The following is a 115343-nucleotide window of genomic DNA, read 5'->3' as shown; positions in this document are numbered from 1 at the left end:
TGCTGTCGGAGGTGCCGGTACCTGCGCCGGACACGTAGCCGCCGGTGGCGAAGCCGGGAATCACAGCGAGGCTGGTGGCCAAGGCCGTGGTCGAAGTCAGCGCTGCCGCCGCAGGCACGGAGTTGGCGCCCAGGGTTGCCAAGGATGCCATCGCCGCAGCCGGCGCCCAGGCCGTGGCCGTGGTGCCAGCTAGGATCATGCTCTGGCCTGCAGCTGCCGTACCCAGGGTGGCGTTCAGTGCCGCGTTCACGCCCATTTGCACGCCCATCTTCACGAAGCCGCCAATGATGTCGCGCACAACGTTGTTTGCGATGTCACCCAGGGTATTGAATGACAAACTGCCGCTCATGATGCTGCTTGTGATGTCGGTGGAGATGTTGTTGAACGCGCTGGAGAAGATCGCCTCCGTCTGCCCGGCGATGTCCCGCGCCTGGTTGCCGAAGTTCTGCACCGCAGCCGTCCACCCGTTGATCGGGTTGAGCATGTCCTGGTCGACCTGCGCCCAGCCGTTTTGCATTTCAGCTATGCGCTTAGGCAGATACTCACGCTGCAGGTCGATCTGCCTTTGCAGAGCCTGCTTTTCTCTTTCTGATTCAGTCCGATCCCTCTCGGTCATCAGATTCTGAATCGTGGTGTTCGTGTCGCGGACTAGCTGAATCTGACTTCTTGCTCGCTCTGTTTGCAGGTCGCCCATTCCGACAGCGGCGGCATTGATCCGGTTTTCATCACGATCAGTTTGCAGTTGACGCTCCAACTGCGCCCGGTACTGCTCGGCCTGTGTAAGGCCTTGGACGCCTTTGATCGCGGCGGCGTAGTTGATTGAGGACTGCGCCAGCGCCTCGTTGTACTGCGTCTGGGTGATCTTGCCTTTCGACAGCAGAAGCTCCAGCTGAGACTGGCGCTCGACATACTCTTGCAGGGCGAACTTGGCTGGCTGGGCGGCCTTGTAGAGGTCGTCAAAGGCTGATCGTGCGGCGCTGAGCTTTCCTGCCAGGCTGTTCTTGCCGCCGCCAGACCCAGAGTTCGCGGACGTGCTTCCATCAAGCTGGGCGATGGCGTCCTGCGCCATCTGGGCAATCGTCTTCCCGCCCGGCCCAGTAGGCATTTGCACTTGAGGCTGGCCAAATGTCAGAAGTGCAGACCCTTGGAGATTGAGCTGGGGGGCCGATAGTGCCGACACCATTCGCGCAGAAGACGCCACTGCGAAGTTGGCGGCCTGCTCAATGGCCGTGATCTGGCGCCTGGTGCTGCCTTCTGTGTTTTCGGCCATCTTGCTCATGGCCTTGGAATGGTTTTCCATCTGAGTTCTGATCGCCTCAGATGCCGTGATCGAGGCGATGAGCTGAGCTCTAAGCCGATCCTGCTCAGCTTTCTTCCCATCCTGAATCGCTTTCTCGTACTTCTTGAGGATGTCGGTCTGCTCTCCGATCAGCCTGGCGTATTCGACCTGCTGCGAGTTGAATCCAGCCTTGGAGGCCGTGTATGCAGCCTCTTGAGCTGCGTTTGCACCGATGAGGTCCCTCGTCTGGGTAAGCTGTTGAATGTACTTGTTCCAGTCGCCGGCGGTGCTGCTGATCGAAGCGCCGACCCCGGCCTGGGACTTGGCAAGCGAATCAGCGGCCGACGCAGCAGCCGTAGTGGCGGTCTTGCTCCGGCCCAGCAATTGCTCGTAGTCAGCCGCCTTGCTGCTGCTATCTGCGTAACCGGCAGCGATTTTCACCAGCTCATCTTGGTACACGCTTGCGATCGAGGTATTGGACGTGATCCAGCTCGTCAGGGAGTCAAGCGAGCGCTGGCCATTCTTCACTTCGTCGAACAGGTCGCGGAACGTCGCCACCGCCTCGACCCCGGGGGCGCCGAGCGAGGACAGGCCTTGGAATGCCCGGTTGAAGTAGTCTTTGAGGGCCTTGTCTGCCTCAGCGGTCGCGTCTCGCTGAGCCTGCATCCAGGTCGCAGATTGGAAGCGCTTCTGCTCTGCGGTCAGGGTTTTGAACTTGGAGATAGACTCGTCCAGGGTCAGGTTCTGGTCGATCAGCGCCTGTGTTGCAGTGTCAGTACCTGAGCCAAAGTAGATCATGGCGCCTGCCAGGGTGCTCACGGCTGCTGTTGCAAGACCTACAGGCCCGCCAAACGCCGCCATCACAGCAGTACGTGCCGCAGCGCCTCGGGTAGCAGTGGCGGTAAGGCTTGCCTCGGCAGCGGTCTGCGCAATTTTGGCTTGGGTGAGAGCGATGGTCGCGGTACGGTTTTCGCTAGCTGCGGCCACCTGCGCCTGCAAAGCGAAGGTTTCAGCATTGGTGCCTCGGGCGGCCTGCAGCTCAACGTTTGCCCGGGCCAGCTTGGCGCCGGTCAACTGCTTCTCTGCAACGGCACGTCGAACGCTGATCTGGGAGGCCTGGAGGTCAGCAGCTGCGACGGCACGAGAGGCCGTTACCTGTTGCATCGTGGCGGAGAAGTCGGCCAGCCGAGCCTGTGCAGAAAGCGTGAGGGATGAGGTGAGCCTTACCCCCACACTGGTTGCATAAGCACCGGTCAGAGCCAGGATTGCATCCATATTCGAGATGACGCCCTCGAAGCCCTTCACTCCCACGCCGGCGATGCTTGCCAGGGAGCTGGAAAAGGTCTGCATCCCATTGATGATCTGGGGATTGGCGAAGGCGTCGCCGAGCGACGTCATGGCGCTGATGGCCGGGTCGACATTGATCTGTCCAACGGCGGCCAGGAAGTTGTTTTTCATGACCTGCGATGCGCGCTCAAAGAGGGGAGGCATCGAGGCCACTTCCTTGTTCAGCGAGGACAGCGAGCGGAGCAGGGCATTCATCACCACTTCCGAGGTGATCTTGCCCTCGGCAGCCATTGCGCGGATCTGCCCGTTGGTGACGCCCAGGTACTCGGAAAGAGCGCGGGTGATTCGCGGGGCCTGCTCCATCACGCTGTTCAATTCTTCGCCCCGCAGCGTGCCAGAAGCCATCGCCTGCGACAGCTGGATGCTTGCGGCCGTCGCCTCCTGCTGAGTCGCGCTCGATACGAGAAACGCCTTGTTCACCGCATCGGTGGCCTTCAGCAGTTGCTCTTGAGAAAAGCCCGCACCCTTGGTGGCGTTGGACATACGAGTGAACAGCGAAACAGTGCTCTCCAGGCTGGAGCCAGTTTCGTTTGCCATCGCCTTGAGGGTTTCGAACGTGCGCGCCGCTTCGGCAGTTGAAGCGCTCACCAGGCCGATCTGCCCGGCCATCGTCTTGAATCGGTCGGTAGCCCGAAGCAGATTGTTGGTCAGTTGGCTGACCCCGATGCTTGCCATCGCTGCTGCAGCTGCTTTCGCTGCCGGCCCAAGCCCGTAGATGCTATCCGCTGCATCGTCACCGGCTCCCGTTAGAGCTGCGAGCTTGCCACGTAGAACATCGGCTTGTTGGCGTGCAGCCCTTGAGTCAATCGTTATGGCGAGGCGCGATTCCGTAGTCATACAGAAGCCCCCTGGCCGACAAGCCCTTGATCACCAAGAGTGATCGACCTGTTTTCAGCAAGCACAATCAACAACGCATTGGCCTCAACGCTGCCTCTCTCTGCCGCCTCTCGCAACCTCACCCACGCTGCGGACAAATCTGCTTTAGTCGGCTTCGCTTGCTGCCCCCTGATCTTCCCACCTGCATTCATCTCTACACCCTCTCGATGATGGTCAATAAGATGAAATTAGGCCCGATCTGATCGGATAAACAGTGTTTTTTGGGTGCACCTCAATAAAGACACATCCTGGCACGTCCTGACACAACAAGCGGAGGGGTCTAGAAGGGAATTTCGTAGCAGTATCTAGGGGCAACTCAAATTGATACGAAATGACGATAGGCCGTCAACGATGCTACGCGCCAGACTGACCAGCTGTGCGCGCACCACAAAACTGGGGTACAGCGTTTTGTGGCGCGAGCAGGGATCACTTAATTCCGCATTCGGCCAAGGCCTTGCTCAGCGATTGATCAAGGGCATATTCGCCCGTGGTGCTGGCAGCCTGGTTCATGCCTAGCGTGCGATAGATCAGCACCTTGCCGGTCTTCATTTGCGCCAAAATCTTCTCGGCCTTTTCACCGGTCGCCGCGGTGAATGGAGACATGGCCTGGGCAGAGGCCTGCAGGGCGGCCTTGTAGGTGCTCTCCAGCATCTGTTGCTGCTTGGCATCCCCCCCGTATGCTTGCATGGCTTTGAGCTGCCCTTCCGGCACGTAGTCCACTGGGGTCTCCCCTGTCGCAATGGTCCACGCAGTGTTTTGGTCGATCCTAAGCTGGACATCTCCGACAGGAATTTTGAAACGGCCCCCGCTCCGAATCCCTACCCTCAGTTCCCCATTCACCGATTCGATGTACGGGTAGTAGTGGTTGGAAGCAGTGAATACACCGCCGCCTGTGTAGAAGCTGCCCACAGTCACGCCACAGGTAGACTTGTCCGTGAACTGGTCAGTACTTCTGACGGTGACCCATTCGACTTCGGGAGTTACACCTGCGCAACCGGCCAAGGCCAGCGCTAGGGCAAGCGTGCAGAGTCGTTTCATATTCATCCTTCTTAGCGGGCAGGAACCGCCCAGATATGCGTCCTTAGGTGATGGCCAAGTGCTCTTGGCCAGAGTTTTATACCCGCCTACCCCTTCAATTCCAATCATTCAGATGGCGCTTCGCCTGGTGAACGCCTTTGGAGTGGGAGATCCAAGAGGTGACGATCAATGTGAATCGACTACCCAATGAGATTTATAAGAATGGCCTCCGACTCCGCCATGTCTTCGCGCTGGCTGGCAATCAGGTACCGAAACACCGCCAGTCCCTCGGACTTATCACGGGGCCGGATCTGCGCCAGCAGGCCGAACACGAACCAGTCACGTGCGGTCGCATCGGGTGGTCCGTCGCTGGCGTCACGGTCGACGGCGTTACGCAGCCGGTAGAGCTGGTCCCAGTAACTAAGCTCGTACAGGCAATCCGCCAAGGTGTGAGGCAGCAATTCAGGGTGGGCGTTGAACCGGGCGGCTACCTGGCGCTTATCGAAATCACCGAACTGGCCGGCAGCACGCAGTCCGCGCAGCGCCTCGATGCAGAACCTTTCAGCCTCGGTGTCGGCCAGCAGGGTATCACCGAAGCGAGCGACGCCCTCCAGCCTCAGCCGGTTCTGCTCAATGGCCCGAGTGGCCAGCGCATCCAAGTCAGCGAAGCCAAACGACGACATAGCAGCGAACAGATGCCCTGGATTGGTGGCCACCAAGTAATCTCGGTACCGCTTCTCTAGCACATCGAGCGGCGTCTTGATCTTCTTGGCGCCCTCCATGGCCCGGTCAATCAGGGCGGCCTGGCCGGTACTGATGACGGAGCGCAGCCACAGCACCGCATCCACCTCCTTGTCGCCGGTGCCCACCTCCTGCGGAGGCAGCTCGGGCACGCTTGGCAGTGCCTCGGTGCTGGCGCTGATCGGCGGCAGGGTAAACATGGCGCGGTGCTGCTCGTTGTCGCGGAACGCCCCGGATCGTGAAACTAGGGTCTTCACCGTTCCTAGTGGTATGCCGGTGATCTGGGCCACCTCACGGAGGGAGTGACGCCGGCGCAGGTCCAACACTAGGCGCCGCTGCTTATCTGAAACCCGCTGCTTCGTCTTCACGGGTGAATCAGGCTGTTTCGACTCTGGCTTAGTCATGGCTCACACCACCCGCAGCTTAGGTGGCAGCTTGGGCCCGAATGGCGCCCCAGGTGCGAAAGGGTCAGGCAGCACCCCATCGGGACAATCCCTGATGAAGTCCGCCATGGCCGCGTGACAGGCGTTGAACAGCGGCGCGTCATTCCATTCTTGCCCCCGGCGCTCTGCACTGTCCTCCACGACGTGGGTGAACACCAAACCTTCCAGGCTGGTGACGCCCTCCCGCCTGACATGCTCACGCTCCACCACGTTCACGCTCAGCAGGTCGCACAGGCGGTCGACCCCCAGGGCATCGGCTAATCCGTCCTCATCGAACAGCAACTGCCGCCCGAACCCGGACAAGGCCACCAGAGCCTTGCTCTGCTCATCGTCGCGGTGCTCCCACGCTTGCTGCTCCAGATCGGCAATAGCCTGGCGGGTGAATGGTAGGAATGCTTTCAGCTTGCCCGCCTGGCGGCGTATGGCTCGTCGCTCGGCGTGTATTGAATCGAGGTTGCGGCTGATGTTGCGGCAGATACGCCGGGTGGTGATGAGTTGCGTGCTGGCGCTGATTCCTGGCTTCAAGGCGATATTGCACAGACGCATGGTCGGTGTGGGCGTCATGAGTGGGCCTCCATGGGCATGTTGTCGTAGGTGGTGCGCAACTCGGTACCGATCAGGCAATGGCGACCAGCGGGCGCATAGCAACCCCGGCAGGTCATGACATGGCTGATGTACTGGTCGCGGGCCCCCCGCCACTGAGGCGTGGCATTGGCGGCGTTGGCGTAAGGGCCGGATGGCAATTGCACAGCATCGACTAACACCAACCGCGGGCGATCCGGAGCGCGTTTCGCCATCGGTGGCTTGCTAGCGCCAGCACCGTTCGGCGGCATGTGATTGAGCAGGTCGGAAAGGAGGCTCATGGCGTCACCTCCCCCGGATTCCCATAACGCCCAAATGTGTCTGTGAAAAAAGATCGGGGGAACGGGGGAACGCGGGAACACCCAGTGTTTCCGGGGCCTCCAGCTGGGGTACGTGTTCCCCACCCGAAAAACTGGGGAACAGTGATAACCAAGCAGAAGGGGAATCGCAGGCGCTTATATTCAAAAACATGTTTGTGTTCCCCTGTTCCCCAACACTTCAATAAGGGGGAACGACTACAGACCACGTATTTACTGGCTGTTCCCCCGTTCCCCCTGTTCCCCACGTTTTTAGGTTCCTGTGGATTCGGGCATTGGCGTTGGGTGGTGATGACGGTCATAGGCCACCGCCTTCGCTATCCATGGCGTCGGGATCGATCACATAGAGGCGAGCAGACCCACCAGCAGGCAGGCGGTACTTCTTGGTCCTGCGGCTGTCCCGGTCGGTATCGTGCTTGGCGAGAGCGCCAGCGCCCTCCAGCGCCTTCACAACCCGCGCCAGCCCGTGACCATGGGCGGCCTCGGTCAGTGCGGACTTGTTGAACAGATAAAGCCGCTTGGCGCCGACCACCTCCCAGTACCCGGCGCGGTTGAACACCTTGGTGTCCAGCGTCTGGTCTTCTACGTCCGAAAAACGGCTGCTGCCGTGCTTGTCGATGAAGTCGAGGATGCCGGCGAGGATCTGGCGGTCTTCGGCATTGCCGCCGCCCACCCGGCTCAGCCACTCGCCGTACAGCAGCTGGCAGTCGGCCAGAGCGGTGCCTGGCGCCCAGGGCAGCAGGTCGTAGGCAATGGCCATTTCGCCCGCCAGCGCGATCACCGCGAAGCGATCTGCCACCCGCCCGGCCTGGGCGTTGTCCTCGACGAATTGAGCGCGGATACCGGCGAAGTCCTCCAGCAGCCCGGGGCGGTCATCGCTGGCCAGCAGCTTCTCCACGAAAGCCGGCCCGATGTGCCCATGGTTCGCTCCTACAGCCACCGTGAGCTGGCGGTGGAAGTCAGCGCCCTCCAGGCCGTGCAATTCATCGAAGGCGCGGTGCGTGCGGGTACCGGCGTTCACGTCGACCATGCGCAGCTCGGCGCCAGCATGGGCAGCATTGCCGCTGATGGCCGCGTGCTCGGATAGGGAGCGCTCACCGCTGGACAGCGCCAGCAGGCGCCAGCTCAGTTTGCCGCGGGCCTCCCGGTCACGGGTCATGGTGCCCTTGCCCTGGCCGTTGGCGAGCGAATAGGCCATCTCCTGTACGCGCTTCGGGTCGGCCCGCTTGATCTCGTCCAGGGGCAACATGGTGTCGTTGCGGCTGGACGCCTCGATCTCCAGTCCGCCCTTGGTCATATCCCAGGACGCAGCGAAGATGCCTGGGTCGCCCCATACGGACGAGCCGATCAGTTGCGCCAGCGACTTGCCGCTGGAGCTGTCGCCCACCAGGTGAACACCGCCACCCAACACGCCAACCAAGCTCAGCAGCGGGCCAGCGAGGGCGCAGCCGATGGCTAGGGTCAGCACCGGGTTGCCCTCACACTTGGCTGCTACCTCGATCTTCCAACCCTCCAGGCTCCCGCGCACGCTGAACAGGTTCTGCCCCTTGGCGCTGGCCTGATAGCGCACTTTGTCGCTGCCGATGGTGCGCCCAGGTAGCACAAAGGCGCCTGACTCATGCCAGCCGGGGCGGCAGGTGGTGGCGAACACCTCTGCAGGGTGCTGGTCCAGCAGGTACTCCATGAACTGGCCGCGCTTCTTCAGGGCGATGATGACGCCCATGCCGAACAGCGTCCGCCTTGCGTCCTCGCCGCTTCCACCGAACACCTCCATGGGAATGATCCACTCCTTGGTGCCGCTGTCGGTGAGCAGGCGCAGAAACCGGCCTTCGCTGCCATCGTCGCTGTTGGTGGTGCGAGCGGCGACGGTCACGGGCGTGGCGATCCACTCGTCAGTGATCGGGCGATCTGCCTTATCGTCGTCGCTGTCGTCGTCGCCGGCGCTGCGCTTGAAGCCGTGCCAGTACACACCGGGTTTGAGCCTGCGGCCTTTCTCATTTGTCACCCAGTGCTCATACACACCCCAGCACGGGCGGTCAGGCTCGACTTTGGGTGCTTCGGGGCGCAGGTTGATGACGTTGGTATCAGGCGGGCGCATGACGGCACCTCCAGGCGGCGAGGTCGTTGAAGTCGGAAAGGGACAGCGGCGCGTCGGCCGGCCACTCGGGGAAGGTCACTAGACCGCCACACGCGACAGCGGCCTCATGGGCGGCTGTGCGCCCCGGATTGCCCTTGCCTTCGGCCTCGGTTTCGCGGTCGTCGTCGCCGGCGATGATGATTTCGGTGCCGGGGTGGTCGGCCCGCAGCGCCAGTGCCACCGGTTTCAGGTTCCCGGCGTTCATCGCACAGGCGACCGTGTAGCCGCTTGCGTGGAGCGTGGCGCCCGTAGCCCAGCCTTCGCAGATGCACAGCGGCATGCCCGGGGTGATGCGCCCCAGCGGCGAATAGGCGCCCTTGATTCGCCCGCCATACAGGAAGCGCTTGTCGCCATCTGGGGCGATCCGCTGCAGGTTCACAAGCACACCAGCCGCGTACAGAGGGATCAGCAGGTCGTCACCACGCTGGCGCAAACCGTGAGCTCGAATGGACTTAGCGACCAGGTAGGGGTGGGCCGGATCAGCACGACGGGCGTCACGCCACCAGCGCTGCGCCAGGCCGGCCGCCCTAAGCTGGCGCCGCTGCCGTTCGGCCTCCCGCTGGCGCCGGGCTTGCTCGATGCGCTGGCGCACCTGCTCGGCTTCGCGGGCGTCCACCGGCTCACGGCTACACCAAGTGTTGGTGCCGCCCGTCTTCCAGCTCCCGAACGCGCCCGAGGCAATGCCATCAGCAAACAGGCAGTACCAGCCATTGAGCGTGCCGGGCTTGTCGCCGGGGACGTGGAAGCGGTGAATGTCGCCATCGTCCAGTGGTAACCAGTCGAGCAGACCATAGGCCGACTGGAGCACGTCGCTGAACAAGATCACAGGATCAGTCATGCGGCCCCCTGCGGCGGCGTGAAGCGCTTGGCCAGCCGTTCCAGTTGATTGGTCAGGCGCTCCAGCTCAGGGCAGTGACGGCCAGCGTCACCCTCGGCAATGCGCAGTTCCAGAAACCCCGCCAGGCTCTCCACCAGCAGCGTGTAGCTGGCGCTGTCGATGTAGGCGCCAGCAGTCGGCGGACCACCGGCACCCTTGCGTCGAATGGAAGTGACCTTACTCATGGTTCACCCCTTCAGCGCCTGCGAAGGTCCGGCAAACTTGGCCATTGTTCACCGCGTGCCAGTAGGTCAGCGCGCCGAGCGACTCGACGCGGCAGGCCGTCACCACCGCATCAGGACTACGCAAAACTACGCGCCCACACTCGGCGTCGGCCAGGCTCAAGAACGGCCCCAGTAGCGCCCGGTCGACCTTCGGATGTCTCACGTAATACAGCTCGGTGGCTTTCTTCGGGATGAACGAATCCCTCAGCGCAGCGCGGCGCTGTTGAAAATTGGTCATGTTTAACCCCTCAGTCTGGAGTCGCGACGATGAACGCGGCGGTGGTTCCGGGTGTGCTCAATCAGCGCCGGGGAGACGTGCGGCCCGACGAATGCGGCCAGTTCCTCGGTTTTCAGCATCGAGGCAGGCACATAGGCGTACTGGCCGCCCGGCAGTGCCCTGGGCTTTCTGCGCTTACGGGGGAGGTGCCTTTGCAACAGATCCAGGTCATCGGCCATTACCTCCTGCATGCGCTTACCCGTCTCGCTCAGCGGCAGTGGCTCGCCAGGCCGCACCTGCTCCCACGCATAACGGTCTGCCAGCATCTCGTTCACGCGGTACATCACCTTGTGGCATTGGTCGCCTACCACCTGATCGGGAGCGAGGATCAAGTCCCAGAGCGAGAAGTTGTCGAGGTGGTGGCCAATCTCGTGATGCAAGATGAATGAATAAATCTCGCTGTCATCCAGCGCCGACCAGTCAATTTCCGGACGAGTAGCGCTGCGGAAACGGCCCGCATTGATACTGGTTGCCAGCTTGATAGCAACCCGCTCGTCACGTTGGGTTTGATCGCTCAATGCGTCACGAACGATCGGCTGCGCCCAGCAGCTGTATTCGCCCCAGATGCCACCAAGCTCAGTGAAGGTGGCGATCGTCAAAGCCAGGCCGCTCTCCTTGGCCAGCTCGGCGAAGTCACGGTATTGCGTGCGGGTGATGCGCTGGGTGGTGTCGGTCTTCACAGATCACCCCCTTGCTCAGCAATCATGCCGTCCAGCATTTCGGCCCAGGCCATGGCGGTGTGCTGCGCCATCACGGCAGTGACACGGGCAACGATGACTGGGGTGGCAGGCGAGGCGATCACTGCCAGGGCCATGCTCAACAGCACAAGGATGCCTTGCACGTCGCGAAGATCGTCCCGGATATCGTCCGGCATCTGGATAACGGAAGTCATACAAGACCTCCGTTAGCAGCAGGCTGGCCAACAACACCATGCGAGGCACCAAGGTGGCGATGGCGCCAACAATAATTGCCGCTGAAGGACTGGATCTGCTCGAGGTGACGGGCAATGTCGCAGGCCAGCTCGTTGTCATACCCGCCCAGCGCTGGGATCACGAGCGTCAACAGGATCGTCTCCAGCTTCTTGTGCTCGTCGCGGGCAAAGTTCATGCAGCACATCTCGCGGGCATCAAGAACCGCCTCTGAAAGCACCTCGCCTTCAATGGTTGCATCGATTGGGAAGTGATTCATTGGGCACCTCCGACATTGACAGCCGCCTGAAAGTGTTCCACCAGAGCTGCGCCTGGGTGCGCCTGTCGCCGGCATTCCTCCAACGCGGCACGGACTTCATCCGACACACGCATGGCCTCGTCCAGCCCGGCCAAAGAGCCACGGCAACGACCCAGGATGCTCACAGCTGCTTGCGGAAAGTCCGCACTTACCAAAGTGGCGATATCACCTGCGAGGCCTACCCCAACCACTGGGGGTAGACGGAACACTTGTTGCCCTGGATTCGTGACCACGACCTGAGACTGGATGAAGCCCTGTATGGCCTCGACGACTTGCTGAATGTGAGTCACTGAGCACCGCCTTGCCCTTCCAGGGCGCGGGCGATCTCGGCGTGATGGTTATAGCGGGCGAGACGGACAGACAGGGAAGAATTTGCGCGAAGTGCGGCCAGGGCCAGACGCCGGTGGGCGTGTGCGCGGATTTTGGATGGATTGAGGGCGTGCATGGGTCGAGCTCCTAACGTTGAGTGGGAGCTGCCACGAACCGTCGCCAAACGATTATGGGTGGCAGCTGTACGCAGGTTGGCGAACCGGGACGTTAGGAACCCGGCAGACCCGAAGGTCTCCCGCGCACAGCCGCCATAACACGGGACTGCGGGCACAAAAAAAGCGCCTGCAATCGTGATGGGGGCGCTGTTGCGCCTAACGTGTGACGGGTCGCCAAACCCGGCCGCTGAATTTGCAGCGACCGGCGAACCATACCGAGCATCACAATTGCCTGCAACCAGAATTATCGACCGTTCATCGCGGATCTTTAGTGACGGCATCATTCGACCACCTTCTGCGCCGACCCAGCGCTCAGGAAGTACGTGGCCACTTTGCGATGATCGCGACCATGGTCATCTTTCAGCGTGCTCAGATGAGTAGCAATCTTGTGACCCAGGGCGCGAAGCTCGGCAATACGCGCGCCCGGGCGCACGATGTTCAGCTGCGCGATGGCCTGGAAGGTGTTGATCGAGCCGTGCTGGCGCAAGTGGGCAAGCAAGCGAATACGCTGCGCGCTGCCGCTGGTGTCATTGTTATCGCACGCTGGGCAACCACTATTGAGAGGCGGAGTGTCTGCCATGTTCATGCCCCCTCGCCTTCACAGCCTGCTTGATCGCGCTCGCTCTTATGCCCCTGCTGGACCTCGCGGGGATGCACCAAATTTTTTAAGGGTACGGGAAGGGATAGAACCGCTTTTTCCAAGCCAGCCGATCCCTTCTCTGCGCTCACGCAGAGTTGATTGGACATCATGGGTTAGGCCTCCTGGCTGCGCAGGAAGGATTCCACAGAGTCAGGTTCCCAACGGACAGAACGACCGAAGCGAATAGGAGCCGGAAAGCCGGGAGTTTTGGACCAGCGCCACCAAGTGGAGCGGCTGACTTGATACTTGGCGCAAAGCTGAGCTGCGGTAGCGCGGGCGCCGGGGATCGGCAGGTTGGGTACATCGGCAATGCAAGTGGCGGCTTGAGCCATGGTAGGTACCTCTAAGATATAGACGTACCGAGGGAGCGAACTGCTTGAAGGGCCCATAGCCACTGCATAAATACCCAGTTGCGTATTGTTCCTTCCGGTACTACAGTCCGCCGCGAAGCCCGTAGAAATGCTTCACCTCGGGGTGCTTGCTGGGTCGACCATCATGCAGCGGACGTTGGTAGCGTCCTTCCCGATCAAGGCCTCGACGTTGGTAGCGTCGGGGCTTTTCTTTGTCTGCAGATTCGCGACCCATCATCCCAACAGTTCGCCATAGTGTTTAAATAACTGGCGGCTGCTTTAGGAATGCCCAGATGTTAGCGGCGATGCCCGTGATGTCGCAACAACTTTCTCTGCTCGTCAGCAGTTACCTTTAGATAACTAAACCTCTCAGCCATTCTACCCGCGCCTGTATACATTGCCCCATACGTCCCCATACGTACCAACAAGGTCTCAATACGTGCAAAAGCAGATTATGGATTCAGGAAAAAATGCCGACGAACGGTAGGTGATGCGTCTGAAACCCCCGGTTTTACTGGCCCCTATTGAGGGCCTCATGAGGGCCTCATTCGATCCTCGCCCGTCCACATCTCGCAATCACGCACCGATCTTCTTTTTCATCTGTAACAAGTAGCCGTCACCTCGCGCCACAAAACCATGAAGTACGATTTTGTGGCGCGCACGCTCTTTTGTAAGATGCAGAAGATCCTGACCGGTAACTAACAACGCTGCGTAATACGATACGTTGTTTATTTGGGCTTATTCGCTACCCTATTCACCGTTCCGACCTGTTCCCCATGGGTTCTTTTGAATTGAATAAGGGCCTGAGGTCGCCCCAAGCGGAGAATGTCGACGTGCAGCAGCCTGGGGGGCGGAATGATCATCAGCGCTGCTGAAGCCATCGGCGCCCAGGCATCTATGGTGGGAGGCGGGATTGAAGCGGGAGCTCAAAATTTAGCTGCTAAATCAGCCCGGCTTCTTCGCCTGCAAGAATGGGGCCGCTGACATGCGTTACGGCTTTGACCTGGAGCTTTTCTTGACCCGCCGCCCCATTGATAGCGCATTGCCATCTTTATTTTTCAGCTCGCCCAGAGCAACTGCCAAGCAGTGCTCAAATTGTTCAAGTGCTCGACGCTTCTCCGGTAACGCAGCCTCAGCGTTGTTCCGATAGTGCTTCGATACAACCCCCGTTTGGCCATGCGCCTGCAGAAGGTCGGACAGGCGATCATCAACACCGCACCGCTGCATAAGCTGGGTGCAAGTGCGGCGCAGGTCGCGGGGCGAAAAGGGCGACATCCGCACTCCGTCGACCACAGCATGCTTGGAATCCATCCAATCCGCTATCGCATGGGTCGGACTACTGATAACGAAGGGCTGCTTGCCATGCGTAGTCCAAGGCCATTGATGGTCACCGCTGATTTCAAGCACGCGCCGCATGATCGAGATCGCACGATCCGAAAGCGGGACCAGGTGCGGCCGGCTCAAGGTCTGCCCGCCCCTTCCCTTACGGTGAACGAGTAGAACAGTGCCCTCGTCCAGGTCGTAGTCAGCCCATGTGGTTTCGACGATGTTCTTGATGCGCTGGCCACCAGTCGCGATTACAAACTTGAACAGCAGCGCCATCACCGGACCAATGCCATCTGTGCTCTCGATCGTCTGCCAAAAGTGCTTCAGCTCAGCATCCGAGAGGGCCCGCTCGACAGGAGCGGAGACCTTCTCCACCTTCACCATTGCGGCCGGGTTGATCTCAAGGCTATAGACCTTGTCGTTTGAGCGCCCTACGACGCTCTCGACCGTAAGGCCATGATTGAAAGCCGCGACAAGGAAAGAACGCATCCGATCGGCCTGGACCTTGGAGCCGCGATTCCAGATCGGGTTGAGGATCGTGAGGATATGCTCTGATCGAATGTCCCGGGCCTTCATCAGCATGATGTCGGGATGGGGGGTTGCCAGGTTGCTCTTGAACAAGCGCTCCAGCTCTTTCACAACGCCTATGGTCGCCTTGGCCCGGCGTGACTCGATGTAATCTAAGAAAAGGTCATGGAAGCTGCCGCGGGCTGCGTCTATCTCAGCCAAGCGCAAGCGCTCAAGCCTCTCTTGTTCCATCCGCGCAGCCGCGTTCTCTTGCTCGATCTCGACTGCTGCCTTCTGTTCAGCAACATACGTCAGGTACTTGGCCAGGCCTCCCGCAGCCGCGGCCTCAACAGAGATACGCATCGCCTCGGCGCGGATTCCATCAAGGGTATGCTCACCTGTCCCTACACGGGGCTTCTTGGAGAGCGTCCCCAGCACCAGCCTCTTATCGCTGTCAGGTGTGCGCTCTCGGTAATAGGCCTGGATTGCACCTGATGCTTTGCGCTCGAGAAGCAGAGTGCCCTTTCCACGAGAACCCACCGGCTCAGACTGTCGGGTTTTTACGGAGTATGCCTCCATCTCAGTCATGCGCGTGCGCTTAGCCATTTTTCCCCGTTGCCTCCACGTTTTCCCGTTCGATCCCCGTTTTCGATGCAAAGGTACGCTATCGGGTGAAACATAGAAAGACATCAAGACGGCGTTATGTGGGGCTTTCTCTGGTTATCACGGCATCCCATGAGAATCGGTGACCTCTCGAAAACCATCAGAGCAAACGGCTTGTAATCAGTAGTTCCAGGGTTCGATTCCTGGTGCCGGCACCATACGCAGTATCAAAAAGGCTCACCGAAAGGTGGGCCTTTTTTGTTTGTACCGTTTTTCTTTGAATACCCACATCAAACACCCTGCAGTCGCCAAAAGACTGCAGCCTTCCCCCTCAGCGTGCTCGTGCAATTACTGCAGCGTTTGATTTCGATCAAGCTCCCTGCAGCCATGAGGCATAGCCTGTTTTCAGGCAGCCCTTGAGGGAAGCACCCCATGGCCAAGAAATTCCCCACAAACCCCAGCCATCCCGAGCGTATCTGCTGGGGCTGCGACCTCTACTGCCCAGCCAAAGCCCTAGCCTGTGGCAACGGTGCAGATCGAACAATGCATCCGATAGAGCTGTTTGGCGAGGATTGGGAGAGCTTGGAGGGCCGGCTGGAGAAGTCGGTTGTTCGGGGGCAAGAGGCAGAGCCCGGGTGAAGAAGGGCCGCTGCGCGGCCCATCGCGACACAAGGCCGCTCCTACACTTGACCGTGCCTGATCAGAAGGCAGTGCTGACCGTCAGCGAAAGGTTACGCGGGTCGCCATAGATTGCCCCGGCGTAGAACCCGTACTGGGTGTAGTAGTGCTTGTCGAACAGGTTGTTGGCGTTGAGGCTGACGCTGGTGTCGTCGGTCAGCTGGTACTTGGCCATGGCATTCCAGATGGCATAACCGGACCAGTTCACGTCAGTGGCACCATTGCTCACGCCATTGGTGGGCTGACCTGCCGGGCTGGAAATGGCGCGAATGTTGGTTTGCGCGGTCACGCCTGCGCCCAGGGTGAGGCGGTCGAGCGGGCCGCTCAGGCGGTAGGTGGTCGAGGCCTTGAACAGGTGCGACGGGTCGCTGCGACCGTCGCTGTCGACGCGGCGGAAATGCAGGTAGGTGTAGCCGGCATACACGTTCCAGTTGGGGCTCAGGGCACCCGCGACTTCCAGGTCGATACCGTCAGTTTCCTGCCCGGAACCGGCCTTGTAGGCATTGCCACCAGTCGGGGTGGTCAGGTCGCCATCCAGCACGGCCTTGTTTTCCTGCTTGGTGCGGAAGTACGCCGCCGAGGCGTTCAACCGGCCATCGAACCACTCACCTTTGATGCCGGTCTCGTAGCTTTGCCCGCGAATCGGCTCGACCTTGCTGCCGCTGCTGGTTTCAGAAGTTTGCGGTGTGAAGATGTCGGTGTAGCTGGCATACACCGAGTAATTCTCGTTGAGATCGTACACCGCACCCAGGTAAGGGGTGACGATGCCGTTCTCTTCCTGGCTGCTGCGCACGCCGGCCACGCTACGGGTAACGGACGAGTAGTTGCTGGTGCGCACGCCGACGATCACCGACAGCGGGTCGGTGATGCTCAGGCGGGTGGCGGCGTACATGCCCTGCAGGCGGGTGGTGGTCTTGCTGTGGCGGCCGGTGCGCGAGGCGAGGATGTCGTAGTCGTCATCCACTCCATTGCGCCAGTCGGTCAGCGGGAAGCCGTTGTTGGCGCGGAACTGGCAGCCCAAAGCAGGCGCGCTGGCCATGCCGTCACCGACCATGGTGCAGGAGTATTCCGGCGACCAGCCCACCGTGCGGCTGTCGTTGTAGCCAACCATGGCCTGGTGGGTACGGCCGAACAACTGGAACGGACCGGACAGGTCGATTTGCGCCGATTGCTGGGTGGTGTCGCTGGAGCTGTGCAGGCCATTGAGCACGGCGCCGCTGCCATCCTGGTCCCAGTAGCCGCCGTAGCTGCCACGGCCCGCCGAGTTGACCTTCGCCAGGCCACGGTGGTTCAGGGCTTCGGTAGTGGCCTGGGCGCCTTTCAGGTCCAGGGTCCAGTCGTTGTCGAAGCGGTGCTCCAGCGAGCCGAACGCAGTGCGGGTGGTGTACTCGCCAAAGCTCCAGCTGGGCACCACGTTGGTGCTACGTGGCAGGTCGGTCTTGCTGCCGTCGCGGTACCACAGCGGGATGTTCGCCCCCCAGCCGCCACCAACCACCTTGTTGTACTCGTACTGGTAGCCAGCGCCGAGGGTGGTCGCCTCGTCCAGATCGAATTCGAAATTGGCCAGCGCGGCGCGGGAGCGCTCGGACTGGTTGTCGCGGAACGAGTTGGCGTCCTGCTGGGTCATGACGAAGCGCGAGCGCAGCCGGCCGTCTTCGGACAATGGCAGGTTTAGGTCGGCACCCAGACGGCGTTTGTCCCAGCTGCCGTAGGTGGCGTAGGCGCTGCCGCCGAAGGTTTTGGTCGGTGCCTTGCGGATCAGATTGACGGTGGCCGACGGGTCGCCGGTGCCGCCCAGCAGGCCGTTGGCGCCGCGCACGATGTCGATGCGTTCGTACAGGTCCATGTTCAGCGCATTGCCGCTGCCGCTGAAGTCGGAGCCGCCCTGGGTCTGCAGGCCATCGACCTTCCAGTTGCTGATCGAGTAACCACGGGCACGGTAGTCGGTGCGCCCACCCACTTCGGACTTGTTGGCCGTTACGCCCGGCGTGGTTTGCAGCGCCTGCTCGATGGTGTGAATGTCGCGGTCATCCATCTGCTGACGGGTGATGGTGGTGACCGATTGTGGCGTCTGTCGCGGCGTCAGATCGAGGCCGGTGGAGCTGCGAGTGCGCTCGACCGTGTAGCCCAACTGGCCGGCATCGTCGGCTGGCAGTAACGCGCTGTCTTCGATCTGCGTGGCATCCAGCTCCAGGGGTTTACCGTCGGCAGCCATGGCGCCACCGCTGATGGCAACGGCAACGAAGAAGGCCAGCGGCTTGAGACGACTGCCACTTGGGCTGCTGGGGGTGAAGACTTTCGGGGTGCTCATAGCATTCATTTGGGAAGACTTCGTATTTGCAGATGATTTTTTGTTAGGATTCTAGGGACCGGCCCTCCGGGCTCCAGACCCGACATGTACGGGGATGTAATTGAACGTAATGAGCGCCACCGGCCCTCACCGAACAGGTGTTTTTCCGCATGAGCACGACCCTGCTGGTTGTCGATGATGACGACGAGATCCGCGAACTTCTTTGCGATTACCTGAAAGATGCCGGCTACACCGTGTTAGCTGCGGCCGACGGTGAACAGATGCGCGAGCAGCTGGCCCGGCAAAAAGTGGAGCTGGTGGTGCTCGACTTGATGCTGCCTGGCGAGGACGGTCTGAGCCTGTGCCGTCAGCTGCAGGCCACACCTGGGCTGGCGGTGATCATGCTGTCGGCCAAAGGCAGCACGCTGGACCGCATCATCGGCCTGGAGGTGGGTGCCGACGACTACCTGGCCAAGCCCTTCGAGCCACGCGAGCTGATCGCCCGGATCAAGGCCGTGCTGCGTCGCCCGCAACGCCTGGACGCACAGGCCGAAGAGCCCGCCGTGGTGGATGCGCAGCTGTTCGCCGGGTTTCGCCTGGAACACGTAAAGCGCCTGCTGACTCGGCCCGATGGCGAGACCCTGACCCTGCCGCGCTCCGACTACCGCGTACTGCGTGAACTGCTGGAAGCCAACAACCGCGTGGTCTCCCGCGACCAGCTGACGCGCAGTGCGTTCGGCCGCGACCACCTGCCCGACGACCGCTCAGTGGACATGTGCGTCAGCCGCCTGCGTCAGCAACTGCGCCGTGCACCGGCGGGGGCCGCGCAAATCCTTACCATCCGCAACGAAGGCTACCTGCTGAGCATCGCCAGCCACGAGGCCGATACCTGACATGCGCTGGCTTCGCCGGCTGTGGCCACGCACCTTGTTTGGTCAGTTGCTGCTGATCATGGTCAGCGGCACGCTGGTGATTCAGTTGATGTCGAGCAGCATCTGGTTCGATGTGCGTTTCGCCCAGGTGCTCGAGGCGCCTGTGCGGCTGGTCGCTGCGCGCAGCGCTCCACTGATTGCCCAGGCCGACTGCCACGGCGGCATGCTGCAGCCACCAGCCCATTACCAGCTACGCTGCGCCGAAAGCCTGCCCACGCCGGAGCATGACGAGCGCCGCGGGCGCAGGCGCATCGAGCTGTTGCTGCAGCAGGCCCTCAAGTACGAGCTGGGGCATGCCCAGGACGTGCGCCTGATGAAGGTGCAACTGACCGATGAACTGGGCCAGCCGATCGTCTGGCGCAGCTTGTTCGGCCTGCGCACGGCCCAGGCGCATATCCAGTTCGCGGTGCCGTTGGCCGATGGTCACTGGCTGACCGTCGATGGCCAGGAACTGCAGGGTTGGAGCGGCGAGTCGGCTTGGGTGCTGATCAGCGACTACCTGTTGCGGGTGTACGCCCTGCGGATTGTCGCGGTATTGCTGGTGTGCCTGATTGCCGTGCGCCTGTGCCTGCGCCCGCTGCGTCGCCTGGCCGATGCCGCACGCGGCCTGGGCGCTAACCTCGAGCAACCGCCCTTGGCGCTGGATGGCCCGGAGGAAGTGCGTCAGGCGGCGCAAGCGTTCAACGCCATGCAGCAGCGGCTGATAGCCATGGTCAACGACAAAGCCTACTTCCTGGCTGCCGTATCACACGACCTGCGCACACCACTGACCCGAATGCGCCTGCGCCTGGAGCGCCTGCCCGACGACGAACACCGCCAACGCCTGCGGCAGAACATCACACAGATGGACGACATGATCGGCCAGGTCCTCGATTACCTGCGTGCGGGGGAGCAGCAGAATTTGCAGCAGGTGGACCTGGACCGGCTGGTGGCGCGCCAGTGTGCGGACCTGGCCTGCGCCGAGGAACCACTGCCAGTACACGGCCAGGCAGGCAGCGTGCGGGTGGATGCCTTGCTGTTGCAGCGTTGCCTGCAAAATTTGTTGGTGAATGCGTTGCGCTATGCCCAAGACATTTCGGTCACGCTGGAGCGAGCGAGCACAGGGGTATTCATCCATATCGACGACCGTGGGCCGGGGATCGCGCCCGCGCTGCTGACGACCATTACCGACCCGTTCGTGCGCGGCGAAGGCTCGCGTAACCAGGCCTCGGGAGGGTATGGGCTGGGGTTGAGCATTGCCCAGCGGATTGCAACCAGCCATGGCGGTGAGCTGATGCTGTCGAACCGTGAGGGCGGTGGGTTGCGGGTCAGCATACTGCTCCCCATCTGACGGCGAGCGCTCTGGCATACGCAATCAGGTAATAGTCTTTTACCAATTCCCCAGGTTTTCCCTGCCCCGCCTTTGCCTATCCTATGCCCGGTCATCCTGCCTGCGATGGACCCATGAAACACTCTCTGCCCAGCCGCTACGCCTGCCTCGCGCTCTGCCTTGTCTTCAGCTTCGCCAGCCTACCGCTGCTCGCCCAACATGCCTGGCTGTGGCCAGTAACGCTGATCACCGCATTGCTTAGCCTGGTCGGCCTGAACGACCTGCGACAAAGTCACCACGCGGTACGCCGCAACTACCCGATCCTCGGCAATATCCGCTACCTGATCGAAACTATCCGTCCGGAAATCCGCCAGTACCTGATCGAGGGTGACGACGACAAGCTGCCGTTTTCCCGGTCGCAACGCTCGCTGGTCTACGCACGGGCCAAGAACGAAAGTGCCGAGAAAGCCTTCGGCACTCTGAACGATGCCTACAAGCCCGGTTTCGAGTTCATCAGCCATTCGATGCTGCCGGTGGCTACCCCAGACCCGGCATCGTTTCGCATTGCCATTGGCGGGCCGCAATGCCGTCTGCCCTATTCGGCCTCGATCTTCAACATTTCGGCCATGAGCTTCGGTGCCCTCAGTGCCAATGCCATCGCCGCGCTCAACCGCGGCGCACGCATGGGCCGGTTTGCCCATGACACTGGCGAAGGCAGCATCAGCCCGTACCACCGTGAACACGGTGGCGACCTGATCTGGGAAATCGGCAGCGGCTACTTCGGCTGCCGCACCGAGGACGGTCGCTTCGACCCACAGCGCTTCGCCGAACAGGCCAAATCGCCACAGGTGAGGATGATTGAAATCAAGCTCAGCCAGGGCGCCAAACCAGGCCACGGCGGCATTTTGCCGGGGCACAAGGTCAGCCCTGAAATTGCCCAGACCCGCGGCGTGCGCGCAGGTGAGGACTGCATCTCGCCGGCAGCGCACAGCGCCTTCCGCACACCAGTCGAGTTGCTGCAGTTCGTGGCCAGCCTGCGCAAGCTGTCGGGCGGCAAACCTGTAGGCTTCAAGTTCTGCCTGGGCCACCCGTGGGAGTTCATGGGCATTGCCAAGGCCATGCTCGCCACCGGCATCACCCCGGACTTCATCGTCGTCGATGGTAAGGAAGGCGGTACCGGCGCGGCACCACGCGAATTCAGCGACAACATGGGCGTGCCGATGCGCGAAGGCCTGATGTTCGTGCACAACACCCTGGTTGGCCTGAACCTGCGCTCGAGCATTCGCATCGGCGCAGCAGGCAAGATCGTCAGCGCCTTCGACATTGCCAGCGTGTTGGCCATCGGCGCTGACTGGGTCAACTCGGCACGCGGCTTCATGTTCGCCATTGGCTGCATTCAGTCGCAAAGCTGCCATACCAACAAGTGCCCGACCGGCGTGGCCACGCAAGACCCACTGCGCCAGCGCGCCCTGGTAGTGCCGGACAAGGCCGAGCGGGTGGCCAGCTTCCACCGCAACACCCTGCACACCCTGGCCGAGATGCTGGCTGCCGCGGGCCTGGAGCACCCTTCGGAGCTCAAGCCCAAGCACCTGGCACGGCGTATCAGCCCCAGCGAGATCGGGTTGTTTTCAGACTTGCACACCTTCCTCAAGCCGGGCGAATTGCTCAGCGGCTCGATCGAAAGCGAGTTTTATGCACGGATGTGGCGGATGGCGCGTAGCGACAGTTTTGCACCGGAAACCACAGATGCAACACCGGCTCCGGCAGTAACCTTGCGCCGAAAAGAAACAGCCCCGGCATAGGCCAGGGCTGTTGGGTACATCACATCAGCATCAGAAGATGCTGATCGGGTACTCGACGAATACGCGGACTTCGTTGCCGTCGTCGTTGTAACCGTTCTGCTGCACGGCGTTGTTGGTACGCACGAACGAGCTACGCAGCTTGATGGACAGGTCCTTGGCCGGGCCGTCCTGCACCACGTAACGGATCTGGTTGAAGATCTCGCGCTCTTTACCTTCGCCAAAGCCCTGCGGGTTGGCAACGTTGCGGGTGTTGATGTTGTCACCCACCACGTAGGCCAGCTTGTAGGTCAGGCCCGGAATGCCGTAGGCACCGAAGTCCAGGCCGTAGCCCAGCTGCCAGGAGCGCTCGTCTTCGGCATTGAAGTCGGACCAGTACGAGTTGGCCAGGTAGATGGTCGAACCACCGTCACCCACGCCACCGGCGTTCTGGTAGAAGCCGTAGTTGTAGCCAGTGCTGCCGGTGCTGCGCTGGTGAGCGAGGGTGAACGAGTGGGCACCGTACGCGTAGGTGGCGGCCAGGCTCCAGATGGTGTTGGAGTCGCCGTTCAGGCCAGCGGCTTGTACGTACTTGTGGTCGATGTCCGACTTGTAGCCGTTGAAGTCCAGGGTCAGGGACTGGTCGCTGGCGATCGGGAAGACGTAGTTCAAGCCCAGGTAGTGCTTCTTCATCACGTCTTCGTTGTCGGCGGTGTACAGCGAAGCGGTGAAGTTGTCGGTGAACTTGTAGCTACCACCGAAGACGTTGATCGACTTCAGGCCACCGCTATCACGCCCCTCTGCGCTCTTGCGCGCTTCCTGGGTGAAACGACCGGCGTTCAGTTCCAGGCCCTGGATTTCTTTGGAAGTGATCAGGGTACCGGTGAAGCTTTCTGGCAGCAGACGTGCATCGTCGTACTGCAGCACAGGCAGTGCTGGCATCTGGTCACCGTATTTCAGCACGGTGTTGGAGATGCGGAATTTCACTGCAGCACCACCACGGGCCAGGTTGTGCGGCGAGCTGGCGTTGCCTTCGGCGTTGGTGGTTTCGTGCGGTTTGAAGAAGTCGACGCCGCCGCCACCGTTGTGGCCTTTGCCGCCATCGAGGCGCACCGCGTACAGGCCGAATGCGTCGACACCGACGCCGACGGTGCCTTGGGTGAAGCCGGAGGAGAAGTTGGCGATGAACGCCTGGCCCCATTCGATCTGGTCGTCGGTGCCGTGCTTCTTGTCACGGTTGATGTAGGCGTTGCGCAGGAGGACGTTGGCGTGGCTGTCCTCGATGAAGCCCTTGCTGTCGGCCTGTTCATTGGCCTGTGCCTGGGTCGCGGCGATCATCGCCAAGGCGACCAGGCTGATCCTGGTTTTCAACATGTTGTTTTCCTTATTTCTTAATCAAAAACGCTCTGCAATATGACGCCAGGAACCAACGCCCCTTCGTAGGTTCGACGCTATGCGGATCCAGCCGGGCGGGCCAACCGGTAATACACGGCGGCCCTTGGCAGCAGCTTGGCCAAGATCATGGCCAGCAGGCGTTGGCCGAATCCTAGCCGTGTGCGATTACAAATGTCAAAAAATCGTGAAATGCAGGTTGATATAACCAAAATCACCGGTGAGCCTGGTGCATTTCCATACAGGTTTGCGCTATCAGCGGGCATTTTATCTTGTGTGGGAAAAAGCCTTTTGATCGCACGGACAACTTCCCGTGGAGCCGTTTTCACAGCACAAGGTTGCCCCAACAGGCAAAGTCGCTGCGATCAGGGATGTTACAAACAGACACATATGTAAAGACAAGCCTTTACAAATACCCAAGCAAGAGTAAATAGCAAGCATTACCATTCGCGCCTTTCTTTTCACCTGCCCGGTCCGGATGTGCCCATGCTTGTACCCTGCCGCCTTTCACCCCTGACGCTTGGCCTGTCGCTGCTGTTCAGCGTCGACCTGGCGAGTGCCGCCACCACCACGCTGCCAGAGTCGTCGATTACCGCCGACAGCGAGCGCGAGAAGGACAACCCACGGGTCAAGGAGGTAAGCACCGCCACCCGCACCTCGACGCCGGTGCGCTATGTCCCCCAGGCCATCGACACGGTGAAGACCGTCAACGTGCTGGATTACGGCAGCAACACCTTGGGCAAGGCGCTGGAGGGCATCCCCAACGTCAGCAGCGGCGCCGATACCCGCTTCGACAGTGTGCGCATCCGCGGCTTCGAGGCCAGCAACGACTTTTACCTGGACGGCATTCGTGACGACAGCCAGTACATCCGCGACCTGCACAACATCGAGCGGGTCGAGGTACTGAAGGGGCCTGCGGCGGTGCTATACGGCCGTGGCAGCCAGGGCGGTATCGTCAACCGGGTCAGCAAGGCACCGGAGCCGGGCCGACGCTCGACCCTCGAAGCGCAGGCCGGCAGTGAAGACCTGCGCAGCCTGTATGCCGACCTCAGCGCCGACCCCAGCGACACCGTCAGCCTGCGCCTGAACATGGGCAACCAGGACAACAACAGCTTCCGCGATGGTGTTCACGGCAGCCGCCAACTGTTCGCCCCGTCGATCAGCTGGCAGATCAACCCCGACCTGAACTGGCTGGTGCAATACGAATACAGCCGTTACAACCGCACACCCGACCGGGGTATCCCCGGGTCAACGGCCGCCCGGCCGACGTGAGCCGCGGCACCACCTACGGTGACCCGCGCGACTATATCGATGATCACGCCCAGTCCCTGCGCTCACGCCTGAACTACCAGCTGAACGAAACCTGGCAGCTGCGCCATACCCTGGGCCTGTTCAAGCTCGACAGTGAGTTCGACAACACCTATGTCGTCGGCTACAACGCCGGCACCAACACCGTGACCCGCCAGCGTTGGCAGCAGGACCTCAACACCCGCAACCTGTTCAATAACCTGGAGGCCGAGGGCGACTTCGACACCCTGGGGTTGGAACACAAGCTGCTTGTAGGCCTGGAGTTCGGTAACCAGCGGCGTGACCCTCTGCTGTACACCGCCTTGCCTGTTGCGAAGGGTGGCCAGGCGGTTCCAGGCCTGGACCTGAACAACCCCGACCGCAGCCAGCAGCACAATGGCCCTATGACGGTGTCGAGTGACAACCACACCGTGGTCGATAGCCGTGGCCTTTACCTGCAGGACCAGATCCGCCTGAACGATCAGTGGCAGATCCTTGCTGGGGTACGCTTCGACCAATTCGATGTGCAAACCACCAACAAGGATGGCGTGCGCGAACCACAGGACAGCAACAGCACCAGCCCGCGCCTGGGCGTGGTCTACACGCCGTGGCGCGACCATTCGTTCTACGCTTCGTGGAGCAAGACCTTTTCGCCGGTGGGCGGCGGCCTGATCGGCATCACTCCAGATGCGCCGGGCAACGGCAACGACGCCAAGCCGGAAGAAACCCGTCAAAAGGAAATCGGCGTGAAGAGCGACTGGCTCGACCAGCGCCTGACCACCACCTTGGCCATTTACGAGCTGGAGCTGTACAACCGCCGCACCCGCGACCCGCTGATCCCGGAAAACATTTTGCTCAGCGGTCTGCAGCGTTCGCGCGGCATCGAGCTGACCGCCACCGGCAATATCGTTGGCAACTGGTATGTACGCGGCGGCATCGGCCTGCAGGACGCCATCATCGTCAAGGACAACAACGGCCAGGAAGGCAACCGCATCAATGACGTGGCCAAGCGCAACGGCAGCTTGTTCGTGACCTGGAAGCCAGAGCTGGGCTGGTACGCTGAAACCGGCCTGACGTTGGTGGGTAAACGTTATGCGGACAACCAGAACACCACGGTATTGCCGGGGTATGGCCGTTGGGATGCATTGGCGGGGTACCGCACCCATGACTGGGATGTACGGGCGGCGCTGAGCAACATTGCCGACAAGACCTACTACAGCTCAGCGACCAGTGCGGCGCAGATTCAGGTAGGGGACCCGCGTAGCCTGGTGGTGACGGGTAGCTACAGCTTCTGATCTTGGTTGACTGCACCGGCCTCTTCGCGGGCATGTCCGCGAAGAGGCCGGTGCAGGTAGAACCGATTCGATCAGTGCCACACCGCCATCAGCGCCTGCATTTCTGCTTCGCTGATCAGCCCCTGGGGGTATCGCCCGGCAAGCAGACGTCGTGGGTCGGTCGTCCTGACCCTGATGCTTCCATGGTGTTTCAACCACTTCGCCACAACCCTGAGCGATTGGTGATTCACTGCCGATGGGCGCAAAGCCGACTCACTTGCTACGTTCATGTCCACACGTACTCCCTGGCCCGTGAGCGGCTAATTTACGTAAGTATTGTTACAGATCAGATACCCCGGCCTGGCCAAGCTATCTATTTGAAAAACAATACAAAACATATGCCAGTCCAGGCCCCGGACGTCGCCCCAAAAAAAAGGCCCGTCACACGACGGGCCTCTTCATTCACTTCACGCTCAGCGCTTGACCGGCGCCGGCTGCTGCTGGGTCAGGCAGTGGATATTGCCGCCACCCAAGAGCAACTCGCGGCCCGGGATCATCACCACCTCATGGTCGGGGAAGATCTTCGCCAGGATCGCTCTGGCTTCGGCGTCTGCAGGGTCGTCGAAGCTTGGCGCGATGATGCCACCGTTGACGATCAGGAAGTTCACGTACGAACCGGCCAGGCGCACCGACGGGTCACGCTCCTGGCTGCCGGCCACCTGGTCGACACCGGCGCACTCTTCGGCGGTGGCGAACAGTGGGCCCGGAATCGGCATCTTGTGCACGATGAACTCACGGCCCTTGGCGTCGCGAGTGTTCTTCAACACCTCCATGGCCGCGTGGCAGCGCGCATAGTTGGGGTCGTTGGAATCATCGGTCCAGGCCAGTAACACTTCGCCCGGGCGCACGTAACAGCAGAAATTGTCCACATGGCCGTCGGTTTCGTCGTTGAACAAGCCATCCGGCAACCAAACCACGGTGTCCACCGCCAGCTGATCGCGCAGCACCGCTTCGATCTGCTCGCGGTTCATGTGCGGGTTGCGGTTGCGATTGAGCAGGCATTCCTCGGTGGTGATCACGGTGCCTTCACCGTCCACGTGGATCGAACCACCTTCAAGCACGAAACCTTCGGTCTGATAGCGCTGGCAGCGCTCCATTTCCAGCACCTTGGCGGCCAGCTCCTCGTCGCGGTTCCACGGCGCGTACAGGCCGCCATCGAAGCCGCCCCAGGCATTGAAGCCCCAATCCACACCGCGCACTTCGCCATGGTCGTTGATGACGAAGGTTGGGCCGGTGTCACGCACCCAGGCGTCGTCGTTGCTGATTTCGACCACACGAATGTTCGGCTGGTCGAGCTGGCGACGGGCGTTTTCGTACTGGCCGGCGGAGGCCGCGACGGTTACAGGCTCGAAGCGGGCAATGGCCTTGGCCAGGGTTACGTGGGCGGCCTGCGCCGGCTTGCCGCCGAGGCGCCAGTTGTCCGGGCGCTCTGGCCAGACCATCCACACCTGGGTCTGCGGGGCCCACTCGGCGGGCATGTGGAAACCATCGGCACGGGGTGTGGAATTGAGGGTTTTCATGGGTGACCTCTGTGATGGCCCTAAGCCGGAGTGCGCTGGGGCGTTTGCCAATTTATAACCGATATATATCGATATTTAAAGCCGATCCGGTAGAAATTCCGGGGCCGTTCGGCGCATTTAAATCGATAACAATCGGCACAAGCTAACCTTAGCCTGGTGAAAGGAGCAGCCTGCCGTCTACCATAGCCACACCCTATGCATCCTGTTACAGCTACACACGGAAAATTCCGACAAGGACGACTAGGGTCAATACGTGAGCAACGGGCCAGCGAGCCGCTATGAACATCATCCCTACCGCAATCCCTGAAGTACTGATCATCGAACCGAAAGTGTTCGGTGACAGCCGTGGTTTTTTCTTCGAGGCATTCAACGCCCGTGAGTTCGCACGGCAAACCGGCGTGAACGTGGAATTCGTCCAGGATAACCACTCGCGCTCCATCAAGGGCGTGCTGCGTGGGCTGCACTACCAGGTGGCAAACACCCAGGGCAAACTGGTGCGCGTGGTGCATGGCGAGATCCGCGATATTGCCGTGGATGTGCGCAAAAGCTCGCCAACCTTTGGCCAATGGGTTGCCGTGCACCTGTCGGCCGACAACCACCGCCAACTGTGGATTCCACCCGGTTTTGCCCACGGTTTTGCGGTGATGAGCGAATCGGCCGAATTCCTCTACAAGACCACCGACTACTACAACCCCGGCGCCGACCGCTGCATCCGCTGGGACGACCCGCAACTGGGCATCGACTGGGGGCTACGGCAGCCACCGGTACTGTCGGACAAGGACAAGGTCGGCCTGCCACTGGCAGAGGCGGAACTGCTCCCTTAACTAGCGCATAATTGCGCCAGACTTTTCTGGCGCCTATACGTGATGATCGCAAAACCCACGCCCCCACGCCGTCCCCGCTGGCGCAGCCTGGCCTTGCTGGCCCTGTGCCTGGCACCGTTACTGTGGCCGTTGCACCATCTGGCCGAACGCTACTACCAGCAAGAGCTGGCCTCGCAGAACCGCCAGACCCTCGACCTGTATGTCGCCAACCTGCTCGGCACCCTGCACCGCTACGAGACCCTCCCGCAAATCCTCGGCGACCTGCCGGCATTGCGTGGCGTGTTGGCCGACCCGTTCCGCCTGGAAGCGGTGACCAACGCCAACCGCCTGCTCAAAGACATTGTCCAGCAGACCGGTGCCGAGGTGATGTACCTGATGGACGTCAGCGGCAACACCCTGGCCGCCTCCAATTGGGACAAGCACGACAGCTTCGTCGGCCGCAATTTCGCCTTCCGTCCCTACTTCAACGAGGCCATGGCCGGGCATCTGGGCCGTTTCTTCGGCCAGGGCACCACGTCGGCCAAACGCGGCTACTTTTTCGCCGCAGCAGTACGGGACCGTGAGCGGACCGTGGGCGTGCTGGTGGTCAAGGTCGACCTGGATCACACCGAAACCCTGTGGGGTCGTACCCCTGAGCAGTTGTTGCTGACCGATCACAATGGCGTGGTCATCCTCACCTCGCGGCCCGACTGGCGCTTTCGTGCCACCCGTGTGCTGAGCGAGGCCGAGCGCCAGGCCATCATCGCCATCCAGCCCTACCCGACCCAGGCCCCGCAACCGCTGGTACTCAGCCCGGACGCCTGGATCTCCCAAACCCGCGACATCAAGGAAACCGGCTGGCAAGTGAGCATCCTTGCCCCACGCACACTGGTCGACCGCTCGGTACAGACGGTGATGGCAATCGGCGCCGGCACCTTGCTGGTGGTAATGCTGCTGGCCGGGCTGGTGATGCAGCGGCGGCGCCATTACATCGACCGCATCGACTTCGAGGCCCGTGGCCGCCAAGAGCTGGAAAAACGTGTAGCCGAACGTACCGCCGACCTCGAAGGCCTGAACACCCGCCTGAAAAGCGCCGTGCTGGAACGCGAGAACGCTCAGCAGGAAGCCGTGCGCGCCCAGGACGAACTGGTGCAGGCCGGCAAGCTGTCGGTACTGGGCACCATGTCGGCCAGCATCAGCCATGAGCTGAACCAGCCGCTGGCGGCCATTCGCAGCTACGCGGAAAACGCCGAGATCCTACTCGACCACCAACGCACCGAAGACGCACGCGGCAACCTCAAGCTGATCGGCGAGCTGACCGGGCGCATGGCCTCGATCATCGCCCACCTGCGCGCCTTCGCCCGCCGCGACCGCCACGCCCCGGAAAGCGTGGCCCTGCAGCCGGCCCTGGACGATGCCCTGGCGCTGCTGGCCAAACGCCGCCGGGCAATGGCCGTAGAGCTGATCCGCGACCTGCCTGAAGCCACTTTGTGGGTACAGGCCGGCGAAACCCGCCTGCGCCAGGTGCTGGGCAACCTGCTGGCCAATGCCCTCGATGCCCTGACCGAAAAGGCCAACCCGCGCCGCCTGTGGCTAAGTGCCGAGCAACGTGATGGCTGCGTCTACCTGTACATCCGCGACAACGGCCCCGGTTTCAGCCGCCAGGCCCTGGAGCACGCCAAGGAGCCGTTCTTCACCACCAAGACCCGTACCCAGGGCTTGGGCCTTGGCCTGGCCATCTGCGAAAGCCTGATGCGCGCCCTGGGTGGTGAACTGCTGCTGGCCAACCACCCGGAAGGTGGCGCACTGCTGACCCTGCAGCTGCGTGTGGCCGCGCCTGGCGCTACTTTGCCCAATTCGGAGGACCCCTCGGCATGACCACCGAGACACTGATCGACAGCCGAGCCCAGGTCATCCTGGTCGACGATGACCCCCACCTGCGCCAGGCCTTGAGCCAGACCCTGGACCTGGCAGGGCTCAAGGTAGTCGCCTTGGCCGATGCCCAAGGCCTGGCCGAGCGAATCGAGGCCGACTGGCCGGGCGTGGTGGTCAGCGACATCCGCATGCCCGGTATCGATGGCTTGCAGTTGCTGGAACAACTGCACAGCCGCGACAGCGAGCTACCGGTGCTGCTGATTACCGGCCATGGCGATGTGCCGCTGGCAGTGCAGGCAATGCGCGCCGGGGCTTATGACTTCCTGGAAAAGCCGTTTGCCACGGACGCCCTGCTCGACAGCGTGCGCCGCGCCCTGGCCCTGCGCCGCCTGGTGCTGGACAACCGCAGCCTGCGCCTGGCGCTAAGCGACCGTCAGCAGCTGGCCACCCGCCTGGTGGGCCATTCACCGGCCATGCAGCGCCTGCGCGAGCAGATCGGCGCCTTGGCCGGCACCGTGCCGATGTGCTGATTTTGGGCGAAACCGGCGCAGGCAAAGAGGTGGTGGCCCGTGCCCTGCACGACCTTTCCAGCCGCCGCGACGGCCCGTTCGTGGCGATCAACGCGGGGGCACTGGCCGAGTCGGTGGTCGAAAGCGAGCTGTTCGGCCATGAGCCCGGCGCGTTCACCGGCGCGCAGAAGCGGCGCATCGGCAAGTTCGAATTTGCCAACGGCGGCACGCTGTTTCTCGATGAAATCGAGAGCATGAGCCTGGATGTTCAGGTGAAACTGCTGCGCATGCTGCAAGAGCGGGTGGTCGAACGCCTGGGCGGCAACCAGCTTATCCCGCTGGATATCCGCATCATCGCTGCCACCAAGGAAGACCTGCGTCAGGCCGCAGACCAGGGGCGCTTCCGCGCCGACTTGTATTACCGCCTTAACGTCGCACCGCTGCGTATTCCGCCGCTGCGCGAACGCGGCGATGACATTCTGGTGTTGTTCCAGCATTTCGCCGATGCCGCCAGCCAGCGACATGGCCTGTCACCGCACGCGCTGCAGCCAGCACAACGTGCCCTGCTGCTGCGTCACGACTGGCCGGGTAATGTGCGCGAACTGCAGAACGCCGCCGAGCGCTTCGCCCTTGGCCTGGAACTGGCCCTGGATGGCCAGGCACCTCCGGCAGCAGCACCCGCAGCACCATTGCTGAGCGGCAACCTCAGCGAGCAGGTGGAGCAGTTCGAACGCTCGCTGATCGCTGCCGAACTGGCCCAGCCACACAGCTCCATGCGCAGCTTGGCCGAGGCGCTGGGCATCCCCCGCAAAACCCTGCACGACAAACTGCGCAAGCATGGCTTGAACTTCGACGGAGGCAGTGGCGGGCATGACGAACAAGAGGACAATCGTTAATGAGCACCGATAGCCAGTATCTGCAGTCCGTACTGCACAGCGACATCCCCCTGACCCGCGAAATGGGCCTGGAAGTGATCGATTGGCAGCAGCACACCCTGCGCCTGCAGCTGCCGCTGGCGGCCAACGTCAATCACAAAAGCACCATGTTCGGCGGCAGCCTGTACTGCGCAGCGGTGCTGGTGGGGTGGGGCTGGTTGCACTTGCGCCTGCGAGCGCTGGGGATCGATGACGGGCATATCGTCATTCAGGAGGGGCAGATCAGTTATCCACTGCCAGTTACCGGCACGGCGGTGGCGCGTTGTGCAGCGCCGGACGAGAAGACCTGGGAGCGATTCCTGAACATGTACCAACGGCGCGGGCGGGCGCGGTTGACGCTGGAGACCACGGTAAGCAATGCCGGCAGTGACGAGCCTGCCGTTACCTTCAGCGGCCAGTACGTTCTGCACCGCTAGCCCAACAGCCTTGCGCAAAATCCAAAGGCTCCCACAGCAAAACCCCGTCAGATCAGGTTAAGGAACGCCTGGCGCCAGGCAGCATTTGCCGGCAACGCCAGGAAATACGGGTTAAGCAACGACTCGCGCGGTGGATACCGGAACGGCAACCCATCCAGCCCGATGACCTCGCCCCCGGCCCCTTCCACCACACCCTGCGCCGCCGCAGTGTCCCACTGCGAAGTCGGCGCCAGGCGCGGATAGCAATCGGCGCTACCCTCAGCCAACAGGCAGAACTTCAACGAGCTGCCAACGTTGGCCAGTTCCAGCTCCCCCACCGCAGCACCCAGCCCGGCCAGCAGCGCTTCCTGCTCCGGGCTGGAGTGCCGGCGGCTGGCAACCACGGTGAAACACTCACCTGCAGGAGGCGCGTTACGCACCTGAATCGCCTTGGCAGCCTCACCCGCGTCGGCCCGCCAGGCACCCAGGCCGCGACCACCGAAATAGCAGCGCCCGTTGGTCGGCATCGACACCACGCCGAACACCACCTGGCCGTTTTCGATCAGGGCGATGTTGACCGTGAACTCTTCGCTGCCGGCGATGAACTCCTTGGTGCCATCCAGCGGGTCGACCAGCCACCAGCGGCCCCAGCCCTGACGCTCGGCCAGGGGAATATTGCAATCCTCTTCGGACAGCACCGGTATGTGCGGCGCCAGCGCCAACAGGCCATCGGCAATCACCCGGTGCGCCGCCAGGTCGGCAACGGTAACCGGCGAATCGTCGGCCTTGTTGGTCACCGCCACATCGGCGCGCCAGAACGGCAGGATCGCCTCGCCTGCCGTCAGTGCCAGCTTGACCACTTCGTGCATCAGTTGCAGGTCGTTCATAGCTCCAGCAAACCCCGCTGAATCAACAGGTCACGGGCCAGGTAAAGCGCCGCCAGGGCGCGCCCCTCGGTGAACTGCGGGTGCATGGCCAAGGCCGAAAGCTCACGCAAGTTGACCTTGTCGACCCGCATCGGCTCCGGCTCGTCGCCTTCCAGGCGCTCTTCATACAGCTCGCTGGCCAGCACCACCTGGATCTTCTGGCTCATGTAGCCCGGCGACAACGACAGCTCGGTCAGGTGCTCCAGCTGGCGTGCGCCAAAACCGGCTTCTTCCTTGAGCTCCCGGTCGGCGGCCGCCAGCACGTCTTCGCCAGGCTCGATCAAGCCCTTGGGCAACGACAACTCATATTCATCGGTGCCGCCGCAGTATTCTTCCACCAGCACGGCATGCTCGGCGTCGAGCATGGCCACGATCATCACCGCACCGTAGCCATTCCCCCGGCCGACCAGGCGCTCGTAAGTGCGCTCGTTGCCATTGCTGAAGCGCAATTGCACGGCTTCGACGCGAAACAGGCGGCTACTGGCGACGATTTCGCGGCTGAGTACGGTGGGTTTCTGGCGCATGGGGCGGCTCCTTGGCGTGAACGGGTTACTATACCGTGGCTTGCCGACTGATCGAGAGTTTCCCATGCCTGTTCTTCCCTGGTCCGCCATCGATACCGTCCTGCTGGACATGGACGGCACCCTGCTCGACCTGCATTACGACAACCGCTTCTGGCTGGACCACCTGCCCCAGCGCTATGCCGAGCTGCACGGGGTAAGCCGCGCCATGGCGGAAATGGAGCTGCAACCGCTGTTCGAACGCAATTCCGGCACCTTGAACTGGTATTGCCTGGATTTCTGGAGCCGCGAGCTGCGCCTGCCCATTCGCGAGCTGAAGCGGGAAATTGCCGACCTAATTGCCCTGCGCCCGGATGCCGATACCTTCCTGGCTGCGATTCGCCAGGCGGGCAAGCGAGTGGTGATGATCACCAATGCCCACCGTGATTCACTGTCGCTGAAGCTGGAGCGTGTAGAACTGGCGCCGTACTTCGAGCGGCTGATCAGCTCCCACGACTATGGCTACCCGAAGGAAAGCCCGCAGTTCTGGGATGCCTTGCAGGCGGATATCGGCTTCGAACCGGGGCGCAGCCTGTTCATCGATGACACGCTGGCGATTCTGCGCAGTGCGCGGCGCTTTGGTGTGGGGCACCTGCTGGCGGTGCGGCAGCCCGATAGCAAGGCGCAGCCGCGTGATACCGAGGAATTTGCAGCGGTCGAGGATTATCGGGAGTTATTGGTAGGCCTGTGAGGCCCCGTTCGCGGGCGCGCCCGCGAAGAGGCCGCTACAGGCTTTAGAGATCAGTCGGGAATACGCAGCACCTGCCCCGGATAAATCTTGTCCGGGTGCGTGAGCATCGGCTTGTTGGCCTCGAAGATCTTGTTGTACTGGCTGGCATTGCCGTAAACCACCACAGAGATGGCCGACAGCGTGTCGCCCTTCTTCACCGTAACAAACCTGGCCGCCTTCACCACCGGCCCGGTCACGGTGATCTGGTCATCGACACTGGCCACACCATTGATGTTGCCGGCTGCGAGAATGATCTTCTCCTTCTCTTCCTGGCTGGCCACTTCTCCCTTGAGGATGATCTTGTCTCCCTCTACAGTGGCGGTGATGTTCGGGTTGCCCAGGCCGACACTTTCCACGTGTTTCTTAAGCTGCTCTTCGGCATTGGCGTTGCCAGGGGTCAGCAGGTCGATCAACTTCTCGCCGGCTTCCTTCACGAAACTGAACAGGCTCATTGCGCTCTCCTTGTTGACGAAACCTCGGACACAGGAGTCTAGGCCAGCTTTGCCACTCTCGCCCCATGCGGCCAATCGACGCGGTCTATCAAGGCATAGAGCCTAGCGATTAGACGCCGCTGGCACGCAAGCCTAGGCTTGTGCAATCAGAAAGCCGCCGGTATTCAGCGCCCCGATGAACAGCAAGCCTCCGGTCTGCGCGGCCTCATCGCCCTTGTCCATGCCCGCCGCCAGCAACAGATACGATTACGTCCAGCTCAGCGACGCCAAACGCGACAGCACCCCGCTGGCCGAGGAAGTGGCCCTGGCCATCGTCTATAACGGCCTCAACCAGGCGGTGATGCTGGTCAGCCCCACCGATTTGGAAGATTTCGCCGTGGGCTTCAGCGTCGGCAGCGGGATTGTCGAAGGCACCGCAGAAATCTACGACCTCAAGCTCTCGGGCAGCGGCTCGGCGATGTATGCCGACCTGGAAATTTCCAGCCGGGCATTCTGGAACCTGAAGAACCAGCGCCGCCAGCTGGCCGGCACCAGTGGTTGTGGCCTGTGTGGGGTCGAAGCCCTGGAGCAGGCGCTGCCGGAACTGGCCGTGCTGCCGGGTGCCCCCCTGCCGCCGGCCCAGTGGCTGGCCGGCCTGCGCGAGCGCATCGATGCCTTCCAGCCTCTGGGCCAGCACTGCGGCGCCGTACATGCGGCACTGTTCATGGACCGCCACGGCGAATTGCTGCTCGGCCGTGAAGACATTGGTCGGCACAACGCCCTCGACAAGCTGATCGGCGCCTTGCTGCGCCAAGGCATCGACAGCCAGGGCGGCCTGGCCATCGTCACCAGCCGCTGCAGCCTGGAGCTGATCCAGAAGGTGCTGCGCGCCGGTATCCAGACCCTGGTCAGCCTGTCGGCGCCCACTGGCCTTGCCCTGCAATGGGCACGCAAGCACAACCTCAACCTCATCCATTTGCCCAAGCACAGCGCACCGCGGGTCTACAGCCCAGCGGCGGAGTCGTAACAGCCGTGACCTCGTACCAGCACCTTCCGGACAACGCCCCAGCCTCTACCCCTCGCTACAAGCCCTACCACGGCCCCGCCGGTGGCTGGGGCGCACTGCGCAGCGTGGCCAAGGCCTGGGTCGGCAGCGATAACGCACTGAAGAACATTCGCGCCCTGCTCAAAACCAACCAGAACGGCGGTTTCGACTGCCCCGGCTGCGCCTGGGGCGACTCGCCGGAAAACGGCATGGTCAAGTTCTGCGAGAACGGCGCCAAGGCGGTGAACTGGGAGGCGACCAAGCGCCGTGTCGATGCGGCCTTCTTCGCCCGATACAGTGTCACCTCGTTGCTGCAGCAGAGCGATTACTGGCTGGAATACCAGGGGCGCCTGACCGAGCCGATGGTCTACGACGCACCCAGCGACCGCTACCTGCCTATCCGCTGGGACGCCGCATTCGCCCTGATCGCCCGCGAGCTGAACAAGCTGGTCAACCCGGACCAGGCCGAATTCTATACCTCGGGGCGCGCCAGCAACGAAGCGGCGTACCTGTACCAACTGTTCGTGCGCGCTTACGGCACCAACAACTTCCCCGACTGCTCGAACATGTGCCACGAGGCCAGCGGCGTGGCCCTGGGGCAAAGCGTCGGGGTTGGCAAGGGCACCGTCACCTTCGACGACTTCGAGCATGCCGATGCGATCTTTGTCTGGGGCCAGAACCCCGGTACCAACCACCCTCGCATGCTCGACCCGCTGCGTGATGCGGTGAAACGTGGCGCCCAGGTGGTGTGCGTAAACCCGCTCAAGGAACGTGGCCTGGAGCGCTTCCAGCACCCGCAGAACCCGCTGGAGATGCTGACCAACAGTGACCGGCCAACCAACACCGCGTTCTTCCGCCCGGCGCTGGGCGGCGACATGGCGATGCTGCGCGGCATGGCCAAGTTCGTCCTGCAATGGGAACGCGAAGCCCAGGCCAAAGGCGAGCCGGCCGTGTTCGACCATGCCTTCATTGCCGAGCATGGCCATGGCGTCGACGAGTACCTGGCTGTGGTGGATGCCACGCCGTGGGAACACATCCAGGCGCAGTCCGGCCTGACCCTGGCCGACATCGAGCTGGCCGCGCGCATGTACTGCCGTGGCAAGCGGGTGATCATGTGTTGGGCAATGGGCATCACCCAGCACCGCCATTCGGTGCCGACCATCCAGGAAATCGTCAACCTGCAGATGCTGCGCGGCAACATCGGCGCGCCAGGCGCCGGCCTGTGCCCGGTGCGCGGCCACAGCAACGTGCAGGGTGACCGTACCATGGGCATCAACGAGCGCCCGCCGGTGGCCCTGCTTGACGCCCTCGAAAAGCGCTTTGGCTTCCCCGTGCCCCGGCACAATGGCCACAACACCGTCGAAGCCATCCACGCCATGCTCGACGGCCGCGCCAAAGTATTCATCGGCCTGGGTGGCAACTTCGCCCAAGCCACGCCAGACACCGAGCGCACCGCCCAGGCATTGCGCAACTGCGAGCTGACCGTGCACATCAGCACCAAGCTCAACCGCAGCCATCTGGTCCATGGCAAGCAGGCGCTGATCCTGCCGTGCCTGGGCCGTACCGACATCGACCTGCAGGCCGACGGGCCACAAGCGGTGACAGTGGAGGACTCGTTCAGCATGGTGCACGCCTCCAACGGCCAGCTGAAGCCGCTGTCGACGCAAATGCGCTCGGAACCGGCAGTCGTTGCCGGCATCGCCGCCGCCACCCTGGGCAAGCAACCGGTGGACTGGCACTGGCTGGTGGCTGACTACGACCGAATCCGCGATCTGATCGGCGATACCATCGCCGGCTTCAGCGGTTTCAACCAGCGCCTGCAACACCCAGGTGGCTTCTACCTGGGCAACAGCGCCGCCAGTCGCGAATGGAAGACCAGCACCGGTCGCGCCAACTTCAAGGCCAACCTGCTGCCGGATTCGCTACTCGATGAGCGCGTGCGCGCCAGTGGCCAACTGCCGGACCTGATCATGCAGTCCATGCGCTCGCACGATCAGTACAACACCACCATCTACGGCCTGGACGACCGCTACCGGGGCGTGCGCGGCCAACGTGAGGTGCTGTTCGCCAACGAAGCCGACATCATCCGCCTGGGCTTCCAGCCAGGGCAGAAAGTCGACATCGTTTCGCTGTGGGGAGATGAGCATGTGCGCCGGGTGCAAGGCTTTACCTTGCTGCCTTTCGACATCCCGGCCGGGCAGGCGGCGGCGTATTACCCCGAGGTGAACCCGCTGGTGCCGCTGGAGAGCATTGGCGATGGCAGCCACACACCGACATCGAAGTTCATCGCGATCAAACTGGAGCGCGCGCGGGACGACGGGCGCATCCTGTAAAAACGAAAAAAGCCCTGTTCCGTTGGGGTTCAGGGCTTTGTCATAAAGGTCTCAGACAGCCTAAAATCGATAAAGTTTCACAGCAAATACAGTAACTTAGAGAATTGTGTACAACTCGTGTTACTCGTCGGATTTCCGTTGCCAGCCAGGCCGCTTAGCCTCAAATTCGCCTCGTCATCCCTATGAGGCTCTCTTGATGAAGAAGTACTCCTCGATTCTGTTGTTGTCTTTCAGCTTGCTCAGCGGCGTTGCCATGGCAGGCGGCACCACCGAGGCCGGCATTGGCGGCGCATTGGGTGGGGTACTGGGCTCAGTGGTGGGCAACTCCATCGGCGGTAGCACCGGCGGCGCCATTGGTGCCGGCCTGGGCGGCGCGGCAGGCGGTGCCCTGGGCGCGGACAAGCGCCAGCGCGGTGAGGCCGCTATCGGCGGCGCACTGGGCGCGGCAGGCGGTAACGTGGTAGGTCGCTCGGTGGGCGGCACCACCGGTAGCTACATTGGCGCGGCAGCCGGCGGTGGTGCCGGTGGCGCACTGGGTAACTACATGGGCAACAAGGCCGACGAAGACGAGCGTCATGACGATCGCCGCTACCGTCGCGGCTACGACGACCGTCGCCACTACGACCGTGGCCACCATTACGGCCACCGCAAGCACAAGCGCCACTGGCGCGACTGATGCCTGAGGGCCTCGCCCCGGCAGCAAAAGCCCCGCCCCTTGTGGCGGGGCTTTTTTATGCCTGTGGCTCCAGTACAAGGCCGGACAGGATCGCCTGCAGCGCCTCTGGCAGTGCCACAGGCCGGCCACTGGCACGCTCGATGAACACCTGCACCACCGTGCCCGCCGCGCACGCCTCTGATTCGCCTGGACGGTAAAGCGCCAAGCGGTACTCCACCGTGCTGCCCGCCAGGCGCGTCACTCCCAACCCCACCTCCAGCACGTCCGGGAAGCCCGGCAGTGCGTAGAAGTCCGCCGCCGAACTGACCACGAAGGCCGCCAGTTCGCCGTCACGCAGGTCCAGTTCGGCCTGTTCGACGAAAAATGCCTGGATGGCGGTTTCGAAAAAGCCATGCACGGTAGCCCGGCGATATGGCCGTTGATGTCGTTGTCCGAAGGGCGGGTGAGGACGGTGTGGAAGTGGGAGAAGGCAGTGCGCTGAGGGGATTCGGTCATCTGTCTGGCTCTTGTCTTCGCAATTGATGCTGACAGTGAATCAGAAAATCCAGGTTTGCGCTGCCTGCGCTCCCCTGTGGGAGCGGCCTTGCTGATTTGCAGGAACAAAAAAGCCGCCCCTGGGGGCGGCTTTCTCGTTGCGGCTGGCTCAGCTTACAGCTGTGGACCAGCGGCCTTGATGGCGTCGGAAACTTCGAACTTCTTGAAGTTTTCGATGAACAGCTTGGCCAGACCTTTGGCGGCCTCGTCGTAGGCAGCTTTGTCAGCCCAGTTGGTGCGCGGGTTGAGCAGCTCGGTTTCAACGCCCGGAACAGCCTTCGGCACGTCCAGGTTGATGATGTCCAGGTGCTCGGTTTCGGCACCGACCAGCGCGCCGCTCTGGATCGCAGCGATCACGGCACGGGTGGTCGGGATGCTGAAGCGCTTGCCAACGCCGTAGCCACCACCGGTCCAGCCGGTGTTGACCAGGTAAACCTTGGAGTTGAAGCCGTTGATGCGCTTGATCAGCAGCTCGGCGTACTCGCCAGCCGGGCGCGGGAAGAACGGTGCGCCAAAGCAGGTGGAGAAGGTCGACTTGATGCCGCCGCCCGAACCCATTTCGGTCGAACCGACCAGCGCGGTATAGCCGGACAGGAAGTGGTAGGCCGCCTGCTCGTTGTTCAGGATCGAAACCGGAGGCAGTACACCGGTCAGGTCGCAGGTCAGGAAGATGACTGCGTTAGGCTCGCCGCCCAGGTTCGCTTCGGAGCGCTTGGCAACGTGCTCCAGCGGGTAGGCCGCACGGCTGTTCTGGGTCAGGCTGACATCGGTGTAGTCGGCGTGCTTGTTGGCGTCGAGCACGACGTTTTCCAGCACCGCGCCGTGCTTGATGGCTTTCCAGATGACCGGCTCGTTCTTCTCGGACAGGTCGATGCACTTGGCGTAGCAGCCACCTTCCATGTTGAAGACAACGCCTTCGCCCCAACCGTGCTCGTCGTCACCGATCAGGTAACGGCTTTCGTCGGCAGACAGGGTGGTCTTGCCGGTGCCGGACAGGCCGAAGAACAGGGTCACATCACCTTCTTCACCGATGTTGGCCGCGCAGTGCATTGGCAGCACGTCGGCAGCCGGCAGCAGGAAGTTCTGCACCGAGAACATGGCTTTCTTCATTTCACCGGCGTAACGCATGCCAGCGATCAGCACCTTCTTCTGGGCGAAGTTGATGATCACGCAACCGTCGGAGTTGGTGCCGTCACGCTCAGGCTCGCAGACGAAGTTGGCGACGTTCAGGACCTGCCACTGGTCGCGGCCAGCCGGGTTGAACTGCTCCGGGTTGATGAACAGGCAACGGCCGAACAGGTTCTGCCAGGCAGTCTGGGTGGTCATCTTCACTGGCAGGTAGTGCTCGGCAGCCGCCCCTACGTGAACATAGGAAACGAAGTGATCCTGGGCGTTGTTGAACGCCTCGACGCGAGCCCACAGGGCATCGAACTTGTCGGCCGGGAACTTGCGGTTGATCGGGCCCCAGGAAATGGCGTCCTGGGTGGAAGGTTCTTCGACGATGAAACGGTCAGCCGGCGAACGGCCAGTACGGTGACCGGTCTCTACGACCAGTGCGCCAGTATCGGCTAGTACGCCTTCACCGCGTTGCAGCGCTTCTTTTACCAGCTCATCGACGCTCAGGTCGGTGTACACGGTGTTGTTGGCTTGCGTCATGAGATACCCCATCCGGCCCGAGGCCGAGTGCTCCAAACGTTTTGTAGTTGTCTTGAAAAAACTACTACAGCGAAAAAAGTGGCCGGATTATGCCAGAAACGCCCAAAAAAAGTAGGCCCCTCCTGTCAGAACTGCGCTTTTGCGCAATTCGACAGGAGATTGTCCTGTGATTAACCGTTTCAGTGGCGAGTTTCTGAGGCCACGTCAGTGCCGCCACCAGCAAACAGTTGCGCTACATCGCTGGCATCGAAGAAATAGCGCTCGTTGCAGAACTGGCAATCGATCTCCACCGTCCCACCGCACTCTTCTACCAGCGCCTTGGCATCGTGCTCGCCCAGGCTGACCAACGCATTGCCGGAGCGCTCGCGCGAACAGCTGCAATTGAAGCGCAGCGGCTGGATATCGAACAGGCGCACGGCATCTTCGTGGTACAGGCGGTGCAACAGGGTTTCGTTGCCTTCGGCCCACTCTTCGGGCTTGAGGGTCTTGGCCAGGGCCACCACGTGCTGCCAGCTGTCCTCACGCTCTTCATCATCCGGCTGGCGATCACGCGGCAGCTGCTGCAGCAACAAGCCACGGGCCTTGCCGCCTTCGGCGTTGAGCCAGAAGCGCGTATTCAACTGCTGCGACTGGACGAAGTAGTTGGTGAAGCATTCCGACAGGTTGGCGCCATCGAGGTCGACGGTACCCTGGTAGCGCTGGCCCTTGACCGGGTCGATGGTCAGGGTCAGGTGGCCGTCGGGCATCAGTTGCGACAGGCTGGCATCCGCCGGGATCTGCTCTGCTTCGTAGCGGGCCATGCCGCGAATTTCGCGGTCACCGGAGCATTCCACCATCAGCAGCGGAATCGGCCCTGCCGAGCGCGCCTGCAAAATCAGCAAGCCATCGAACTTCATCGCGCCGACCAGCAAGGCGGTGGCGGCCATCAGTTCGCCGAGCAATGCCTTGACCGGCTGTGGGTACTCATGGCGCGCCAATACTGCGGCGTAGCTGTCATCCAGAGACACCCACTCGCCGCGCACATCGCGCTCGTCGAAGATGAAACGTTGGGTGAAATCGGTATCAGGCAAATCGCTCATAGGTTTTGGCTATCTAAAAATGATGACAAAATGGTTACAAGGGTTATCGGAAACCTGCGAGAACCCGTGACAGAGCGCTCACAAGGCGCTCCGATTCCTGTTTGCAATAGAGGTATTTTATGGACAATCGACCACTGTTCCAAGCAAGGTGGTCTTTGGGGCCATTGGCAGCCTGTACGCTGCTTCCCATCGCTCTACTGTGTTTCTGGTTATGGCCCATTGGCCAGATCCTGTGCCTGACTTTCGACGAGTGGCTGTTTCACAGCCTGAATGCGCCCCTCGCCGACAACACCACCTGGCGTTACATCTGGACCGTCGGCAGCCTGCGCCCGTTCGACATCGTCGTCGGCCTGATCCTGCTGACAGTGCTCATCCGTGGTGACTGGGTGTTCAAGGCAGCGCAAGTTCGCCAGGCATTTTTCGGCTTTCTGGTCACGCTACTCCTCTTAGTGGTGATTCGCGCACTGTTTTCCAAGTGGGTGGATGCAGCCGGCTGGCAACACAAGAGCCCGTCGATGATCTTCGACGACGTCGTGCACCTCAGTGACTACTACCCCAACCTGGAGAAGGCCTGGGAGCTCAAGGACCGTTCCAGCAAGAGCTTCCCGGGCGATCACGCCTCGGTGTTGCTGATCTGGGCGCTGTTCATGAGCGTGTTCTGCCGCCGCCTGGTGCAATACCTGGTGGTCTGGGGGCTGGCGCTGCTGTTCATGCTGCCGCGCCTGGTAGCGGGTGCTCACTGGGGGCAGGATGACTACATTGGCGGGTTGCTGATGGCGGTGCTGGCGTTGGGCTGGAGCTATTACACGCCGCTGGCGGCCAAGGGCAGCGAGGCGCTGATGCGCTGGACGGCGCCACTGTTCACAATCGCGGCCAAGTTACCGTTGGTCGGCAAGTTGGCGGTAGTCCGCTAAACCCTGGGGCTGCTGCACAGCCCATCGCGACACAAGGCCGCTTCCACGTCGAATGGTGTGCACAGGTCCGTTGTGTCGCGATAGGCCGCAAAGCGGCCCCGGCTATTCAAAGCTCCCATGCAACTGGTGTATCTGCCGCCGCTGCTTTTTGGTCGGCCGGCCATCGGTAGTCACCCCCATCGCCCCCGCCTTACGCAGGTCGGCCGCCTGCTCACGGCGACGCACACTTTCTTCGGTTTCCTCGTACAGCGTCTGCGCCTCTGGCGCCCACGCCGCACCACCGACAACGCTTTCACCACCACAGTACGTTCATCGAACCCGGTGCGCAGCACGAACTCGTCGCCCACCCGCGGCTCTTTGCCCGGCTTGCATCGCTCGCCCCGGCAATGCACCTTGCCGCTTTCGATCGCGGCCTTGGCCAGCGCTCGCGTCTTGTAAAAGCGCGCCGCCCACAGCCATTTGTCCAGACGAACCTTATCGTCGTCTTCGGCTTTTTGTGCCATCCCGTTACCTCGGATTCTGTCTTTCATCGAACTGTACTACCTTCACATACGGATGCAAAAAGTCCCCGCCGTGCTTACAGTTCACCACCTCATTCGCAGGGTGTGCTTCGTGAAGACATTTGACCATTTGACTGTGATCGGCCTGCGCGAGTGGGTCGCCTTGCCTGACCTCGGCGTGGCCGGGCTGCGCGCCAAGATCGACACCGGTGCCAGCACCTCCAGCCTGCACGCCACAGAGGTGGAACCGTTCGAGCGCGATGGCCAGCCCTGGGTCCGTTTCACCGCGCACCTGGGCTCGGTGGTGCAACTGCGTCACCGCCGCTGCGAGGCGCCGCTGGTCACCATGAAAACCATCAAAAGCTCCAACGGCCAGGCCCAGACCCGCTATGTCATCCGCACGTCACTGGCGCTGGGCGATGGTGTGTGGGAGGTGGAGTTCACCCTGGCCTGCCGCAAGAATATGCGCTATCGCCTGTTGCTTGGTTCCAAGGCCCTCATACACGGCCAATTGGTGGTCAACCCCGGCCTGAAATACGTACAAGACAAACCGGCCTTCCCGGCCACCCTTTCCCCTGTCACAGGTGCTGCATGAAGATCGCTGTGCTGTCGCGCAATCCGCGTCTGTATTCCACCCGCCGCCTGGTCGAAGCCGGTATCCAGCGTGGCCACGAAATGGTGGTGATCGATACCCTGCGGGCCTACATGAACATTGCCAGCCACAAGCCGCAGATCCACTATCGCGGCAAGCCGCTGGAAGGCTTCGATGCGGTGATCCCGCGCATCGGTGCTTCGGTTACCTTCTACGGCTGCGCAGTACTGCGCCAGTTCGAAATGATGGGCGTGTACCCACTCAACGAGTCGGTGGCCATTGCCCGCTCACGCGACAAGCTGCGCTCGTTGCAGTTGTTGTCGCGGCGCGGCATCGGCCTGCCGATCACAGGCTTCGCCCACTCGCCGGACGACATCCCCGACCTGATCCAGATGGTCAACGGTGCCCCTTTGGTGATCAAGGTGCTGGAAGGCACTCAAGGCATCGGCGTGGTGCTGTGCGAAACCACCCAGGCGGCCGAGTCAGTGATCGAAGCGTTCATGGGCCTCAAACAGAACATCATGGTTCAGGAGTACATCAAAGAGGCCGGTGGCGCCGACATTCGCTGCTTCGTGGTGGGCGACAAGGTGATTGCCTCGATGAAGCGTCAGGCCAAGCCGGGCGAGTTTCGCTCCAACCTGCACCGTGGTGGCGTTGCCAGCCTGATCAAGATAACCCCTGAAGAGCGGATTACCGCGATTCGCGCGGCCAAGGTGATGGGGCTGAGCGTGGCGGGCGTGGATATCCTGCGCTCCAACCATGGGCCGCTGGTGATGGAGGTGAACTCGTCGCCGGGGCTGGAAGGCATTGAAGTGACCACCGGCAAGAACGTGGCCGGGATGATCATCGAACACCTGGAGAAGAATGGCGGGCCGAATCAGACCCGGACCAAGGGCAAAGGCTGAGATTTTTGGGGCCGCTTTGCGGCCCCAAAAATCACACGGCATTACGCGGTAGCAGCAGCCCCAATGGCAGCCTGACCCGCGCTTCGATCCCGCCACCAGACCGGTTACGCAATTCCACATTCCCGCCATGCTGCGCCGCGATCCGTTTGACGATCGCCAGCCCCAGGCCTGTGCCCTTGCCACCCCGCGCCCGGTCACCACGAATGAACGGGTTGAAGATGGTTTCCAACTCCGACTCGTCGATCCCGGTGCCGCGGTCCAGCACGCTCAGCACCACGTACGGCGCACTTTCGTCACCCGACACATAGGCCGCCACCTCGACCCCCTTGCCAGCATGGTGCAAGGCGTTGCCGATCAGGTTGCCCAACATGCGCTTGAGCGAAACCCGGCGCAGCGGGAACGGTGGAATCGGCTCCAGGCACAGGCGCACGCGCTCTTGTGGCTGGTTGTACGGCGCCACCACCTCGCGTACCAGGTCAGCCAGGTCGACCTCTTCCACCGGTTCGTCACGGCCATCGCGGATAAACGCCAGGAACTGATCGAGAATCGCGTCCATGTCCTCGATATCGCGGACCATGTCGTCACTCAAATCGCTGTCGCTGTTCAGCAGTGACAACGACAGCCGCAGACGTGTCAGCGGTGTGCGCAGGTCATGGGAAACCCCAGCCAACATCAGCTCGCGCTCGCGCCCGGCCTGCTCGACATCCTCGGCCATCTGGTTGAAGGCCTTGTACACCTCGGTCATCTCGCTGGGCGTATCGCTGATCGGCAGGCGCACACTGCGCCCCTGGCCAAGCTGGCGAGCGGCAAACACCAGGCGCTTGAGCGGCTGGTTCAGCTGGCGCACGAAAATCCACGCCGAAGCGGTAGACAACAGGCCGATGGCCAGGAACCAGCCCAGCACGTTCCAGATTTTCTGCCCACGCAACGGGTGCGGGTACAGCGGCACTTTCAGCCAACCAGGCCCAAGGCTTGGCGCGTTGACCCACAACGCTGGCGGCGCGTGAATGCGCAGCCGAACTTCGGTGTCGTCACCCAGTTCGGCCTGCATCTGCCGTTGGTAGATTTCGCTGTAGGGCCAGTGCTGCTCCCCTTCGGGCACGCCCGAGCCGGTCACGCGGATAAGGCCTGCCGCCTCGGCGATCTTGTCGCGGTTTTCTTCGTCGGCGGCCCAATAGGCGCGCAATGTCAGCGCTACCCCGTGGCTGTACTGACGGTCGACCAGCACGTCCTCGTTCATCAGCAGGTAGACCAGGGTCAGCGCCTTGGAGAACAGGACGACGATCAACACCAGCCACAGGGTGCGGGCGAAGAAGCTTTGCGGAAACCAGACCGGTGTTTTCATGAAGGGCGCGGCATCATTTACCGGCGTTTCCGTCCGGTACGAACACGTAGCCCACGCCCCATACGGTCTGGATGTAACGCGGCTTGGACGGGTCCGGTTCGATCATGCGACGCAGGCGCGAGATCTGCACGTCGATGGAGCGCTCCAGTGCATCCCACTCACGGCCACGGGCCAGGTTCATCAGCTTGTCGCGGGTCAATGGCTCGCGGGCGTGCATCACCAGGGCCTTGAGTACGGCGAATTCACCGGTGGTGAGCATGTGCACTTCGTCGCCACGCTTGAGTTCGCGGGTGGCCAGCGAAAGCTCGTAGTCGCCGAAGGTGACCGACTCGTCTTCGCTGCCCGGCGCACCCGGTACGCTGGGCGCCTGGCGACGCAGCACAGCCTTGACCCGCGCCATCAGTTCGTCCGGGTTGAAGGGTTTGCCCAGGTAGTCGTCGGCACCCAGTTCCAGGCCTTTGATGCGGCTGAGCTCATCGCCCTTGGCGGTCAGCATGATGATCGGGATCTGGTTGTTCTGCTGGCGCAGGCGCTTGCACGCAGACAGGCCATCCTCACCTGGCAGCATCAGGTCGAGTACCACCAGGTTGAACACTTCGCGCTGCAACAGACGGTCCATCTGCTCGGTGTTGGGCACCGCGCGGGCACGGTAGCCCTTGCTGGTGAAGAAACGTTCCAGCAGGCTGCTCAGCCCCGGATCGTCGTCGACGATGAGAATCTTGTCACCTTCAGCGGTGTTTGGCGTGCCGGTCATGAATAACTCCTCTGATTTCGCCGCGCATTATGGCGTAGCCATTGCTGCACGTTGCGTGAGCATTGTTAGCAGATTTTTCCCCGGCGCCAGTTCCGGCTGGCCGGGCGCCATCACCGCAAGGCGTTTGCGATGGGTATAATGCGCGCCTTTCATCCAGCGCCGCCGGGCGAAAAGCCCACAGGCGACCCCCGTATTCACAAATGTCAGGTGGTTTACATGGACAGCATCAACAGCCGTATCGCCGAGGAACTGGGCGTACGCCCCCAGCAGGTCGAGGCGGCCGTGGGCCTGTTGGACGAAGGCTCGACCGTGCCCTTCATCGCCCGTTACCGCAAGGAAGTGACCGGTAGCCTGGACGATACCCAGTTGCGCCATCTGGAAGAACGCCTGCGCTACCTGCGCGAACTCGACGAGCGCCGCGCCAGCATCCTGTCCAGCATCGAGGAGCAGGGCAAGCTGACCCCGGAACTGGCCCGCGAGATCAAGCTGGCCGACACCAAGACGCGCCTCGAAGACCTGTACCTGCCGTACAAGCAGAAGCGTCGCACCAAGGGCCAGATCGCCCTGGAAGCCGGCCTTGGCGAGCTGGCCGACGGCCTGTTCAACGACCCCACCCTGGCACCGGAAAGCGAAGCCGCACGCTTCGTCGACGCCGAAAAGGGCGTGGCCGACGTCAAGGCGGCACTGGAAGGCGCCAAGTACATCCTGATGGAGCGCTTTGCCGAAGACGCCGCCCTGCTCGACAAGCTGCGCAGTTTCCTCAAGCAGGAAGCCGTGCTCAGCGCCCGCCTGGTGGCCGGCAAGGAAGAAGAAGGCGCCAAGTTCCGCGATTACTTCGCCCACGACGAACTACTGCGCACTGCGCCGTCGCACCGTGCGCTGGCCATCTTCCGCGGGCGCAATGAAGGTGTTTTGAGCGCATCGCTCAAGGTCGGCGAAGAGCTGCCCGGTACCCTGCACCCATGCGAACTGATGATCGGCAGCCACGTCGGCATCGAAAACCGCGGCCGCCCGGCCGACAAATGGCTGGGCGAAGTGGTGCGCTGGACCTGGAAGGTCAAGCTGTATACCCACCTGGAAACCGACCTGTTCGGCGAGCTGCGGGACAACGCCGAAGGCGAAGCGATCAACGTGTTCGCCCACAACCTGCACGACCTGCTGCTGGCCGCCCCGGCTGGCCCACGTGCTACCCTGGGCTTCGACCCGGGCCTGCGCACAGGCTGCAAGATCGCCGTGGTCGATGCCACCGGCAAGCTGCTGGACTACACCACGGTCTACCCGCACGCGCCGAAGAACGACTGGGACCGCACCCTTTCCATCATGGCTGCACTGTGCGCCAAGCACTCGGTGGAGCTGATCGCCATCGGCAACGGCACCGCCAGCCGTGAAAGCGACAAGCTGGTGGCCGAGCTGGTTAAAAAATACCCAGCACTGAAGATCACCAAGATCATGGTCTCCGAAGCCGGCGCGTCGGTGTATTCGGCCTCGGAACTGGCCGCCCGCGAGTTCCCGGACCTGGACGTGTCGATCCGTGGTGCCGTGTCAATTGCTCGCCGCCTGCAGGACCCGCTGGCCGAGCTGGTGAAGATCGACCCGAAATCCATCGGTGTCGGCCAGTACCAGCACGACGTGTCCCAGCTGAAACTGGCGCGTGGCCTGGACGCCGTGGTCGAGGACTGCGTGAACGCCGTGGGTGTGGACGTGAACACCGCCTCGGTGGCGCTGCTGACCCGTATCTCCGGCCTCAACGCCACGCTGGCACAGAACATCGTTGCCCACCGCGATGCCAACGGCCCCTTCGCCACCCGTGCAGCGCTGAAAAAGGTCAGCCGCCTGGGTGAAAAAACCTTCGAGCAAGCCGCCGGCTTCCTGCGTGTGATGAACGGCGACAACCCGCTGGACGCCTCTGCGGTGCACCCTGAGGCCTACCCGCTGGTGCAGCGCATCGCCGCCGACACCGAGCGCGACATTCGCTCGCTGATTGGCGACAGCAGCTTCCTCAAGCGTTTGGACCCGAAGAAGTTCACCGACGAGTCCTTCGGCCTGCCGACCGTCACCGACATCCTGCAAGAGCTGGACAAGCCTGGTCGCGACCCACGCCCCGAGTTCAAGACCGCCACCTTCCAGGACGGCGTCGAAGACCTCAAGGACCTCGTACCCGGCATGATCCTGGAAGGCGTGGTGACCAACGTCACCAACTTCGGCGCCTTCGTCGACATCGGTGTGCACCAGGACGGCCTGGTACACATCTCGGCACTGTCGGAGAAGTTCATCAAAGACCCGCGTGAAGCGGTCAAGGCCGGCGATGTGGTCAAGGTCAAAGTCATGGAAGTGGATATCCCGCGCAAGCGCGTCGGCCTGTCCATGCGCATGAGCGACACCCCCGGCGAAAAGGTCGAAGGCAACCGTGGCGGCAATCGTGGCAATGGCGGCAACCGCCAGCAGCAGGCCCCGCGCCAGCGTGAAACCACCACTGCCGCACCGGCCAACAATGCCATGGCCTCCCTGTTCGCCAACGCCAAGCAGTTGAAGAAGAAGTGATGGACGTACCGCGCGAATACGTCGAAAGCGCCTTCAGCCAACTGCTGGGCTGCCGCCTGCAACGCCTGGATACCGGTGTTGCCGAGGTGGCCCTGGCCCTCGAGCCGCACTTGCGCAACCGTGGCCAGAAGCTGCACGGCGGGGCCATCTTCAGCCTGGTGGACATCGCCATGGGCCTGGCCTGCTCGGCCAGCCATGGCTTTGACCAGCAAAGCGTCACCATCGAGTGCAAGATCAACTACATGCGCGCCGTCAGCGACGGTGAAGTGCTGTGTACCGCCCGTGTACTGCACGCCGGGCGGCGCACCCTGGTGGTCGACGCTGACGTAGTCCAGGGCGACAAGCTGGTGGCAAAAGCGCAAGGAACCTTCGCGGTTCTCTAGCTCACCAAGCCGTATCTGCGGTATTTTCAGCAGTGCGCTGGCACTGCTGGATCCGCGTAAACCAGGCGACAACGCCAGTTCCTTTCTTCCTACCCTTGTAGACCGTTATCTCTACCCCCATATTGGGGCGACTGACGCGTGAAGGAATACATCTTGAGCGACCTCCTCAACCGCCGCCTGAGCCTGCTCGGCGCCAATCTCCCCCTGCTCAAGCAGTGCCTGCACGGCATTGAGCGCGAATGCCTGCGCGTGACCGACGAAGGTCGCCTGGCCCAGACCCCGCATCCGGACGCACTGGGATCGGCGCTGACCAACGAGCAGATCACCACCGATTATTCCGAGTCGCTGCTGGAGTTCATCACCCCAGCCCTGCCCGACCCGGCCAAGGTGCTCGAAAGCCTCGAAGAGACCCACCGTTTCGTCTACAGCAAGCTGGGCGACGAATACCTGTGGAGCCCGTCGATGCCGTGCACGCTACCGGCCGAGGAGGACATCCCGATCGCCGAGTACGGCACCTCGAACATCGGCAAGCTCAAGCACGTCTACCGCAAGGGCCTGGCCCTTCGCTACGGCCGCACCATGCAGTGCATTGCCGGTATCCATTACAACTTCTCGCTGCCCGAGGCGCTTTGGCCCCTGCTGCGCGAAGCCGAAGGCAGCACTGAAGACGACCGCGACTACCAGTCGTCGGCCTACATCGCGCTGATCCGCAACTTCCGCCGCTACAGCTGGCTGCTGATGTACCTGTTCGGCGCCTCGCCGGCCCTGGACAAAGGCTTTTTGCGTGGCCGCCCGCACCAGCTCGAAGAGCTGGACGCCGAGACCCTGTTCCTGCCCTACGCCACCAGCCTGCGCATGAGCGACCTGGGCTACCAGAGCAACGCCCAGGCCGGCCTTACGCCGTGTTACAACAACCTGGCCAGCTACACCGACAGCCTGCGCAAAGCAGTGGGCACGCCCTACCCGCCTTACGTTGAAGTCGGCACGCATGTGGACGGCGAATGGGTGCAGCTGAACACCAACATCCTGCAGATCGAAAACGAGTACTACTCGAACATTCGCCCCAAGCGCGTCACCTACACCGGCGAACGGCCGATCCAGGCCCTGACCTCGCGGGGCGTGCAGTATGTAGAGGTGCGTTGCCTGGACATCAACCCGTTCCTGCCCGTGGGCATCGACCTGACCGAAGCGCGCTTCCTCGATGCGTTCCTGCTGTTCTGCGCCCTGGAAGAAAGCCCGCAGCTGGACAACGGCGAGTGCGGCCAGTGCACCGACAACTTCTTGACCGTGGTCAAGGAAGGCCGTCGTCCGGGGCTCGAGCTGCACCGCGATGGCCAGCCTATCGGCCTGAAAGACTGGGCCAGCGAGCTGATCGAGCGTATCCGCCAGTTGGCCGACCTGCTCGACCAGGCCCAAGGTGGCGAAGCCCACGCCAAAGCCCTGGATGCCCAGCAGGCCAAGGTCGACGATACCTCGCTGACCCCATCGGCCCAGGTGCTGGCACGCATGACCGAACATGACGAAAGTTTCGTCCAGTTCTCGCTGCGCCAAAGCCGTATCCACGCCGAAACATTCCGCGAGCAACCGCTGAGCAGCGAAAAGCAGCAGGCATTCGAAACGCTGGCCCGCGAGTCGCTTGCCAGGCAATCAGAGCTGGAGCAAGACGAAGTCGGCGACTTTGACCTGTTCGTCGGTGCTTACCAGGCCAGCATCCTGGCAATCAGCAACTGATGAACCGCACCGCCACCCCACGCAAACCGCGCGCCAGCAGCCAAGCCAGGATCGAAGCGATCCTGGCGGCTGCGCGCGAGCTGCTGGCCGAACAAGGGGTAGCGGCACTGTCCATCTACAGCGTTGCCGAGCGGGCACAGATTCCACCGTCGTCGGTGTATCACTTCTTCGCCAGCGTACCTGCGTTGCTGGAAGCACTGACGGCCGACGTACACCGTGCGTTTCGCGAGGCCTTGAGTGCCCCCATCGACAGCCTTGCCTTCACGACCTGGCACCAACTGTCGCGGCTGATCGAGCAACGCATGCTCGCCATCTACAACGAAGATGCTGCTGCACGCCAGTTGATCCTCGCCCAGCACGGGCTGAGTGAAGTGGTGCAGGCTGACCGCCAGCACGATATGGAACTGGGCGAACTGATGCACAGCCTGTTCGACCGGCATTTCCAGCTGCCGGCGATGCCGGGCGATGTGGATGTGTTCGCGCTGGCCATGGAGCTGAGCGACCGTGTCTACGCTCGCTCAATGCAGCTGTTCGAACAGATCACGCCGCGCATGGCGGAAGAAGGCATGCGCGTGTTCGAAGCCTACCTGTCACTCTACCTGCCCCCCTTCCTGCCCAAGCGCAATGGCGCCTGACCCTAAACATCTACCACCCAGCAAAACCAAGTGATCGTTTCAATGAGGCTTGCGCTAGCGCGCCCCCCTCAAAGAGACCATTGCTCATGCCCACAGCCAGCAGTTCGCAAACCGATTACGTCAAAGCATTACCCCTGACAGACACAGACACCTTCGACCGCCAGCTAGCCGGCAGAGGCAACATGCTGGAGGCAGCCAGACCCGCGCAGCGTCGTGCCGCCACTGCATTACGCAACCTGTTGAACGGTGCCCCCACCGTGAAACAAATACTGCAAGCCACGCTACACGCTCACCTCGGCATCGACCCCTACACCTGCGGGCTGCAAGACGGCGACAGCCAGGTCACCCTGATGACTTTTGCCGCACGCCTGCTGGCCAGCCCACTATTCGCCACCGCCTATACGACGTGGACCACATGGGGGTTGGACGACTCACAGGCGCAAACGAAATGGGCTGGCAGTGACTGGCTCAGCGAACTCGGCCCTGTAGTGAATGCAGCCCACTTTCAAGCCACCCATGACTACTGGAACGGCCGGATGCCGGGTACAACCCTCTCGCGCCAAAAACATGCAAGCAACCTGCTGCGCCAACACTTTAAGAGCAACCTGGATATAGCGTTTGGCACCGGCAAACTGGACATCGATAACTGGCAACAAGGCCATCAGCCTGACCTGCAATATGCTCAACTGGACTGCCAGCTTCCTAATGGCGCGAGCCTTACCAGCACGGCGGCATTGCTGATTGCACCTCAGCCGAAAGGTTCACGCTGGCTGATGTACAGGCCGGGCGCGCAAACCCCGCTACTGACGTTCGACAATCAGCAAAGCCTGCGCAACTGGGTGCATCAGAACCATTTCTGGTTCTGGTCAGATCCGAGGTATTCGATCACCACGGGCTCGAACGAAAACGTCATCGTCTCACCGATCGCGAACGATGGCTTCAGCGTGTTATTGGATGAGCACCTGCTGCGCATCCAGGCAATTTCCGACCATTTTTTATTCAAGGCCAGCAAAGAGCCTGCAACTCAGCCCCTGGATTGGAGTGACCTGCAGGATTGGGAAGCACAGCGAGGTTCGATCATTTCAGATTCCCTCGACGCCACGACCGACAACACCATTGACGACCTGATCGCTGCCGATGCCGCACTGGCGAACGAAGAGCTGCATTTTGACAGCCTTGAGCAGTACCTGCCGACAAGCTGGCGGCGGCAGCGCATCGAGCGCCAGGAAGCACTGCTAGAGCAGTATCTGGGAGACGATACAGAGCCCTCCTCGGTGGAAGTTACCTGGCTGCGAGAGCAACTGGAGCAGCTGGTTAAGCTTCAGGATTCGCTGAACCTCTTCCTGCTGGAGCTTCCCGACCAAGTCGCTGCCGATGACTGGCAAGCGCCTCATGAGGAACAGACTCGCATAGCGCGAATCAGCCATGAACTATCTCAGGGCTTGCTGCTGGAGGCACGCTTGCAGCACGCCATGGGTGAGCTTTCAGCCACCCACCTGGGCTGGGTGGAAGCGCTCGTTGACAGACCCAGGCCAAGCCTCCAGCGCCCTGTGCAAGCCAGCACCCTCATGCTGGGCACCGGTGATCGTAGCTGGGCGCTATCTGGCTACATGACATTCCGCGCAGCCGTCGGGGACACTGACGACACCTTGGACTATTCACTGCTGCTATACCGCCCCGGTCAACAGGGTGGCCTGATGGCTTTCGAGGATGAAGCCACGCTCACCAGACACCTGCTGGCAACGCTGTGCGGCGCCTGGCCAGACGCGATACTGGACTCGGTGCACGCAGCGGATGCGGTGCAACTGCTAGAGGCACTCTCCAATGCGCCCGCAGTCACACTCGATCAAACGCCCATTCCCGCGCACTTCATGCAGCACTGCGTGCAAACCATCGTCGAGTCACTACCCGCGAACACATCACGAGAGCAAGCCCGGCAGCGGCTGTGCATGAGTGAGAACCAGGCCAGGGCCATCGCCTTGGAGCGGTTCGCTGAGCTGAACCGCAGCAGCCGTGTCCAGACACTTCTCATGCCACTGCAGCACCTTGGTGCCGATGAGCTCACCGAATTGATTGCCCAGGTGAGCGCATACCAAGACGCCGTCCGCGCCGCGGGTGAACTGCTGAAAGTAAGCCTGCCATCGCGCCAGCAGTTCACATGGCACATGCTGGAACACCACGTGTGCAATGAGTTCGGCCTCCAGACCATGCCGAACATAACCCTGAACATTGCCAACAGTGTCACGGTAAAAAAGGAAGTGACCGGCCAATCCGCAGCGGGCGGCGCAGGTTCACGCGACGTACCAGTGTTCAGCGAGGCGCGCAGTGATGTCAGCCTTGAATCTTTCATCCTCGTGGCGCTTGACGATGAGCGACGGCTCTTGCTGGATAATGCAATCATCACGCTCGATCCGGCCACCCACCCGACGCTGCAGCAAGCACTCACGCCCGCTTACATTGCCGAGCTGATCACCCGGCTAGACGCCGCCGGCAGCTATGAAAACCGCATCGTCAATGCATACCTGGGCTTCGAGCAAGAAACCCCTTGGCAAGTTGAGTGGCGCCACGAAACGCTTCGTGCTCCCTACGCGTATCGGCTGCGCTTGTTGGCACTGTGCAAACCGGCCAGCCTCGATGCTGATGGGCAGCGACTGCTGGAAACCTTCTGCCGCGAACAGGTCAATGCTGTTTCTGCCAGAACGGTTCAATACCTGTCCCTGGTGCTTAGGCCAGGAACCGCAGCAGACGGCTCCAGCGACAGTGTGGGGTTGTCGGCCATACATGTCATAACAGACGCCAATGGCCCAGTGCTGTTGTACATGCCTGGCGCGCCCAATGGCAGTGTCGTTAGCCAGCATGCCAGCACCAGCGCAGCGTGCGAGGCGTTACAGCGCATGGCGCTGGACCCGAAGATGGCCCGCTACCTCGCAACCCAGGCCCAGTCCGGCAACCCAGACCATCATGAAAGTTACATCAACACTGCGCTGCAACAGGGCTTCCGGGTGTTCATAGAGATGGGCGCGTCGCGCTCGGAAACCTTGCCCACGCATGAGTGCCGTCAGGACATGGGCGACCTCATCCGCAGCCACCGCGCGACGTCGCGCAGCCAGGCCGACATGGTGCTTGCAGCGCCCGACGTTTTCGATCGTTACTTCTTCCTGGGGCTGAGGCTCGTGCTTGGCCTGTTGCCCGGCGCAGGCACGGCCTTGGCGCTGTACGATGGCTGGCACACGGCGAATGCTGCGATCACGGCTTTTGCCAAGGGCAACCTGGAGACAGGCATCCAACACCTGGTCAGCCTGCTGCAATCGCTGACCGACGCCATCCTCACGCTCGCGCCGTTGGCAGCCAGCCAACGCAACCCTGCAACTGCAGCGCGTCTGCTTACCCAGCGACGCCAGCGCCTTGATCCGCTGCGGCCAATTACCAGTACTCGCAAGGCGCCTCCTAGCCCGTTCACCGGTTATGAAGCAGGATTGCCTGCTGGCCCAATGGTGCGTTCCACACTGCCGCAGGGTGCTGGCGTGTTCGAGCATGTGGCCACAGGACAACGCTATATTTCCCGCAACAACGCCTGGTATGCAGTGACCTGGGACCCCGCTTACTTCACCTGGAGGCTCAAGCCACAGGGTCTTCGTACCTATCGGCAACCCGTGCGCCTGAGTGAGCAGGGCGTTTGGGGGACACCAGGCAGGCTGAGCGGCTTGCTGGTCGACAATGGCCTAGCGGGCGGCGGCGGCGTACTTACCACCCTTTACGAGAATGGTGTTGCCTACTGGCGTGTGCTGCTTCGCCGCCAACCCCAGCAGTTGACCGGCATGGCGCTGGCACACGACATCAACGACGAACTGAAACGCATCGTGATACGCATGCGCGCAAAACAAGAGGCCTACCACTCGGCCAAGCGAGTAGTGGCCGAAGGGGGGGCACTGAGCGACGCTCAGCAGGCAGTAATCGCCAATGCACGCCAGCAGCTGAGCGATGAGTTGATGCAGAACATCGAGTTCAATGCGCGCAGCCTCGCTCGCCTCAAGGAGCAGCGCTCGACGCTGAGCAGATCGGACTACACCCGGTTCACCTCACTGTGCGAGGCCAACATCAGTGAGATGAGCGTACTCGATATGCATCTGGTGGCCGACCGCTTCACCTTGGCCACGCAACAGTCAATGCGTGCAACCAGTGCCATCCAGGCCCTGCCACTGCCCTCGGTACCCACCCATGTGGTGAGGCGCGTCACGCAGGACTCGCTGCGGGCGAACCAGGAAATGATCGAAACGCTGCAGGAGGTGGAGCGCCTGGCCATTCGTCATCATGCCAGGTGCAACCAATTGCAGGGCAAAGCACTGACCGATTACCTGGCAAAAGTCACAGGCACGGGCCTGACCCTCGATGCAGCCAATACCCGGCTCGTTCGAGCGTCCATCCTGTCGTCGACACTGTTCACCGCAAACGCCGTTGAACACCCACAAATGGCGGCATTCATGGCGCACTTCAACGAACAGGGGGCAGCCTTGCGCAGCACGCTTTTCAGCCATCTTCAACTACAAAAGGCCGGCCTTAGCCGAGCTCAGGAGCGCACCTTCCTGGCCAGCGTGCAAGACCGCTATACGCGCTTTATTGGCCATGTAACCGCATGGCAAGACACGTTCCAGGACTTGCTGTCGACCAACGAAACACGCTCGTTGCGCCAGTTGATGCGCCAGCTTGTCAGCGATATTGAGGATAGTCTCAATAGCGTCACTGCAAACCGGCAGCGCCCTGCGGTACAGCCCGCTAGCGGTCCAAGCCGTCCACGCCTGTTCGAAACCGCCGAGGGGCCGCTTATCGGCAACGAGTACGTCGAACGGGGGCAGACACGCATGCGCATCAACCACCCCAACTCGGATCAACCTCATACGGTTTATGCCAGGAACGAGGCGGGAGAATGGCGGTTATCCACGCCCGAGCGTGCGGCCCCCACCGAGACGATGTCGAGCCTTGTGGAAACCGCTACTGCCCGGCTGGACGATATCCCGAGGCAACAAACCCGGTTGCGCCAGTACCAGACACCTCAAGCAGTGCCCGTCGACCTGGAGGACATCGCTCAAGGCCATGCACAGCAACTGCGTTTCATCGCCGACAGGATTCGGCAGAAAGCAGGTGGCACGCTCAACCCAGAGCAAACCGCGCTGACGCATAGGCTGGAAACGACCGCCCAGCAGGTACAAGCATTTGGTCGCCAGCTACGAACGGCCCAGACCAAAGCAACCGGCAAACCCACCGTGGGCTATCTGGAAGACCTGCTTGAACAGAATGAAGTGGAAATCGTTTGGTCACGCACACTGAAGCCGAAGACGGACCGCAAGGGCAACCCTGTCGAATACCTGGAGGAGTACCGCATCAATGACCTGGGTACCCAGCAGCCATTGTGGTACGCGCACTTTCACTTCCGCCAGCAACCGGCACAAGGCTTCACTCGGCTTGAAGCAGGTCACCTGAAACTGGCCAGTGAACGCGACATCGGGGAAGGCGCGTGGCGTGGCAGCATGAGCGAGGCACAAGCCAACAGGCTATTCGGCAACCTGCGGCCGGCCAGCTGACAACACATCACCCCCAGAGCTGCAAAACAGCCCTGGGGGTGAATGCTTACAACTTGGCAATGGACACTTCAGTCGACTTCACAAAGGCAATCACTTCGCTGCCAACCTGCAGCTCCAGCTCCTTTACAGAGCGGGTGGTGATGACCGAAGTAACGATACCCGAGGCCGTCTGCACGTCGATTTCCGACAATACTGGCCCTTCGAGGATTTCTTTCACGGTGCCTTTGAACTGGTTGCGGACGTTGATGGCTTTGATGGTCATGATGTTATTCCTTCTCTATGGCTTCAGTCTGGTAAGTGGGTCATTCAGTGCGCCCAACGCAACTGCGTGGGCAGAGGGGCTACAGGATCCGGCTCGGGCGCAGTGCCCGGGGCCGACAGAACACGGTTGAGCACTTCGCTTTCCAGCGCCGCCAGGCGGTGTGAACCACGCGCCCGAGGCCGCGCCAGGTCGACGGTGAGGTCGAGCCCGACTTCGCCGTCCTCGATCAGGATCACCCGGTCAGCCACGGCAACCGCCTCACTGACGTCGTGGGTGACCAGCAGCACGGTGAAGCCATGCTGACGCCACAGGCGTTCGATCAATTGCTGCATCTCGATACGGGTCAATGCATCCAGCGCGCCGAGCGGCTCATCCAGCAACAGCAGGCGCGGCTGGTGAATCAAGGCGCGGGCCAACGCCACGCGCTGCTTCTGGCCACCCGAGAGGGCTGCCGGCCATTCATTGGCGCGGTCGGCCAGGCCTACCGCCTCCAATGCATCCAGCGCACGCGGGCGCCAATCGCCAGACAGGCCAAGGCCAACGTTGTCGATTACCTTCTTCCATGGCAGCAGGCGTGCGTCCTGGAACATCAGGCGAGTCTCTTCGCGAGCCTCTTCCAGCGGCGCAGCGCCGGCCAGCAACTGGCCGGCTGTGGGCTGGTCGAGCCCGGCCAACAGCCGCAGCAAGGTGCTCTTGCCGCAGCCGCTGCGGCCGACGATGGCCACGAACTGGCCGGCCGGAATGTGCAGGTCGATGCCCTTCAACACTTCGCGCTGGCCAAAGGTTTTGCGCAGGCCATTGGAGGCCAGCGGGATGCCACGCAACAGGCGTGGCGGCTGTTCCTTGAGCACGGTCATGCGCCCTCCTTCTTGGCCACTTGGTAGGCTGGGTGCCAACGCAGCCACACGCGTTCCAGGCCACGAGCGGCGAGGTCGGCGAGCTTGCCGAGCACGGCATACAGAACGATGGCCAGCACCACCACGTCGGTCTGCAGGAACTCACGGGCGTTCATTGCCAGGTAACCGATACCGGCGTTGGCCGAGATGGTTTCGGCAACGATCAACGTCAGCCACATGAAGCCCAGAGCGAAGCGCACGCCCACCAGGATCGAAGGCAGCGCCCCCGGCAGGATCACCTGGCGGAACAGGCCGAAGCCGGACAAGCCGTAGCTGCGTGCCATTTCCACCAGCGCCGGGTCGACGTTGCGGATGCCGTGGTAGGTGTTCAGGTAGATCGGGAACAACGTGCCTAACGCGACCAGGAAGATCTTTGCCGACTCGTCGATACCGAACCACAGGATCACCAGTGGGATCAGCGCCAAGTGCGGCACGTTGCGGATCATCTGCACCGAGCTGTCGAGCAGGCGTTCGCCCCAGTTCGACAGGCCGGTGATGAAGCCCAGCACCAGGCCGATGCTGCCGCCGATGACGAAGCCCAGCCCGGCACGCCAGCCACTGATGGCCAGGTGGGTCCAGATTTCGCCGCTGCGCACCAGCTCGACACCGGCGCTGACCACTGCGCTGGGCGCCGGCAGAATGCGCGTCGACAGCCAGCCAGCACTGACCGCCAGCTGCCAGGCTGCCAACAGCAGCACCGGCAACGCCCAGGGCGCCAGGCGCTGGGCCAGGTTGGAGGAAGTTGCACGACTCATGGCCCAGCCCTCAGCTCTGCGATACGGACTTGGGCAGGATGTCGTTGGCCACCATCTCGCCGAACGGGCTCACGTAACCACCGGTCTTTGGTTGCTCCGGGCGCTGCACATCCAGGTGCGGGAACAGCAGTTCGGCCACGCGGTACGACTCTTCCAGATGTGGATAACCGGAGAAGATGAAGGTATCGATACCCAGCTCGGCATATTCCTTGACCCGCGCCGCCACAGTCGGGCCATCGCCTACCAGCGCGGTTCCCGCCCCACCACGTACCAGCCCGACACCCGCCCACAGGTTGGGGCTGACTTCCAGGTTGTCGCGGTTGCCGCCGTGCAGGGCAGCCATGCGCTGCTGGCCCACCGAGTCGAAGCGCGCCAGCGAGGCCTGGGCGCGGCTGATGGTGTCATCGTCCAGGTGCGAGATCAGGCGGTCGGCGGCAGCCCAGGCTTCTTCGTTGGTTTCCCGCACGATCACATGCAGGCGGATACCGAAGCGCACTTCGCGGCCTTGGGCAGCAGCTTTTTCACGCACTTGGGCGATTTTTTCAGCAACGGCGCTCGGTGGCTCGCCCCAGGTCAGGTACAGCTCGACCTGTTCGGCGGCCAGGTCCTGTGCGGCCTCGGACGAACCGCCGAAATACAGTGGCGGACGTGGTTGCTGAATCGGTGGGTAGAGCAGCTTGGCGCCCTTTACCTGGATGTGTTTACCGTCGTAATCGACGTTTTCGCCTTCCAGCACCTTGCGCCAGATACGGGTGAACTCGACCGAGGCTTCGTAGCGCTCCTGGTGGTTCAGATGCAGGCCGTCACCGGCCAACTCGTCAGGGTCGCCACCGGTTACCAGGTTGAACAGCGCACGGCCATTGGACAGGCGATCCAGGGTTGCCGCCTGGCGGGCCGCTACGGTCGGCGAAATGATGCCCGGGCGCAGGGCCACGAGAAACTTCAGTCGCTGGGTCACCGGGATCAGCGACGCTGCCACCAGCCAGGAGTCCTCGCAGGAACGGCCGGTAGGGATCAGCACCCCACCAAAGCCCAAGCGGTCGGCGGCCTGCGCAATCTGCTGCAGGTAACCGTGATCGACCGCACGAGCGCCGTCGGAAGTGCCCAGGTACTTGCCGTCACCGTGGGTTGGGAGGAACCAGAAAATGTTAAGGCTCATTGGAGTTGTCTCCTCAAGGGTGGCTCAAGCCGGAGCGTCGCCCCGGCACAGGCGAAACAATCAAGGCGCGCTAGCGACCTTGGCCGGGGGTGTCCAGATCACGTCCTTGATGCTCAGCGGCTTGGGTATCAGCTTGAGCGCCTGGAAGGTGTCGGCGATCTTCTGTTGCGCAGCCACTACCTCTGGCGTCAGTGGCGCGGCACCATAGCCTTGACGCTTGACCGAGGTCAGGGTGATGTCGGCGGGCAGGCCGAGCAGCGGTGCGACCTGGTCGGTCACTTCCTGCGGGTTGGCCTGGGACCACTCGCCCACGGCGCGCACTTCCTCGATCACCGTGTTGATCACTGCCGGGTGCTGGGTCGCGTAGTTGCGGGTGGCCAGGTAGAACTGATGGTTGTCGACCAGGCCCTTGCCGTCACGCAGGGTGCGCGCTTGCAGCTGTTGTTCGGCGGCGGCCTGGTAAGGGTCCCAAATCACCCAGGCATCGACGCTGCCACGCTCGAACGCCGCGCGGGCATCGGCCGGGGGCAGGTAGACCGGCTGGATATCGCTGTATTTGAGGCCGGCGTCTTCCAGGGCGCGCACCAACAGGTAGTGCACGTTGGAGCCTTTGTTGAGAACGACTTTTTTGCCCTTGAGGTCCTTCACCGACTGGATCGGCGAGCCCTTCGGCACCAGAATCGCCTCGCTGTGCGGCGCAGGCGGCTCGTAGGCCACGTAGAGCAGATCGGCACCAGCGGCTTGGGCGAACACGGGCGGGGTTTCGCCTGTTACGCCGAAATCGATGGACCCGACGTTGAGCCCTTCGAGGAGCTGCGGGCCACCGGGGAATTCGGTCCACTGCACCTGCACGCCCTGCTCGGCCAGGCGCTTCTCCAGCGTGCCCTTGGCCTTGAGCAGCACCAAGGTGCCGTATTTCTGGTAACCGATACGCAGGCTTTCGGCCTGGGCTTGAGTAATGGCGCCGAAGGACACAGCCGCCGCAAACAGGGCGACCAGACCGCGACGCAAGAAGACAGTGCGCATGGCGCTCTCCTGTGCGAATGAGGTTCGGGTTGCACCTGCTTGCCTCGTTGTCGGGCGAGTAAGGTGGTGTAGCGGGTAGTGCCGTTCAGATGCTCCAGCGAGCGCTGATCAAGCGTTCGTTCAGTACGCCAGGCGCCACGGGGCGCGGCCGGCGGGCCAGGGCAACGTGGAAGGTTTCCAGCGAGTCGTGCAGGCGCTCTTCAAGTGCGGGTACCAACTGTGCCGGCCGGGCGCCTTCTGCGTAGGCAACCTGGCTGTCGTCGGCGAAGATCCCTTGCAGGGTCTCTTGCGCCTTGAGTGCCGACAGCACCGGCTTCAATGCGTAATCCACCGCCAGCATGTGGGCGATGCTGCCACCGGTGGCGATTGGCAACACGATCTTGTGGGCCAATGCGCGTTCGGGCAGCAGGTCGAGCAGTGTCTTCAATGCCCCGGCGAACGATGCCTTGTACACCGGGGTGGAAACGATCAGGCCATCGGCCTGGGCCACCAGTTGCTGGAAGTGCTGCACCTGCGGGCTGTCGAAACGGGCATGCAGCAAGTCTTCGGCGGGGAAGTCACGCACCTGGAAGGTCACCACTTCAACGCCACGGTTCTGCAGCCACTGGCGCGAACGCTCGAGCAGCACGCCGGAGCGTGAACGGGAACTTGGGCTACCACCGATTGATACCACCAGCATTGCAGCGCTTCCTTGTGTTCTGTTGGAGCAGACATTAACAGCTGGCATATATATCTAGAAATCATATTTTTTCATTTATTTATTCCATAAAGTGCTTTGTAGGGTTTGAGATCTTAGGGCCGCTTTGCGGCCCATCGCGACACAAGGCCGCTCCTACAAAGGACCGCGACCTGCATGTAGGAGCGGCCTTGTGTCGCGATGGGCTGCGCAGCAGCCCTAGGCCTCAAAAAGCCTGCAGGCATAAAAAAGGGCCGTCGAAACGGCCCGAAAATCCCTGCTTGGCTAAGAGCGATGCAACGAGGAATCCATTAGCGATTTGGCTGAGGGGTTAGCCGCAGATAGGGTTTGACCGCCCGGTAACCTTTGGGGAAGCGCTGCTTGATCTCTTCCTCATCTTTGAGCGAAGGCACGATCACCACCTCGTCGCCGTCCTGCCAGTTACCTGGCGTGGCGACCTTGTGGTTGTCGGTCAACTGCAGCGAATCGATCACTCGCAGGATTTCGTTGAAGTTGCGCCCGGTACTGGCCGGATAGGTGATGGTCAGGCGCACCTTTTTGTTCGGGTCGATGACGAACAGCGAGCGCACGGTCAGGGTGTCGCTGGCGTTCGGGTGAATCAGGTCGTACAGGTCGGATACCTTGCGGTCGGCGTCGGCGATGATCGGGAAATTGACCACGGTGTTCTGGGTTTCGTTGATGTCCTCGATCCAACGGTGGTGCGAGTCCACCGGGTCCACCGACAGGGCGATGGCCTTGACCCCACGCTTGGCGAAATCGTCTTTGAGCTTGGCCGTCAGGCCCAGCTCGGTGGTGCACACCGGGGTGAAGTCGGCCGGGTGAGAGAACAACACCCCCCAGCTATTGCCCAGCCACTCGTGGAAGCGGATCTTGCCTTCGCTGGAATCCTGTTCGAAATCGGGGGCGATATCGCCGAGTTTGAGGCTCATGGGCTGCGGCTCCTTGGCTGGGTTCTGTACCGTATGGGTTCAATGTGCCTGCATTCGGTTAAAAACAAAAAGAATAAATAACGATTTATTTATAACCATAATGCATACGAATGTGCAGGCACAAAAAAGCCTCGCACTAGGCGAGGCTTCTTGTTCAGCTACGGCTTACAGGAAGTTGTAAGTGTAGTTGAAGATCAGACGGGTCTGATCCTGGTCAGCCAGCGAGCTGGTGCCGGTGCCACGGTATACGCCGTGACGCAGGCTGGCGCCCAGGCCCTTGAAGGTGCCTTCCTGGATAACGTAGTCGACGCGAGCGTCACGTTCCCATTCGCTGAAAGTACCGCCGCCAACGGCGTTCTTGCCGTCTTCACCTTTCAGGTAGGCAACCGAGGCTTTCAGGCCCGGCACGCCCAGGCGAGCGAAGTCGTAGGCATACTGACCGAAGGTGGTGTTTTCACCGGCCTTGGCGAACTGGTTGATCATGCTGTCGGTGAACAGGTAGAAGCTGGAACCACCGGCGCCTTCGTTGCGGCCGTTGCCGTCAACCACGCTGCCCTGGTTCAACCAGACGAAGCCACCGTCGTCATTGACGCGCTGGTGGCCGAGCATCAGCGAGTGGCCACCCAGGGTGTAGGTGAACATCGCGGACCAGGTCTTGTTGTCGACCTCGCCAGTGTTCTTGGCGTAGCCACCGTTGTTGTTGAAGCGGTAGCCGGCTTCGCCGTTCTTGCCGTCGCTGCTGCTGTCGAAGTAACGCAGGTCAGTCTTGAACGACTGGTCCTGGTCGATCTGGAACACGTGGGTCAGGCCCAGGAAGTGCTGCTTGTAGTAGTCTTCCAGGTTCGAGTAGTAGTACTGCAGGGTCAGGTCTTTGGTGAGCTTGTAGTCCAGGCCGCCGTAACGGAACTTGTTGCTGTCCTGGGTACCACCGTTGACCGACAGACCCGTACGGTTGCTCGACGCACGGCCCATGGCGTGGGTCAGCTGACCGGCGTTGATGGTCAGGTTGTCGATTTCCTTCGACTGGATGGTGCCACCCTCGAAGGTTTGCGGCAGCAGACGGCCATCGTTGGAGACCAGGATCGGCAGGTTCGGCGCCAGGGCGCTACCGAAGTGCACCTCGGTCTTCGAGAAGCGGGCCTTGGCGTTGGCGCCAACACGCGCCCACTGGCTCACAGCCGAACCGTCGGTGTCGCTTGGGAAGAAGCTGCTGTTGTCAGGGTGCTTGCCACGGCCACCGTCCAGGTGGATACCCCACAGGGCCTGGGCATCGACACCAAAGCCAACGGTGCCTTCGGTGAAGCCGGAGATGTAGTCGAGCTTGAAGCCCTGACCCGATTCGCGGTTGTCTGCACCGCCGTCACGGTTGTCGTTGTTGAAGTACATGGTGCGCGAGCTGAGCGACAGTTTGCTGTCTTCAACGAAACCGGCAGCGCCTGCTTGTTGGGCGAGAACCCCCAGTGCCACGGCCAGAGCCAGGCTGGACTTGTACATGTTTTGCTCCTCTACGTTCTAATTCTTGTGTATCTCTGGCGGAAGGGTCTGCTGCCCCGCTCACCGTGGATTGGCGATTTAGTCCCAAAGCGTGACCATTAAGTCAATCGTTTCTAAACGTTTCGCGACTTTGGTCTAAGACGCCACCTGCGCTACAGGATAATGACAATCCTATAAATCCAAAATGACCGTTTTATGAATTCGTAAGATTTTTACGGAATATGGTTGGAACCTTTACTGCCATTCGTTGTAGCAGCCGCACAATTCATAACTTTTGGTTATTTGCAAACGTTTGCTCATAACCTAATTCCGTATCGTTCTATAGGGACGAAAAAGCCTAGCAGGCTCCGCTGATTTCGCCATTGAGCGAAACCACCGCGTCAGAGCGCCCAGCCGCTTAAAGCATTTGTCTCCTAAGCTAATGCAAAAAAGTTATTTATTTTAACTTTCTTAGATCATTTAGCCTTCTCGTCATCCAGCCCCCAATTGCCTGACGAGAGGTTCAACCATGATCCCGCACGCTCCGCTGCGCCTGTTCGCTGCCCTGACCCTCGCCAGCACCAGCTGGTTAGCCCAGGCTGCCGACCTGACCGTGGCCTACCAGACCACCGTTGACCCAGCCAAAGTGGCCCAGGTGGATGGCGACTACGAAAAGGCCAGCAAGGCCAGCATCGACTGGCGCAAATTCGACAACGGCGCCGACGTGATCACCGCAGTGGCCAGCGGCGACGTGCAGATCGGCTACCTGGGTTCCAGCCCACTGGCCGCGGCTGCCACCCGCAAGCTGCCGGTCGAGACCTTCCTGATCGCCACGCAGATTGGTGCCGGTGAGGCGCTGGTCGCTCGCGACAGCATCAAGACCCCGCAGGACCTGGTCGGCAAGAAAGTCGCCGTACCGTTCGTTTCCACTGGCCACTACAGCCTGCTGGCGGCCCTGAAAAGCTGGAACATCGACCCTTCCAAGGTACAGATCCTCAACCTGGCCCCGCCGGCCATCATTGCTGCCTGGAAGCGCGGCGACATCGACGCCACCTACGTATGGGACCCGGCCCTGGGCGTGGCCAAGGAAAATGGCAAGGTACTGATCACCTCCGGCGAACTGGCCCAGAAAGGCGCGCCAACCTTCGACGCCTGGATCGTGCGCAAGGACTTCGCTGAGAAACACCCTGATGTGGTCAAGGCGTTTGCCAAGGTCACGCTCGATGCCTACGCCGACTACCGCAAAGACCCGAAAGCCTGGCTGGCCGACAAGGCCAACGTAGACAAGCTGGTGAAGCTGTCCGGCGCCAAGGCCAGCGACATCCCGGTGCTGCTGGAGGGCAACGTCTACCCACTGGCTGCGGACCAAGCCAATGCCCTGGGCGCGCCGACCACCCAAGCACTGACCGATACCGCCAACTTCCTCAAGCAGCAAGGCAAGGTCGAAGCCGTGCTGCCGGACTACTCGCCGTACGTCAGCGCCAAGTTCCTTCCAAACTGATCCGGAGCCCGTCATGGCCTTGCTCGAACTGGAGCGCATCAGCGCACAGTACCCTGGCGCCAGCACCCCGGTGCTGGCCGACATCAACCTGAGCCTGGGGCCTCGCCAGTTGCTGGTGGCCCTGGGGCCTTCGGGCAGCGGCAAGACTTCGCTGCTCAACCTGATCGCCGGCTTCGTCGCCCCCAGCGGCGGGCGCATCACCCTCGACGGCTTACCGGTGCAGGGCCCAGGTGCCGAGCGCGGTGTGGTGTTTCAGGACGATGCCCTGCTGCCATGGCAAAACGTGCTGGGCAATGTCGCCTTCGGCCTCGAACTGGCCGGCGTGCCCCGCGCTCAGCGTGAGGCCAAGGCCCGTGAAATGCTCGCCCTCGTCGACCTCGCGGGCTTCGGCGAACGGCGCATCTGGCAGTTGTCCGGTGGCCAGAAACAGCGGGTGGGCCTGGCCCGCGCGTTGGCGGCCGACCCTCGGGTATTGCTGATGGATGAACCGTTCGGCGCCCTCGACGCCTTCACCCGCGAGCAGATGCAGGAACTGCTGCTGCAGGTCTGGCAGCGCACCGCCAAGCCGGTGTTCCTGATTACCCACGACATCGAAGAAGCCGTGTTCCTCGCCAGCGAGCTGGTACTGCTGGCCCCCAACCCTGGGCGCGTGGTGGAACGCCTGCAACTGGACTTCGGCCAGCGCTACGCCGCTGGCGAATCGGCCCGGGCCATCAAGTCCGACCCTGCCTTCATCGAAACCCGCGAGCATGTGCTGGCGCGGGTATTTTCCCAACGCCAAAGCCTGCAGGAGCCCGCATGAGCAGCCTGGACCTGCCGGTCGCCGGCAAACACGACACCCAAGCCCGGCCAGCCGCCAAGCTGCGCCGCCCACTGTCCACCCGCTGGATCAGCACCCTGACCCTGACCAGCCTGCTGCTGGCCTGGTGGCTGGTGACGGCCGCCGGCTGGATCGAGCCGCTGTTCCTGCCCTCGCCCGGCGACATCCTGGCCAGGGCCTGGACACTGCTCACCCAAGGCTACATGGACGCCAGCCTGTGGCAGCACCTGGGCGCCAGCCTGGGCCGCATCGGCTTGGCCCTGCTGGCCGCCACCCTCACCGCCATCCCGGTGGGCATCGCCATCGGCTACAACCGCGTGGCGCGCGGCATTCTCGACCCGCTGATCGAGTTCTATCGGCCGATCCCACCGCTGGCCTACCTGCCGCTGATCGTCATCTGGTGCGGTATCGGCGAGCTGTCCAAGGTGCTGCTGATCTACCTGGCCATCTTCGCCCCCATCGCCATTGCCACCGCCACCGGTGTGCGCACGGTCGACCCGGCCAAGCTGCGGGCGGCGCAGTCGCTGGGTGCGACCAAGGCCCAGCTGATCCGCCATGTGATCCTGCCCAGTGCGCTGCCCGACATCCTTACCGGCATCCGCATCGGCCTGGGCGTCGGCTGGTCGACCCTGGTCGCCGCCGAACTGATCGCCGCCACCAGCGGCCTGGGCTTCATGGTGCAGTCGGCGGCGCAGTTCCTGGTCACCGACGTGGTGGTGCTGGGCATTCTGCTGATCGCCCTGATCGCCTTCGCCCTGGAAATGAGCCTGCGTGCCCTGCAACGCAAACTGGTGCCCTGGCATGGGCAGAGCCACTGATTGCCGACTGACCACGCCGGCAACCCGGCGCCTAGCACGAGAAAAGACATGAGCCTGACCATTACCCCCCTCAGCCCGGCCCTTGGCGCCCAGATCAGCGGCGTGGACATCAGCCGCGATATCAGCGCGCAAGCGCGTGACGCCATCGAACAGGCACTGCTGCAGCATCAGGTGCTGTTCTTCCGCAACCAGCCGATCAACCCGGAGCAACAGGCGCGCTTTGCCGCCCGCTTCGGGACCTGCACATCCACCCGATCTACCCGAACGTGCCAGAAACCCCGCAAGTGCTGGTGCTCGATACGGCAGTGACCGATGTGCGCGACAACGCCGTGTGGCACACCGACGTGACCTTTCTGCCGACCCCGGCGCTGGGCGCGGTGCTCAGTGCCAAGCAACTGCCGGCCTACGGTGGCGATACCCTGTGGGCCAGCGGCATTGCGGCGTTCGAAGCCTTGTCGGCGCCGCTGCGTGAGATGCTAGACGGGCTGACCGCCACCCACGACTTCACCAAGTCGTTCCCGTTGGAGCGCTTTGGCACCACGCCAGAAGACCTGGCGCGCTGGGAGGCCACCCGGCGCAACAACCCACCGCTGTCGCACCCGGTGGTGCGCACGCACCCGGTGAGCGGGCGCAAGGCGTTGTTCGTCAATGAAGGGTTTACGACGCGCATCAATGAGCTGAGCGAGCTGGAAAGCGATGCACTGCTGAGGCTGCTGTTCGCCCATGCGACACGGCCGGAGTTCAGCATTCGCTGGCGCTGGCAGGAGAATGACGTGGCGTTCTGGGACAACCGCGTGACCCAGCATTTTGCGGTGGATGATTACCGGCCGAACCGGCGGGTGATGCATCGGGCGACCATCCTGGGTGATGCACCCTTCTAACAGAAATTCATCAACAGCCCCGGCCTCTTCGCGGGTAAAACCGCTCCCACAGGGGTGGCACCGGTTTTGAAGCCTGCGCTGTACCTGTGGGAGCGGGTTTACCCGCGAAGAGGCCGGTACAGGTTATTACCGAACCAGATGCAAGTACTGCATGTGCCGCTCGTATTGGTCGAGGATGTCGTTGATGATCTGCTCCTTGCTGTAGCCCACCAGGTCATAGTTCTGGCTGCCTTCGCTCAGGTGCACCTCCGCCCGGTAATAACGGCGGTTCTTCAACTCCTGCGTCCCCAGCCCACCCAGGGCGAACGATGGCGTGAAGTAGCCACGCATCTGCACCTGGTAAATGAACGGCTGTTCCTCGCCATGGCCAATCTTCAAGCTGACATTGTCGTGGCTCGGGTCGTCCTGGGTAATCAGCACCAGGCCCTTCTGCTCGAACACTTCCCGCACGTCGGCAATCGCCGGGCGCACCACGTCATCCATGAAACGGTACACCTCATCACGCGACGGGAAATGCACCGCCTGGCTCAGGCGCTGGCGCCAGCCGCCACGGCCGCGACGTGACTGGGCAAACGGCGCCAGCGAGTGCATCTGCGCGATCTGCCGCTGCGACTCGAGGTAGAACGCCTTGTGCAGCCCCCACATCATGCACAGCAGAATCAGCGAGAACGGCAACGAAGTCAGCACCACCGCCGACTTCAGCGAATCGATACTGCCGGCGAACAACAGCGCGCTGGTGATCAGCGCAGTCATCGCGCCCCAGAAGATGCGCAGCCAGTTCGGCCCATCCTCGTCGGCTTCGCCGCCCTTGGCCGACAAGGTCGACAGCACCACGGTGCCCGAGTCGGCGGAGGTAACGAAGAACACGAAGCTGATGAACACCGTGGTGGCGATCACCGCCTTGCTCCAGGGGTAGGTCTCCAGCAGCAGGTACAGGCTCATCGACGGGTTATCCAGGGCCGACTGTCCCAGCGCGGTCATGCCGTGGTTGATCACCTGGTCCAGCGCGCTGTTGCCGAAGATCGACATCCACGCCAGGGTGAAACCGAGCGGAATCAACAGCACGCCAAAGACGAACTCACGGATGGTGCGGCCACGGGAGATACGGGCGATGAACAGCCCCACGAACGGCGCCCAGGCAATCCACCAGGCCCAATAGAACACTGTCCAGCCACCCAGCCAATCGCGGTTTTCACCGTAGGCATACACGTCGAAGCTCTTGCGTGGCAAAGCGCCCAGGTAGTCGCCCAGGTTCTGGATGAGCGTATTGAACAGGTGCTGGGTAGGCCCGGCGAACAGCACGAACAGCAGCAGTGCGCAGGCCAGGAACAGGTTGATGTCGCTCATCACCCGCACCCCCTTTCCACCCCGGCGACAGCCACGGCCACGGCCGCGCCCATCATCAGGGTGATGAGGATCACCTGCACCCACTGGCTGTGGCTGATGCCGAACAGGTAGTCGAGGCCGGCGTTCAGATGCAGCACCCCAAAGCCCATGTCGGCGCCCAGGCCGAACACCGTGGCGATGATGCCGAAGCCGTCCACCGCGTAGCCGATCGGGCCGTTGATGCGTTTGCCGATCAGCGGGTACAGCGCCGAGCGTAGGGCCAGCGGTAGGTTGTGGCGGTAGGCGAAGTACGCCAGCGCCATACCGACAAAGGCGAAGACGCCCCAGCCATGCAGGCCCCAGTGAAGGAACAGAATCTGCATTGCCTGACGCCCGGCCTCGGCCGTGCCCGCTTCGCCCTGAGGCGGCTGCAGCATGTGGGTCAGCGGTTCGGAGACGCAGAAAAAGAACAGGGTGATGCTGATACCAGCGGCAAACAGCATGCCGGCCCACGACAGGTAACTGAACTCGGGTTCGTCGTGGTCGGCACCGAGCTTGATCTTGCCGTAGCCAGACAAGGCGGTGACCACCACGAAGACCAGGTACAGCGTCATCGCCAGCATGTAGTACCAGCCGACCGTGTTGGCCGCCCAGTTCTGCGCCGCCAGCAACCAGTCACCTGCCGCTTGCGGGTTGGAGATGACCACCAGGCCAAAGATGAGGATGAAACTAGCCGCGAAGTAGAACACCGGGGGTTCATGCGGATCTTGCCATTGGCAAGGGAAGGGTTCGGTGCACTCATCGGGCGTGCACCTCGTCGAATGACGTAAGGTTCGGAATGAACGGGTTCAGCAAAGGAATCCTCCTGTTGAACACCGGCAGCGGACCAGCGTTTTTTCATTGAACAAGCGTTCAAGTTAAACATGGATCGGATTTCAATGCGAATTGGGCCGCTGATTGGCGTCCTTCTTAACCGGCCCTTTCGCGGGTTTACCCGCTAAGGGCCGGTTAAGGTCAAGCAAATGCCAGATCAGTTCTTGTCCTGGCAATCCAGCTGCAAGTTGGCCTGGGTGATGTTGCTTTCAGCCGGCACACTGCGGGTCAGCCACACATTGCCGCCAATGGTCGAGCCTTTGCCGATGGTAATGCGCCCCAGCACCGTGGCCCCGGCATAGATCACCACATCGTCCTCGACGATGGGGTGGCGCGGCAGGCCTTTGTGCAGGGTCCCCGACTCATCGCTTGGGAAGCGCTTGGCGCCCAGGGTAACCGCCTGGTAGATGCGCACGCGCTCGCCGATGATCGCAGTTTCGCCAATCACCACGCCGGTGCCGTGGTCGATGAAGAAGCTCGGGCCGATTTGCGCCCCTGGGTGAATGTCGATACCCGTGGCCGAATGCGCCAGCTCCGAACTGATCCTCGCCAGCAGCGGCAAGCCGGCCTGGTAAAGGTGGTGCGCCAGGCGGTGGTGGATGATCGCCAGGATCCCTGGGTAGCACAGCAGTACTTCATCGACGCTGCGCGCCGCCGGGTCGCCGTGGTAGGCGGCCAGCACATCGGTGTCGAGCAGTACGCGCAGCTCCGGCAACGCAGCCGCGAAGCCCTGGATCAGGCTTAGCGCGTGAGCGTCTACACCTGCCAGCTCAGCCTTGCTTTGGCGAGCGGCATAGCGCAACTCCAGACGCGCCTGGGCCAGCAAGGCGGTCAGTGCGGCATCCAGAGTATGGCCGACGTAGAAGTCTTCGCTTTCTTCGCGCAGGTCCACAGGCCCAAGGCGCATGGGGAACAACGCACCGCACAGTTGCTCCAGAATCTGCCGCATCGCCTCGCGCGATGGCAGTTCGCGCCCGCCCTGCTCACCAATGCTGCGGCCATTGCGGGTGCGCCATTGCTCACGGGCGCCGCGCAGGCCAGTAACGATGTTCTGCAACTGCCAGTGCGCGGATGAAGGTTGTTCGCTCACGGTTTTCTCCTGCCGTATGGGCCATCTCATTTTTTGCCAGGCCCGCGAAGAAACCAGGCCTGCCTACATGCAATCCACTCTACGGCAAATCCGACCCTTGGAAAAAACAACGCTTTATTCCATCCTGCGCTAAGTCAGGCATAAGCCGCGATGACGGCGTGGGGATCGTCGCCTACCCTCAAAGCAGCCAGCACCTGGCAAAAAGCAAAAAGGGAATAACAAAATAATTTTTTAGTATTTCCTGGCCTAAGCAGCCAACCCTATAGTCGCCACCTCACTACTTACACAACAAGCGCGGGGCTCTGACATGTCGAAATTCGCCAAACCGCTACTCAACGCCAGCCTGGCCCTCCTGCTGGGTGCCGGCCTGCTCGGCCAGGCCTTCGCCGGCGAGCAATTGAAGACTATCCAGGAAAAAGGCGTGATCAACGTCGGCCTGGAAGGTACCTACCCACCGTTCAGTTTCCAGGATGAGAACGGCAAGCTGGCCGGCTTCGAGGTGGAGCTTTCGGAACTCCTGGCCAAGGAGCTGGGGGTCAAGGCCAAGATCCAGCCAACCAAGTGGGACGGCATCCTTGCCGCGCTGGAGTCCAAGCGCCTGGACGTAGTGGTCAATCAGGTGACCATCTCCGAAGAGCGCAAGAAGAAATACGACTTCTCCGAGCCCTACACCGTTTCCGGTATCCAGGCCCTGATCCTGAAGAAGAAAGCCGAGCAGCTGAACATCAAGTCGGCGCAAGACCTGGCCGGCAAGAAAGTCGGTGTGGGCCTGGGCACCAACTACGAGCAGTGGGTCAAGCAGGATGTCCCGAAAGCCGAAGTGCGTACCTATGAAGACGACCCGAGCAAGTTCGCCGACCTGCGCAACGGCCGCATCGACGCCATCCTGATCGACCGCCTGGCCGCGCTGGAATACGCGCAAAAAGCCAAGGACACCGAGCTTGCCGGCGATGCCTTCTCGCGCCTGGAAAGCGGCGTAGCCCTGCGCAAGGGCGAGCCTGAGCTGCTGGCAGCGATCAACAAGGCCATCGACAAGCTCAAGGCTGACGGCACGCTGGCCAAGCTGTCCGAAAAATACTTCGGTGCCGATGTCACCAAATGATCGCTGAAAGCCTGCAACTCGTTGTCGACTCCACGCCCTTCCTGCTGAAGGGCGCGGGTTATACAGTGCTGCTCAGTGTCGGCGGCATGTTCTTCGGCCTGCTGCTGGGCTTTGCCCTGGCGCTGATGCGGCTGTCGAAGATTTTGCCGCTGAACTGGCTGGCGCGGGTCTACGTGTCGTTCTTCCGCGGCACGCCGCTGCTGGTGCAGCTGTTCGTGATCTATTTCGGCATGCCACAGATTGGCATCGAGCTCGACCCGATACCTGCCTCGCTGATCGGCCTGTCGCTGAACATGGCGGCCTACATCTGCGAAATCCTGCGTGCGGCGATTTCCTCGATCGACCGGGGCCAGTGGGAAGCTGCCGCCAGCATCGGCATGACCCGCGTCCAGGCCATGCGCCGGGCGATCCTGCCACAGGCCTTGCGCACCGCCCTGCCACCGTTGGGTAACAGCTTCATTTCGCTGGTCAAGGACACCGCCCTGGCGGCGACCATCCAGGTGCCCGAGCTGTTCCGCCAGGCGCAGCTGATTACCGCACGTACCTTCGAAGTGTTCACCATGTACGTGGCAGTCGCCGTTATCTACTGGGTGCTGTGCAGCATCCTTGCGCACTTCCAGAACCGCATGGAAGCGCGGGTCAACCAGCATGACCAGGAGCAATGAGCATGATTGAAGTCAAAGGCCTGACCAAACGGTTCAAGGGCCAGACCGTGCTCAACGGTATCGACCTGACCGTGCAGCCCGGCGAAGTGGTGGCCATCATCGGCCCCAGTGGCTCGGGCAAGACCACCTTCCTGCGCTGCCTGAACCTGCTGGAAACCCCCGATGCCGGGCAGATCCAGATCGGCACCATCAGCATCGATGCCAACCGCCCGCTGGGTGGCCAGCAAGGTGCGATTCGGCGTTTGCGCCAGCAGGCCGGGTTCGTGTTCCAGAACTTCAACTTGTTCCCTCACCGCACCGCCCTGGAGAACGTGATCGAGGGGCCGGTGATCGTCAAGAAGACGCCTCGCGAACAGGCCATCGAGCTTGGCCGGCGTCTGCTGGCCAAGGTCGGCCTGGCGGGCAAGGAAGACGCCTACCCACGGCGCCTGTCCGGCGGCCAGCAGCAACGGGTGGCCATCGCCCGCGCCCTGGCCATGGAGCCGGAGGTGATCCTGTTCGACGAACCGACGTCGGCGCTGGACCCGGAGCTGGTGGGTGAAGTACTGGCGACCATCCGCGGCCTGGCCGAGGAAAAGCGCACCATGATCATCGTCACCCACGAGATGAGCTTTGCTCGGGATGTGGCGAACCGGGTGATCTTCTTCGACAAGGGCGTGATCGTGGAACAGGGTGAAGCCAAGGCGTTGTTTGCGGCGCCCAAGGAAGAGCGTACCCGGCAGTTCCTGCGCAAGTTCCTCGGTACCGCAGCTTCCGAGTAAACCTGTTCCGGCCTCTTCGCGGGCGTGCCCGCGAAGAGGCCGGCACATTTGTAGTAAATCCCTCCTTCTATACATATTCCAAAGAGTTAGTTCATAAACTTTTTATAAAGCATTAGGGTATATAAACCGGACCACCGGACCAGCACACATTTGTCGCGATCAGCTGTAGCGGCACAACTATTTTGTGAGGTCAGGAATGGTCAGGATCACAATCACCCCAGTGCGTATCGCCAGGGCATTGAGTGCAGCCAAGGAGCGGTACTGATGTCCAGCCAGCCAAATACCCAATTCCACAGCGATCTCGACAGCTCGCCCCTGCTGCTGCCGGCCAAGGTACTGCGCAATGACGCCGAAGCCCTGCAAGCGGCCCGCGAACTGGCCGAGGTTGCCCGCGAGCAAGCTGCCCGCCGCGACCAGCAACGCAAACTGCCTTGGGCCGAGATCGAGCTGTTCACCCGCAGCGGCCTGGGTAGCATCAGCGTTCCCAAGGCCCATGGCGGCCCGGACGTATCGTTCGAAACCGTAGCCGACCCGGCCTTGGGGCAGATCCCGCAGAACCAGTTCGGCATGTTGCAACTGATTCGCCTGACGGCCACCGAGGCACAGCAGGCGCTGATCTTCCGCAGCGTGCTCGACGGCTGGCGCATCGGTAATGCCGGCCCCGAACGCGGCACCAAGGACACGCTCACCCTCAAGGCCCGGATCACTCGCGCTGGCGACAGCTATCGCATCAGCGGCGAGAAGTTCTACTCCACCGGCGCCCTGTTCGCCCACTGGGTGGCGGTGAAAGCCCTCGACGACGAAGGCCGCCAGCGCCTGGCATTCGTGCGCCGGGGCAGCCCGGGGCTGCGCATCGTCGACGACTGGTCCGGGTTCGGCCAACGCACCACCGCCAGCGGCACTGTACTGCTGGACCAGGTACCAGTAGACGCCGAGCTGGTGATCGACAACTGGCGCCAGCGCGATATCCCCAACATCCAGGGCGCGGCTTCGCAGCTGATCCAGGCGGCGATCGACGCCGGCATTGCCGAAGCGGCAATCGACGATGCGATCACATTCGTGCGCGAAAAGTCCCGCCCGTGGATCGAGGCCAACGTGGACCGTGCCAGCGACGACCCTTATGTGATTGCCGATATCGGCCGGCTGAAGCTTGAGCTGCATGCCGCCGAAGCGCTGCTGCGCAAGGCCGCGCGGGTGCTCGACGAAGTCAACGCCGCACCCGTCGACGCCGCCAGCGCGGCGCGGGCCTCGATTGCGGTGGCCGAGGCCAAGGTGTTGACCACCGAAGTCGCCTTGCAGGCGAGCGAAAAACTGTTCGAGCTGGCTGGCAGCCGCGCCACCCTTGCCGAGTTCAACCTCGACCGCCACTGGCGCAATGCCCGGGTGCACACCCTGCATGACCCGGTGCGCTGGAAGTACCACGCGGTGGGCGCGTACCACCTCAACGGCACCCTGCCTGCGCGGCATTCCTGGATCTGATTTTTTAGGCCTTGGGGGCTGCTTTGCAGCCCATCGCGACACAAGGCCGCTCCTACACGGGATCGCGTACCGACATCGGGTCGCGCCCCCCTGTAGGAGCGGCCTTGTGTCGCGATGGGCCGCGAAGCGGCCCCATGGCCCCGGAGAACAACATGACTACAAATATCATCACCAGCGACACCGAAGCCCTGAATGTTGCCGAAGACATCGCCCAGCAACTGCGCCGCGACAGCGCCCTGCGCGACCGCGAGCGCCGCTTGCCGCACGCCGAACTGGAGCTGTTCACCCGCTCCGGCCTATGGGCCATCAGCGTGCCCAAGGCCTTCGGTGGCGCCGGCGTGTCCAATGTCACCCTGGCCAAGGTCATCGCCCGTATCGCCCAAGCCGACGGCTCGCTCGGGCAGATCCCGCAAAACCATTTCTACGGCCTGGAAGTACTGCGAGTAAACGGCACCCCCGAGCAGCAACAGCGGCTATACGCCGAAGTGTTGGCCGGCCGCCGCTTTGGCAATGCCCTGGCCGAGTTGGGCACCAAGACCGCCAACGAACGCACCACCCGACTGAGCCGTGACGGCGATGGCTTCCGCATCAACGGCCGCAAGTTCTATTCCACCGGTGCCATCTACGCCCAGCGCATTCCCACCTCGGTCGTCGACGACCAAGGCGTGCAGCAACTGGCCTTCGTCCCAGCCGACAGCCAGGGCTTGCAAGTGATCGATGACTGGAGCGGATTCGGCCAGCGCACCACCGGCAGCGGTTCGGTGGTGTTCGACAACGTGTACGTCAGCGCTGCCGACGTGGTGCCGTTCCAGAGTGCCTTCGAGCGCCCTACCCCGGTCGGGCCGTTGGCGCAGATCCTTCATGCCGCAATCGACACCGGCATCGCCCGCGCGGCTTATGAAGATGCCCTGCACTTCGTACGTACCCGCAGTCGTCCGTGGGTCGACTCCGGCCTGGACAAGGCCACGGATGACCCGCTGACGTTGAAAAGCTTCGGCCACCTGGCGATCCGTTTGCACGCCGCCGAGGCCCTGCTGGAGCGCGCCGGCGAGTACCTCGACCGCGCCCGCGACGACAGCACCGCCGACAACGTGGCCGCCGCCTCCATCGCCGTGGCCGAGGCACGCGCCATCAGCACCGAGATATCGCTTGCTGCAGGTACCGCGCTGTTCGAACTAGGTGGCAGCCAGGCAACCTTGGCCGAGCACAACCTCGACCGCCACTGGCGCAACGCCCGTGTGCACACCCTGCACGACCCGGTGCGCTGGAAGTACCACGCCATCGGCAACTACTACCTCAACGATGCCAACCCGCCACGTCGGGGGACCATTTGATGGCCAAGCAGATTCTGCTCAATGCCTTCAACATGAACTGCATCGGGCACATCAACCACGGCCTGTGGACCCATCCACGGGACACCTCGACCCAATACAAGACCCTGGACTACTGGACCCACCTGGCACGCCTGCTGGAGCGCGGCCTGTTCGACGGGCTGTTCATCGCCGATATCGTCGGTACCTACGACATCTACGGGCAGTCGCTGGACGTGCCCCTCAAGGAGTCGATTCAGCTGCCGGTCAACGACCCGCTGCTGCTGGTTTCAGCCATGGCTGCGGTCACCCGCCACCTGGGTTTCGGCCTTACCGCCAACCTCACCTACGAGGCGCCGTACCTGTTCGCCCGGCGCCTATCCACCCTCGACCACCTGAGCAATGGCCGAATCGGTTGGAACATCGTCACCGGTTACCTCGACAGCGCGGCCCGAGCCATGGGCCTTGAGCAACAACCCGAGCACGACCGCCGCTACGACCAGGCCGACGAATACCTGCAGGTGCTGTACAAGCTGCTGGAAGGCAGCTGGGCCGACGACGCCGTGGTCGCAGACCGCACGCAGCGCGTCTATGCCCAACCCGACAAGGTGCGCAAGGTCAGCCACCACGGCGAGTTCTACAACGTCGAGGGCTATCACCTGTGCGAGCCCTCGCCGCAGCGCACCCCGGTGCTGTTCCAGGCCGGCAGCTCGCCGCGCGGCCTGGCTTTCGCTGGCAACCATGCCGAATGCGTGTTCATCAGTGGCCAGGACAAGGCCGCCACCCGCGCCCAGGTCGACAAGGTGCGCGCAGCCGCCCAGGCTGCCGGTCGCGACCCGCAAGCAGTCAAGGTGTTCATGGGCATCACGGTGATCGTCGCGGCCACCGAGCAAGCGGCCCAGGCCAAGCATGCCGAATACCTGCGCCATGCAAGCCCCGAGGCCGGCGTCGCGCACTTCGCCGCATCCACCGGCATCGACTTCGCCGCCTACGCGCTGGACGAGCCAATCGCCTTCAACCAGGGCAACGCCATCCAGTCGGCCACCCGCCAGTTGCAAGACAACGCCTGGACCCGCCGGCGCCTGCTTGAGCAGCACGCCCTGGGTGGCCGCTACGTCACCCTGGTCGGCGCTCCCGAACAGGTGGCCGAACAGTTGATTGCCTGGGTCGACGAAACCGGGCTGGACGGCTTCAACCTGACCCGCACCGTCACCCCGGAAAGCTTCGAGGACTTCATCGACCTGGTCGTCCCGCAACTGCAGCAGCGTGGCCGCTACAAGACCGCCTACGCCGAAGGCACCCTGCGCGAGAAGCTGTTCCAGGCCGACCACCCGCACTTGCCCGTCAGCCACCCTGGCTCGGCTTATCGTTTTACCCCAACCCCTGCCCCGACTGGAGCCCTGCATCATGCTTGAGAAACTGTTCCGGCCCGTCGCGGCCATTGCCTTCACACTGGGCCTGTCCGCCAGCGCCCTGGCAGCCGAACCGCTGAAGATCGGCACCACCTCGGCCTTTGCCATTCCGCTGGAAGCCGCAGTGGAGGAAGCACACAAGCAAGGCCTGGAAGTGAAGCTGATCGAGTTCAGCGACTGGATTGCGCCCAATGTCAGCCTCAACAGTGGCGACATCGACGTGAACTACTTCCAGCACATCCCGTTCCTGGAAAACGCCAAAGCCGCTGCGGGCTTCAACCTGGTGCCCTACGCCTCGGGCATCATCAACAACGTTGGCCTGTACTCGAAAACGTACAAAAGCTTCGCCGACCTGCCAGAAGGCGCCAGCGTGGCCATCGCCAACGACCCGATCAACAGCGGCCGGGGCCTGCAACTGCTGGCCAAGGCCGGGCTGATCACCCTGAAGCCAGGCGTTGGCTACAAGGCCACCGAGGACGACATCGTCACCAACCCGAAAAAGCTGAAAATCCTGCAGGTCGAGGCGGTTCAGCTGGTGCGCGCCTACGATGACGCCGACCTGGTGCAGGGTTACCCGGCCTACATCCGCCTGGCCAATACCTTCGATGCCACCTCGGCGTTGCTGTTCGATGGCCTGGAAAACAAGGAATACGTGATCCAGTTCGTCATCCGCCCACAAAGCAAGGACGACCCACGCCTGGCCAAGTTCGTCGACATCTACCAGCACTCGCCTGTGGTACGCGCAGCGTTGGACAAAGCCCACGGCAAGCTCTACCAAGCTGGCTGGGAAGGCTGACATGAGCCAGGCCAGCGCGCTCAGGGCGCCTACCCCACAACCATTGCCGCCAACGGTCAAGGAACAGGCCCTGCGCCCGGAAGTCAATGAAGCCCATGTGCGCTTCATCGGCCTGGGCAAGACCTACCCTGGCCAGGCACAACCGGCCTTGCAAGGCATCGACCTGAACATCCGCCATGGCGAGGTTTTCGGCATCATCGGCCGTAGCGGTGCCGGCAAGTCTTCACTGCTGCGTACCATCAACCGCCTGGAGCAACCCAGCCAAGGCCGGATACTGATCGACCAGGTAGACATCGCCCCCTTCGACGAGGACCGCCTGGTGGCGCTGCGTCGGCGCATCGGCATGATCTTCCAGCACTTCAACCTGATGTCGGCCAAGACTGTATGGCAGAACGTCGAGCTGCCGTTGAAGGTGGCCGGCGTGGCCAAGGCCGAGCGTCAGCACAAGGTGCGCGAGTTGCTGGAGCTGGTCGGCTTGCAGGAAAAGCACCATGTGTACCCGGCGCAGCTGTCCGGCGGGCAGAAACAGCGCGTGGGCATTGCCCGAGCGCTGGTGCACGACCCCGAGATCTTGCTGTGCGACGAGGCCACCTCGGCGCTGGACCCAGAGACCACGGCCTCGATCCTTGAGCTGCTGCGCGACATCAATCAGCGCCTGGGCCTGACCATCGTGCTGATCACCCACGAAATGGCGGTAATCCGTGATATCTGCCATCGGGTGGTGGTGCTAGAGCGCGGTGAGGTGGTCGAGCAGGGCGAAGTCTGGCGGGTGTTCGGTTCTCCCCGCCACGAGGTCACCCGCACCCTGCTCGCACCCTTGCAGGCCAGGCTGCCAGCCGCATTGCAAGCCAGCCTGCAGGCCAGCCCGGCGAGCCATGACAGCGCCGTGGTGCTGAAACTGACAGTGCTCGGTGAGCCAGAGCTGTCTGCCCTGTTCCAAGACTTGGGCGGGCGTGTGCGCCTGCTGCAGGGTGGCGTGGAAACCATCGGCGAGCATGCCCTGGGGCAGTTGATCCTGTCGGTGCAACACTCGCCGCACGACACCCATCAATTGCTGGAACGTGCCCGCCGCTGGGCCGAGGACGTGGAGGTGCTGGGCCATGTGGTTTGATCGTCTGCTGGAAGGCTTGCTCGATACCCTGCTGATGGTCGGCGTTTCGTCGCTGATCGCCCTGCTGGTGGGCGTACCGATGGCGGTGCTGCTGGTCACCAGCGACAAGGGCGGGATCTTCGAGGCGCCGCTGCTGAACCGGGTGCTGGGCGCCTTCGTCAACCTGTTCCGCTCGATCCCGTTCCTGATCCTGATGGTCGCGCTGATCCCCTTCACCCGCCTGGTGGTAGGCACCACCTACGGCGTGTGGGCGGCGGTGGTGCCACTGACCATCGCCGCCACGCCGTTCTTTGCGCGGATTGCCGAGGTCAGCCTGCGCGAGGTCGACCATGGCTTGGTGGAGGCCGCACAGGCCATGGGCTGCCGGCGCTGGCACATTGTCTGGCATGTGCTGCTGCCCGAGGCACTGCCGGGCATCGTGGGGGGGTTCACCATTACCCTCGTGACCTTGATCAACTCTTCGGCGATGGCTGGGGCGATTGGTGCTGGAGGGTTGGGGGATATCGCCTACCGGTATGGCTACCAGCGTTTCGACAGCCAGATCATGCTGACCGTGATTGCCTTGCTGGTGGCGTTGGTGGCGTTGATCCAGCTGGGCGGGGACCGCCTGGCGAAGGGCTTGAACAAGCGTTGACTGCCGGGGGCTGCTTTGCAGCCCGATCGCGACACAAGGCCGCTCCTACAGACGACCGCATACCCATGTAGGAGCGGCCTTGTGTCGCGACCGGGCCGCAAAGCGGCCCCAAGCTCTCAATCCCAGCGAAGATCCCCAGCCGGCACCGGCCGCCCGAACCAGTACCCTTGGCCCAATTGACACTGCTCCTGCAGCAGGAAACTGGCCTGCTCGGCCTGCTCAATGCCCTCGGCATGCACCTGCATGCCCATGCTGCGGGCCAGGGCGATGATCACCCGCACGATCGCGATGTCATCCTCATCCAGCGGCAAACCGGCAACGAAGCCCTGGTCGATCTTCAGCTTCTGCACGGGCAAACGCTTGAGCCGCAACAGCGACGAATACCCGGTGCCGAAGTCGTCGATGGCCAGGGTCACCCCCAGCTCGCGCAAACGGTGCAGCTGCTCCAGCGCCACCTCAGGGTCTTCCATCACCGCGCTTTCCGTCACTTCCAGCTCCAGCAAGGCTGGGGCAGGCCAGTTTCATGCAAAACCGCGGCGACTTGCCGGTACAGCTCATGCTGGCCAAACAGGCGGCTGGATATGTTCACCGCCACAAAGGCCAGCTGCCTGCCTTCGGCCTGCCACTGCACCATTTGCCGGCAAGCCTGGCGCAGCACCCAGGTATCGATTTCGGCAATCAGCCCGGTGCGCTCGGCAATCGGGATGAACTCGCCCGGCGGCACCAGGCCCCGCTGGGGATGCTGCCAGCGCACCAACGCCTCGACCCCGACCTGTCGGCCTGTCACCAGGTCATGTACCGGCTGGAAATACACCCGCAGCTCATCCTGCTCCAGGGCCCGGCGCAGCTCTCCAGCAGTCTCGACCCGGTGTTGGGCGTGGGCAGTCAGCTCTTCGGTGTACAGCGCATAGCAGGCCCGCCCGTTGCTTTTGGCCTTGTACAACGCCGCGTCGGCATTACGCAGCAACTGTTCGGCGCCCAACGCATCGCTGGGGAACAGGCTGATACCGACGCTGGCACTGATGAACAGGCGATTTTCCTCGCACAGGAACGGCTCGCGCATACGCTCGATGATGCACTGCGCCAGCTTGCCCGCCTGGCCGACCTGTTGGCAGTTCTCGGCCAGCACAGCGAACTCGTCGCCGCCCAGCCGCGCCAGGGTCACGCCGCTACCCAGCACCTCACCCAGGCGCTCGCCCACCCGTTTCAGCAACTGGTCACCGATGGTGTGGCCAAGGCCATCGTTGATGCTCTGGAAGTGGTCCAGGTCCAGCAGCAACAGCGCGCAACCACGCTTGTTGGCCTGTGCCGCCGCCAATGCCTGCTCGACCCGGTCGGTGAACAGCAGGCGGTTGGGCAGGCCCGTCAATGGGTCGTGGTGGGCCAGGTAGGCCAGCTCCTGTTCTGTATGCTTGATCGCACTGATGTCACTGAACACCGCCACGTAATGGCTGAGCTCACCATCGTCATCGCGAATGGCACATATGGTCTGCCACTGCGGATAAATTTCGCCGCTCTTGCGTCGGTTCCAGATTTCACCGCTCCACTCGCCCTGTTCGGCCAGGGTGGCGAAGATCTGCTGGTAGAACGCAAGGCCATGGCGACCGGACTTGAACTTGCTCGGGCGCTGGCCCATCACCTCGTCCTGCTGATAGCCGGTGATGCGCATGAAGGCACGGTTGACGTGCACGATCAGGCCCTGGCGGTCGGTGACCAGTACACCTTCGAGGGTACTGTCGAACACTGCGGCGGCCATGCGCAGCCGCTCGCGATCCTCGCAGCGCAAGCGCGCACCAGCACCGATGAAGTTCAGCAGCCGTACCCTGGAAACGTAGATCAGTACGGCACTGAACAACACCCACAGCACGATGTTGATCTGCCGCCCCACGGTCAGTGCCAGGGGGTCGTCAGTCATGCCGTGCAGCATCACCTCGGCGAGCGCCAGCCAGAGGATCGAGAGCACCACATACAGCGCAGCCATGCGCAAGGCGTCGCGAACGGAAACAGACATGTCGGGTGGGATTGCCCATCAGAAAAGAATGGGCATTATAAAGGCTCTGGCGCACTGTGGGAGCGGGTTTACCCGCGAAGATGGCAACGCGGTGGATGGCACCGGCTCTGCCGGTGTTCGCGGCTGAAGCCGATCCCACATGGATTGCGTGAAATATCGCGTCGTCAGCTTTGACTGGTTTTATTTCCCTGCCAAGGGATAATCAGCCCCTCCTCCTGCATTCCGAGGGTTTTTACACCTATGTGGTACAACGGCCTGCTCGACTTGTCGGCCTGGCAACTGGTGGGCATCACTTTGTTGATGACCCACGTGACCATTGTCAGCGTCACGGTCTACCTGCATCGCTACTCCGCGCACCGGGCCTTGGAGCTCAACGGCGCGCTCAAGCATTTCTTCCGTTTCTGGCTGTGGCTGACCACGGCGCAGAACACCCGCGAGTGGACCGCCGTCCACCGCAAGCACCACGCCAAGTGCGAAACCCCCGACGACCCCCACAGCCCGGTGTACAAGGGCCTGAGTACGGTGTTGCGCAAAGGTGCCGAGCTGTACCGTGAAGAGGCACGCAACCCCGAAACCCTGCGCATCTACGGCAAGAACTGCCCGGAAGACTGGATCGAACGCAACCTCTACTCGCGTTACAAGCTGGGCGGTATCGCACTGATGGCAGTCATCGACCTGCTGCTGTTCGGCACCATCGGCATCACCATCTGGGCGGTGCAGATGATGTGGATTCCGTTCTGGGCCGCCGGTGTGGTCAACGGCCTGGGCCATGCCCTCGGCTACCGCAACTTCGAATGCCGCGACGCCGCCACCAACCTGGTGCCGTGGGGCATCGTCATCGGTGGTGAAGAACTGCACAACAACCACCACACCTACCCCAACTCGGCCAAGCTCTCGGTCAAACGCTGGGAGTTCGACATGGGCTGGGCCTGGATCCGCCTCTTCTGCCTGCTGCGTCTGGCCAAGGTGCAGCGTGTGGCGCCCATCGCTCATCGGGTGGCCGGCAAGGCCAACCTGGACATGGATACCGCCATGGCCATCCTCAACAACCGCTTCCAGATCATGGCCCAGTACCGCAAGCTGGTGATCGGCCCGCTGGTGAAACAGGAGCTGGCACGCGTCGATACCTCGGTGCGTCACCGCTTCCGCCGTGCCAAACGCCTGCTGTCGCGTGAAACCAGCCTGCTGGAAGACCGCCACCACGTGCGCATCGAGTCGATGCTCGCGCACAGCCAGGCACTGAAAACCATCTACGAAAAGCGCCTGGCCCTGCAGCAGATCTGGGCACGCACCAGCGCCAACGGCCACGACATGCTGGCGGCCATGAAGGACTGGGTACACGAGGCCGAAAGCAGCGGTATCCACGCCCTGCGCGACTTCGCGGCACAACTCAAGACCTACTCCCTGCGCCCGACCGGCGCCTGACCACCGTTGATCGGCACGCCCCACCGTGGGGCGTGCCGTCCGGAACTTAGCCCCCACGTTCCCACTCAAATTCGGCACATCGCCCGCGTGGCGGGCCGGATGCTTTCACGTTGAGACCCGCTTCGTGCACATGGCCAAGAACATTCCAACGACATTGCCCGGCACCCCACCTCCCGAAGCCGCCCAGACGTTACTGGCACTCCTCCACGCCCAAGGCGAGGTTGCCCGCCTGAGTGAGCGCGATCAGCTGTTCAGCTCGCTGCTCGACAGCGTCAATGCGGTGCTCTGGGCCTTCGACTGGGAAACCCGCCAGGTGCTGTATGTGAGCCCCGCCTACGAGCGCATCTTTGGCCGCCCCGTCAGCCTGGTGCTGGCCGACTACAACGAATGGCGTGACAGTATTTACCCCGATGACCTCGAGTTCGCCGAACGCAGCCTGGCTCAGGTGCTGCTCAAGGGCGCAGTGGAAGACCGCGAATACCGTATCCTCAATGCCGACGGGCAACTGCGCTGGTTGAGCGACAAGTGCTACATCAACCAGCAGCACGATGGCGACCGGGTGATCATTGTCGGTATCGCCGAAGACATCACCGAAAAGAAGCAGCTTGAAGGGGAGCTGCAGCGCCTGGCCACCACCGATGTGCTGACCCAGAGCAGCAACCGCAGGCACTTCTTCGAGTGTGCTCAGCAAGCGTTCGACAGCGCCCGCGAAGACGGCACGCCGCTGGCCTTTCTGTTGCTGGATATCGATGACTTCAAGCGCATCAACGACAGTTACGGCCACCAGGAAGGCGATCAGGTGCTGCAACACATCGCCGACAGCGGCAAAGCCGTGCTACGCCGTGGCGACCTGTTCGGCGCATTGGCGGCGAGGAGTTCGCAGCGGTGTTCCCAGGTTGCAACGCCGAGGTCGCAGAACAGATTGCCGAGCGTTTGCAGCGGCAGATTCAGCGCTTGAGCTTCAGCCATGGGCAGCAGACCTACGGGGTGACGGTGAGCCAGGGGCTGACCGGGCTGACCGAAGAGGATGTAACGCTGGATAGCCTGTATGCCCGAGCCGATGCGGCGATGTACCAAGCCAAGCGGCAAGGCAAGAACCAGATAGTCCGCGGCTGATCAGGCAACGTACAGGATGGCACCGGCTTTGGCCGGTGTTCGCCGGCTCGCCCGCTCCTACAGGGGCTACACCGGCGGCTCTTCCTGCGGTTTGACTTCGGGGTTTTCCACCTTGCGCAGCCGGTTCAGCTCCGGCAAGCCCAGCTTGAGCAAGCGTGCGGTCTTGCCGCTGGCTACTTCTCTCAGCCCCTGCTCAGCCGGCAGCCGCGACAGCTGCCCTGCCAGGCTCATGGCCAGGATCTCCCGCGAATACACGCCGCCGCCCAACTGGTAGATCGCCGCGATCAATTCGCGCAAGGCCAGCGGCAGCCGCCAACGGGTACGCAGCGCCGAACCGAACGCCGCACCAAACTCATCCAGCGACTGCTGCACATTGCGCTCGTCCAGCTCCCCTCCGGCCAGCCGCCACTCCTGCAGGCAGCGCAACACCGCCAGGTCACCCAGGCAATGCAGCAAGCCCGCGCAGTAACAACGCCCTTCGTCCAGCTCGAGCAGACGCGCCAGGGTGCGGCCATATTCCGCCGTATGCAGCGACAGGTCCCAGTAACGGGCCGCGTGCTCAGCCAGCAGTGGGTCGCTGAGGCGTGCGCTGCGCTTGAGGGTCATGCCCAGGATCAGGTTCATGCTCTGGGTGCTGCCAAGCTTGTTCAGGGCTTGCAGCAACGTCTGCACCGGCGCCTCACGGTGCAAGGCCGCGCTATTGGCCGCCGCGATCAATACCGCCGTGACCTGCGGGTCGTTACGCACCTCCTCTTCGAGCACCTTCAGGTTCAGGCCCTGGGGGTTGAGCGCGCGCTTGATAGCCACCTGCACATCGGCCAACAGCGGCCCGCCATCGGCGTTAGCGCGACGCTGTTCAAGGTAGGCCGGCAGGCTGGCACCCGGCTGCAAGGCCGGCATTGGGCAGGCGATCTCTTCGCCAACGGCCACCAGCAGCTCTTCCAGGCGCTTGCGCAGGTTGTCCAGGTTCAACGGTTTGCTCAGGTAGGCCGTGGGGTGCAGGGGCAATGCCTCGCGCACACTGGCACTGTCGCTGCGGTTGCTCATGAGAATGAACGGCAGCCCCGGCCCTTTGGCGCGCACCTTGCGCAACAGGTCGAGGCCATCGACACCGGCCAGCTCGCGGGCGGCGATGATCAGGTCAGGCTTACTGGACAACGCACTGAGCGCTTGCGAGCCGTCGGCGCATACTTGCAGGCGCGCGTCACAGCGCACGCTGAGCAGCATTTCGCTGAGCATGTCACGTACCCAGGGATCGCCCTCGACAATCAGTACGTTTGGTGCGGTGGGGTTTGCAGCGCTCATCGCCAACTACTCCTGAATAGCCTGACACACAGTCCGTCGCAGCTTCCCAAGCAAATCCTCCGCTAACCATAGCGCCCCAAGGCTTTTCTGGGCACAAAAAAACCCGCCGAAGCGGGTTTTTTCAGAAGCGCGTCACATCAAGCGAGTTCAGCGAAGCACTCTTCGATGATGGCCAGACCTTTGTCCAGCAGTGCGTCTTCGGCAGTCAGCGGTACCAGGATACGCAGAACGTTGCCGTAGGTGCCGCAGGACAGCAGGATCAGACCCTTTTCGCGTGCCTTGGCAACCACCTGGCCAACAGCAGCAGCGTTCGGGGTGTGAGTGCCTTTCTCGAAGACTTCAACAGCGATCATCGAGCCCAGACCACGGACGTCGCCGATGATCGGGTGCTTCTTCTGGATTTCGCGCAGGCCGGTGGTCAGGCGCTCACCCACAGCCTTGCTGCGGTCCAGCAGTTTTTCTTCTTCGAACACTTCGATCACGGCCAGGGCCGCGGCGCAAGCGATCGGCGAACCGGCGTAGGTGCCGCCCAGGCCGCCCGGAGCGATCGCGTCCATGTACTCGGCCTTGCCGCACACACCGGCCAGCGGGAAGCCGCCAGCGATGGATTTGGCGAAGGTGGTCAGGTCAGGCGCAACGCCCATCTGTTCCATGGCGAAGAAGGTGCCGGTACGGCCAGCGCCAGTCTGTACTTCGTCGGCGATCAGCAGGATGCCGTGCTGGTCGCACAGGGCGCGCAGGCGCTTCATCAGCTCTTTAGGCGCTGGCAGGAAGCCGCCTTCGCCTTGTACTGGCTCGAGGATGATCGCGGCGATGTCGCGTGGCTCGGCGTCGTTCTTGAAGATGCGCTCGACCGAAGCGATGGCATCGTCAACGCTGATACCGTGCAGTTCGCTCGGGAACAGGGCGCGGAAGATACCGCCTGGCATCAGGCCCATGCCAGCGGAGTACGGCACAACCTTGCCGGTCAGGCCCAGGGTCATCATGGTACGGCCGTGGTAGCCGCCGGTGAAGGCGATGACGCCAGCGCGGCCGGTGGCGGCACGGGCGATCTTCACGGCGTTTTCAACGGCTTCGGAGCCGGTGGTGACCAGCAGGGTCTTCTTGTCGAAGTCGCCTGGGACCAGCTTGTTGATCTTTTCGCACAGCTCTACGTAAGGTTCGTAAGCCAGGACCTGGAAGCAGGTGTGGCTGACCTTGGTCAGTTGCTCTTGCACGGCCGCAACCACTTTCGGGTGCAGGTGGCCGGTGTTCAGCACTGCGATGCCGCCGGCGAAGTCGATCAGTTCGCGGCCTTCAACGTCGATCACAGTCGAGTTCTTCGCGGTGTCGACGAAGATCGGGTGGATCTGGCCAACGCCACGTGGGACGGCAGCTACACGACGTTGCATCAAGGATTCGTTGGTCTTGCTCATAATGCCCTCATTGCGCCGACAGGAATGGCGCTTTTATTCGGGGGGCTGGGAGTGCTCGCGAACAGTATTCGTTGATCGACTGCCGCAAACGCCCTGGCCACCAGGTACTGCGATGTAAAAAAGGCCAGCGAGACGTCGCTCTCGCGCCCCGCTGGCAGAGGTAAAGCCTTTACCGTGCTATCAGACGCTGATGCACAGGTATTTGATTTCGAGGTAGTCCTCGATACCGTACTTGGAACCTTCGCGGCCCAGGCCCGAAGCCTTGATGCCACCGAACGGCGCCACTTCGTTGGAGATCAGGCCGGTGTTGATACCCACCATGCCGTATTCCAGCGCTTCGGCAACACGGAACACGCGGCTCATGTCGCGGGCGTAGAAGTACGAGGCCAGGCCGAACTCGGTGTCGTTGGACATGGCGATGACTTCGGCTTCGTCTTTGAAGCGGAACAGCGGCGCCAATGGGCCGAAGGTCTCTTCCTTGGCGACAGCAGCAGTCTTCGGCACGTCAACCAGAATGGTCGGCTCGAAGAAGTTGCCTTCGATCAGCTTGCCACCGGACAGCACCTTGGCGCCTTTGCCAACGGCGTCTTCGATGTGTTCCTGAACCTTGGCGACAGCCTTGCCGTCGATCAGCGGGCCAGTGGTGGTGCCTTCTTCCAGGCCGTTACCGATCTTCAGCTTGGCCACAGCAGCGGCCAGCTTCTGGGCGAACGCGTCGTAGACGCCGTCCTGCACGTAGATACGGTTGGCGCAGACGCAGGTCTGGCCGTTGTTGCGGTACTTGGAGATGATCGCGCCTTCGACCGCCTTGTCCAGATCGGCGTCGTCGAACACGATGAACGGGGCGTTGCCACCCAGCTCCAGGGAAACCTTCTTGATGTCCTTGGCACATTCTTCCATCAGCTGGCGACCGATTTCGGTCGAGCCGGTGAAGGACAGTTTGCGTACCAGGGAGTTGCCGGTCAGCTCGCCGCCAACTTCACCAGCGCTACCGGTAACCACGCTCAGCACGCCAGCCGGGATACCGGCACGGTGGGCCAGTTCTACCAGGGCCAGGGCGGAGTAAGGGGTTTGCGAAGCAGGCTTGAGCACCATGGTGCAGCCAGCGGCCAGGGCCGGGCCGGCTTTACGGGTGATCATGGCGGCCGGGAAGTTCCACGGCGTGATGGCCGCGGTAACACCGATTGGCTGCTTGATGACGATCAGGCGCTTGTCTGGCTGGTGGCCAGGGATGGTGTCACCGTAGATGCGCTTGGCTTCTTCGGCGAACCACTCGATGAACGAGGCGGCGTAGGCGATTTCGCCCTTGGCTTCGGCCAGTGGCTTGCCTTGCTCGGTGGTCATCAGGCGAGCCAGGTCGTCCTGGTTCTCGATCATCAGTTCGAACCAGCGACGCAGCTTGGCCGAACGCTCTTTGGCGGTCAGGGCACGCCAGGCCGGCAGGGCCTTGTCGGCGGCTTCGATGGCACGGCGGGTTTCCGCGGTACCCATCTTCGGCACGGTACCGATGACTTCACCGGTGGCCGGGTTGGTCACCTTGATGGTCTGGCCGTTGTCCGCATCCAGCCACTCACCATTGATATAGGCTTGCTGGCGGAACAACTGAGCGTCTTTGAGCTGCATGTCGGCTTCCCGAATTGTTGATTGTTGAAAAGCGCCCAAGGCAGGGCATCGAGCGTTTGAAATCTCAAACGAATGCTAAGCGGCTGCTGGGGTGTTGGACAATAGGCTGTTCGAAAAAAAGAACGAATGGTTGAACAGCCGAGTGGAAAATTCATCATCCCGCATGATGGCAACCGGCCTCGTCGCGGGCTCATCAGGGCGCCGAACCGCCGCGAAGAGGCCGGTACAGGTTAGACGAATCAACTGAAGGAAATGTGATGGGAGGACCGACGGCCCTCCCGAAGGGGATGAATCAGAACGCCTTGGCCAAGTCGATCACCAGTGCTCGATAACCGACCGAGCCCGGCTGCCGGCTGTGTACCTTCAGTTCCACCAACACCTCCTGGGTCCCGCGCCGCACCTCGTTGAGCACGGTAGTGGTCAATTTTTCGGGGTGAGGAAGTTCACCGAAGCCGAGTAGATGAACTGGGTGTCGGTCTCTGGCCGGTAGGCCACCACCGAGGTCACCGGGCTGTACCACTCGTCGCCGCGTGCCTTGCCGTACTCCCACACCTGCTCGACCGTGCCCTCGGCTTCGTCGATGCGGTACTCCACTGCCCGGCTGTAGTTGCCCGCCAGCTTGGTCGGCGCAAAGTCACGCCCCCAGCCATTGTCGAACACGGTCAGCGTGCCTTTGCCGGTCAGCCAGGCGGTGTGCTGGGTCCACGACCAGTCGAAACCTTCGCTTTCAACCGGTTTCAGTACCTTCTCACGCAGGTGCTGCGGCCAGCCTTGAGGCGAAGCAAGAATCCACTTCACCTGCTTGTCGCGACCAACCTTCACCACGCCCTGATGCCGTGCTGAAACGATGATGCTGTCGTCATCGGCGTCGTAATCGATGGCATTGACGTGTGCCCAGTTACGCCCGGTGCCCACCCCCGGCGTGTCACCAAAGGGCAAGTCGCCCTCGGCCAATTCGTTGGCCAACCGCTCGTCCTGTTTCTGCACCCCAGGCGGCAGTTGGATCGCCGCCTTGCCGAGGGTTTCCAGCAGATCGCCTCGGTAGGGGTCGAGGATTTGGTTGAGGTCCCAGAAATCGAGCACATCCCCGGCCTCGCTGACCTCGATGATATGGTCACGGATCGAGCGCACGCGCTTGCCGTCAGGGCGGCGGTAGTCGCTGGTGCCGAACCCGTAGCAAGTAGGTGCCATTGCTGGTTTCGCGGATTTCATGGGAAAAGTCGGCGAACTTGTCGGGCAGGCTGCGCTGCCAGATGCGTCGGCCCAGCAGGTCATACTTGGAATAGGTCTGGCCCTGGCCCCAGATCAGCTTGCCGTCGCGGGTCTGCTGGAAGCCCATGGTGCCGCCCAGGCTATCGCGGCGGTTGGAGTCGTGGATCTGTTCGATATCCAGGTACCAGCGCACATCGCCATTGCTGTCGGCAATCCAGTTGTTGCCCACCTGGTCCCATTCCGCCGCACCACCCAGGGCATTCCACTTGAAGGCGCGGCCGCCCGGAATGTCGCCCTGCAGATGGTTGAACAGGTACAGGCGCTTTTCGAAGCCCGGCGCCACTTTGACCGGTTCCACCTCTGGCAACGCAGCAGTCTGCTTCGCCACCACGGGCAGACGCACGGCGGGGGCGTAGATCTGGTACTGCTCGCGAATGCGCTCGCCATCGAGCTTGTAGGTCACTTCCACCTGGTTGACGTGGTCCGGGTACAGGCCAAATACCGGGATACCGCCGTAGGTCCACAGCGAACGGTCGGACACGTCATAGACGATGTCCACGCCCCGCTCACCGCGCCCCAGCACACGGACATGCGCGTCACTCAGGCTGCGCCCGCCGTCGCGGATGATCGCGGTCAGCGGCGCCAGGCGGTACGGGTTGACCACCACGTCGCCGAGCAGCGCTTCGTCGCGCTCCGGGACTTTTGCGGTCAGGCAGGCGCCTTCAGGCAGTGCAGGGGTTTGGGTCTTGGCATTCATGGCATAGCTCCTTGTGCTCAGAAGTCGTAACGGGCGGTTGCGCCGAAGGTGCGTGGGGTGCCGAGCACGCCGGCATAACCACCGTTGGCGGAGTTCCACAGGCTGGTGAAGTAGGTTTTGTCGCCGGCGTTTTTCACCCACAGCGACAGGTCGACCACGCCGTCGCCCTGGTCCAGGCGCACACCGGCGGAAAGGTTGACCAGCGCGTAGCTGGGGATCTGGCCGAAATCGGAATCGTCAATGGTGCCCACGGCCTTCGAGCGGAAGGCGTAGCTGGCAGTGACGTAGGGCTCGACATGCTCGGTGGCTTGCCACTTGTATTGGGTGTTGAGGTTGGCGATGTACTTGGAGGCGCCGACCACCTGGTGGCCGGACAGATCGCAGGTGGCAGTGGCATTGGCCAGGCTCACCTCCGGCGGGCATGGGGCGTCCTTGTACTCGGTGTAGCGTACGTCGTTCCACGAACCGTTGAAGTTGACCGTGAGGCCACGAATCGGCAGCGCCGTGGCCTCGAACTCCAGGCCGCGCGAGCGCACGCGCCCAGCGTTGGCCAGGTACTGCACGCGGTTGATCTGGTCGTAGACGTTGGCCTGGTAACCATGCACTTCAGCCCAGAACAGATTGCTGTTGAGTTGCAGGCGGCCGTCGAACAAGGTGCTTTTCAAGCCCAGTTCGGCGTTGTTGACCCGCTCGGTGCCCACCAGCAGCGAATCGGTGCCCAGCCGTGGCGCGGCGCCTACAGTCAGGTTTACACCGCCAGATTTCTCACCGTGAGTCAGGGTGGCGTAGCCCAGCAGTTGCTCGCTGAAGCGGTAGCTCAGGCCCAACAGGCCGGAAGGGCTGAAGCTGTATTGGTTGAGGTCGCCCGAATCATAGGCACCTATCCGGGCCTGGCGCGCGGCGGCAGCGGCCCCATCTACCGCGGCACCGCCGCTGGGCGCATCGCGAGTCACCCAGGCGCTCTTTTCTTCGTAGGTTCCGCGGATACCGGCGGTGAAGTCCAGGCGATCGGTGACATGCCAGGTGCCCTGGGCGAACAGCGCGTAGCTGTCGGTATCGATGTGCCCATCACCGATTGTGTTGACGTTGTTCAGCGCACCGGCCGGGGTCAGGTTCCAGATATCCGCCTGCGGCCCGTAATAGGTGAAGGACTTGTTGTCCAGGTCCTGCTTGAAGTAGTAGGCACCCAGCACATAGTCGAATGCACCACCGGTGGGCGATGCCAGGCGGATTTCCTGCGAGTACTGCTTGTCACGCACCGATACACCGGCACTGTAGAACACCGGCACGTTCAGGCCGTCGTCGTTGCGCGGGGTGAAGTCCCACCAGCGGTAGGCGGTGATCGAAGTCAGGGTGAAGTCGTTGGGCAAGGTCCAGTTGGCCTCCACCGAAGTACCGCCCTGGAACACCGTCACCTGTTGGTCGGCGTCGAAATTGACCTTGCGGTCCTTGCCCGACACCAGCGTCGCGCCCGCCTGGGCGGCCAGGCTTTCGTAGCGATTGACGCCATTGATGGTCGGCCCGGTGCTGTACAGGCTGAGGATGCCGTTGTTGGAGTCTTCTTCGTTGTACTCGCCTATCCAGCGCAGGTTGAAGGTGTCGCTGGGCTTGAACAGCAGTTGGGTGCGAAAGCCCTGGCGCTTGCCGCCGTTGAGGTCGTCACCGTTGTGGATGTTCTTCACATAGCCATCGTCTTCGGTGCGATAGGCGCTGATGCGCCCGGCCAGCGTCTCGCTGATCGGCCCCGAGAAACTGCCCTGGGTTTGCAGGTAGCCGTCTTCGCCGAACGACTGCTGGATGCTGCCTTCGCGGTGGAAGGTGGGCTTGCGCGTGGTGATGTTCAGCACACCAGCGGTGGTGTTCTTGCCGAACAACGTGCCCTGCGGGCCGCGCAGCACTTCCAGTTGCTCGACATCCAGCAGGTCGAATACCGCCATGCCGGGGCGGCCGAGGTAGACGTTGTCCAGGTAGATACCAACGCTGCCTTCCAAGCCGTCGCTGGCCGGGTTGTTACCCAGGCCACGGATCGAGATGCTCGACTGGCGCGCATGCACATAAGCGACGTTGGTGCTGGGCACCAACTGTTGCAAATCCTGCACGCGGTAGATGCGCTGAGTTTCCAGGGTTTCGCTGTCCAACACGCTGATCGGCGTGGGCACGCTTTGCGCGGTTTCTTCCCGGCGGCGAGCATTGACCGTGACGGTGCCGAGCTTGGCTTCCTGTTCCACCGCCGGGGTGGCACTGACCGGCGCTTCGGCAAAGCTTCCGGAGGACGCCGCCAGCAGCACGCCAGCGGCCAAGGGTTGCAAGGTGAAACGCGACGCGCGCGCAGGCCAACGGGAAAGTCCGGACATGCAAATGCTCCTTGAGGCATGGGCCCTGGCGAGCATTTCCGTTGGCGGAACCGAGTCGCGGTCAGACGGGCTTATATTCTTTTAAGTGATATAAATATTTGTAATTCATATTTAGTGGAATAAGTAACACCCTTTATAAGGGGACTCACCCTTGTCAGCAATTGCATTTGACCGAAGGTTTTAATGTAGAAAATGCATATCGATCTGCGTCAACTGCGCCACTACATTGCCCTTGTCGAGCACCGCAGTTTCGTGGCGGCAGCGGCGGCGGTTAACCTGTCGCAATCGGCTTTCAGCCGCAGCATCCAGACCCTGGAGCACAACATCGGCTGCCGCCTGGTGGACCGCGCCAGCAAGGAACTGGCGCCAACCCGCCAGGGGTTGCTGGTGCTGGAGCATTCGCGGCGGCTGGTGCATGGGGCGCACAACCTGGTCAACGAAATTCACCAATTCAACGGCGCAACCACCGGGGTGGTGCGCTTTGGCTCCGGCCCCGCGCCAGCCGGTGGTTTGGTGCCGCGTGCGGTGGCGCGCTTCGTGGCCGAATTCCCGGCGGCGCGCACCTGCTTCCAGGTGGACAACTGGCAGGCGCTGAACCGCAAGCTGGTAGCCGAGGAGATCGAGTTTTTCGTTGCCGACACCCGCCAGTTCGAGTCTGACCCGGATTACCAAGTGCACAAGCTGACGCCGCAACGCTGGCATTTTTGCTGCCGCGCCGGGCACCCGCTGACCAAGCGGCAGAGCGTGCTGGCACGAGACCTGTTCGACTATCCGATGGCCACCACTTTTCGCCCGCCGAATATCCGCAAGATCCTCAGTGACCTTAGTGGGCGGCAGGACTTCTTGCCTGCGGTGGAGTGCGAGCATGGGTACGCGCTGCTGAATGTGGTGATGCACTCGGACACCATCGGCATTGCCTGCAATGCCAATTTGCGGCCTTATCAACGCGACGGCGGGCTGGTGAAGTTGCAGCTGGCGGACCTGACGCCGGAGCAGGAAGAAGCGTGCCATACACGCTATGGAGTGGTGAGCCGGGTGGGGTATGGCTTGTCGCCGCTGGCGCAAGGGCTGGTGAGGCAGTTGATTGCCTGTGATACCGAGATGTAGCTGGGGGCTTCGCCCCCGGATCGCAACACAAGGCCGCTACACATTGGCTCGGCGTGCGCCGTGCTTTTGTGGAAGCGGCCTTGTGTCGCGACAGGGCCGCAAAGCGGCCCCGGCACTCTCAACCTTTACGCGTAGTCCGGCTCAGTTGACCATCCACACCCACCGGCACTTCTCCCGCCAATGTCACCCGGCGCACAACCCGCGGCTGGGTCCCATAATCATCCACCGCATAATGCTGCGTCGCGCGGTTATCCCAAATCGCCACATCCCCCACCTGCCAGCGCCAGCGCACAGTGTTCTCCAGGCGCGTCACATGCCCTTGCAGCACAGCGAACAGGTGCTGCGAATCCGCCAGCGAATAGCCCTTGATGCGTTTAACGAAGTGCCCCAATTGCAGTGCCCGCTCACCACTGATCGGATGCACGCGTACCACCGGGTGCTCGGTTTCGTACACGGTCGATGTGAATACCTTGCGATAACGCTCAAGCTTGGCCGGGTCTACATCTGGCTTGATGCTGGCGTAGTCGTATTCGTTGCTGTGCACCGCCCACAGCTTGTCGGCCAGCTCGCGCAGCGGCTCAGGCAATTCCTGGTAGGCCGCAGCCGTGTTGGCCCACACGGTATCGCCACCGGATGCCGGCGCCACCACGCTGCGCAGGATCGAGGCTTTGGGGTAGGCATCGACGAAGGTCACGTCGGTGTGCCAGGAGTTGGCTCGCTGACCTTCGGCACCATCCAGTTGCAGCAGGTAGCTGGTGCCATCGACCACCGGTACGGTCGGGTGGGCCACCGGCTCGCCGAGCAGTTTGGCAAAACCTTCCTGGCTCTGGTCATCCAGGTGGGTCTGCTCACGGAAGAAGATCACTTTGTGTTGTACCAGGGCCGCCTGAATAGCCTCGACGGTAGCTGCGTCGAGGTCGGCGGACAGTCTTACCCCGCGGATTTCGGCGCCGATACGGCCGGCAACCGGGTGAATGTCGAGTTCAAGGGCTTGTGGCGCGGTGGCCAGGGCAGCATTGCTCATGGTCGTGGTCCTTGCGGTCATTGTCGGGGTTTTTGATGGTTCAGCGGGCGGCCTGCACGGCCTGCTCCTGTTTCAGCGCAGCATCGAGGAAACGCGGTTCGATCCAGTCGGCCACCTGGAAGCCACGGCGAATCAAACGCTCCTTGGCAGCCAGGTCGACGCCTTGCTGCAGTTGGCCGACGAATCCGGCGTCCAGGCGTGGGTCGAAGTAGTGGGCGAGGTCTTCCTTGGCCAGGTCATCGCTGAGGATGCTGCGCGGCCAATTGGCGTTGCTGGCCACCAGATCGATGTATGCCTGACGGTTGTGTTCGTCGCGCAGCCAGGCACTGGCCTGCTCCTGGGCATTGACCAGGCGCTGCACCAGCTCGGGGTATTGACGGATGAAATCGCCGGTGCCCAGCAGCACTGCCTGGGTGCTGCCGGCGCCTTCGAGGTCACGCGAATTGACCGGTAGCTCGACCAGCCCGCGCTCACGCAGCGATAGCAGGTTGGACAGGCCCCAGGTGGCATCGATCTGCTTGGCCGCCAGCGCAGCGTTGGCGGCGTTGAAATCGAGGTTTATCACCTTCAGCTCACGCTCGCTCAGCCCCTGGCTGGCCAGGGCGCTGGCGAACGACAACTGGTTGGCAGTGCCGCGGAACACCGCCACACGCTTGCCCTTGAGGTCGTGCAAGGTCTTGATGCCAGAGCCCGGTACCACGCCCAGGTAGCTCTTCACCCCGCGCACGCCCGCCGACAGCACGCGGGTATCCAGGCCATTGGCCTTGCCGACGATTGCCGCCAGGTCGCCGAGGTACGCGAAATCAGCCTGGCCGTTGGCCAATGCCTCGTTCACCACCGGCCCGGCACCCTTGAAAAAGCGCCAGTCGATGCGGATGCCGTCCTTGGCGAATTCCTTCTCCAGCAATTGCTGGTCACGCAGTACATCGACCACACCACCGGCGCTGGGCTTGCTGCCGGCGCTCAGGTCGGGGACGGCGATGCGGATGCTTGCTGGCTTGGCCGGTTCAGCCGCGTGGGCACTTAGGGTGAACGCCAGCCCAAGGGCGGTAATCAGGTGACGCAACGGGGTTTTCATGGCAAGGCTCCTTGGCAGGCTGCCACCGGCGATGGCCGGCGCTTTGGCCAGAAGCTAGGCAGGTCTGGTTAGAACCCACAAAGATCAAAACTTCATTTTTTAGTAACTGAAAGGCATAAATCAGGCTGCATGCGGGCCTGAGCGGAGCTTGCGGAAAACGCATGGAAAATATGAGGAAAACGCAACGGCAAGGGGCTTCCCCATGCAGAGGACGCATGCTCTTATCTCTTGAATGCTGATTAAGTTAATTTTTAATTCCATAAGTGAATAACTTAACAACGCTTCGGGAAATGGCCTATGAATGGAGTGCTGAGCAGGAATCGGGGGGGCCGCTACGCGGCCCATTCGCGGCGCAAGGCCGCTCCCACAGGGACCGCATTCTCTCTGTGCAGCGGGTTCTGCCGTGGTTGCTGCCTGTGCTGATTGCGCTGCTATGGGAGGTGGCCAGCCGGCAGCACTGGATGAGCGAGCAGATACTGCCGGCACCAGCGCTGGTGTGGCAAAGCGCGCTGGAGTTTGGCGCCGGCGAGCTTTGGGAACACCTGTGGATAAGCTTGCAGCGGTTGTTCTGGGGGCTGGCGGTAGGTATCGGCAGCGGCTTGCTGCTGGGTGTATGGCTGGGCGCTTCGCGTCAGGCGCAGACATTGGTGCTGCCAACCTTCGTGGCGCTGGCGCAGATTCCGACCCTGGCCTGGATCCCGTTGTTCATGCTGTTCTTCGGCATCGGCGAGTTGCTCAAGCTGGTGGTGCTGGTGAAAGCCGTGGTGGTCCCCATCACCTTGCACACGCTGGTCGGTGTGCGCGATGCCCAGCCCAAGCTGCGCGAGGCCGCCGCGGCGCTACGCCTGCCTCGCCATCTGCTGTTTCTGCGCCTGTTGCTACCGGCGGCCCTGCCCGCCTTTCTGACTGGCGTACGCCTGGCACTGGCCACCGGCTGGACCTCACTGCTGGCGGTCGAGTTGCTGGCTTCCAGCGAGGGGATCGGTTACCTGATGGTCTGGGGGCGGCAGCTGTTCATGCTCGACCTGGTGCTGCTGTGCATCCTGGTGATCGGCCTGGTCGGTGCCGTGCTGGAGCGCAGTTTTTCGGCCCTGGAACATCGCCTGCTTTACTGGCCGCAACCGGCCACCGGGGAACACCAGCGCGGTGCTGTGCCGCGTGGCTGGCAAAGCCTGCTGCTTCCCTTGGCGATACTGGCGCTGTGGCAGGCCAGCAGCAGCTTCGGCTGGGTCGACCCGAATATCTTGACCTCGCCACTGGAGGTACTGCGCACGCTGCTGGTCGGCCTGGCTGATGGTTCGCTACCACAAGCCTTGCTGCTCAGCCTGCAACGCACCCTGACCGGCTTGCTGCTGGGTGGCGGCGCAGGCCTGCTGGCCGGCTTGGTGCTAGGGCTGTCCCGTAATGCCGAGCGCCTGTTCGGGCCGAGCCTGACAGCCTTGCGCCAGGTGGCGCTGTTCGCCTGGGTGCCGCTGCTCACCGCCTGGTTCGGCCTGGGCGAAGGGGCCAAGCACGTATTCGTCGGGCTGGCCGCGTTCTTCCCGTTGCTGATCGCTACCCAGCGCGGTATCGCCGGCCTCTCACCACAGTTGGGCGAAGCCGCCCGCACCCTGCGTCTGGGTCTGTGGCAACGCTTGCGCCTGCTGGTACTGCCCGGTGCGGCCCCGGGCATTTTCGCGGGCCTGCGCCTGTCGCTGATCTATGCCTGGCTGGGCACCATCGGTGCCGAATACTTCATGCCCTCGGACGGCGGCATCGCCAGCCTGATGATCGGTGCCCAGCAGCTGTTCCGTATGGACCAGGTGATGGCCGCCATGCTGTTGATCGGCCTGGTCGGCGCCCTGCTCGGCACCCTTGGACAACGCCTTGAATCGCGCGCCACGCGCTGGAGAACCGCATGAACGCCTTCAACACTTCGCACCTGCACGCGGCCAACCAGCCCGACGCAACCCCGCCCCTGGTCAGTTTCGAAGGGGTGGGCAAAGTGTTCAGCGTCGATGGCCAACCGCTCGAGGCCATCCGCAACTTCAACCTTTCGATCAACCAGGGCGAGTTCATCGCCATCGTCGGCGCTTCCGGCTGCGGCAAGTCCACCCTGCTGCGCCTGCTGGTGGGGTTGGATACCGACTACAGCGGCAGCATTCGCATCGACGGCCACGCCGTCAGCGGTATTGGTGGCGAACGTGGCATCGTGTTCCAGGAGCATCGGCTGTTTCCCTGGTTGAACGTGGAACAGAACATTGCGCTGGGCCTGGCCAACGAGTCGCTCACCCAAGGTGAGCGCGCCCGGCGGGTACATGAATTCGTACAACTGGTGGGGCTGGTCGGCTTCGAGTCGGCCTATCCACACCAGCTGTCCGGTGGTATGGCCCAGCGTGTGGCGATAGCCCGTGGCCTGGTAGCCAGCCCGCGCATCCTGCTGCTCGACGAGCCGTTCGGCGCACTGGATGCGCTGACCCGCCAGCAACTGCAGGACGAATTGCTGGCCATTCGCGAGCGGGCGGGCATCACCACCTTGCTGGTGACCCACGATGCCGAAGAGGCGACGTACCTGGCGGATCGGGTTGTGGTGCTGGAGCCACGGCCGGGTCGCATCAAATCGGTGGTGGGCATAGACCTGCCGCACCCGCGCTTGCGCTCCGGCGTAGCGCTGCACGGCCTGCGCGAAAAGGTGCTGCACCAGATCACCGGCGACGGCGGCTACCTGCCGCCACCGTCACGCCGTGTAGAGGGCCTGAGGCCCGAGTTGATCGCCCTCTGAGATGTCGGCATGCCTCCGGCCTGTAGGGATCTGCACAACCAATAAGGTAAAAACAGCTACAGATCAAGGCGATGGACGTCACCGATTCAGATGGGTATCATGCGTGCGCGTTGCACTCGTAGCTCAGCTGGATAGAGTACTGCCCTCCGAAGGCAGGGGTCGTGGGTTCGAATCCCGCCGAGTGCGCCATATCAAAAAAGCCCTGGGCCTGAGCCCGGGGCTTTTTCGTTTGTGCGACAAGTCGCGTTTCTGGTACTCCCGTGCCACGGGTCATTGGTGTTAGCGTGGGCGTCTTCCCGTTTCCGGACGGGTAACCCATAACAATGATTGGCGAAGGAATGCGCGCAACCATGCACCTGAAAAAACTCACCGCCACCACCCTGCTGCTGGCCAGCATCGGCTTGTTCACTCAGCCAGCCCAGGCCAACCTCACCCAGCAGCAGTCCGCTGCCATCGTCAAAGCCTTCGACGGCAGCGACCCAAGCGACTTCAAGCAGTTCCTCGGCAAGCTCAAAGGCAGCGACTTGGCCAAGGCCGATAACCTCGAGGCAACCCTCGACGCCTACCTGGCCAACACACCATTGGCCGCCGAGCAACAGGACGAAATCAACCGCCTGCTCGGCCTGTATACCCGCATCAAGTACGGCAAGGCTGCAACCGAAACCCTGCGCGAACTGGTGGCCATTCCCACCTTCAACGTCGAGGGCACGCCGCAGTACGAAAACCCTGAGTTCCTCAAGATCGCCGACAAGATCAAGGCCCTGGCCGACAGCTTCGGCCTGGCCTTCCGCAACATCGACAACCGGGTGTACGAAATTTCGCTGGGTAGCGGCAAGGAAGTGATCGGCATCCATGCCCACGCCGACGTGGTACCGGTCAACCCGGACAACTGGAAGCTGGCCGACGGTACGCGCTTGGACCCGTTCAAGGTCACCCTGGTCGGTGACCGCATGTACGGCCGCGGCACCGAAGACGACAAGAACGGCATCGTGGTGGCGATGTATGCACTGAAGGTAGCCAAGGATGAAAACTTGCCGCTCGCCCGGCAGTTCAAGCTGCTGATCGACACCACCGAAGAAACCAGCGGTGATGCCATCCCCTACTATTTCGAGCGCAACCCTACACCTGACTACAACCTGGCCCTCGACGGCGGCTACCCAGTGGTCATCGCCGAAAAAGGCTACGGCACGGTCATGGCCAGCTTCAGCAAGCGCCCGGCCACGGGCAAGGGTGCCGAAATCGTCAACCTGACCGGTGGCCTGGCCACCAACCAGATCCCGACCACATCGGTGGCGACCCTGGTGTCCGACAACCCGGCACAGCTGGCCAAACACCTGCAGCAAGCCGGCAGCAAGTATGTGAAGCAGCACGGAAGCGACTTCAGCATCGATGCCAAGGCCGACGGCAAACAGGTGTTGCTCACCGTGACCGGTGTTTCCGCCCACTCTTCGGAGCCGGAGTCCGGGGTGAACCCGGTTGCTCGCATGCTCGACTTCATCAACGGCCTTGGCCAGCAGGTACCACTCAAGCACAACCAGTTCACCGATGCGGCCCGCTACGCGGCCGACAACTGGGGCCTGGACTACCTTGGCAACAAGCTCGGCGTGGCCTTCAAGGACCCGTTCATGGGCCCACTGACCGCCTCGCTGACCTTTGTCGGCGTGGATGACAAGGGCCTGAAATTGGCGGTGAACCTGCGCATCCCCAAAGGCAAACCCATTGCCACGATCAAGGATGAACTGGCCGACAAACTGGGCAAGTGGACCCGGCAAAGCCACACCCCGGTGGCGTTCGACTATAGCCTGGACGAACCGATGTACCGCAACCCCGAAGGCGAATGGGTGAAAGCTTTGCTCGCTGTGGCCTCCGAGAACCTGGGCATGAAGCATGAGTTCGGCACCTCGGCCGGCGCGACCTCGGTGCACGACTTGCCCAATGGCGTACAGTTCGGCCTGGCCATGCCGGACGTGAAATACACCGGGCACAACGACAACGAGTTCAAGACCGTGGACCAGTTCATGCTGGACCTGCAGGTAGTGAGCGAGATGGTGGCACGGCTCGGGCAAATGCCGAAGCTTTGATTGGCAGTCCCGGCCTCTTCGCGGCTAAAGCCACGAGGAGGCCGGCCCAGGCAAACACCCATGACGTTTTTCAATCGACTCCATGCCGTTTCCTGCATTGCCGTGCAGAGCGCCGTGCCGGATGCTTTAGTTACACCGAGACAGCGCTTTTTTCACCCGCAGAGGCCCGTATGAAGACCGTCGAACAAATCCTCAAGACCAAGTCCCAGCACCAGACCGTTTACATCATCGGCCCGGATGACTCGGTGCTCGACGCCCTGAAAATGCTGGCGGAGAAAAACGTCGGTGCGCTGCCCGTGGTCGAGGGCAACCAAGTGGTGGGTATCGTCAGTGAACGGGACTATGCGCGCAAACTCGTACTCAAAGGCCGCTCTTCCGCCGCCACACCGGTGCGCGAAATCATGAGTGCACCGGTGGTCACCGTGGAGCCCAAGCAAAAGCTCGACTTCTGCATGAACCTGATGACCGACCGTCACCTGCGTCATCTGCCGGTGGTCGACAACGGCAAACTGCTCGGCCTGCTGTCGATCGGCGACCTGGTGAAGGAAACCATCGCCGAACAGGCCAGCCTGATTCAACAAATGGAACAGTACATCCGCGGCGAGTGAGCCCCTTCAATGGTAGGCGCGCTCCAGCTCGTCCAGCTGATGGTCAAAGCTGCGCAGGCGCGCCGACCAGGTGTACACCAGCACTTCCAGGTCACGGTTCAGTACTGCCGTATTGCCGTGGCCGCTGTGCGTGGGTTCGCCCAGGTCCAGCTGGTAGCGCTCACGGGCCATGGCCTGGGCCACGCTGGACAGGTCGCGGGCGTTGGCCAGCCAGTGGTGATGATGGTCATGGATTTCGCGATCGAGCACCCGGCACTGGCGCTTCAGCGCATCCAGGCTCTGCTCCAGCGGTGTGCCCTTGAGCTCGCCCATGACTTCTTCGAAGGTGCGCCCCGAATGCCAGTAGCTGCCCCAGAAATACCGGTCGAATACGGTTTCGACGCGGCGCAGCGCCACCTTGGTGTTCCAGATGGTCAGCAACGTTCGCCCCTGGATCACTTCGCGCTTGTTCAGGTGCAACTGCTGCCAGGCGATCCAGGTCAGCGCCACCAGTACAACCGCCACGGTGACTGCGGCAGCGGCATACAGGAAATGCACCGCCTGGTTCATCTGTTGCGTCTGCCTGATGCCATAGAAGTAACTGGCCGTCAGGGTGCCCAGGATCGTCACGGAACACCAGAAACCTGGTGCGTAGGGATCTTTCATCGCGCTATCCCCTTATTGTTTTCCTGAGCATAGCAACGGCCGATCACTCGTCAGGTGCCGCTCGGCGCTTTATTTTCGGGGGCGGCGCAACGCTTCGTTGAGTTGATCGAACGGCACCGCCCAATCGGCATCTTCAATGATGCTCTCCTTGAGAAAAGCACGCTGAGAGTCGGTCCAGAACGGCGCATCCACCAGCTTGGTTTCATTCTTCAGCGGCGAATGGCTGGTGATGAACTGATCGATGCTCTTGGGATCGTCGGGCAAGCCCAACTGCTTGAACAGGTCGGCAAAGGGATGGGTCGGCGCTTCCATGGTTCCTCCTAAGCGCCAGGTAGGCCGTCCACGACGCCCGCCTGGCAGTGGTGTGAAAACATCAGCACAGCTCGCGCACTTCGGCGTGCGGCACCAGCTTCATGTACTGCTCCATGCTCATGTGGATCAAGTGATCGTGATCACCCGCCTCCAGGTAGACATCACCCTGGCGGGTTAGGCTCGGGTCGAGCAGCATTTTTATCTGGTAAGCATCGCCAAGGGCCGGCACTGCGCCGCGCTCGCAGTCATTGAACAAGCTTGGCAGGCCACTTTCACGGGTCAGTTGCCAAGCCCCGGACATGCGAACCTTGCTCATGTCCAGATGCCGGTTGGCCGGCAGCACGGCCATGATGTAGTTGCCATGACGGTCATCGAGCATCACCGACTTGGCGACCCGCTCGGCGGGCACGCCGGCCGTGCGGGCCGACTCCAGGCTGGTGGCCGAATGTGGGTGGGGAATGATGTCGTAGTCGCAGTTGGCCTTGTCCAGGCGGGCCTGCAGGGTCTTTGCCATACGCATGATGCACCTCCGGTTTCGCCCCCCAATCTCCAATTTTAGGCCGGGCCGCGGCAGGCAGGGCTAAACTTGTGTAATACAGGCAAACGAGGTGACGACAGGTGATCGCCCGCAGCTGGTGCTGGGTGTTGCTGCTGTTGTTGCTTGGCATCACGCCAGGTGGCCAGGCAGCGCCTGGTGCAGTGTGGGTGCTGGGCATCGATGACGCCATCGGCCCGGCCAGCGCCGACTACCTGGTACGCAGCCTCGACCAGGCCCAGGCGCAGCGCGCGCAACTGGTGGTTATCCGCATGGATACCCCTGGCGGGCTGGACAGCGCCATGCGCCAGATGATCAAGGCGATTCTCGCCAGCCCCGTGCCGGTCGCCACCTACGTCGCACCCAGTGGAGCCCGAGCCGCCAGCGCGGGTACTTACATTCTCTACGCCAGCCACGTCGCCGCGATGGCTCCTGGCACCAACCTGGGCGCCGCCACACCGGTGCAAATCGGCGGTCCGCCAGGCCCGGGCAAGGACGACAAGGGCAAAAACGGCGAAGAGGAAACCCTGGCACGCAAGCAGGTCAATGATGCCGCGGCCTACATCCGCGGCCTTGCCCAGCTGCGAGGGCGCAATGCCGAGTGGGCGGAGAAGGCTGTGCGCGAGGCCGTCAGCCTGTCGGCCAGCGAGGCGTTGCGGCTGAACGTTATCGACCAGGTTGCCGATGACCTGCCCGACCTGTTGCGCAAACTCGACGGCAAAACGTTCATGGTCGCCAGCCAGCCTCAGCAACTGCACACCACAGACGCAAGCCTGGTCGAACACCTGCCGGACTGGCGCACACGGGTACTGGCGGTGATCACCAATCCCAGCGTGGCGCTGATCCTGATCATGATTGGCGTGTACGGCCTGCTGTTCGAATTCATGAACCCTGGCTCTGCGGTGGGCGGCGTAGTCGGCGGCGTCTGCCTGCTGATGGCGCTGTACGCCCTGCAGCTATTGCCGGTGAGTTTCGCCGGCGTGGCACTTATCCTGCTCGGCATTGCCTTCATGATCGCCGAAGCCTTCTTGCCCAGTTTCGGCGTGGTCGGCTTTGGCGGCATCGTTGCCTTCGTGGTCGGCGCATTGATCCTGATCGATACAGACGCCCCCGGTTTTGGCATCCCGCTGGCCTTGATCGGCACCCTGGCACTGCTCTCGGCATTACTGATCGGCGGCGTACTAGGCATGGCCCTCAAGGCCCGCCGACGGGCACTGGTCAGCGGGGACGCCGGCCTGGTCGGCAGCCTGGTCACCGTTACCCAGGTAATGCCAGACAATCCGTTCTGTGGCCTTGTGCTGGCCCAGGGCGAGCAATGGCAAGCGCAGTGCGCAACAGTGCTGCAAGCCGGCCAGAACGTGCGGGTAACCGCGCGCCATGGCGTCATGCTGCAAGTGAGCGCTGCCGCCGCCGCGCAAGGAGAATGACCATGTTCATGCAAATGGGTTTCGGCGCCGTGCTGATCGTGCTGGTGATGCTGTTGCTGTCGGCGTTTCGCATCCTGCGCGAATACGAACGCGGTGTAGTGTTCCAGCTGGGGCGCTTCTGGCAGGTCAAGGGGCCGGGGCTGATCCTGCTGATCCCGGTGATCCAGCAAATGGTGCGGGTCGACCTGCGCACGGTGGTGCTGGATGTGCCGCCGCAGGACGTGATCACCCGCGACAACGTCTCGGTCAAGGTCAACGCGGTGTTGTACTTTCGCGTGCTCGACCCCCAGAAAGCGATCATCCAGGTCGAGGACTTTTTGGTAGCGACCAGCCAGTTGGCCCAGACCACACTGCGTGCGGTACTGGGCAAGCACGAACTGGATGAGCTGCTGGCCGAACGTGAGCAACTGAACGCGGACATTCGCCAGGTGCTGGACGCGCAAACCGATGCCTGGGGCATCAAGGTGGCCAACGTCGAGATCAAGCATGTCGACCTCAACGAATCGATGGTCCGCGCCATCGCCCGGCAGGCCGAGGCCGAACGCGAACGGCGGGCCAAGGTGATCCATGCCGAGGGGGAATTGCAGGCGTCGGAGAAGTTGATGCAGGCAGCACAGATGTTGGGCAAGGAGCCTGGGGCGATGCAGTTGCGCTATATGCAGACGCTGGGGGCGATTGCGGGGGACAGGACCTCGACCATTGTCTTCCCGATGCCGGTGGACTTGCTGACGGGGCTGGTAGACAAGCAGAAACAATAAAGGCCGCTATGCAATTACTGTAGGAGCGGCCTTGTGTCGCGATGGGCTGCAAAGCAGCCCCCGTGGCCCGATCAGAGAGGTGCGCGGCGCAGGGTCGCCAGGAAGGTCGCCGCCCCAATGAACAACCCGGCAAAAGTCCGGTTCAAACGCTTCTGCTGTTTAGGCGTACGCAGCAAGCGCAACACACGCGAAGCCAACCCGGTGTACCCGGCCATCACCAGCATGTCCACAGTGATCATGGTCACGGTGATCGCCACATACTGCGGCAGCAGCGGCGCATGCGGGTTGAGGAACTGCGGCAGCACCGCCAGCATGAACACCAGCGCCTTGGGGTTGCTGACGTTGACCAAGAAGCCACGCAAGACCAGGCTCAGCGGTTTGCCGATCGGGCGCACGCCGGATTCATCGGTCATGTCCATCGGCAAGGCACGCCACTGCTTGTACGCCAGGTACACCAGGTAGGCGACGCCAAACCATTTGATGACCTGAAACGCCGTGGCCGAGGCAGCCAGGATGGCACCGACGCCGGCAGCGATGATGGCGATCTGCAGGATCAGGCCTAGCTGCAGGCCCAGGGCATTCCAGTAACCACGCCAGAAACCATATTGCAGGCCACTGGACATCGAGGCAATCGCCCCGGCACCGGGTGAAAGGCTGATCACCCAACAGGCGGCAAAGAAGCCCAACCATACTTCCATCGACATCACACACCTCGCTCGAACATTTGTTGCAAAACGTTAAGCTAAGGTTTTGGTGAAAAAATAACCAGCGATTTTTGATGGATTTCTATCGCCTGTACCGACCTCTTCGCGGGCAAGCACGCTCCACAAGTACAGGTTCAGTCCGCTTCGCCAGCCGGCTCTTTGTGCATCGTCTGCACCTCAGCCCCGCGCCAGCGCCGCACCGACTTCTGGAAGAACTGGCTATTGGGCACCTGCACCAAGGCCCCACCCGCTTCGGGCATTTCCAGCAGGGTGGTAAACAGCAGGTTGATGGCGATCACCCGGCCTTTCACGCCCGGCTTGTCCAGGGTGTCGACCAGTTCGACCACATCACCGATGCGAAACGGCCCGACCGTGAAGATCAGCACCGCGCACAGCAGGTTGGACAGCACGCTCCACATGGCGAAAAAGGCCACCGCCGCCACCGCGACAAAGCCGGACAATGCCGTCCACAGCACGGTCGCCGAAACACCCAGGCGCTCCAGCACGAACAGCAGTGCGCTGCCCATGATCAGCCAGCGCAGGCCGCCACGCACCGGGACCAGCAGTTCTGGCGGCAGCGGGTAACGCTGGCCCAGGCGGCTCAACCCGCGAGCAACGATGCGCTGCAGGAGGAAGGCTGCCACCAGGATCAACAGAATCTGCAAGCCCAGCCAGAAGGTGTCCATCCATTGTCCTGGCAGCAGCGACCGCAGTTCTTCCATCAGGACAACGCCTCGAGCTCGGCCTGCATGCTTTCGAGGGTTTCCAGCGCTTCCATCCAGGCCTCTTCCAGCTCACCTTCGCGTTGCTTGAGCTTGGTCTGGCGCGCCAGCAGGTCACGCAATTCGTCCTTGCGCGCCGCTTCGTAGAGGCCACCATCACCCAGCGCGGTCTCGATCTCGGCCAATTGCACGTGCACCTGGTTGAGCTCGGTTTCCAGCTTGTCGGCAGCCTTCTTGTGCGGTGCCAGTTGCTGGCGCAAGGCTGCGGCAGCCTGACGCTGGGCTTTCTTGTCGGTCTTGTCCGGGTTGACCGGGGCGGTACTGGCCGGCGCGCTGCGCTGGCGGTACTCAACCAGCCAGCGGCTGTAATCATCCAGGTCACCGTCGAAGGTATCGACCTTGCCGTCGGCCACCAGCAGGAAGTCGTCGGTGGTGCTCTTGAGCAAATGCCGGTCGTGGGACACCACCACCACGGCACCGGCAAACTCCTGCAGGGCCATGGTCAGCGCCAGGCGCATTTCCAGGTCGAGGTGGTTGGTCGGTTCGTCAAGCAGCAGCAGGTTTGGCCGTTCCCAGGCGATCAGCGCCAACGCCAGGCGGGCCTTTTCACCACCGGAGAAGTTCACCACTGGCTCGTCGCAACGGGCACCATGGAAGTCGAAGCCGCCAAGGAAGTCGCGCAGGGTCTGCTCACGCTCGGTGGGGGCGATGCGCTGCAGGTGCAGCAGCGGGCTGGCCTTGTCATCCAGCGAGTCCAGCTGGTGCTGGGCGAAGTAGCCTACCGCAAGGTTTTCGCCACGGACCAAACGGCCCGACAAAGGCTCCAGCTCACCGGCGAGGTTCTTGATCAGGGTGGACTTGCCGGCACCGTTGGGGCCGAGCAGGCCAATACGAGCACCCGGGGTGAGCTGCAGCTTGACCTTTTCAAGGATGGCCTTGTCGCCATAGCCAAGGCAGCCTTCGGACAGGCTCAGCAACGGGCTGGAAATTTTCTGCGATTCGCGGAAGACAAAGTCGAACGGCGAATCGACATGCGCCGCCGACAACTCCTCCATGCGCTCAAGGGCCTTGATCCGGCTTTGCGCCTGGCGGGCCTTGGTGGCCTGAGCCTTGAAGCGGGCGATGTACTTTTCCATGTGCGCGCGCTGCGCCTGCTGCTTTTCGTAGGCCTGCTGCTGCTGCGCCAGGCGTTCGGCACGGGTGCGCTCGAAGGCGGTGTAGCCGCCTTTGTACAGGTTCAACTTGCGCTGCTCGACGTGCAGCACATGGTCGACCACGGCATCGAGGAAGTCACGGTCGTGGGAGATCAGCAACAGCGTACCGGGGTAGCCCTTGAGCCAGTCTTCCAGCCACAGGATGGCGTCCAGGTCGAGGTGGTTGGTGGGTTCGTCGAGCAACAGCAGGTCGGACGGGCACATCAGTGCCTGGGCCAGGTTCAGGCGCATCCGCCAGCCACCGGAGAAGTCGCCGACGCGGCGGTCCATCTGTTCGTTGGTGAAGCCCAGGCCGGCCAGCAACTTGCGCGCGCGGGCGTCGGCGGTGTAGCCGTCGGCGCTTTCCAGTTCACTGTGCAGGCGCGCCAGGGCGGTGCCGTCGTGGGCCTGCTCGGCCGCGGCCAGTTCGGCTTGGACCTTGCGCAGGCGCACGTCGCCGTCGAGCACATAGTCCACGGCCAGGCGGTCGAGGGTGTCGACCTCCTGGCGCATATGGGCGATGCGCCAGTCACCGGGCAGTTGGCAGTCACCGGCATCGGGCGACAGCTCACCGCGCAGCAGGGCGAACAGGCTGGATTTTCCGGCGCCGTTGGCGCCGATCAGGCCGGCCTTGTGACCGGCGTGCAGGGTCATCTCGGCGCCTTCTAGCAAGCGCTGCGGACCACGCTGTAAAGTGAGGTTGGATAGTCTGATCATGATGGTCGCGGAGTCTACCAGCTTCCTCGGCCCATAGCGCGAGTGGAACCATGCACAACGACCTGTGGAGTTACGCCCTGGCCCTGTATGCCAGGCCTGGCGTGGAAGCCGCGTGCCTTGAGCTGCAAGCGCAAGGTAGCGATGTCTGCCTGCTGTTGTGCGCAACCTGGCTGCAGGCACGTGGCGTGGTCATGCTGGACGAGCGCGCGCAAGCGCTGCAGGAAGTTGTCGAGCCCTGGCAGCGTGAAGTGGTGGCCCCGTTACGCAGCCTGCGCCAACAATGGCGGGCGGCAGCGTCGCATGATGCGCAACTGGCTGCGTTGCGTGAGCAGGTGAAGGGGTTGGAGTTGCAGGCAGAAAAAACGTTGCTGGAGCGCTTGCAGGAACGCTCGCGACAGTGGCCCGGGGGCTCCCATGAGCCCTCGGACGACTGGCTGGCCCGGCTGGCGCCGGCCCCTGCCCGCACCACGACGCGCTGGATCAACTGCGCGTCGCGGCGGCTGCGCTTCAGGACGCCGAAGACGGCGCCTGAGCCGGGGTGCTGGCGGGTGTCGACGCGGCTGCCGAAGTGGCCGGGGTCGCCGAGTTGGTTGTAACGGCCGGGGTGCTGCCGGCTGGCGTAGCGGGTTTGGCTTCGGCTGGCTTGCTGGCAACAGGCTTGGCGGCTGGCTTGCTGGCAACAGGCTTGGCGGCTGGCTTGGTGGCTGTGCGTGCAGGTGCCTTGGCGGTAGCTGGCTTGGCAGCTGGGGCTTTGGCGGCGGGCTTGGCTGCAGGTTTGGCAGCAGCAGTCACTTTGGCAGCTGGCTTGGCTGCAGGTTTGGCGGCAGCGGTCGCTTTGGCGGCGGGCTTGGCTGCAGGTTTGGCAGCAGCGGTCGCTTTGGCGGCGGGCTTGGCTGCAGGTTTGGCGGCAGCGGTCGCTTTGGCGGCTGGCTTGGCTGCAGGTTTGGCGGCAGCCGTCGCTTTGGCGGCGGGTTTGGCTGCAGGTTTAGCAGCAGCGGTCGCTTTGGCGGCGGGTTTGGCTGCAGGTTTGGCAGCAGCGGTCGCTTTGGCGGCGGGCTTGGCTGCAGGTTTGGCAGCAGCAGTCGCTTTGGCGGCGGGCTTGGCTGCAGGTTTCGCAGCAGCGGTCGCTTTGACGGCTGGCTTGGCCGCAGGTTTGGCAGCAGTAGTCGCTTTGGCAGCGGGCTTGGCCGCAGGTTTGGTAGCACGCAGGTCAAGAGCCTTGGCTGCGGCTTCGCGAACTTTACCTACACCTTGGGCCAGTTTGAGGCTGTCCTGGGCGTCGCGCTTGAGTTGCTGAATGTAAGAACGAGTCTGGGTTTGACGTTCCTTGAGGGCGTCGAGCAACTGTTCAAGTTCGCCAATGGCTTTTTGCGCCTTGGTTTGCGCCTTGGCTTTACCCGCCTTGGCCGCGTCTTGCAGTTTCAGGCGACCGTTGTGCAGTTTTTCCTGCGCCTTGCCACGCTGTTTTTCCAACTTGGCCAACAGTTTTTCCGCATCAGCCAGCGCTTGCGAGCAGGCTTCTTCCAAGTGTTCGAGCAAGCTGCCCGAAAGTTGCTGGAGCAGGTGTAACGGCGTACTTACTGGCTTCTTTTTGGCCGACATGGTTTACCTCCTGGCTGACGAGATTGCGGCTCATACTATGCTTCTGCTGCTACCGCCGCTAGGGCATGTTGACCGTAATATTTACGCCGCGTTGCATGCCTGGGCAAAGTTGTTATCTTGCAGCTGCGTGAAAGTGTAGTTGCTGAATTAATCACTGCTGGTATTTGGGAGTCAGGCGTTGCCTCGATATCTTGTTTTAGGTTTATGCCTGCTGGCCCCAATCGCCTTGGCCGACAGCGACGACCATGACCTGGCCTACAGCCTGGGCGCCAGCCTGGGTGAGCGGCTGCGTCAGGAGATGCCGGGCTTGCAGCTGGATGCACTGGTCGAAGGCCTGAAGCAGTCCTATCAGGGGCAACCCCTCAAGCTCGACAAGGCACGCATGCAGGCGGTGCTCCAGCAGCATGAAGCGCAGGAAGGTGACGCCTCGGTGCAAAAGCTGCAGGCCGCAGAAACACGCTTCATGGCCAACGAGCGTGGGCGTTACGGGGTACACGAACTAGCGGAAGGTGTGCTCTACAGCGAACTGCAAGTAGGTACGGGTGCGCAGCCAAAAGCAGGCGGCAAGGTGCAGGTGCGTTATGTGGGCAGGTTGCCTGATGGTTCGGTGTTCGACCAGAACCAGACGCCCCAGTGGTTCAACCTGGATTCTGTAATCGAGGGCTGGCAGGTGGCCTTGCCGAAGATGCACGCGGGCGCCAAATGGCGCCTGGTGATTCCTTCAGCGCAAGCCTATGGCGCCGAGGGGGCGGGTGATTTGATTGCCCCCTACACCCCCCTGGTGTTCGAGATCGAACTGCTGGCGGTTGGCGACTGACGCCAACCTTCAGGCCTGCACCGCGCCTTCTTCCTTGTGCGCGTTGTGCAGCACTTCGATAAGGCAGTCCTCAAGTTCGAAACGCTCATGCAACAGCCCGCCCAACTTGGCCAGCTTCTCGGCAAAGCGCTCGGTGTCCTTGCACTCACCCTTGGCGCAATGGTCATTGAAGGCCAGTGCGATCTGTGTGCTGTCGTTGATCCGTGGGTTGATTTCTTCGGCCAGCTTCAGCGCCTTCTCGTCCCCGAAAGCCTTGGCCTCGCTGGCCAATTGCTCGCAGACTTCGAAGTGCCACGCCGAAACGTAATCGACCAGGAGCGCGCAAAAGTCCCCGTTGGTGTCCTTGTCGGCAAAGGCTGGCTTCACATCGCGCAGGGCGCGAAAAGCCTGCACCAGTTCCTGGCGCTCCTCCAGCCAACGGTCGATCAGCTTGTGAACCCCACCCCAGCGTTCCTGGGCGTTCTGACAACTATCGAGCATGGCGATCTCTTCCCTTCTGGGTAGATGCCGCTGCACCTCGCACCACGACCGCGCAGCACAAAGGTGTCATCAGCAGGACGGCATCGAGCAGTTGTGTTTTCGGTATGCGTGCTGGGAGATTATTCCCGCGCGTGCTGGCCTTCAAGGTACGCAGCACACAAAGTTCATACAAGTGTTTAATACCCTGTTATATCGCCATTGGTCGCGCTAATGGCGCAACCTTGCGCCAAGTCATGTTCTTGCCAGGGTGCGGAAACGATACGCCAGCAGGCAACTCAAGGGCAGCACCGCCAGCAGCAGGAAGGCCAACAGGCTCCACTCCGGCAGTGTCAGGTCGAGAAAGCTCCAGGTAAGCGAGCTGCAATCGGGCCCCCCCAGCAACAGTTGCCGCGCCGCCTCGGCCCAGGATTGCTCGAACACCCGCCCGATGGGCGCCGGGCACATATGGATGACCCCATGAGCACCCTGCAACCAGACATGCCGCGCGGCCAGCACCGCGCCGGCCAGCGAGCAGCCCAGCGCCACCCGCGCATAACGAAGGGTGCCCCGCGTGCCCGGTGCCTGCAGCACCGCCGCGAGGCACAGCAGCGCGTAAAGGCCAAGCAGTAACCGCTGGCTGAAGCACAAGGGGCAAGGCACCAACCCCAGTGTGTTTTCCAGGTGGAATGAAACAACCAGTACCGCCATTGCAGCCAGGCAGGCAGGAAGAAAAAGGGTGCGCAAATGGGCCGGAAGCATGGGCTGGGTAAGTCCCGGGGAGATGTTGTGGTTTGAAACGGTAGAGGAAAGACACGCTTTGTTTCAAGGCACGACAGCAGCGACAAGTCGCTGAATCGCGTAGGAAATTTCCAGCGATGGAGTGGGAAGCGCCGGAAGGAATGGACTACGGATCTAACTGACAGCAATCGATAAATTACCCGCTCCCGAAGCCCGCACCTTGGCGCGGGCCTTGGGGTGGGTCAGGCGCGTACGCCTTCGGGCAAAGGCAGCGCCAGCAGGCGTTCGTCCAGCAGGCCAAGGCCCTCCTGGAACAGCTGGTTGCTGCGCTCGGTCTCGCCCAGCCCCGCGAGCAAGCGAGCCAGCTCGGCACAGGCCTCGGGGTTGCGCTCCATGCGCAGGCTGCTTTCCAGGTAATCACGCGCCTTGCCCCACAGGCGGTTCTGCAGGCTCAGACGGCCCAAGGTCAGCAGCAGGCTGGCGTCTTGCGGGTGGGCCTTGAGCCAACCTTCTGCGGTTTGCAGCTGACGCGCCGGATCATCACCGCGCACCAAGCCATAAAGGCGGGCCAGGTGGCTTTCGTATTCGCGCTTGAGGGCAGTGCGCAGCACGTGCTCGGCCTCGCTCTGGGCACCTACCTGGCGCAATTGCTCGGCGTACGCCAACACCAGCTGTGGCTCCTGGCGCTGGGCTGCGGTCAGCTGTTGCCAGGCGCGCTCCAGGGCCTGACGTGCAGTTTGCGCGTCCTCGCCACGGGTGGTGGCCAGGCTCAGGTTCTGGCCCCAGGCACGCTGCTCCAGGGCGGCCAGCTCGGCGGGCGGCAACACCTTGCCCTTGCGCAGGTCGGGCAGCAGGCGGATAAGTGCGGACCAGTCGCCGCGCTCCAGGTACAGGCGTTGCAGCAGGCGCAACACCTGGCT

At 62.3% G+C, this 115343-nt stretch carries 91 protein-coding genes, 1 tRNA gene and 10 pseudogenes (2 of these 102 running past the window's edge); 46 read left to right on the top strand and 56 right to left on the bottom strand.

Annotated elements, in window-relative coordinates:
- The 15 genes from AB5975_11505 to AB5975_11435 form a co-directional block, all read right to left on the bottom strand.
- Nucleotides 1-3463: the 5' portion of a tape measure protein gene (locus AB5975_11505; protein XDR22371.1), read on the bottom strand. It extends 365 nt beyond the left edge of the window; 3463 of the gene's 3828 nt are visible here — the first part of the coding sequence; its start codon is at nucleotides 3461-3463; its stop codon lies off the left edge, out of view.
- Nucleotides 3464-3928: 465 nt separating this feature from the next.
- The gene (locus AB5975_11500; GenBank protein XDR22370.1) at nucleotides 3929-4540 is read right to left on the bottom strand and encodes a hypothetical protein; all 612 of its coding nucleotides are present in this window, start codon (nucleotides 4538-4540) and stop codon (nucleotides 3929-3931) included.
- A 179-nt stretch (nucleotides 4541-4719) separates the two neighbouring features.
- Nucleotides 4720-5664 carry a hypothetical protein gene (locus AB5975_11495; GenBank protein XDR22369.1) on the bottom strand — a complete coding sequence of 315 codons (945 nt, stop codon included), beginning with the start codon at nucleotides 5662-5664 and terminating at the stop codon, nucleotides 4720-4722.
- Nucleotides 5665-5667: 3 nt separating this feature from the next.
- Complete coding sequence (locus AB5975_11490; protein XDR22368.1) at nucleotides 5668-6267, bottom strand: hypothetical protein; 600 nt, start codon at nucleotides 6265-6267, stop codon at nucleotides 5668-5670.
- Nucleotides 6264-6566 carry a hypothetical protein gene (locus tag AB5975_11485; GenBank protein ID XDR22367.1) on the bottom strand — a complete coding sequence of 101 codons (303 nt, stop codon included), beginning with the start codon at nucleotides 6564-6566 and terminating at the stop codon, nucleotides 6264-6266. Before AB5975_11485 ends, AB5975_11490 begins: the two co-directional genes overlap by 4 nt.
- A 334-nt stretch (nucleotides 6567-6900) precedes the next feature.
- Nucleotides 6901-8700, bottom strand: a complete 1800-nt coding sequence (locus AB5975_11480) for a DUF927 domain-containing protein (protein XDR22366.1) — start codon at nucleotides 8698-8700, stop codon at nucleotides 6901-6903.
- Complete coding sequence (locus AB5975_11475; GenBank protein ID XDR22365.1) at nucleotides 8687-9577, bottom strand: toprim domain-containing protein; 891 nt, start codon at nucleotides 9575-9577, stop codon at nucleotides 8687-8689. The genes AB5975_11480 and AB5975_11475 overlap by 14 nt, the downstream gene beginning before the upstream one ends.
- Nucleotides 9574-9801: a hypothetical protein gene (locus AB5975_11470; protein XDR22364.1), complete on the bottom strand. Its 228-nt coding sequence runs from the start codon at nucleotides 9799-9801 to the stop codon at nucleotides 9574-9576. Before AB5975_11470 ends, AB5975_11475 begins: the two co-directional genes overlap by 4 nt.
- Nucleotides 9794-10078 (bottom strand): hypothetical protein, encoded by a 285-nt coding sequence (locus AB5975_11465; GenBank protein XDR22363.1) that lies wholly within the window; start codon nucleotides 10076-10078, stop codon nucleotides 9794-9796. The genes AB5975_11470 and AB5975_11465 overlap by 8 nt, the downstream gene beginning before the upstream one ends.
- 2 nt (nucleotides 10079-10080) lie before the next feature.
- Nucleotides 10081-10797 carry a hypothetical protein gene (locus AB5975_11460; protein ID XDR22362.1) on the bottom strand — a complete coding sequence of 239 codons (717 nt, stop codon included), beginning with the start codon at nucleotides 10795-10797 and terminating at the stop codon, nucleotides 10081-10083.
- On the bottom strand, nucleotides 10794-11009 hold the full coding sequence (locus tag AB5975_11455) for a hypothetical protein (GenBank protein ID XDR22361.1): 216 nt from the start codon (nucleotides 11007-11009) through the stop codon (nucleotides 10794-10796). The genes AB5975_11460 and AB5975_11455 overlap by 4 nt, the downstream gene beginning before the upstream one ends.
- Nucleotides 11006-11305 carry a hypothetical protein gene (locus AB5975_11450; GenBank protein ID XDR22360.1) on the bottom strand — a complete coding sequence of 100 codons (300 nt, stop codon included), beginning with the start codon at nucleotides 11303-11305 and terminating at the stop codon, nucleotides 11006-11008. Before AB5975_11450 ends, AB5975_11455 begins: the two co-directional genes overlap by 4 nt.
- A 325-nt stretch (nucleotides 11306-11630) precedes the next feature.
- Complete coding sequence (locus tag AB5975_11445; protein XDR22359.1) at nucleotides 11631-11789, bottom strand: hypothetical protein; 159 nt, start codon at nucleotides 11787-11789, stop codon at nucleotides 11631-11633.
- 320 nt (nucleotides 11790-12109) lie between these two features.
- A complete protein-coding gene (locus tag AB5975_11440; protein XDR22358.1) occupies nucleotides 12110-12415 on the bottom strand; it encodes a helix-turn-helix domain-containing protein in 306 nt (101 codons plus the stop codon).
- Nucleotides 12416-13809: 1394 nt separating this feature from the next.
- Complete coding sequence (locus tag AB5975_11435) at nucleotides 13810-15240, bottom strand: tyrosine-type recombinase/integrase (GenBank protein ID XDR22357.1); 1431 nt, start codon at nucleotides 15238-15240, stop codon at nucleotides 13810-13812.
- Nucleotides 15241-15687: 447 nt separating this feature from the next.
- On the opposite strand from AB5975_11435, the gene AB5975_11430 reads away from it, so the two are divergent.
- Complete coding sequence (locus AB5975_11430) at nucleotides 15688-15894, top strand: DUF3079 domain-containing protein (protein XDR22356.1); 207 nt, start codon at nucleotides 15688-15690, stop codon at nucleotides 15892-15894.
- A 61-nt stretch (nucleotides 15895-15955) separates the two neighbouring features.
- On the opposite strand, the gene AB5975_11425 is transcribed toward AB5975_11430, so the two are convergent.
- Nucleotides 15956-18244, bottom strand: coding sequence for a TonB-dependent siderophore receptor (locus AB5975_11425; protein ID XDR22961.1), 2289 nt, complete (start codon nucleotides 18242-18244; stop codon nucleotides 15956-15958).
- 149 nt (nucleotides 18245-18393) lie between these two features.
- Between AB5975_11425 and AB5975_11420 the strand changes: the two genes are divergently transcribed.
- The 3 genes from AB5975_11420 (at nucleotide 18394) to AB5975_11410 (ending at nucleotide 22266) form a co-directional block, all read left to right on the top strand.
- Nucleotides 18394-19116, top strand: a complete 723-nt coding sequence (locus AB5975_11420; protein XDR22355.1) for a response regulator — start codon at nucleotides 18394-18396, stop codon at nucleotides 19114-19116.
- A 1-nt stretch (nucleotide 19117) separates the two neighbouring features.
- Nucleotides 19118-20485, top strand: a complete 1368-nt coding sequence (locus tag AB5975_11415; GenBank protein ID XDR22354.1) for an ATP-binding protein — start codon at nucleotides 19118-19120, stop codon at nucleotides 20483-20485.
- 113 nt (nucleotides 20486-20598) lie between these two features.
- Nucleotides 20599-22266, top strand: a complete 1668-nt coding sequence (locus AB5975_11410) for an FMN-binding glutamate synthase family protein (protein ID XDR22353.1) — start codon at nucleotides 20599-20601, stop codon at nucleotides 22264-22266.
- A 30-nt stretch (nucleotides 22267-22296) separates the two neighbouring features.
- Here AB5975_11410 and AB5975_11405 read toward each other — a convergent pair whose 3' ends face one another.
- Nucleotides 22297-23616 carry an OprD family porin gene (locus AB5975_11405; protein ID XDR22352.1) on the bottom strand — a complete coding sequence of 440 codons (1320 nt, stop codon included), beginning with the start codon at nucleotides 23614-23616 and terminating at the stop codon, nucleotides 22297-22299.
- Between the two features lie 504 nt (nucleotides 23617-24120).
- Between AB5975_11405 and AB5975_11400 the strand changes: the two are divergent.
- Nucleotides 24121-26216: pseudogene (locus AB5975_11400) on the top strand (TonB-dependent receptor).
- A gap of 71 nt (nucleotides 26217-26287) precedes the next feature.
- Here the strand turns inward: AB5975_11400 and AB5975_11395 are convergent.
- Both AB5975_11395 and aguA read right to left on the bottom strand, forming a co-directional pair.
- Nucleotides 26288-26485, bottom strand: a complete 198-nt coding sequence (locus AB5975_11395; GenBank protein XDR22960.1) for a hypothetical protein — start codon at nucleotides 26483-26485, stop codon at nucleotides 26288-26290.
- Nucleotides 26486-26668: 183 nt separating this feature from the next.
- Complete coding sequence (gene aguA / locus AB5975_11390) at nucleotides 26669-27775, bottom strand: agmatine deiminase (protein XDR22351.1); 1107 nt, start codon at nucleotides 27773-27775, stop codon at nucleotides 26669-26671.
- 278 nt (nucleotides 27776-28053) lie between these two features.
- Here aguA and rfbC point away from each other — a divergent pair, with 278 nt between their 5' ends.
- From rfbC to AB5975_11370, 4 genes and pseudogenes are all read left to right on the top strand, one after another.
- Nucleotides 28054-28599 (top strand): dTDP-4-dehydrorhamnose 3,5-epimerase, encoded by a 546-nt coding sequence (gene rfbC, locus AB5975_11385; GenBank protein ID XDR22350.1) that lies wholly within the window; start codon nucleotides 28054-28056, stop codon nucleotides 28597-28599.
- A gap of 42 nt (nucleotides 28600-28641) precedes the next feature.
- Nucleotides 28642-30456 carry an ATP-binding protein gene (locus AB5975_11380; GenBank protein XDR22349.1) on the top strand — a complete coding sequence of 605 codons (1815 nt, stop codon included), beginning with the start codon at nucleotides 28642-28644 and terminating at the stop codon, nucleotides 30454-30456.
- A pseudogene (locus AB5975_11375) lies at nucleotides 30453-31858 on the top strand (sigma-54-dependent transcriptional regulator). The gene AB5975_11380 and the pseudogene AB5975_11375 overlap by 4 nt, the downstream one beginning before the upstream one ends.
- Nucleotides 31858-32313, top strand: coding sequence for a YiiD C-terminal domain-containing protein (locus AB5975_11370; GenBank protein ID XDR22348.1), 456 nt, complete (start codon nucleotides 31858-31860; stop codon nucleotides 32311-32313). The pseudogene AB5975_11375 and the gene AB5975_11370 overlap by 1 nt, the downstream one beginning before the upstream one ends.
- Nucleotides 32314-32360: 47 nt before the next feature.
- Here the strand turns inward: AB5975_11370 and cysQ are convergent, their stop codons facing one another.
- Both cysQ and nudE read right to left on the bottom strand, forming a co-directional pair.
- Nucleotides 32361-33179 (bottom strand): 3'(2'),5'-bisphosphate nucleotidase CysQ, encoded by an 819-nt coding sequence (gene cysQ / locus AB5975_11365; GenBank protein ID XDR22347.1) that lies wholly within the window; start codon nucleotides 33177-33179, stop codon nucleotides 32361-32363.
- Nucleotides 33176-33742: an ADP compounds hydrolase NudE gene (gene nudE / locus AB5975_11360; protein ID XDR22346.1), complete on the bottom strand. Its 567-nt coding sequence runs from the start codon at nucleotides 33740-33742 to the stop codon at nucleotides 33176-33178. Before nudE ends, cysQ begins: the two co-directional genes overlap by 4 nt.
- A 64-nt stretch (nucleotides 33743-33806) precedes the next feature.
- Between nudE and yrfG the strand changes: the two genes are divergently transcribed.
- The gene (gene yrfG, locus AB5975_11355; GenBank protein XDR22345.1) at nucleotides 33807-34469 is read left to right on the top strand and encodes a GMP/IMP nucleotidase; all 663 of its coding nucleotides are present in this window, start codon (nucleotides 33807-33809) and stop codon (nucleotides 34467-34469) included.
- Nucleotides 34470-34519: 50 nt separating this feature from the next.
- On the opposite strand, the gene lysM is transcribed toward yrfG, so the two are convergent.
- The gene (gene lysM, locus AB5975_11350; protein ID XDR22344.1) at nucleotides 34520-34960 is read right to left on the bottom strand and encodes a peptidoglycan-binding protein LysM; all 441 of its coding nucleotides are present in this window, start codon (nucleotides 34958-34960) and stop codon (nucleotides 34520-34522) included.
- A 220-nt stretch (nucleotides 34961-35180) separates the two neighbouring features.
- Between lysM and fdhD the strand changes: the two genes are divergently transcribed.
- From fdhD to AB5975_11335, 3 genes are all read left to right on the top strand, one after another.
- On the top strand, nucleotides 35181-35966 hold the full coding sequence (fdhD, locus tag AB5975_11345) for a formate dehydrogenase accessory sulfurtransferase FdhD (protein XDR22343.1): 786 nt from the start codon (nucleotides 35181-35183) through the stop codon (nucleotides 35964-35966).
- A gap of 5 nt (nucleotides 35967-35971) precedes the next feature.
- Nucleotides 35972-38317 carry an FdhF/YdeP family oxidoreductase gene (locus AB5975_11340; protein XDR22342.1) on the top strand — a complete coding sequence of 782 codons (2346 nt, stop codon included), beginning with the start codon at nucleotides 35972-35974 and terminating at the stop codon, nucleotides 38315-38317.
- Between the two features lie 196 nt (nucleotides 38318-38513).
- Nucleotides 38514-38993 (top strand): glycine zipper domain-containing protein, encoded by a 480-nt coding sequence (locus tag AB5975_11335; GenBank protein ID XDR22341.1) that lies wholly within the window; start codon nucleotides 38514-38516, stop codon nucleotides 38991-38993.
- 55 nt (nucleotides 38994-39048) lie between these two features.
- Here the strand turns inward: AB5975_11335 and AB5975_11330 are convergent.
- The 3 genes and pseudogenes from AB5975_11330 to hslO all read right to left on the bottom strand — a co-directional run bounded on the left by AB5975_11330 (nucleotide 39049) and on the right by hslO (nucleotide 42262).
- Nucleotides 39049-39488: pseudogene (locus AB5975_11330) on the bottom strand (acyl-CoA thioesterase).
- 153 nt (nucleotides 39489-39641) lie between these two features.
- The gene (locus AB5975_11325) at nucleotides 39642-41183 is read right to left on the bottom strand and encodes a phosphoenolpyruvate carboxykinase (protein XDR22340.1); all 1542 of its coding nucleotides are present in this window, start codon (nucleotides 41181-41183) and stop codon (nucleotides 39642-39644) included.
- Nucleotides 41184-41362: 179 nt separating this feature from the next.
- On the bottom strand, nucleotides 41363-42262 hold the full coding sequence (hslO, locus tag AB5975_11320) for an Hsp33 family molecular chaperone HslO (GenBank protein XDR22339.1): 900 nt from the start codon (nucleotides 42260-42262) through the stop codon (nucleotides 41363-41365).
- 119 nt (nucleotides 42263-42381) lie between these two features.
- Here hslO and AB5975_11315 point away from each other — a divergent pair, with 119 nt between their 5' ends.
- The gene (locus tag AB5975_11315; GenBank protein XDR22338.1) at nucleotides 42382-43176 is read left to right on the top strand and encodes a phosphatase PAP2 family protein; all 795 of its coding nucleotides are present in this window, start codon (nucleotides 42382-42384) and stop codon (nucleotides 43174-43176) included.
- Nucleotides 43177-43278: 102 nt separating this feature from the next.
- On the opposite strand, the pseudogene AB5975_11310 reads toward AB5975_11315, so the two are convergent.
- A pseudogene (locus tag AB5975_11310) lies at nucleotides 43279-43679 on the bottom strand (RNA-binding S4 domain-containing protein).
- A gap of 142 nt (nucleotides 43680-43821) precedes the next feature.
- On the opposite strand from AB5975_11310, the gene AB5975_11305 reads away from it, so the two are divergent.
- Nucleotides 43822-44271, top strand: coding sequence for an ATP-dependent zinc protease (locus tag AB5975_11305; protein ID XDR22959.1), 450 nt, complete (start codon nucleotides 43822-43824; stop codon nucleotides 44269-44271).
- A complete protein-coding gene (rimK, locus tag AB5975_11300) occupies nucleotides 44268-45173 on the top strand; it encodes a 30S ribosomal protein S6--L-glutamate ligase (protein ID XDR22337.1) in 906 nt (301 codons plus the stop codon). The genes AB5975_11305 and rimK overlap by 4 nt, the downstream gene beginning before the upstream one ends.
- 31 nt (nucleotides 45174-45204) lie before the next feature.
- Here rimK and AB5975_11295 read toward each other — a convergent pair whose 3' ends face one another.
- Together AB5975_11295 and ompR are read right to left on the bottom strand one after the other, a co-directional pair.
- On the bottom strand, nucleotides 45205-46518 hold the full coding sequence (locus AB5975_11295) for an ATP-binding protein (protein XDR22336.1): 1314 nt from the start codon (nucleotides 46516-46518) through the stop codon (nucleotides 45205-45207).
- Between the two features lie 13 nt (nucleotides 46519-46531).
- On the bottom strand, nucleotides 46532-47272 hold the full coding sequence (gene ompR / locus AB5975_11290; protein XDR22335.1) for a two-component system response regulator OmpR: 741 nt from the start codon (nucleotides 47270-47272) through the stop codon (nucleotides 46532-46534).
- Nucleotides 47273-47488: 216 nt separating this feature from the next.
- Between ompR and AB5975_11285 the strand changes: the two genes are divergently transcribed.
- The 5 genes from AB5975_11285 (at nucleotide 47489) to AB5975_11265 (ending at nucleotide 58141) form a co-directional block, all read left to right on the top strand.
- Nucleotides 47489-49813, top strand: coding sequence for a Tex family protein (locus AB5975_11285; protein XDR22334.1), 2325 nt, complete (start codon nucleotides 47489-47491; stop codon nucleotides 49811-49813).
- On the top strand, nucleotides 49813-50196 hold the full coding sequence (locus AB5975_11280; protein ID XDR22333.1) for a PaaI family thioesterase: 384 nt from the start codon (nucleotides 49813-49815) through the stop codon (nucleotides 50194-50196). The genes AB5975_11285 and AB5975_11280 overlap by 1 nt, the downstream gene beginning before the upstream one ends.
- 153 nt (nucleotides 50197-50349) lie before the next feature.
- Nucleotides 50350-51927 (top strand): glutamate--cysteine ligase, encoded by a 1578-nt coding sequence (gene gshA, locus AB5975_11275; protein XDR22332.1) that lies wholly within the window; start codon nucleotides 50350-50352, stop codon nucleotides 51925-51927.
- Nucleotides 51927-52562 carry a TetR/AcrR family transcriptional regulator gene (locus tag AB5975_11270; protein ID XDR22331.1) on the top strand — a complete coding sequence of 212 codons (636 nt, stop codon included), beginning with the start codon at nucleotides 51927-51929 and terminating at the stop codon, nucleotides 52560-52562. Before gshA ends, AB5975_11270 begins: the two co-directional genes overlap by 1 nt.
- Before the next feature lie 86 nt (nucleotides 52563-52648).
- Nucleotides 52649-58141: a DUF6543 domain-containing protein gene (locus AB5975_11265; protein XDR22330.1), complete on the top strand. Its 5493-nt coding sequence runs from the start codon at nucleotides 52649-52651 to the stop codon at nucleotides 58139-58141.
- A gap of 46 nt (nucleotides 58142-58187) precedes the next feature.
- Here AB5975_11265 and AB5975_11260 read toward each other — a convergent pair whose 3' ends face one another.
- The 8 genes from AB5975_11260 to AB5975_11225 all read right to left on the bottom strand — a co-directional run bounded on the left by AB5975_11260 (nucleotide 58188) and on the right by AB5975_11225 (nucleotide 65359).
- The gene (locus tag AB5975_11260; GenBank protein ID XDR22329.1) at nucleotides 58188-58403 is read right to left on the bottom strand and encodes a molybdopterin-binding protein; all 216 of its coding nucleotides are present in this window, start codon (nucleotides 58401-58403) and stop codon (nucleotides 58188-58190) included.
- Nucleotides 58404-58447: 44 nt separating this feature from the next.
- The gene (gene ssuB, locus AB5975_11255) at nucleotides 58448-59260 is read right to left on the bottom strand and encodes an aliphatic sulfonates ABC transporter ATP-binding protein (protein XDR22328.1); all 813 of its coding nucleotides are present in this window, start codon (nucleotides 59258-59260) and stop codon (nucleotides 58448-58450) included.
- Nucleotides 59257-60054 carry an aliphatic sulfonate ABC transporter permease SsuC gene (ssuC, locus tag AB5975_11250; protein ID XDR22327.1) on the bottom strand — a complete coding sequence of 266 codons (798 nt, stop codon included), beginning with the start codon at nucleotides 60052-60054 and terminating at the stop codon, nucleotides 59257-59259. The genes ssuB and ssuC overlap by 4 nt, the downstream gene beginning before the upstream one ends.
- Nucleotides 60055-60064: 10 nt before the next feature.
- Nucleotides 60065-61213: an FMNH2-dependent alkanesulfonate monooxygenase gene (ssuD, locus tag AB5975_11245; GenBank protein ID XDR22326.1), complete on the bottom strand. Its 1149-nt coding sequence runs from the start codon at nucleotides 61211-61213 to the stop codon at nucleotides 60065-60067.
- Nucleotides 61214-61273: 60 nt separating this feature from the next.
- On the bottom strand, nucleotides 61274-62239 hold the full coding sequence (locus tag AB5975_11240; protein ID XDR22325.1) for a sulfonate ABC transporter substrate-binding protein: 966 nt from the start codon (nucleotides 62237-62239) through the stop codon (nucleotides 61274-61276).
- 85 nt (nucleotides 62240-62324) lie between these two features.
- Entirely contained in the window at nucleotides 62325-62918 is a 594-nt protein-coding gene (ssuE, locus tag AB5975_11235) for an NADPH-dependent FMN reductase (GenBank protein ID XDR22324.1), read from the bottom strand.
- A 308-nt stretch (nucleotides 62919-63226) separates the two neighbouring features.
- Nucleotides 63227-63865 (bottom strand): peroxiredoxin, encoded by a 639-nt coding sequence (locus tag AB5975_11230; protein ID XDR22323.1) that lies wholly within the window; start codon nucleotides 63863-63865, stop codon nucleotides 63227-63229.
- Nucleotides 63866-64030: 165 nt separating this feature from the next.
- Nucleotides 64031-65359 (bottom strand): OprD family porin, encoded by a 1329-nt coding sequence (locus AB5975_11225; GenBank protein ID XDR22322.1) that lies wholly within the window; start codon nucleotides 65357-65359, stop codon nucleotides 64031-64033.
- Nucleotides 65360-65867: 508 nt separating this feature from the next.
- Between AB5975_11225 and tauA the strand changes: the two genes are divergently transcribed.
- The 4 genes and pseudogenes from tauA to tauD all read left to right on the top strand — a co-directional run bounded on the left by tauA (nucleotide 65868) and on the right by tauD (nucleotide 69358).
- The gene (gene tauA, locus AB5975_11220; protein XDR22321.1) at nucleotides 65868-66839 is read left to right on the top strand and encodes a taurine ABC transporter substrate-binding protein; all 972 of its coding nucleotides are present in this window, start codon (nucleotides 65868-65870) and stop codon (nucleotides 66837-66839) included.
- A 13-nt stretch (nucleotides 66840-66852) separates the two neighbouring features.
- The gene (tauB, locus tag AB5975_11215) at nucleotides 66853-67641 is read left to right on the top strand and encodes a taurine ABC transporter ATP-binding subunit (protein ID XDR22320.1); all 789 of its coding nucleotides are present in this window, start codon (nucleotides 66853-66855) and stop codon (nucleotides 67639-67641) included.
- Nucleotides 67638-68477, top strand: coding sequence for a taurine ABC transporter permease TauC (gene tauC / locus AB5975_11210; GenBank protein XDR22319.1), 840 nt, complete (start codon nucleotides 67638-67640; stop codon nucleotides 68475-68477). Before tauB ends, tauC begins: the two co-directional genes overlap by 4 nt.
- 48 nt (nucleotides 68478-68525) lie before the next feature.
- Nucleotides 68526-69358, top strand: a pseudogene (gene tauD, locus AB5975_11205) (taurine dioxygenase).
- 126 nt (nucleotides 69359-69484) lie between these two features.
- Here tauD and betT read toward each other — a convergent pair.
- A pseudogene (betT, locus tag AB5975_11200) lies at nucleotides 69485-71486 on the bottom strand (choline transporter BetT).
- 228 nt (nucleotides 71487-71714) lie between these two features.
- Nucleotides 71715-72647, bottom strand: coding sequence for a serine O-acetyltransferase EpsC (gene epsC, locus AB5975_11195; protein XDR22318.1), 933 nt, complete (start codon nucleotides 72645-72647; stop codon nucleotides 71715-71717).
- Nucleotides 72648-72954: 307 nt separating this feature from the next.
- Here epsC and tcyJ point away from each other — a divergent pair, with 307 nt between their 5' ends.
- The 9 genes from tcyJ (at nucleotide 72955) to AB5975_11150 (ending at nucleotide 81917) form a co-directional block, all read left to right on the top strand.
- Nucleotides 72955-73749: a cystine ABC transporter substrate-binding protein gene (gene tcyJ, locus AB5975_11190; GenBank protein ID XDR22317.1), complete on the top strand. Its 795-nt coding sequence runs from the start codon at nucleotides 72955-72957 to the stop codon at nucleotides 73747-73749.
- Nucleotides 73746-74414, top strand: a complete 669-nt coding sequence (gene tcyL, locus AB5975_11185) for a cystine ABC transporter permease (GenBank protein XDR22316.1) — start codon at nucleotides 73746-73748, stop codon at nucleotides 74412-74414. Before tcyJ ends, tcyL begins: the two co-directional genes overlap by 4 nt.
- A gap of 2 nt (nucleotides 74415-74416) precedes the next feature.
- Complete coding sequence (gene tcyN / locus AB5975_11180) at nucleotides 74417-75175, top strand: L-cystine ABC transporter ATP-binding protein TcyN (protein ID XDR22315.1); 759 nt, start codon at nucleotides 74417-74419, stop codon at nucleotides 75173-75175.
- 264 nt (nucleotides 75176-75439) lie between these two features.
- Nucleotides 75440-76654, top strand: a complete 1215-nt coding sequence (locus AB5975_11175; protein XDR22314.1) for an SfnB family sulfur acquisition oxidoreductase — start codon at nucleotides 75440-75442, stop codon at nucleotides 76652-76654.
- Nucleotides 76655-76806: 152 nt separating this feature from the next.
- On the top strand, nucleotides 76807-77988 hold the full coding sequence (locus AB5975_11170; protein XDR22313.1) for an SfnB family sulfur acquisition oxidoreductase: 1182 nt from the start codon (nucleotides 76807-76809) through the stop codon (nucleotides 77986-77988).
- Nucleotides 77988-79379: an LLM class flavin-dependent oxidoreductase gene (locus AB5975_11165; GenBank protein XDR22312.1), complete on the top strand. Its 1392-nt coding sequence runs from the start codon at nucleotides 77988-77990 to the stop codon at nucleotides 79377-79379. Before AB5975_11170 ends, AB5975_11165 begins: the two co-directional genes overlap by 1 nt.
- Nucleotides 79372-80172, top strand: coding sequence for a MetQ/NlpA family ABC transporter substrate-binding protein (locus AB5975_11160; protein XDR22311.1), 801 nt, complete (start codon nucleotides 79372-79374; stop codon nucleotides 80170-80172). The genes AB5975_11165 and AB5975_11160 overlap by 8 nt, the downstream gene beginning before the upstream one ends.
- Before the next feature lies 1 nt (nucleotide 80173).
- Nucleotides 80174-81283 carry a methionine ABC transporter ATP-binding protein gene (locus tag AB5975_11155; GenBank protein ID XDR22310.1) on the top strand — a complete coding sequence of 370 codons (1110 nt, stop codon included), beginning with the start codon at nucleotides 80174-80176 and terminating at the stop codon, nucleotides 81281-81283.
- The gene (locus AB5975_11150; protein XDR22309.1) at nucleotides 81273-81917 is read left to right on the top strand and encodes a methionine ABC transporter permease; all 645 of its coding nucleotides are present in this window, start codon (nucleotides 81273-81275) and stop codon (nucleotides 81915-81917) included. The genes AB5975_11155 and AB5975_11150 overlap by 11 nt, the downstream gene beginning before the upstream one ends.
- A 116-nt stretch (nucleotides 81918-82033) precedes the next feature.
- On the opposite strand, the pseudogene dibA reads toward AB5975_11150, so the two are convergent.
- Nucleotides 82034-83928: pseudogene (dibA, locus tag AB5975_11145) on the bottom strand (phosphodiesterase DibA).
- A gap of 240 nt (nucleotides 83929-84168) precedes the next feature.
- Here dibA and desA point away from each other — a divergent pair.
- Together desA and AB5975_11135 are read left to right on the top strand one after the other, a co-directional pair.
- Nucleotides 84169-85353 carry a delta-9 fatty acid desaturase DesA gene (gene desA, locus AB5975_11140; protein XDR22308.1) on the top strand — a complete coding sequence of 395 codons (1185 nt, stop codon included), beginning with the start codon at nucleotides 84169-84171 and terminating at the stop codon, nucleotides 85351-85353.
- 130 nt (nucleotides 85354-85483) lie between these two features.
- A pseudogene (locus tag AB5975_11135) lies at nucleotides 85484-86469 on the top strand (GGDEF domain-containing protein).
- 66 nt (nucleotides 86470-86535) lie between these two features.
- Here AB5975_11135 and AB5975_11130 read toward each other — a convergent pair.
- From AB5975_11130 to AB5975_11110, 5 genes and pseudogenes are all read right to left on the bottom strand, one after another.
- The gene (locus AB5975_11130) at nucleotides 86536-87774 is read right to left on the bottom strand and encodes an HDOD domain-containing protein (GenBank protein ID XDR22307.1); all 1239 of its coding nucleotides are present in this window, start codon (nucleotides 87772-87774) and stop codon (nucleotides 86536-86538) included.
- Between the two features lie 137 nt (nucleotides 87775-87911).
- Nucleotides 87912-89189, bottom strand: a complete 1278-nt coding sequence (gene gabT, locus AB5975_11125) for a 4-aminobutyrate--2-oxoglutarate transaminase (GenBank protein ID XDR22306.1) — start codon at nucleotides 89187-89189, stop codon at nucleotides 87912-87914.
- A gap of 180 nt (nucleotides 89190-89369) precedes the next feature.
- Nucleotides 89370-90812, bottom strand: a complete 1443-nt coding sequence (gabD, locus tag AB5975_11120) for an NADP-dependent succinate-semialdehyde dehydrogenase (GenBank protein XDR22305.1) — start codon at nucleotides 90810-90812, stop codon at nucleotides 89370-89372.
- A gap of 292 nt (nucleotides 90813-91104) precedes the next feature.
- Nucleotides 91105-92781 (bottom strand): annotated as a pseudogene (locus AB5975_11115) (aryl-sulfate sulfotransferase).
- Nucleotides 92782-92798: 17 nt separating this feature from the next.
- Nucleotides 92799-95135, bottom strand: a complete 2337-nt coding sequence (locus AB5975_11110; GenBank protein XDR22304.1) for a TonB-dependent receptor — start codon at nucleotides 95133-95135, stop codon at nucleotides 92799-92801.
- A 192-nt stretch (nucleotides 95136-95327) separates the two neighbouring features.
- On the opposite strand from AB5975_11110, the gene AB5975_11105 reads away from it, so the two are divergent.
- Nucleotides 95328-96242, top strand: a complete 915-nt coding sequence (locus AB5975_11105) for a LysR family transcriptional regulator (GenBank protein ID XDR22303.1) — start codon at nucleotides 95328-95330, stop codon at nucleotides 96240-96242.
- Nucleotides 96243-96360: 118 nt separating this feature from the next.
- On the opposite strand, the gene AB5975_11100 is transcribed toward AB5975_11105, so the two are convergent.
- The gene (locus tag AB5975_11100) at nucleotides 96361-97266 is read right to left on the bottom strand and encodes a TauD/TfdA dioxygenase family protein (GenBank protein XDR22302.1); all 906 of its coding nucleotides are present in this window, start codon (nucleotides 97264-97266) and stop codon (nucleotides 96361-96363) included.
- A gap of 40 nt (nucleotides 97267-97306) precedes the next feature.
- Nucleotides 97307-98344: an ABC transporter substrate-binding protein gene (locus AB5975_11095; protein XDR22301.1), complete on the bottom strand. Its 1038-nt coding sequence runs from the start codon at nucleotides 98342-98344 to the stop codon at nucleotides 97307-97309.
- 290 nt (nucleotides 98345-98634) lie between these two features.
- On the opposite strand from AB5975_11095, the gene AB5975_11090 reads away from it, so the two are divergent.
- The 5 genes from AB5975_11090 (at nucleotide 98635) to AB5975_11070 (ending at nucleotide 103794) form a co-directional block, all read left to right on the top strand.
- On the top strand, nucleotides 98635-100245 hold the full coding sequence (locus tag AB5975_11090; GenBank protein XDR22300.1) for an ABC transporter permease: 1611 nt from the start codon (nucleotides 98635-98637) through the stop codon (nucleotides 100243-100245).
- Nucleotides 100242-101105, top strand: a complete 864-nt coding sequence (locus AB5975_11085) for an ABC transporter ATP-binding protein (GenBank protein XDR22299.1) — start codon at nucleotides 100242-100244, stop codon at nucleotides 101103-101105. Before AB5975_11090 ends, AB5975_11085 begins: the two co-directional genes overlap by 4 nt.
- A 112-nt stretch (nucleotides 101106-101217) precedes the next feature.
- Nucleotides 101218-101294 (top strand) — tRNA-Arg (locus AB5975_11080).
- Nucleotides 101295-101455: 161 nt separating this feature from the next.
- Nucleotides 101456-103186, top strand: coding sequence for a dipeptidase (locus tag AB5975_11075; GenBank protein XDR22298.1), 1731 nt, complete (start codon nucleotides 101456-101458; stop codon nucleotides 103184-103186).
- A gap of 170 nt (nucleotides 103187-103356) precedes the next feature.
- A complete protein-coding gene (locus tag AB5975_11070) occupies nucleotides 103357-103794 on the top strand; it encodes a CBS domain-containing protein (protein ID XDR22297.1) in 438 nt (145 codons plus the stop codon).
- Between the two features lie 6 nt (nucleotides 103795-103800).
- Here AB5975_11070 and AB5975_11065 read toward each other — a convergent pair whose 3' ends face one another.
- From AB5975_11065 to AB5975_11055, 3 genes are all read right to left on the bottom strand, one after another.
- Entirely contained in the window at nucleotides 103801-104439 is a 639-nt protein-coding gene (locus tag AB5975_11065; protein ID XDR22296.1) for an NADH:ubiquinone oxidoreductase subunit N, read from the bottom strand.
- Between the two features lie 69 nt (nucleotides 104440-104508).
- Nucleotides 104509-104751 carry a DUF2789 domain-containing protein gene (locus tag AB5975_11060; protein ID XDR22295.1) on the bottom strand — a complete coding sequence of 81 codons (243 nt, stop codon included), beginning with the start codon at nucleotides 104749-104751 and terminating at the stop codon, nucleotides 104509-104511.
- Between the two features lie 61 nt (nucleotides 104752-104812).
- A complete protein-coding gene (locus tag AB5975_11055; GenBank protein ID XDR22294.1) occupies nucleotides 104813-105271 on the bottom strand; it encodes an aminoacyl-tRNA deacylase in 459 nt (152 codons plus the stop codon).
- Nucleotides 105272-105369: 98 nt separating this feature from the next.
- On the opposite strand from AB5975_11055, the gene AB5975_11050 reads away from it, so the two are divergent.
- Together AB5975_11050 and AB5975_11045 are read left to right on the top strand one after the other, a co-directional pair.
- Complete coding sequence (locus AB5975_11050) at nucleotides 105370-106713, top strand: nodulation protein NfeD (protein ID XDR22293.1); 1344 nt, start codon at nucleotides 105370-105372, stop codon at nucleotides 106711-106713.
- A 2-nt stretch (nucleotides 106714-106715) separates the two neighbouring features.
- Nucleotides 106716-107471, top strand: a complete 756-nt coding sequence (locus tag AB5975_11045) for a slipin family protein (GenBank protein XDR22292.1) — start codon at nucleotides 106716-106718, stop codon at nucleotides 107469-107471.
- A gap of 71 nt (nucleotides 107472-107542) precedes the next feature.
- Here AB5975_11045 and AB5975_11040 read toward each other — a convergent pair whose 3' ends face one another.
- The 3 genes from AB5975_11040 to AB5975_11030 all read right to left on the bottom strand — a co-directional run bounded on the left by AB5975_11040 (nucleotide 107543) and on the right by AB5975_11030 (nucleotide 110807).
- A complete protein-coding gene (locus AB5975_11040; GenBank protein ID XDR22291.1) occupies nucleotides 107543-108175 on the bottom strand; it encodes a LysE family transporter in 633 nt (210 codons plus the stop codon).
- A gap of 134 nt (nucleotides 108176-108309) precedes the next feature.
- On the bottom strand, nucleotides 108310-108897 hold the full coding sequence (locus AB5975_11035; GenBank protein XDR22290.1) for a mechanosensitive ion channel domain-containing protein: 588 nt from the start codon (nucleotides 108895-108897) through the stop codon (nucleotides 108310-108312).
- Entirely contained in the window at nucleotides 108897-110807 is a 1911-nt protein-coding gene (locus AB5975_11030) for an ATP-binding cassette domain-containing protein (protein XDR22289.1), read from the bottom strand. Before AB5975_11030 ends, AB5975_11035 begins: the two co-directional genes overlap by 1 nt.
- Before the next feature lie 50 nt (nucleotides 110808-110857).
- On the opposite strand from AB5975_11030, the pseudogene AB5975_11025 reads away from it, so the two are divergent.
- Nucleotides 110858-111339 (top strand): annotated as a pseudogene (locus AB5975_11025) (TIGR02444 family protein).
- Here the strand turns inward: AB5975_11025 and AB5975_11020 are convergent.
- Nucleotides 111315-112409, bottom strand: a complete 1095-nt coding sequence (locus tag AB5975_11020; GenBank protein XDR22288.1) for an AlgP family protein — start codon at nucleotides 112407-112409, stop codon at nucleotides 111315-111317. The pseudogene AB5975_11025 and the gene AB5975_11020 sit on opposite strands and share 25 nt — an antisense overlap.
- Before the next feature lie 178 nt (nucleotides 112410-112587).
- Here AB5975_11020 and AB5975_11015 point away from each other — a divergent pair, with 178 nt between their 5' ends.
- Nucleotides 112588-113226: an FKBP-type peptidyl-prolyl cis-trans isomerase gene (locus AB5975_11015; protein XDR22287.1), complete on the top strand. Its 639-nt coding sequence runs from the start codon at nucleotides 112588-112590 to the stop codon at nucleotides 113224-113226.
- A gap of 9 nt (nucleotides 113227-113235) precedes the next feature.
- Here AB5975_11015 and AB5975_11010 read toward each other — a convergent pair whose 3' ends face one another.
- The 3 genes from AB5975_11010 to AB5975_11000 all read right to left on the bottom strand — a co-directional run.
- Nucleotides 113236-113706 carry an Rsd/AlgQ family anti-sigma factor gene (locus AB5975_11010; GenBank protein XDR22286.1) on the bottom strand — a complete coding sequence of 157 codons (471 nt, stop codon included), beginning with the start codon at nucleotides 113704-113706 and terminating at the stop codon, nucleotides 113236-113238.
- 231 nt (nucleotides 113707-113937) lie between these two features.
- Nucleotides 113938-114444, bottom strand: a complete 507-nt coding sequence (locus AB5975_11005) for a disulfide bond formation protein B (GenBank protein ID XDR22285.1) — start codon at nucleotides 114442-114444, stop codon at nucleotides 113938-113940.
- A 221-nt stretch (nucleotides 114445-114665) separates the two neighbouring features.
- Nucleotides 114666-115343, bottom strand: partial view of a heme biosynthesis protein HemY gene (locus AB5975_11000; protein XDR22284.1) — the 3' portion only. The gene runs 561 nt beyond the window's last position; 678 of the gene's 1239 nt are visible here — the last part of the coding sequence; its start codon lies beyond the right edge, outside the window; it ends in the stop codon at nucleotides 114666-114668.

The sequence above is a fragment of the Pseudomonas putida genome, from assembly GCA_041071465.1.
Classification (GTDB): Bacteria; Pseudomonadota; Gammaproteobacteria; order Pseudomonadales; family Pseudomonadaceae; genus Aquipseudomonas; species Aquipseudomonas putida_P.
The sequence above is the reverse complement of the archived record's forward strand: the minus strand, read 5'-3'. Positions and strand labels throughout refer to the sequence as shown.

Excerpts from the sequence above, each read along its gene's own strand:
- AB5975_11020 (XDR22288.1), bottom strand. The coding sequence starts at position 112,409 with ATGTCGGCCAAAAAGAAGCCAGTAAGTACGCCGTTACACCTGCTCCAG.
- AB5975_11410 (XDR22353.1), top strand. The coding sequence starts at position 20,599 with ATGAAACACTCTCTGCCCAGCCGCTACGCCTGCCTCGCGCTCTGCCTT.
- AB5975_11285 (XDR22334.1), top strand. The coding sequence starts at position 47,489 with ATGGACAGCATCAACAGCCGTATCGCCGAGGAACTGGGCGTACGCCCC.
- AB5975_11315 (XDR22338.1), top strand. The coding sequence starts at position 42,382 with ATGGACAATCGACCACTGTTCCAAGCAAGGTGGTCTTTGGGGCCATTG.
- AB5975_11445 (XDR22359.1), bottom strand. The coding sequence starts at position 11,789 with ATGCACGCCCTCAATCCATCCAAAATCCGCGCACACGCCCACCGGCGT.
- AB5975_11485 (XDR22367.1), bottom strand. The coding sequence starts at position 6,566 with ATGAGCCTCCTTTCCGACCTGCTCAATCACATGCCGCCGAACGGTGCT.
- AB5975_11335 (XDR22341.1), top strand. The coding sequence starts at position 38,514 with ATGAAGAAGTACTCCTCGATTCTGTTGTTGTCTTTCAGCTTGCTCAGC.
- AB5975_11225 (XDR22322.1), bottom strand. The coding sequence starts at position 65,359 with ATGTACAAGTCCAGCCTGGCTCTGGCCGTGGCACTGGGGGTTCTCGCC.
- AB5975_11480 (XDR22366.1), bottom strand. The coding sequence starts at position 8,700 with ATGCGCCCGCCTGATACCAACGTCATCAACCTGCGCCCCGAAGCACCC.
- AB5975_11435 (XDR22357.1), bottom strand. The coding sequence starts at position 15,240 with ATGACTGAGATGGAGGCATACTCCGTAAAAACCCGACAGTCTGAGCCG.
- AB5975_11060 (XDR22295.1), bottom strand. The coding sequence starts at position 104,751 with ATGGAAGCGCCGACCCATCCCTTTGCCGACCTGTTCAAGCAGTTGGGC.
- AB5975_11165 (XDR22312.1), top strand. The coding sequence starts at position 77,988 with ATGGCCAAGCAGATTCTGCTCAATGCCTTCAACATGAACTGCATCGGG.
- ssuB (XDR22328.1), bottom strand. The coding sequence starts at position 59,260 with ATGACCGTGCTCAAGGAACAGCCGCCACGCCTGTTGCGTGGCATCCCG.
- AB5975_11420 (XDR22355.1), top strand. The coding sequence starts at position 18,394 with ATGAGCACGACCCTGCTGGTTGTCGATGATGACGACGAGATCCGCGAA.
- AB5975_11005 (XDR22285.1), bottom strand. The coding sequence starts at position 114,444 with ATGCTTCCGGCCCATTTGCGCACCCTTTTTCTTCCTGCCTGCCTGGCT.
- AB5975_11100 (XDR22302.1), bottom strand. The coding sequence starts at position 97,266 with ATGAGCAATGCTGCCCTGGCCACCGCGCCACAAGCCCTTGAACTCGAC.
- AB5975_11030 (XDR22289.1), bottom strand. The coding sequence starts at position 110,807 with ATGATCAGACTATCCAACCTCACTTTACAGCGTGGTCCGCAGCGCTTG.
- hslO (XDR22339.1), bottom strand. The coding sequence starts at position 42,262 with ATGAGCGATTTGCCTGATACCGATTTCACCCAACGTTTCATCTTCGAC.
- AB5975_11395 (XDR22960.1), bottom strand. The coding sequence starts at position 26,485 with ATGAACGTAGCAAGTGAGTCGGCTTTGCGCCCATCGGCAGTGAATCAC.
- AB5975_11380 (XDR22349.1), top strand. The coding sequence starts at position 28,642 with ATGATCGCAAAACCCACGCCCCCACGCCGTCCCCGCTGGCGCAGCCTG.
- AB5975_11045 (XDR22292.1), top strand. The coding sequence starts at position 106,716 with ATGTTCATGCAAATGGGTTTCGGCGCCGTGCTGATCGTGCTGGTGATG.
- AB5975_11490 (XDR22368.1), bottom strand. The coding sequence starts at position 6,267 with ATGACGCCCACACCGACCATGCGTCTGTGCAATATCGCCTTGAAGCCA.
- tauB (XDR22320.1), top strand. The coding sequence starts at position 66,853 with ATGGCCTTGCTCGAACTGGAGCGCATCAGCGCACAGTACCCTGGCGCC.
- AB5975_11040 (XDR22291.1), bottom strand. The coding sequence starts at position 108,175 with ATGTCGATGGAAGTATGGTTGGGCTTCTTTGCCGCCTGTTGGGTGATC.
- AB5975_11055 (XDR22294.1), bottom strand. The coding sequence starts at position 105,271 with ATGCGTATGGCAAAGACCCTGCAGGCCCGCCTGGACAAGGCCAACTGC.
- AB5975_11500 (XDR22370.1), bottom strand. The coding sequence starts at position 4,540 with ATGAAACGACTCTGCACGCTTGCCCTAGCGCTGGCCTTGGCCGGTTGC.
- AB5975_11450 (XDR22360.1), bottom strand. The coding sequence starts at position 11,305 with ATGAATCACTTCCCAATCGATGCAACCATTGAAGGCGAGGTGCTTTCA.
- rfbC (XDR22350.1), top strand. The coding sequence starts at position 28,054 with ATGAACATCATCCCTACCGCAATCCCTGAAGTACTGATCATCGAACCG.
- yrfG (XDR22345.1), top strand. The coding sequence starts at position 33,807 with ATGCCTGTTCTTCCCTGGTCCGCCATCGATACCGTCCTGCTGGACATG.
- ssuE (XDR22324.1), bottom strand. The coding sequence starts at position 62,918 with ATGCTGGTGGTATCAATCGGTGGTAGCCCAAGTTCCCGTTCACGCTCC.
- AB5975_11095 (XDR22301.1), bottom strand. The coding sequence starts at position 98,344 with ATGAAAACCCCGTTGCGTCACCTGATTACCGCCCTTGGGCTGGCGTTC.
- AB5975_11105 (XDR22303.1), top strand. The coding sequence starts at position 95,328 with ATGCATATCGATCTGCGTCAACTGCGCCACTACATTGCCCTTGTCGAG.
- AB5975_11440 (XDR22358.1), bottom strand. The coding sequence starts at position 12,415 with ATGAACATGGCAGACACTCCGCCTCTCAATAGTGGTTGCCCAGCGTGC.
- tauA (XDR22321.1), top strand. The coding sequence starts at position 65,868 with ATGATCCCGCACGCTCCGCTGCGCCTGTTCGCTGCCCTGACCCTCGCC.
- AB5975_11035 (XDR22290.1), bottom strand. The coding sequence starts at position 108,897 with ATGGAAGAACTGCGGTCGCTGCTGCCAGGACAATGGATGGACACCTTC.
- AB5975_11475 (XDR22365.1), bottom strand. The coding sequence starts at position 9,577 with ATGACTGATCCTGTGATCTTGTTCAGCGACGTGCTCCAGTCGGCCTAT.
- AB5975_11465 (XDR22363.1), bottom strand. The coding sequence starts at position 10,078 with ATGACCAATTTTCAACAGCGCCGCGCTGCGCTGAGGGATTCGTTCATC.
- AB5975_11325 (XDR22340.1), bottom strand. The coding sequence starts at position 41,183 with ATGACGCAAGCCAACAACACCGTGTACACCGACCTGAGCGTCGATGAG.
- AB5975_11260 (XDR22329.1), bottom strand. The coding sequence starts at position 58,403 with ATGACCATCAAAGCCATCAACGTCCGCAACCAGTTCAAAGGCACCGTG.
- AB5975_11370 (XDR22348.1), top strand. The coding sequence starts at position 31,858 with ATGAGCACCGATAGCCAGTATCTGCAGTCCGTACTGCACAGCGACATC.
- AB5975_11270 (XDR22331.1), top strand. The coding sequence starts at position 51,927 with ATGAACCGCACCGCCACCCCACGCAAACCGCGCGCCAGCAGCCAAGCC.
- AB5975_11230 (XDR22323.1), bottom strand. The coding sequence starts at position 63,865 with ATGAGCCTCAAACTCGGCGATATCGCCCCCGATTTCGAACAGGATTCC.
- AB5975_11155 (XDR22310.1), top strand. The coding sequence starts at position 80,174 with ATGAGCCAGGCCAGCGCGCTCAGGGCGCCTACCCCACAACCATTGCCG.
- fdhD (XDR22343.1), top strand. The coding sequence starts at position 35,181 with ATGCCCGCCGCCAGCAACAGATACGATTACGTCCAGCTCAGCGACGCC.
- AB5975_11415 (XDR22354.1), top strand. The coding sequence starts at position 19,118 with ATGCGCTGGCTTCGCCGGCTGTGGCCACGCACCTTGTTTGGTCAGTTG.
- AB5975_11495 (XDR22369.1), bottom strand. The coding sequence starts at position 5,664 with ATGACTAAGCCAGAGTCGAAACAGCCTGATTCACCCGTGAAGACGAAG.
- gabD (XDR22305.1), bottom strand. The coding sequence starts at position 90,812 with ATGCAGCTCAAAGACGCTCAGTTGTTCCGCCAGCAAGCCTATATCAAT.
- ssuC (XDR22327.1), bottom strand. The coding sequence starts at position 60,054 with ATGAGTCGTGCAACTTCCTCCAACCTGGCCCAGCGCCTGGCGCCCTGG.
- ompR (XDR22335.1), bottom strand. The coding sequence starts at position 47,272 with ATGACCGGCACGCCAAACACCGCTGAAGGTGACAAGATTCTCATCGTC.
- AB5975_11090 (XDR22300.1), top strand. The coding sequence starts at position 98,635 with ATGGCCTATGAATGGAGTGCTGAGCAGGAATCGGGGGGGCCGCTACGC.
- AB5975_11405 (XDR22352.1), bottom strand. The coding sequence starts at position 23,616 with ATGTTGAAAACCAGGATCAGCCTGGTCGCCTTGGCGATGATCGCCGCG.
- AB5975_11240 (XDR22325.1), bottom strand. The coding sequence starts at position 62,239 with ATGCGCACTGTCTTCTTGCGTCGCGGTCTGGTCGCCCTGTTTGCGGCG.
- tauC (XDR22319.1), top strand. The coding sequence starts at position 67,638 with ATGAGCAGCCTGGACCTGCCGGTCGCCGGCAAACACGACACCCAAGCC.
- tcyN (XDR22315.1), top strand. The coding sequence starts at position 74,417 with ATGATTGAAGTCAAAGGCCTGACCAAACGGTTCAAGGGCCAGACCGTG.
- AB5975_11160 (XDR22311.1), top strand. The coding sequence starts at position 79,372 with ATGCTTGAGAAACTGTTCCGGCCCGTCGCGGCCATTGCCTTCACACTG.
- lysM (XDR22344.1), bottom strand. The coding sequence starts at position 34,960 with ATGAGCCTGTTCAGTTTCGTGAAGGAAGCCGGCGAGAAGTTGATCGAC.
- rimK (XDR22337.1), top strand. The coding sequence starts at position 44,268 with ATGAAGATCGCTGTGCTGTCGCGCAATCCGCGTCTGTATTCCACCCGC.
- desA (XDR22308.1), top strand. The coding sequence starts at position 84,169 with ATGTGGTACAACGGCCTGCTCGACTTGTCGGCCTGGCAACTGGTGGGC.
- AB5975_11175 (XDR22314.1), top strand. The coding sequence starts at position 75,440 with ATGTCCAGCCAGCCAAATACCCAATTCCACAGCGATCTCGACAGCTCG.
- nudE (XDR22346.1), bottom strand. The coding sequence starts at position 33,742 with ATGCGCCAGAAACCCACCGTACTCAGCCGCGAAATCGTCGCCAGTAGC.
- AB5975_11130 (XDR22307.1), bottom strand. The coding sequence starts at position 87,774 with ATGAGCGCTGCAAACCCCACCGCACCAAACGTACTGATTGTCGAGGGC.
- AB5975_11075 (XDR22298.1), top strand. The coding sequence starts at position 101,456 with ATGCACCTGAAAAAACTCACCGCCACCACCCTGCTGCTGGCCAGCATC.
- AB5975_11280 (XDR22333.1), top strand. The coding sequence starts at position 49,813 with ATGGACGTACCGCGCGAATACGTCGAAAGCGCCTTCAGCCAACTGCTG.
- AB5975_11455 (XDR22361.1), bottom strand. The coding sequence starts at position 11,009 with ATGACTTCCGTTATCCAGATGCCGGACGATATCCGGGACGATCTTCGC.
- cysQ (XDR22347.1), bottom strand. The coding sequence starts at position 33,179 with ATGAACGACCTGCAACTGATGCACGAAGTGGTCAAGCTGGCACTGACG.
- gabT (XDR22306.1), bottom strand. The coding sequence starts at position 89,189 with ATGAGCAAGACCAACGAATCCTTGATGCAACGTCGTGTAGCTGCCGTC.
- AB5975_11065 (XDR22296.1), bottom strand. The coding sequence starts at position 104,439 with ATGAAAGATCCCTACGCACCAGGTTTCTGGTGTTCCGTGACGATCCTG.
- AB5975_11150 (XDR22309.1), top strand. The coding sequence starts at position 81,273 with ATGTGGTTTGATCGTCTGCTGGAAGGCTTGCTCGATACCCTGCTGATG.
- AB5975_11170 (XDR22313.1), top strand. The coding sequence starts at position 76,807 with ATGACTACAAATATCATCACCAGCGACACCGAAGCCCTGAATGTTGCC.
- ssuD (XDR22326.1), bottom strand. The coding sequence starts at position 61,213 with ATGAGCCTTAACATTTTCTGGTTCCTCCCAACCCACGGTGACGGCAAG.
- AB5975_11010 (XDR22286.1), bottom strand. The coding sequence starts at position 113,706 with ATGCTCGATAGTTGTCAGAACGCCCAGGAACGCTGGGGTGGGGTTCAC.
- AB5975_11425 (XDR22961.1), bottom strand. The coding sequence starts at position 18,244 with ATGAGCACCCCGAAAGTCTTCACCCCCAGCAGCCCAAGTGGCAGTCGT.
- tcyJ (XDR22317.1), top strand. The coding sequence starts at position 72,955 with ATGTCGAAATTCGCCAAACCGCTACTCAACGCCAGCCTGGCCCTCCTG.
- AB5975_11110 (XDR22304.1), bottom strand. The coding sequence starts at position 95,135 with ATGTCCGGACTTTCCCGTTGGCCTGCGCGCGCGTCGCGTTTCACCTTG.
- tcyL (XDR22316.1), top strand. The coding sequence starts at position 73,746 with ATGATCGCTGAAAGCCTGCAACTCGTTGTCGACTCCACGCCCTTCCTG.
- AB5975_11470 (XDR22364.1), bottom strand. The coding sequence starts at position 9,801 with ATGAGTAAGGTCACTTCCATTCGACGCAAGGGTGCCGGTGGTCCGCCG.
- AB5975_11295 (XDR22336.1), bottom strand. The coding sequence starts at position 46,518 with ATGAAAACACCGGTCTGGTTTCCGCAAAGCTTCTTCGCCCGCACCCTG.
- aguA (XDR22351.1), bottom strand. The coding sequence starts at position 27,775 with ATGAAAACCCTCAATTCCACACCCCGTGCCGATGGTTTCCACATGCCC.
- AB5975_11265 (XDR22330.1), top strand. The coding sequence starts at position 52,649 with ATGCCCACAGCCAGCAGTTCGCAAACCGATTACGTCAAAGCATTACCC.
- AB5975_11085 (XDR22299.1), top strand. The coding sequence starts at position 100,242 with ATGAACGCCTTCAACACTTCGCACCTGCACGCGGCCAACCAGCCCGAC.
- AB5975_11070 (XDR22297.1), top strand. The coding sequence starts at position 103,357 with ATGAAGACCGTCGAACAAATCCTCAAGACCAAGTCCCAGCACCAGACC.
- AB5975_11430 (XDR22356.1), top strand. The coding sequence starts at position 15,688 with ATGGCCAAGAAATTCCCCACAAACCCCAGCCATCCCGAGCGTATCTGC.